Source organism: Arthrobacter sp. NamB2, assembly GCF_005281365.1.
GTDB lineage: Bacteria > Actinomycetota > Actinomycetes > Actinomycetales > Micrococcaceae > Arthrobacter_D.
Map to the genome: position 1 here is coordinate 505,602 of NZ_SZWI01000002.1, position 86,361 is coordinate 591,962.

Sequence of the window (86,361 nt, forward strand, 5' to 3'; positions counted from 1 at the left end):
GCTCATGGTCGTCGGTGCGCAAGTCGGCGGGCTGGTGGCCAGGCGAGCCTCCCCGGCACTCGCAGTTCGCGTCGGCGCCGTGGCACTGGTGGTTTCTGCCGTCGTCCTGCTGCTGAGCGTGGGTCTTGCCCCGCAACTCGGCGTGTGGGGACTGATGGTGCCCATCATGGGGTTCACGACGTCGTTCGGGCTCGTGAACCCGGCCCTGCAGGCCACGGCCCTGGAGCATCACGGTCTCCGCGCCGGCACCGCTGCCTCCCTGCTGGGGGCGTCCAACATGGCCGGTGCGGCTGTGCTGGCGCCGGTCACAGGCGCGTTCGGACTGTCCTCACCCGTCCCCACCGCCATCGTGATGCTGAGCTGCGCCATCGTTGCCGCTGCGCTCCTGATGGGCGTCCTGAAGCCCGCTACGGGGCCCCGGGGTGCTGCATGAGTCGAGACGGCGCGGCGCGTGCGCAGCACTGCTCGCCGCGTGCCGAAGATCGGGTGGCCGACGCCCGCAGCGGGACCGGGCGGGCCGACGCCCGTAACGGCGCGTGCGGCGGACCGGGTGGCCGACGCCCGCGGCGGTTCGTGAGGCGGGATCGGGCGGGCCGACGCCCGCAGCGCCGACCCGTCAGGAGAAGCGGCGCGTCGATTCGACGGCGTCGGGCAGTGCCGGAGTGGACTCCGGCTGCTGGTCGCGGCGGTCGAGTTCCTCCGTCAGTTCCTCGTGGCGGATCTCGGTCTCCATGGAGGGCTCGCCGTCATTCGCATACTCGTAGTCGAGCTCGCGGTGGATCCTGCTGTTGAGAACCTCGACCTCGGGCAGTGCGAGTGCGGTGAGATCTTCCGGAAAGTCTTCGGACGGCGTCAGTCTGGTGCTCATGGGGGCCTGTTCGGTGAGACGACGGGGACACATAACCGGGCCCGCTTCTAGACCGCGCTCTGCCGGGTGAGAGTCCGGCAGATAAATAGTATCGGCCCCCTACCGATAACGAAAGCAACCGCCTCCTCCGTGGACGCCCTGCTCGGCGCCGAGTCCGTCAGTTCGTCGAAGGGTATGCGACCGGGCGTCGACAGAAGCTGACACCTGGCCCACCCTGTCGGTGGCGGGCGCTAATCTGTCGCGGAGCAGCGGGAACGGGCAGGGAGGCAGCATGCCGGAGGGTGACAGCGTCTTCCGCCTTGCCATCAGGTTGCGGGGGGCGCTCGACGGCCGCAGGCTCGCCCGTGGGGATCTGCGCGTCCCCGCACATGCAACCGATGCCCTCGACGGGATGAGGGTGCTTGAGCACGCAACCCACGGCAAACACCTGCTCACCCGGCTCGATGCGGGTCTCACGCTGCACACGCACCTGCGGATGCAGGGTTCCTGGACGATCACGGCTCCGGGCAGAACGCTGCCGCGCGCAGTGCTGCCGGACGCGCGGGTGATCCTCGGGGTGGAGAACGGCCCCACCGCGTACGGGCTCGGCATCCCCGTCGTCGACCTGCTGCCCTCGCGCGCGGAGGGCGATGTCGTCGGGCACCTCGGGCCGGACCCGTTGCGGGACGACTGGTCCGCCGATGAGGCGGTGCGCCGCCTCCGCCGCGATCCCGGTGAGCGCATCATCGCGGCCCTGCTCGATCAACACAAGGTCGCCGGGTTCGGCAACCTCTGGGCAAACGAGCTGTGTTTCCTGCGCGGCGTGCATCCCGACACGGTGACGGCCGACGTCGACATTCCTGCCCTGGTGGCTCTCGGGGCGAAATGCCTTCGTTTCTCCGCCACGCAGCCCGGTGCCTATCAGGTCACCACAGGGAACACGCGCAAGGGGCAGCAGCATTGGGTCGCGGGCCGGGCCGGGAAGCCGTGCCTGCGATGCGGGACGACCGTACGCGTTCGAGCCGAAGTGCCGGGTGACGCGGGCCGTCGTCGGACATGGTGGTGTCCCCGCTGCCAGCCGCTGGTGGAGTCTCGCGGATGAATGGCCCGCCCGGACCTCACGTGTGCGATCCGGTCCCGTTTCCGGGCAGCATGCAGCACCGACGGCGATGAGCCGGTACGACGAATGGCTCGGTCAAGCACTGACCCGGTGCGTCAGCGGCGGCTCGCGAGGCCGGCCCTGAACGCATCAGCCGAGGCCGTGGTGCTGTTGATGCGCCAGTCGGCTTCCTTGTTGATGTGGAACCAGACGAGCCCCATGACATCCTGCTGCGCCGAGAGATAGCCGAACAAGTCGGTGATCCACTGGGCCTTCGATCCGCCGGTCTCGGCCGAGGCGGTCTCCGCGATCATGATCGGGACGCCGGGAGCGAGCGTGCGGAGCTGGGCCAGGCCTTCGCCGAACAGTGCCTCGGGTTCCTGCCAGCCGCTCCAGGACTGCGACGTGCCCCAGTTGTATCCATCCAGTGCCACGACGTCCGCATACCCTGGGCCCGGGTACAGCTCCTCCAAAGGGGTCGAACCCCAGTAGGGCACGTTCGGGCTCCAGACCCAGCTGATGTTGCTGGCACCGGTCGATGCGACGACGTCGTGTACATGGCGGTAGGCCGCGATGTAGTCGCCTGACCCGTTGCCGTTGACGCCTTCGGCCCACGGGTACCAGTCGCCGTTCATCTCGTGGGCGAACCGCAGGTACACGGGCTGACCCCACGTCGCGAGCGTGATGCCCCATTCGCGCAGGTAGGCGTCGTAGTCCCCGGCGGCTATCCGGTCCAGGGAGTAGGCGGGCTGGGAAGTGCCGCCTCCCCAGGTCCAGGGCTCCCAGGTCAGGAGGGTCTCCGCTCCGCGGGCGCGCGCTGCGTCGAGCTCCGCGATCGGCGCCGGCTGGTTGAAGTCCTTGTAGGAGAGCACGATCGAGGGCGCCTCTCCCGCGAGGGCGGCCACCTCGTCCAGCTCGCCGCCGGCCGAGGGCCCGCCGTTGGTGCCGATCCCGAATCGGAGGGACTTGGGGGAGTCGTTCACGGGCGCGGGTTCGACGACGGTGAAGGAAACTGTCGCGACGGCGGCACCGACCGTAGCCGTGACCGAGACCTGACCCGGCTGGGCAGGCATCACGATCGACGCTTGGAAGGAGCCTGTGGACGTCGTCGTGATGGCGACCCTGGCGCTGCCGGCGACCACTGTCCCCTTGCTCCGCTTGGGAAATCCTGCTCCCGTCACGGCCACCGGCGTACCCGGCTCCCCGGCAGTACTGCTGAGCGTGATCCTTGCCGGCTGGGCCGGGGCCGCCTGGGCGGGAGGAGGAGTCAGCCCGACCATCAAGGTGGCGATCGCCGTGGCGAGGAGGAGGAGCCGGAAGGCTGTTCCTCGGACGGGGCCAACGAATGATGGGGTAGCGGTGGCTGGAAGCATGATCGGCACCTACCTGGTCGGTAGCCCGGCTGACCGCGTGGGTCCCGTGGCTTTGCGTCCCCGGCTCGCGCCGGGTTTGCCCTCGACGCCGGGCGAGTGCCCGTGCGCCGTGTTCCACCCTGGCGGCGGAACGTCTCCCATTGTCCCCGCACGTCCTGTCCTGTGGGTCGCTGCGAGCCCAAGGATGGCGAAGGATTCCTGCAGTTCTCGCGCAGGACGGAGGGCTCGCCCGGTTCCCGGTTCCCGTCCTCCCCGGTAGGCGTCATCGTCCGGCCCGGATCGGATCAGGCGAAGGACACCGACCGCAGGGTGCGCGGGGACAACCGGTCCTGCAGGACCAGGGTTGCGGCTCCGAGGGCCGCCGCGTCGTTCCCGTTGACCGACAGGCGGACCTCCACGGGATGAATGGCTCGTGCCATGGCCCGGTGCGACAGGGCCTCCGCAATGATGTCCACATAGAAGCCGCCGGCGGTCGAGAAGGCGCTGCCGGCGAGCACGATGAGTTGCAGATCGAGGAGGTTCACCATTGAGATTACCGCGCTCGCCACGTACTCGGCAGACTCGTGCATCAGTCGCAGGGCGGTCCCGTCACCGTTCGTCGCGGCCGTCCCCACGGCAGCGAAGTCTTCGGAGATCACTCCCGTCAACGGGATGTCGAGGTCACCCCGGGCAGCAGCTTCGGCTGCCTGCGCGACGACGATCCTCGGGCTCGCGTACAGCTCGAGGCAGCCGATGTTGCCGCAGGGACACTGGAGTCCCCTCGCATCCACCGTGACGTGCCCGATCTCGCCGACATTCGAGCTCACACCCTGGTAGATGGTGCCGTCCATGACGATGCCCGAGCCGATGCCGGACCCCATGTAGACGGAGGCGTAGTTCGCGTAACCCTCGGTGGCGCCGAGCCAGTACTCGCCGATGGCAGCTGCCGTGGCGTCATTGTCGAACTCGCAGTGGAAGCCGGTGGTAGAGGACAGGGCGCGCCGGATGGGGAAGTCGCTCCAGGTCTCGAGGGACGGAGCGTTCCGGACCGTACCTGCAGCGCGGTCCAGCGGGCCCGGCGTCGCGATGCCCATTCCCACGATGCTGTTCCGGTCCACACCGGACTCGTGGATGAGTGCGTCGATGTCCCTGGTCATCCGGCTGACCACCGTCAGGGGCGAGGTGTCCCCGGGGCCGTCGACGCGTCGCCTGCCGATGACGTGACCACGCAGGTCCGCGATGATGTAGGTGATGTAGTCCTGGCCGATGTGGACTCCGACTCCGAGCCGGGATGCCGGGTTGAGCTCAAGGAACATGCGTGGTTTGCCGCCCGTGGATTCACCACGGCCCGATTCGACGATGATGTCCTCCGTCAGGAGGGTTCGGACCAGCGTGGAGATGGTGGCCTGTGTCAGTCCGGTCTTCTCGGCGAGTTCCACACGGCTGATTGGTCCGCTGGAACGGATCAGATCGATGACCTTGCCCCGGGAGGACTCGCGGCGGCGGGTCTTTTCAATCACGGTCAATGATAGCTCAGCGCTTTATAAAGTTGAAGGAGAAACTTTCGCGCCTACCGCACAATGGGCAGAAGCAGGTTGCGTACCGAGTTTCGGCGCCACGCAGGTGAGGCCCATTCCGTCTGCTACTCCCGCACCCTGGAATCACCGACTGGCGATCAGGAGGTGATGTCCCCGACGACGGCCTGGAGCGAGTCCAGGAGCGGGTCGGCATCGGTGAACAGGAGGAAGTCCGAGGATCCGGAACCCATGCCGATCCGACGCCCCCGAATCCGCTCGTCGGCGTACACCGGAAGGACGCTCGCGCTGCCCAGTGGGGTGATGGTTCCGGACGCATAGCCTGTTGCCTCCAGTGCCGCTTCCGGCGTCACGAGGGCCGCTTTGTTGACGGCCAGCAGGGACCGCAGCTTCACCCAGTCCAGCCGCCGGGTCCCAGGGATGAGCACGAAGACAGTCTCATTTCCGCTGACCTTGACCACCATCGTCTTCACGCCGTCGTCCGGCGTCAGGCCCTGCTCGGCCGCGGCAGAGTCGAATGCACCGTCGTCGCCCCTGGGTACAAGCGTGATGCCGAGGCCACGGGCCTCGGCATCACGTTCGGCGGGCAGGGGGCGGGTATCGGCGCTGCGCATCTGCCCATCGTAGGCCTCGCGCCATCGGGGCTGGGACGGGCTGGGACGGACGAGCAGGGTCGGGGCGTACTGACAACACCAACAGCAGCACTCCACCGACGACGACGCCTCGAAGCGTCATCGTCGGGCGGGCGGCGTCCGCCGGCAGGAATGTGCGGTACTACCTCGCGATGATGTCGTCGACGTAGACGGTGCCCCTGGTGATGCCGGCACCACCCTGGCCCAGGTAGAGGCTGAACTGCGTGACCTTCGCGAGTTTCGCAGCATCGAGGACGGCTCCGGCGTGTGCCGTGTCCCACGACGCCGGCGCAAACTCCGAGAACGGCGCTGATACCTGCAGCGGCGCGGTGCCGGACAGCGGCACGTTGTACTCGAAGTAGATCCCGTCGGCCACGACCTGCAAAGTCGCGCCGGTACCGGAATCGTCCGGAAGCATCCAGGCGTCGAGGATCGTGAAACCCGACCAGTCCTGATCCACCGTCCGGCCGATGCCCGTGTAGCTCTGCGACGTGAAGTCGTAGCTGTAGGACAGACCGTAGCTGCCGGATGCCTTGTTCTCGGTTGAATGGGCGATCGAATTGACTCCGGCGCTCGTGTACGTCTCATCGAGGGTCACATCGTCTCCCGAGTAACCCTCGAAGGTGTCGACCACGCCGGGCGCGGCAACGGGGGCGGGTCCGAGGAGGAGGAGCGCCGCGTCCGTGAAAGTGGCCTTCGAACCCCGCCCGTTGCCCTCTGTGACGGTGGCGCGCACGGTCGCCGTGCGCGCCTCCAGGTTGCCGTCCGGGATGGTGTAGGTGCCGGTGTAGTAGCCCTGCTCGTCGAGTGCAAGGGGCTGTGCAGGCCCGCCGTCGACCGTGTAGGTGGCGCTGGCTCTCCTGACACCGGTCGCGCTGACGCGGATGGTCGCCGTCGTGCCGGTGACGCGCTGGCGATCGGTCGGCGTGACGATGTGGACGCTCGGCTGCTGCTTGACCGGCGTGGTGCGCCGGTCGAAGACATTCGTCAGGTCGCCCGCGAAGAAACTCGCGGGGTCGGCGTGGAATGCACGGAAGTCCTGCATGAGTTCGTGCTCCGGCGTCGTCCCGAAGGCGGGGTACGGCACGTAGTGCTGTTCGAGGCCGAAGTTCGCCCATGTCTGCGCGTACGCGATCCGCGCCGAGTCGGGATTGCTACGCAGCGCGTCGAGGATGCTGGTGTACCACTCCAGGTCGGGGTTCTGGCCGTTGGGCTTCAGCGCCCCGCTCATGCCGAATTCCGTCAGAGCGGAGATCTTCCCCTTCTCGTCCGCCAGTCGGGAGATCATGGCGGTGTCCGCGACGAGAGAATCGAGCCACTGCTGGCTGCCGTTCGTCCCGTCGTACAGGTCGTAACCCAGGATGTCGACGAAGTCGTCGCCGGGGTAGGTCTTCAGATAGGTCTCATCGGTCCCACCGAACGTCCCGTTGGGTGAGTAGGCGTACAGGAAGTTGTGGACGCCCTTCGTGTCGCGAAGATACTCGACCGTATAGCGGAAGATCTCCTGGTATTCGGCACTCGTGGTGTGGCCTGCGCCCCACCAGAACCAGCCGCCATTGTTCTCGTGCCAGGGCCGGAAGATGATCGGGATCTGCCGGCCGGACTCGTCGACGGACTTCGAGGCAACGTCCGAGAAGGCATCCAGGTAGTCGAGGAACGCGGCGTTGTCCCGCCCGCCGGGCAGGATCTGGCGGACGGCGTTGCCACCGGTGTCGTTGTAGCGCCCGCCCGTCGCGAAGTTCGGGAAGTGGGCGCTGATGGTGTTGATTCCACCCAGCGCGTCGGCCTTCTGTATCCCGTCGACGAGCAGTTCTGCGTTCTCCTCCAGGGACGCACCCTGGATGCCCGGGCGCTCGTCGCCCGTGAGGATCAGGGAGTCCCAGCCGAAGATCGCCGGGAAGTCGCCGACTCCGTTCCTCACATCGGACGCCACCCCGGCCGGCGCGGGATCGGTGACGGCGTAGTCGGTGGTGTGCTGGTGCCCGAACAGGATGCCGGTGCCGCGCACCGACTGCAGGTATGCGAAGAGGGAGCGCGTCTCTGCAGTGGCGCTGCCGTCCACGAGGTCGACGGCGACCGGAGGACCTCCGCGCTGGGCGCCGGGTGCCGGTGGGGCTGCCGAAGCGGGGCCGGCCGATACGAGCGCAGCTGCGAGCGCGCCAACGGCCACGAGCGCCGTCATCGATCGTCTGCGGTACGAGGACAGGGATTCTTGACGGAGCAATGCAGTTCTCCTTCGAAGGGCATTCCGGCGGGTCTCAGGTAAGACGTAAGTCACGGACTTACTTGACTTAGATAATAAAGAGGCCTAAGAAAGTAGTCAACGGTTCGTCGACGGCTGGTCGAACCGGCCGGCGGCACCGTGGCCGCCCACAGATGAAAGGTACAAAGATGTCCTCAACACTCTCGGCCTCCAGGCGACTGGGCCTGGCTGCTGCCGCGATGCTCAGCGTCGCAACCCTCGCCCTCAGTGGCTGCGCAGGCGGCGGGGGAGCATCGACTCAGGGCGGCGGTTCCGGGGGCTCGTCCGTCACCGTCTTCAATGGCGCCACAGGAACCATCTCGGAGAACTTCAACCCGTTCTCATCGACCGCACTGCAGCCCACTCTGGGCGTGATCTTCGAGCCACTGTTCTGGTACAACGCGGCGTCCGACGAGCCACCCACGCCCCTGCTCGCCGAATCGTTCGAATGGAACGAGGACGGCACCCAGCTGACCATCAAGACGCGTGAGGGCGTTCAGTGGTCCGACGGCGAGCCCTTCACCGCGAATGACGTCGCCTTCACCTTCAACCTCGTCAACAAGACCCCGGAACTCAACACCACCGGGCTCTCGGCAACGGCGGAGGCCACGGACGACACCACCGCGGTCCTGACCTTCAAGGAGAACTCCTTCATGCAGGAGCCGAGCGTGCTCGGCAACCGCGGCATCGTGCCCGAACACATCTGGAAGGACGTTACCGACCCCATCACGGAGGTCAACTCCGACCCCGTCGGAACCGGCCCCTTCAAGGTCAAGGACTTCACGCCGCAGAGCTACCTCCTCGAGAAGAACGACCTCTACTGGGAGGAGGGCAAGCCCGCCATCAACGAGGTGCGCTACATCTCGCTCGAGAGCGCCGATGCCGCCACCGGCGCGCTGCTGGCCGGCGAGGTGGACTGGATGAGCTCCTTCCTGCCCGGCCTCGAACAGATCCTCGCGGACAACGAGAACCTCTCCTACGTGAACACCCCCGCTCTCACGGCGTCGATCTTCACCTGCTCCAACGAGGAGCTGGGATGCGAGGGACCGCAGACCGACCCGGCGGTGCGCCAGGCCATCTACCAGGGCATCGACCGCGAGCAGCTCAACGCCCTCGCGGGCGGCGGCTTCGCCGAGACGGCGTCACCCACGCTGGTCATTCCCGAGCGCGACGCCGACTGGATCGCGGACCCCGAGAACCTCGAGACTCCCGCCAACGCCAACGTCGAGGAAGCCAAGCAGATCCTCGAGGACGCCGGGTGGGTCGAGGGCAGCGACGGCATCCGCGAGAAGGACGGCGAGAGGCTTTCGCTCGGCATCCAGACCGTGACGGGCTACAGCGACTTCATCTCACTCAACGACGCCATGTCGCAGCAGTTGCGCGAGGTCGGCATCGAGCTCAACCCGACGTCGATCACCTACAACGAGTGGATCAACAACCTCAACATCGGTCAGTACCAGCTCACGCTCGAGTCGATCGGCCTGCAGCCCTCCAACAACCCGTACTACTCCTACGAGAAGTGGTACAACTCGGCGAACACGACGCCGGTGGGTGAGTCCGCGCTGAACAACAACACCTCGCGCTACAGCAACCCGAAGGTCGACGCGGCACTCGCGGCCGCACGGTCGACGAATGACGAGGCGGTCCAGAAGGAGCAGTACGGCATCATCCAGGAGGAGATCGTCCGGGACATGCCGTACATCCCGATCTATGTGAACTCACTCCTGAGTGAGTTCAGCACCGAGCGCGCCACCGGCTGGCCCACGAACGAGGATCCCTATGCCCTCGCGGCCACCTGGAAGGCCTGGGACAACGGCATCGTGCTGAAGAACATCACGCCTGCCGAGTAGCCAGCCCTCCACCCCGAGCCATGAGCGGGGCGAAGCGTCCTCGCGATGCTTCGCCCCGCCCGTGGCCGCGCCTCGACCAGCTGTGGAAAGTCGATATCCATGAAATACATCCTTCAGAAGCTCGGGTTCTACCTCGTGGCCTTCTGGGCCGCGCTGACGGTCAATTTCTTCCTTCCGCGGCTCCTCCCGGGGAACCCCGTGGACATCATGCTCGCGAAGCTCGCGCAGCGCGGGCCGGTGACACCCGAGGCGCGCGAGGCCGTCGAGCTCCTCCTCGGGACCAATACCCAGGCGCCGCTGGTGGTGCAGTACTGGCAGTACCTGGGCAAGCTGTTCACCCTCGACCTCGGGACATCCGTGGCCTTCTTCCCCGCCTCCGTCACCGACATCATCGGGCAGACCCTGCCGTGGACCGTCGGCCTCATCGGGATCGCCACCGTCATCTCCTTCGTCCTCGGCGTCGGGCTCGGCATGCTGGCCGGTTGGAAGCGCGGTTCGTGGCTGGACAACCTGATCCCGGTGACCACCATGCTGCAGTCGGTCCCCTACTTCTGGCTCGCGCTGATCCTGCTGTTCGTCCTCGGCGGGATGTGGGATCTGTTCCCGCTGAACGGTGGCTACAACGTCTACGAGGTGAGCCCTGGCTGGAACTGGGCCTTCATCGGCAGCGTGATCTACTACGGCACCCTCCCAGCCCTGACCATCGTGATCTCCTCCGTCGGCGGCTGGATGCTCGGTATGCGCAACATGATGGTCTCCACGCTCTCGGACGACTACATCCTGACGGCGGAGGCAAAGGGACTGCGGCCCATGAGGATCATGACCACGTACGCCGCCCGCAATGCGGTCCTTCCCTCGGTCGCCGGTTTCGCCATCTCGCTCGGCTTCGTGGTGGCGGGCTCGATCGTCACCGAAGCGGTGTTCTCCTACCCCGGCATCGGCTCGGCCCTGCTCAACGCGGTGGGCAGCAACGACTACTCACTCATGCAGGGACTCTTCCTGGTGATCACGCTCTCCGTCCTCGGCGCGAACCTGCTCGTCGACCTCCTCTACTCGATCATCGATCCCCGCACCCGGGCCCGAAACTAGGATCCGCCATGACCACCACCACCCAGGACCCGGGGATCGCCGCCGCGAGTGCGCGCTCCTCCCGGACCAAGCGTTCCCTGCCGCCCATGACCCCGAAGCTCGCCACGGGACTCCTGATCGCGGGCGGCATCACCCTCTTCGGGATCATCGCACCGTTCTTCGTCGGGAATCCGTCCCAGGTCAACAACGTCGGCCTCGCCGGCCCCGCTGACGGATTCATCCTCGGTACCACGCAGACCGGACAGGACGTCTTCGCGCAACTGGCCTACGCGACGAGGGGGTCGCTGACCGTCGGCCTGATCGTCGGAGTGCTGACCCTGTTCCTGTCCGCGTTCTTCGGCATCATCGGCGCCTACTTCGGCGGTTGGCTCGACGAGTCCTTCTCCCTGTTCACCAACGTGATGCTGGTGATACCGGGCCTTCCACTGGTCATCATCATTTCCAGCTACGTGCCCGAGAAGAGCATCCTCCTGGTGTCGGTGGTGCTGGCGATCACCGGCTGGGCGGGCTCGGCGCGCGTGCTGCGCGGCTTCACACTCAGCGTGCGCAACCGCGACTACGTCGCTGCGGCCCGGGTGTCGGGCGAGAAGCCCTGGCGCATCCTCGGCGTCGAGATCCTGCCGAACCTCATCCCGCTCCTGGCATCGCAGGTGGTGTTCGCCGTGATCTTCGCGATCCTCGGTGAGGCGGGCCTGTCCTTCCTCGGCCTCGGCGCCGCGGATTCCTTCACCTGGGGCACCATGCTCTACTTCGCCCAGAACGGGCTCGCCCTGCGGCTCGGCGCCTGGTGGTGGTTCGTCCCACCGGGACTGCTCATCGCACTGTTCGGCGCGGCGCTGGCACTCATCAACTTCTCCATCGACGAGATCATCAACCCGAAGCTGCGCTCGCAGACGCGCGCCACCCGCCGCTCCTGGAAGCTCTCGAAGGCCGAACTGCGTGCAGCCACCAAGGAGGACGTCCTGTGAGCAGCATCAACCAGGAATCAGGTGCCGTCGGCGTGAGTATCACCGACCTCGGCGATCGCGGGGCGCCGGCGGCCCGGCCGGGACGGGAGCACCGCAGCGAGCGCGCGGCCGAGGTCCGCGAGCACCCCGTCCTGACGATCGACGACTTCAGCATCGAGTACAAGGGCGACCGCGTCGTGAGGGCAGTGAAGAACGTGACACTGTCCCTCGGCCGGGGGGAGATCCTCGGACTGGCGGGGGAGAGCGGCTGCGGGAAGTCGACCCTCGCCTACGGCATCAACCGGCTCCTGAAGCCTCCGGCGGTCATCACGGGCGGCAGCGCCCACTTCCACTCCCGCGAGGGCTACGTGATCGACCTCAACGAGCTCAGCGGGGAAGAGCTCCGGGCGTTCCGCTGGGACAAGATCGCGATGGTCTTCCAGGGCGCGATGAACTCGCTGAACCCCGTGATCACCATTCAGCGGCAGATGGAGGACATCTTCTCCACGCACCGCCCGGACATGTCGAAGAAGGACCGACGCGCTGTGTGCGGGGACCTCCTCGAGCGCGTGGGCGTGGACCGGGACCGGCTGCGTTCCTACCCCCATGAGCTCTCCGGCGGCATGCGGCAGCGCGTCATGATCGCGATGGCGATGGCCCTCGACCCACAGGTCATGATCATGGACGAGCCCACCACGGCGCTCGACGTCGTCGTGCAGCGCGAGATCCTCCGCGAGATCACCCGCCTTCGTGCGGAACTGGGGTTCGCGGTCATCTTCATCACCCACGACCTCCCGCTGCTGCTGGAGATCAGCGACCGCATCGCCGTCATGCGCGAGGGCGAGATCGTGGAGCTGGGCGACGCGGTCGACCTGTACACCAACCCGCAGCATGATTACACGAAGAAGCTTCTCGCCTCCTTCCCCAGCCTCACCGGTGAGCGCGGCGACTTCATCCGCGGCGGGTCGCGGATCCAGAACGGAGACCACGCATGAGCGCCCTCGAGGTGAATGATCTCGTCAAGGAGTACAGGCTGCGCAACGGCCGGCACTCGAGCACCCTGAAAGCCGTCAACGGCGTCAGCTTCTCGATCGACAGCGGCCGGACCGTTGCGCTCGTCGGCCAGAGCGGCAGCGGCAAATCCACGCTCGCCAAGCTGCTCATGCAGCTCGAGCGCCCGACCTCGGGAAGCATCACGCTCGACGGCGAGCCCGTCAGCAGGCGCGGTGCCGGCCTCCGGCAATACCGCAGCGACGTGCAGATGGTGTTCCAGGACCCCTTCGCGTCGTTGAATCCGTACCATACGATCGCCCATCACATCGGGCGCCCGCTCGTCCTGCACGGCAAGGCGAAAGGCCGCGACGAGGTCATGGCCGGCGTCACCAAGTTGCTCGAACGCGTGCGGCTGGACCCGGACATGGCGGAACGCAAACCGCACGAGCTCTCGGGCGGCCAGCGCCAGCGCATCGCGATCGCCCGTGCGCTCGCGCCCGAGCCGAAGATCCTGGTCGCGGACGAGCCGGTGTCCATGCTGGATGTCTCGATCCGCCTGGGCGTCCTGAACCTGCTGGCCGACCTGCAGCGGGAGGAGAATCTCGGGGTGTTCTACATCACCCACGACCTCGCGACCGCCCGTCACTTCTCCGACGACATCCTGGTGATGTTCAAGGGCGAGATCGTGGAGCGCGGGCCGGCCGACGACGTGATCCTGAACCCGCAGCACGAGTACACGCAGCTCCTCGCGGAAGCGGCCCCCAACCCGGAAAAACGCATCAGCGCCTGACCACAGGCCCCCGAACCGCAGGCGCACGAGCCCCTGCACACCGACCACTGGAGTAAGTGCATGAACCTCACGACCACCGCCCCACAGATCCTGGACCTGGGCGGCGCCTGGAACCTGACCTGGACCGCAGGGCCGGACGACGCCCCGACCTACGCGACGGCCGGTGCGCCGATCCCGGCCACCGTGCCGGGGCAGGTCCACACCGACCTGCTGGCCGCCGGCCTGCTCGAGGACCCGGACGTCGGCTTGCGGGAAGCGGACCAGATGTGGATCGGGCACTCGCAGTGGACCTACTCGCGGCGCTTCGAGTGGAACGGCGATCTGTCGGGAGACCGCATCGAGCTCGTCGCCGACGGCCTCGACACCTTCGCCACCGTCCGCCTGAACGGGCACGAGATCGCGGTGACCGCGGACCAGCACATCGGGTACCGCTGGAACGTCGCCCACCTCCTCGTGTCCGGTGAGAACCTTCTCGACATCACGTTCGGGTCCGCCTGGGACGCGGCCCACGAGTGCGAGGCCAAGCTCGGCGAGCTGCCCCGCCCCTATGACGAGCCCTACCCCTACGTGCGCAAGAGCGCGTGCAACTTCGGCTGGGACTGGGGGCCACACTATGTCACCGCCGGTATCTGGCAGCCGATCCGGCTCGAGGCATGGTCACGCGCCCGGATCGATTCGATCCGACCCGACGTGGTGCTGGAGGCGGGCGCGGCACGCGTCAGCGTAAGTGTGGGTGTCGAACACCAGGGGCCGACGTCGGGCCTGTCGGTCGACGCTGTCCTCACCGCCCCGGACGGCACCGAGTCCGCGCGAGCGAGTGTCCCGGCGGACGGGAGCGACGTCGTCCTCGGGCTGGACGTCGCCGATCCGCAGCTGTGGTGGCCCGTCGGACTCGGTGGGCAACCGCTGTACGGCCTCTCCGTCGAGGTACGGGACGAGCACGGGACGGTGTCGTCCGCCGAGCGGCGCATCGGTCTGCGCACCGTGGTCGTCGAGGAGAAGCCCGACGCCGTCGGGACCACATGGGCGCTGGTCGTCAACGGCCGCCGTGTCCGGGTGCGTGGCTACAACTGGATCCCCGACGATCCCTTCATCGCGGAGGTCACGGAGGAACGGCTGGGACAGCGTCTGGACCAGGCGGTCGACGGCGGAGCCAACCTGCTGCGCGTGTGGGGCGGAGGCTACTTCTCCACCGAGGAGTTCATGGCAGGCTGCGACGAGCGCGGGCTCATGGTCTGGCACGACTTCCTCTTCGCCTGCGCTGCGTACGACGAGTCGGCCGCCATGATCGACGCAGTGACCACGGAAGCCGAGCAGGCCGTTGCGCGGCTGTCCTCCCACCCGAGCCTCGTGATCTGGTGCGGCGGCAACGAGTGCGTCTGGGGCATGTACGACTGGGGGTGGTCCGAGATTCTCGACGGGCGCCCCTACGGAGCCGCCTTCTACACCGAGGTGCTCCCGGGTGTCCTCGGCAGGCTCGATCCGTCCCGTCCCTACGTGCCCAACAGTCCCTGGTCAGGCTCACTCGACAAGCACCCGAACGACCGCGACTCCGGGCCAGTGCACATCTGGGAGGTGTGGAACAACGTCGACTTCGTGCACTACCGGGACGTCGATCCGCCCTTCGTCTCCGAGATGGGTTGGTGCGCGCCGCCGGCCTGGTCGACACTGCAGCGTGTCGTGACAGATGGCGAGCTCGTCCCGGGCAACCCTCAGGTGGCACACCACATGCGGGCCGCCGAGGGCATGGAGAAGCTGGCGAGGGGACTGGCGCCGTACTTCGGCGAGCCGGAGGCGGCTGAGGACTGGCATTACCTCACGCAGATGGTGCAGGCCCGCTCTCAGGTCGCGGGCGCCGAGTGGTTGCGTACCCGCGAACGGTGCGCGGGCGTGGTCATCTGGCAGCTGAACGACTGCTGGCCCGTGCTGAGCTGGTCCGCCGTCGACGGCGACGGGATCGAGAAGCCCGTCTGGTATGCGCTCCGGCGTTCCTTCGCCGAACGGCTGCTGGCAATCGTGCCGGTCACTGCCGGCGGAACCGATGACCCGACGGGCCCGGACGGGCTCGAGGTGGTCGTCGTCAACGACGGCCTGAGGGACTGGACGGCCGACGTCGTCGTGCGCCGGCTCGGGCTCGACGGTGCGGAGATCGCCCGGGAACAGGTCAGCCTGACAGCCGCGGCGGACGGCACGGCCCGTTCGCTCCTGCCCGCCGCGCTGGTCGCTCCGAGCGAGCGCGAGTTCCTCGTCGCCGACGCCGGCGGCTTCCGCTCCACCTGGTTCTTCAGGCCCGATGCGGCACTCGCGCCCGTGGAGACGCGGTTCTCGGCCCGTGCTGTCATCGAGGAGGGTGCACTCCGTGTCACCGTCGAGGCGCAGTCGCTGCTGCGCGACCTGTGCCTCTTCGCGGACCGTCTCGCGGATCGGCTCGGCGTATCGGCGCCGGACCTGACCGTCGACGACATGATGCTGACCCTCCTGCCGGGGGAATCCGCGGTCTTCACCGTCAGCAGGCGGGACGGCGCTCCCCTCGATGTGCAGGCGGACCTCTCGGCGGCCGAACTGTTCCCCGTCATCCGCTGCATCGGTGACGGCGCGGCCCTGGTGCCGGCCTACTCCGACGAGTCTGCAGGGGACATCGCACGATGATCGCCGGCATCGAGACCGGTGGCACCAAGGTGATCTGTGCGGTCGCCGATCCCCGGGATCCGGGGACACTGGTGGACCACGCCCGCATCGACACGACGACACCGGAGCGGACGCTGGGAGCCATCCGCGGCTTCCTCGCGCCGCACGCGGTGGAGGGACGGTTCGACGCCGTCGGGATCGCGTCGTTCGGACCGGTGGACGTCGACGCCGCGTCACCCCGCTTCGGCTGGATCACCTCCACTCCCAAGCCGGGATGGCGCGACACGGACCTCATCACGCACCTCGCGCTGGCTCCGGGAACGCCGGTGCGTCTCGTGACCGATGTGACCGGCGCAGCGCTCGGCGAGCATCGCTTCGGTGCCGGACGGGGTGTCGACGACGTCGCCTACGTGACGGTCGGTACCGGCATCGGCGTGGGTATCGTCGTGAACGGCGCGCCCTTCACGCTGCGCAGCCATCCCGAACTGGGGCACCTCGTCATCAGGAGGCACCCACGGGATTCCTTCGCCGGGGTCTGCCCCTTCCACGGCGACTGCCTGGAAGGGCTCGCATCCGGGCCTTCGATCGAGGCGCGCTGGGGCAGGCCGGGGATGGATCTCGGGTCGTTGCGGGAGGACGCCGTCGCGCTCTCCTCCTATTACATCGCCCAGTTGCTCGCCACGGTCACCTACGCGGCGGCACCGCAGCGGATCGTCGTGGGCGGGGGCGTGCTGAAGACGCCCGGCCTGCTCGACGCCGTCCGGGAGCAGCTCGCGAAGCTGGTGGGCGGCGCGCTGGCCGGTCACCCGCTCCTCGACCGGGGCAGCGGGTACGTGGTCCGGCCGGAGTTGGGGGACGAGTCCGGGGTGCGGGGCGCCCTTTCCCTCGCCGGCGACGCCCGGTCCCGCGGAGCCGCGCTGGCGCTGACGGGCTAGCGCGGACACGGAGGGCCGCAGAAGAAAGTGCTGTTGCTGCGGACGGTCTTCGGGTAATCATTGAGGTGCAGCCAGCGACGCAAGGACCCGTGGGGGCGGTTTCGACGACCAGTCTGCAGACACATGGTCGCACCAGAGGAAGAGGGTTCCGTAGCAATGTCAGAAGCAGATCTCCACAGGCTCGCCGTTGCCGCAGCAGACAAGGAAACTGCAGCATTCGAGCTCGATCACGCGGAGTTGAACCTGAAGGAAGCCGTCGTCGTGGCGCTCGAGCACGGAACCGATCCGAAAGTCATCGCCCAGGTCGTGGACCTCGAGCCGGAGGAAGTACTGGAGTTGACCGGCGCCCCGGACGAGCCGGCACTGCTGACCCTGGACCAAGCGATTCCGGGCGCTTCCGACCTCCCCTGAATCATCGACCGTAGCTGCCGGACCGCCCCGCGGGGCCGTCCGGCAGGTACGGTGGGGGTCGCGCGGCCCCGGGGAACCGCGGCTCCTCGATGTCGGTGAGTCCTGGCAGGAGCGTGGGCGACGGCCCTAGGTGGGCGAGGTGCTCGACCTCACGACGAGTTCACTGCCCGGCATGGAACGCGTCCGGACCTCACCGGTGTCGAGCAGTGACAGCAGCAGTTCGGCGGCAACCCGTCCCTGCATCCCCGGGTTGCGGGACAGGGCGGTGACGGACGGCGAGGCGAGCTGGCAGTGCAGGGAGTCGTCCCAGCTGATGATCGCCACGTCGTCGGGACAGCGCAGGCCGAGGTCCCGAAGGGCCAGCAGCCCGCCCATGGACATGAGGTCGTTGCCGAAGACCACCGCCGTCGGGGGGCCGGCCGAGCCGGCAGTGATCAGGTGCGTCATCGCCTTCCTCCCCGATTCCAGTGCGTAGTCGGCTTCGTAGTGCTCCACGCGGATTCCGTGACGCGCTGCGCACTCCCGCACGCCCCTGATCCGCTCCTCCTCGTGCAGGAACGTCTGTGGTCCAGAGACGTGCGCGATCCTCCGGTGCCCGCCGGCGTCGAGATGGTGGACGATCGTCGCGGAATCCGCGCCGTGGTCGGCGGTCGTACCCGAGAAAGTGGGCGGCGAGCCGGTATCCGGAGCGCCGTGCAGCACGAAGGGAAGGCCGAGCCGCTCCAGCAGGGCCGGGCGGGGATCGTCGTGCAGGTGGTCGAACACGAGGACGCCGTCCACCTTCCGCTCGCCGGCCCACCGCTCGTAGGTAGCCCGTTCCTGCGCCGGATCCTTGGCAACCATCCTCAGCAACAGGGCCATGTCCCCCTCTGCGAGGGCTGTCTCTATGCCGGCCAGGAGGCCCATGTAGTAGGGCTCCGTGCCGATCAGCAGCGGATCGGCGGACAGTACCATTCCCACGGCGCCGGCGCGCGAGCGCGAGAGGGCCCGCGCGGACGAGCTGGGGTACCACTCGAGCTCCTCTGCGAGGTCCAGTACCCGGCGCCGGGTCAGCTCGCTGACACCCGGCTGGCCATTGAGGGCGTAGGACACGGATGCCTTCGAAATGCCCAGCCGCTTCGCCAGACCGGCAATGGTTTCCTTGGCCATGGCTTACACAATAGCCCCACGATTCGCTTGACCGACCCCGGTATATCCCTTAGGTTCGTCGTACTACCTGAACCGGTTCAGTAGTACCACTTTCTCAGCGAGGAGAATCTTCCGTGACGTATTCACTCCAGCTCTACACACTACGGACAGCGATAGGGGAGGACCTGCCGGGCACCATCAAACGCGTCGCCGGGCTGGGTTACACCGCCGTGGAACCGTACAACTTCGTTGCGACGGCGGATGAGCTGGCAGAGGCCCTCAGCGCCAACGACCTCACCGCGCCGTCCGGGCACGCGCCGCTCCTCCGCGCCGATCAGGACGAGATCTTCGAGGCAGCCCGCAAGCTCGGCATCGGCACGGTCATCGACCCCCACGTGGAGCGCTCCCACTGGACCTCGGCCGAGGACATCAAGGCCACCGCGGACGCTCTCAATGCGGCAGCGAAGAAGGGCGCCGAGTACGGCATCAGGGTCGGCTACCACAACCACGAGTTCGAGCTGGAGGAGCGCATCGACGGCACCTCGGGGCTCGAGGTCCTGGCCCATTACCTCGACCCCGAGGTGGTGCTCGAGGTGGATACCTACTGGGCAGCCGTAGGCGGCGAGGACCCGGCCGAGCTGCTCCGCCGCCTCGGTGACCGGGTGCGCTTCGTCCACATCAAGGATGGTCCGCTGACGAAGAACGACAAGGAGCAGGTGGCGGTCGGATCGGGCAAGATGCGCGTGTGGGACGTGCTCGACGCCGTTCCCGGCCTTGAGGCCGCCGTCGTGGAACTCGACGATTTCGACGGCGACATCTTCACCGCCGTCGCCGACAGCCTGGCCTACCTGAACGAGGGGAAGAAATGAGCACCGGAGCAGTGCGCACGGGCCCCGTCGGAGTCGCCATCATCGGCGCAGGGGTCATCAGCAAGGAATACCTGACGAACCTCACGAGCTTCCCGGACGTGAAGGTGCATATCGTCGCGGACATGTTCGAGGAGGTCGCCGCAGCGCGGGCCGCGGAATTCGGCGTTGCGTCGTCCGGTGGCGTGCAGGATGCCCTGAACCACCCCGACGTCGAGATCGTCGTGAACCTGACGATCCCCGCCGCGCACGTCGAGGTGGCGACGGCCGCGGTCAATGCCGGCAAGCACGTCTGGAGCGAGAAGCCGTTCTCCCTGGACCGCGAGAGCGGCGAGGGCCTCCTGAAGGCGGCTGATGCCGCAGGGCTCCGCCTCGGCTGCGCCCCTGATACCTTCCTCGGCGCAGGCCTGCAGACAGCACTGCGCCTCGTGGCACGCGGCGACATCGGCGTACCCCTGACGGCCCTGACCCTGATGCAGTCACCGGGTCCGGAGTCCTGGCACCCGAACCCCGCTTTCCTCTTCCAGGAAGGCGCCGGACCGCTCTTCGACATCGGTCCCTACTATCTGACGACGCTCGTGCAGACGTTCGGCGCGATCACCAAGGTGGCGGGATTCGGCTCGAAGTCACGCGAGACCCGGACCATCGGGTCGGGCCCGAAGGCCGGCGAGGTCTTCGACGTGACCGTACCGTCCCACGTCAGCGCGATCGCGCAGTTCTCGAACGGGGAGTCCTCACAGAGCATCTTCAGCTTCGATTCGCCGCTCAAGCGCGCCGGCTTCGTCGAGGTCACCGGTTCAGAGGGAACGCTCGCGTTCCCCGACCCGAACAACTTCACGGGTGACCTGATGCTCACGCGCCGCGGAGCCGACGAGCCCGAGGTGATCCCGGCAGTCGGAGCCACCTCCACGCGCGGCAGTGGGGTGCTCGAGATGGCGCGCGCCCTGCGTGAGGGCCGCCCGCACCGCGCGCAGGGCGAGATGGCCTACCATGTGCTCGATGCCATGGTCTCCATCTCCGAGAGCATCGAGACGGGTCAGTTCGTCTCGCTCTCGAGTACCGCGACGGCCGCCGAGCCACTGCCCGAGGACTGGGACCCGTACGCCTCCACCCTCTCCTGATCCCGGAGGGTGCCGCGGGTAGTCCCCGCGGCACCCTCCGTCCACTTCGGCGGCACATGCCTCTGCCTCCGCCCGGACCACCGACCGGTCCGGTCACTGTGACACCACGAACGGAATCCACCATGACGTACCACCCCGCTGATGACCGCTATGAGACGATGCCGTACCGCCGGGTGGGGAGGAGCGGGTTGTTGCTTCCGGCCGTCTCGCTGGGCCTGTGGCACAACTTCGGCGACGACAAGCCGTTCGGGACGCAGCGTGACATTCTTCGCCGGGCGTTCGACCTCGGTGTCACCCATTTCGACCTCGCCAACAACTACGGGCCAGCGGCGGGTAGTGCCGAGACCAATTTCGGCCGGCACCTGAAGGATGATTTCAGGCCGTTCCGCGATGAGCTCGTGATCTCCACGAAGGCCGGGTACGGCATGTGGGCGGGTCCCTACGGCGAGTGGGGGTCGCGGAAGTATCTGTTGGCGAGCCTGGACCAGTCCCTGGAGCGGATGGGCCTGGATTATGTCGACATCTTCTACAGCCACCGCCCTGATCCTGACACTCCGTTGGAGGAGACGATGGGTGCGCTGGACACCGCGGTGCGGTCCGGGCGGGCCCTGTATGCGGGTATCTCGTCGTACTCGCCGGAGCGTACGCTCGAGGCGGCCGCGATCCTGGCGGATCTGGGGACGCCGTTGCTGATCCATCAGCCCTCCTACTCGATGCTGAATCGGTGGACCGAGAACGGGACACCGAACCTGTATGAGGCATTGGAGCAGTCGGGGGCCGGCTCGATCGCTTTCTCGCCGTTGGCGCAGGGCCTTCTGACGAGCCGTTACCTCGACGGTGTTCCGGAGGACTCGCGGGCGGCGTCCAACAAGTCCCTCGATGCGGGTCAGTTGAGCGAGGAGAACCTGCGCCGTATCCGTGGTCTGAACGGCATCGCGGAGGGTCGCGGTCAGACTCTCGCGCAGATGGCCATCGCCTGGGTGCTTCGGGACCAGGTCAAGGGCAGCCCGGTCACGTCGGCGCTGATCGGGGCCTCGAGCGTGCATCAGCTCGAGGACAGCCTGGCTGCGGTGCAGAACCTCGACTTCACCTCCGAGGAACTGCAGGCGATCGACGAGTTCGCGGTCGACTCCGACATCAACCTCTGGGCCAAAGCCCTCGAGGCGTAGCCGCAGCGATGACGGTACCGCTGAGGACCGTACCGCGGGCGGTGCGGTCCCGCGCGGCACAGACCAGGGCAACACGCGGAAGGACCATCGTGGACGGGCACACCAGCACGACGGACGACTATCCCGGTTACGCCGCGACGACGTCATGGCGCCAGCTCCTCCCCGGCCAGCGTTCCCGGCTCACGGTGTTCGACGTCGTCGCCCGCTCCGCGACGTGTGTCTTCGAGACCGAGGACTTCGTCATCGAGGCGCCGAACTGGACGCCGGACGGGGAGCGGCTCGTCTTCAACTGCGACGGGCTCCTGTACGGCACGGCCCCGGAGGAGGACAGCCAGCCAAGAGTCATCTACACGGGGGCGGTGACGGACTCGAACAATGACCACGTCATCTCCGCAGACGGCCGCTTCCTGTACCTCTCCTCGCAGGACGGGCACCTCTACGAGGTACCGATCGCCGGCGGAGAGGCGCGGCGCGTCACCAGGCCCGACGACGGCCTCGAAGCGCGCTACCTCCACGGCATCTCACCCGACGGCGGAACACTCGTACACATCGGCTGCCGTCGCCTCGGCGGCGTGACGACCTACAACATCTACGCGGTCGGCGTACGGGACGGCGCCACCCACAGGCTGACCGAATCCGAGCGCCCGCACGACGGCGTCGAGTACAGCCCGGACGGGCGCTGGCTCTACTTCAACTCCGAGCGCTGCTCGGAGCGCGCAGGGCATTCCCAGGTGTTCCGCATGCGCCCCGACGGCACCGGGGTGGAGCAGCTGACCTTCGACCACCGCGTCAACTGGTTCCCGCACCTCTCGCCCGACGGCGCCGTCCTCGTGTACCTCAGCTACTCGACGGGAGTGCAGGGCCACCCGGCCAACGAGCCCGTGCTGCTGCGCGTCGCGGACAGCGATGCACGGAACGCCTGGGACGCCGTCGAGGTGTTCGGCGGCCAGGGCACGATCAACGTCAACAGCTGGGCGCCGGACAGTCGCCGCTTCGCGTATGTCGACTACCCCCTGGAGGACGCATGAGGATCATCGCCGCGGACGTCATCGTGACGAGCCCGAGCCGGAATTTCGTGACGCTGAAGATCACGACCGACGAGGGACTGACAGGGTTGGGGGACGCGACACTGAACGGCAGGGAACTGGCTGTCGCGTCCTATCTGACGGACCATGTCACCCAGCTGCTGATCGACCGGGACCCACACCGTATCGAGGACACCTGGCAGTTCCTCTACCGCAGCGCCTACTGGCGCCGTGGTCCCGTGACGATGGCCGCGATAGCCGCAGTGGACATGGCGCTCTGGGACATCAAGGGCAAGGCGGCAGGCATGCCCGTCTACCAACTGCTGGGCGGGGCGTCGCGCACGGCCCTGCGCACCTATGGGCACGCCTCCGGCCGGGACATCCCGGAACTGTTCGACTCCATCCGGCACCACCTCGAGGAGGGTTACAAGTCGATCCGGGTGCAGAGCTCGGTGCCGGGCATCACGGCCCTCTACGGTGTCGCGGCGCAGGCGCAGGCCACGGGGGAGCGGTACGACTTCGAGCCGGCCGGCCGCGGTGCCCAGCCGACCGAGGAGGACTGGGACACCCGGGCCTACCTCAGGCACGTGCCCACCGTGTTCGAGGCCGTCCGCAACGAGTTCGGCCCCGAACTACCGCTGCTGCACGACGGCCACCACCGCATGACGCCCATTCAGGCGGCGAAACTCGGCAGGTCGCTGGAACCCTACGACCTCTTCTGGTTGGAGGACGTGACGCCGGCCGAGAACCAGGACGCGTTCCGGCTGATCCGCCAGCACACCACCACTCCGCTGGCCGTCGGCGAGATCTTCAACACCGTCTTCGACTTCCAGGCCCTCATCAAGGACCAACTCATCGACTACGTGCGGGCGGCATCGACGCACTTCGGAGGGATTTCACCGCTGAAGAAGGTCATGGACTATGCGGCGCAGTACCAGATCAAATCCGGGTTCCACGGCCCCACCGATGTATCGCCGGTCGGCCTGGCGGCGCAGAGCCATGTAGGGCTGGCAATCCACAATTTCGGGATCCAGGAGTACATGGAGCACAGCGCGAAGACCGATACCGTCTTCGAGCAGTCCATGACGTTCACGGACGGCTACCTGCACCCCGGAGATACTCCCGGGCTGGGTGTCGAACTCAACGAGGAGGCCGCCGCATCCTTCCCGTACCAGCAGGCATACCTGCCCTACAATCGCCTTTCGGACGGCACGGTCCACGACTGGTAGGCGCCCCCGCTCGGGGAATCCGCCGGGTACTGGCGTAGGCTGGAATCCTGCGGACACGTTCGCGCCACCTCTGGCGCCGTCCGCGAGGAGGCGGAATTGGTACAGCGTATGTCAGACCCCACGTATCGGGCCCAGCAGTGGGAACAACGTTACGATCCGCAGATCGAGGATGTGAACCGGTTGTGCGACACGCTGGCCGAGTCCAAGCCAGGGTCGGCGGTTCCCTACATCGACCCGATCCATGACGTCGACGGTTGCAAGATCGTCAGTCTCTTCTCCAACCCGGGATCATCATTGCCTTCGGGTTTCGTCTCGTTCGAGAACGATGACCCCGCATCCATCCGGATGGCAGGCATCTACGAGGCCGTCGGTCTGCGCCCGGATGCCTTCATGCCCTGGAACGCGCACCCCTGGTACCTTCCGGAGGGCAAGGAGCGCGCACTGACCATGGATCAGATCACGGACGGCGTCAAACCGCTCCTGACGTTCCTCCAGCAGGTTCCCCGAGCGTCGGCGCTCGTTGCGCACGGCGCTGACGCGCACAAGGCTGCGCGCCGCCTGATGAAGCTGGAGAATCGCGCCATCGCGAAGCGTGGGTTCAAGATCTACGAGGTGCGGTCCCCCGGGGAACGGGCCTTCAAGGGCACCCCGGCCAACCAGGAGTTGTGGCTCAAGGACATTCAGTCGGCCTACGCCGACGCGATGGGCAGGGCCGGCATCCGCGCGCGCCAGTCCATCTAGCACTGCAGACGGGCCGGGCGACGGCGTCCTCCCGGACGCAGGCGGACCGCCGTGGGCTACTCGTCCCGCTTCGTGGTGAGGTACGTGGAGCCGTCCGGGTTCCGAACGACCCGCCACTGCTGGAGTTCCTCCTGGCGGGCGCGCTGGGCGTCATCGTCGCGATACACCACGGGGCCCGAGGTCGTACCGCGCGCCGCAGGCCCGAAGAACATCCGCAGCTTGCCGGTCGCGCTCATGAAACGTGCAGACATCGGCTCCTTCTTGCTCATCTGCCAGTTCCTTCCTCGTGGCTGATCGTGCTGGTGTGATCGCGTGTCACGTGGTGTTGCCGGTGCTTCCAGCGCTTCCGGTTCGGGGGGAGGGGGGCAGGTCGGTCCCGGTCGCGCGGATGATCGCGTGCATGGCTTCGTTGAGCGTCTCCACTTCTGCCCGGGTCAGGCCGAGCCGCTCCATCATCGTCTGCGGGACCGAGAGGGCCTTCGTCCGGAGTCCGCGCCCCGCCGTCGTCAGTTCCACGGCGAGTGCCCTCTCGTTTCCGGGCGCCCTGGTCCGGGTGAGCAGGTCCAGCGCCTCGAGCCTCTTGAGCATGGGGGAGAGGGTGGCGGACTCCATCGCGAGTGCCTGTCCAAGGCTCCGCACCGTCCTGGGGCTCTCCTCCCACAGTGCGAGCATCACCAGGTACTGCGGATGCGTCAGTCGCAGCTCCTCGAGAACCGGACGGTACGCACCGACCACGCTCCGGGCCGCTACGGAGAGTGCGAAGCAGAGCTGGCGCTCGAGCAGCAGATCCTCATCCGTCGTGGTGGACATGCTGTCTCCTGCACTGTCGACGATTGTTCACGTACTGATAGTTAGTGTACTACTGGTCGAGTCCGACGAGGGACCGCGGCACTGCGGGATCGTGCGGGTGCGGATGCGCGCGGTCCTCGTACCGAACGATCGTGCCGTCCACCGCGCGCTCGCCGATCAGCGTCAGACCACCGGGGCGCATCTCGTACGCGTACGTCTCCCCCGTGCCGAGGACGGGCAGCTGGCGCTGTAGCGGTTTGGGACTACCTGTTCCGGGTTCGGGCACGGGCCGGCAGAGGGACACCGTGCCGTCCTGGTAGGCCAGCCCGCCGACGACCGTGCTGCGGCTCGCCGGTTCGATGAATGCGAAGTAGCCGCTGGCACGGGCGGGCAGCACGGTCGGTCTGGAGGGGAGCCCGCCGGTCTGGTTCGCGAAGGAGACGGCCTCGCAGACGCTGAGTGCCCTGTCCTGTGCCTGCACGCCCCTTTCGGGCCGAGGCGGCCCCTCCCCACGGGAAGCGATGTTCGCAGAGAGGACCAGCAGCGCAGCGGCCAACCCGACGAGGTAGACGGTACGACGACGGCGCGGCAGGGCGGGTGGGGACGTCTCGGGCGCGTCGGAGCGGGTCGCGTCATGGTCCCCGAGGTCGACGATGCCGACTCGGTCAGGGGTGTCGCCGCCCGTGGGACCGTGAGCCATGCAACCAGCGTAGGCCTCCCCGGAGGGACCGGGAAGTGTCGGTGGCGAGCGATACCGTGGAGGCAAAGCCGACACGTCGAAGGGTCCAATGCTCCAGGCCAACAAGCTGCTCCAGGTCAGTCGTATCTATGTCGAGCCCGCGGCGGCAGAACTGCCCCGGGGCAAGGAGATTCTCGCGCGATGGCCCGAGGCCGACGTCGTGGAGGTGGCGAGTCACTGGCGTATCCCCGAGCTCAGCGGCGATGAGGCGAACGTGCGGCGCTGGGTCCGGATCAAGACCGAAGCGCTCGTCATCGGCATCAAGAAGACCCTCACGGCCAAGCCCAACGGCAGGTCAGCCGATTTCATCGCGCCCTCGACCGCCAACGGCTGCGCCATGGCCTGTGCCTATTGCTACGTGCCCCGCCACAAGGGCTACAGCAACCCGATCACGGTGTTCGCCAATATCGAGCAGATCAGCGGGTACCTCGAGCGGCACGTGGCCCGCCAGGGCATGAAGCTCGAGCCGAATCAATGCGACGACCACGCCTGGGTGTACGACATCGGCGAGAACAGCGACTGCTCGGTGGACGCCCTCGTCAGCGACAACGTGCGCGATCTCGTGGAGCTCTACCGGGATCTGCCCACGGCGAAGCTGTCCTTCGCCACGAAGTACGTCAATCGGGACATGCTGACCTGGGACCCGCAGGAGCGCACGCGTATCCGCTTCTCGCTCATGCCGGAGAAGCTGGCCCGTGTGGTCGATGTACGCACGGCGCCCGTCGCCGAACGGATAGCGGCGATCAACGACTTCGTGGACGCAGGCTACGAGGTGCACGTGAATTTCTCCCCCGTGATCGTGACGCCGGGATGGCAGGAGGACTGGCGCGAGCTCTTCGGGCAGCTCGACGCCGCTCTCTCACCGGCAGCGAAGCAGCAGCTCGCCGCCGAGGTCATCTTCCTCACGCACAACCAGCAACTGCACGAGGTCAACCTGGGCTGGCATCCGCAGGCGGAGGAGATCCTGTGGCGACCGGACCTCCAGGAGACCAAGCGCTCCCAGAACGGTTTCACGAATGTGCGGTACATGGCCTATGACAAGCGCGGCTACCTCGACGAATTCCTCCGGCTCGCGAAGACCGGTCTGCCCTACTGCCGCATCCGCTATGCGTTCTGATCCGGGCCTGGGACGGCTCCTTCGTGGCCGGCCGTCGACCGGGCGCTCGAACCGGTAGGTTGGTCAGGTGGTCTCACATCTCGCACGCGTACTCACCGCGTTGCTCCTCCTCGTGCTGTGTGCGTGCAACATCAACCCGGCCGCCGTGGCGTGCGAGGACATCGATGGGCAGAACCTCGCCCCGGACGACGGAACCCTGATGGGCGTGAACCTTGAATGGGGCAGGGAGACGCTCGCGGAGTACTCGGAGAAGCTCGGCGAGCGGCCCGCGGTGGCGGTCACCTTCGCGGACTTCCCCTTCGAGGAGGGCGAACCCGACCTCATCGCGTCGGCAGCCGAGCAGGTGCGTCAGCAGGGCGGAATGCTCCTGCTGACACTCGAGCCCCAGCAGGGCCTCGCGGCCGTGACCGATGAACGGGCCGATGAGCTCGCAGCGATGCTCGCGCACTTCAATACCAACGGTGTCCCTGTCATCGTCCGCTTCGCGCACGAGATGAACGGTTCCTGGTACCCCTGGGGGCAGCGACCCGACGAGTACATCGCTGCATTCCGACGCGTCGCCGACGCCGTGCACCGGACCGCTCCGGGGTCGGCGATGATGTGGGCGCCGAACTATGCGGGCGGGTATCCCTTCTCGGGTGGATCCTACGAATCCCTGCCCGGAACCTCCGGGTTCCCGGAACTCGACACGGACGCCGACGGCACCCTGACCCCCTTCGACGATCCCTATGCCCCCTACTACCCCGGCGACGACGCCGTGGACTGGGTGGGCATGTCCCTCTACCACTGGGGCAGCACCTACCCCTGGGGGGAGAGCGAGATGCCGGAGGAAGGCAAGTTCATCGATCAGCTGACCGGGACGTACAACGGGAAGAACGGCGACGATTCGATGCTGCCGGACTTCTATGCGGAGTACGGCGTGGGCCACGACAAGCCCGTCGCCATCCCGGAGACCGCGGCGCTCGTCGTCGAGGGTATCGGTGACCTTCGGGATCTCAACATCAAGCGTGCCTGGTGGGGGCAGGTCTTCGACCCGGCGGTGCACGAGCGGTTGCCCCAGCTGCGGATGGTGAACTGGTTCGAGTGGAACAAGGTGGAGCCCGAGGTGGGTGCCGCCGTGGACTGGACGGTGCTGGAGAATCCCGAGACCCGGTCCGAGTTCACGGAGACCCTTCCGGAGTGGTACCGCTTCGCGGAGGAGCCCGACGACTGCGGGGAGCCGCTGGCGTGACCATGCATCGCGAGCAGGACCCGGACCGGCACCTCGCGCCGACTCTGCCGCGGCCCGTCATCATGGATCAGTTCTGGGCGGACGCCGTGTTCCTGCACTGGCGGATCGGTGCGGAAGCCGTCGCGCGCTACATGCCCGCCGGCGTCGTCCCCGACGTGGTGGACGGTTCCTCCTGGGTCGGGTTGATCGGGTTCCGTATGGTCGGCGCCGGTCTGGGCCGGGGGTTCCCCGTGCCGTACTTCGGGAGTTTCAGCGAGATCAACGTCCGGCTGTATTCACGTGGCCCCGACGGCACGCGAGGGGTGGTGTTCGTGACCCTCGATGCCTCGCGCCTGGCCGTGGTGCTCGCGGCACGTGCTGGTGGGATCCCCTACGTGTGGTCGAAGTGCTCGCCTCTGACGCGCGGCGCCGAAGCCGAGCGGGAGTACGGGTACGACGTCGTCCGGTACCGCAGGCAGGCCACGTCCCGCTTCCTGGTCCTGCCGGAGATGGACCGGACCGCCGACGACGCGCTGTCGCTCGAGCTCACCGCCCGCTTCGGCCTGCACAGCACCCTCGCCGGCCGAACGCTCTACATCCCGAACACCCACAGCTCCTGGCCGCTCCACCCTGCGGTCCTCACGGAGCTCGACGACGGGTTGCTGGGTGCCGCCGGGCTCCGCGTCGAGGGGCCACCGGAGTCGGTGCTGTTCTCACCGGGCGTGCAGACGCAGTTCGGGAAACCCAGCGTGGTGCGCCCCGGCTGACCGCCTCGCCGTGCTGACGCCACCCGCTCCTGCGTCCTACCGTGCCATCCTGATCACGCGAGGGTCATGCCCGAGGGCCGGATGCTGAGGGACTCCACGGTCGCATCCCTCGTCGCGTCGACGGCGAGGCGCACAGCCCTCGCCACCTGCTCCGGCTGGATCCACGCCTCGGGTCGGTAGTCCTTGCCCTCCCACGCATGCAGTTCCTCCTGCATGTCGGTTGCGACCCGGCCGGGGTGGATCGAGCTGACCCTGACTCCGTGCGGCCGTTCCTCCTCGCGCAACGCGTCGGTGAAGGCGCGCAGCGCGAACTTGGTGCCGCTGTACACGGCCGAGCCCGCACCGGAACTGTAGCCCGAGCCGCTGTTGATCGCGATGACCTGGCCGCCTGCCGAGCGGAGTGCGGGTAGGAGCGCCCGGGTCAGGGATGCGACGGCGAACACGTTGACCTCGAAGCTCTCGCGCCAGGCGTCGTCGGACAGTTCCGCGACCGAGCCCATCCGCAGGACACCCGCCGAATGAATCAGGACGTCGAGCCGGGGTATGCCGGCGACGGCAGCGGCGACCTGCGCGGCGTCGCGCAGTTCCGCGGCGAAGGGTTCCGCCGAACGGAACGACGACGACAGTTCCGCGAGCGCATGCAGATCGCGACCGCCGAGCAGCAGGTGGTGCGTCGGAGCAAGGTTCTCGGCGATGGCGCGGCCGATGCCGCGGGAAGCTCCGGTGACGAGGGCGACAGGTGTGGTGGACACCCTCTCACCCTAGCAACGCGGCATGCCGGAGCCACGTCGCACGGGCACCTGCGGACGCAAGGAGCTGCTGCCGCCCGTTGACATTGCGGTCCGCGTCACACAAGATCGCTAGACAACATTTGTTCACTGGGGGGCAACTCGATTGAGAGAGGGCACTGTGCCTGTAGACGACCCACCCGTTGCACACCTCACGGAGGCTGAGGTTCTCGCGGCTGCGAATTCGCTCGTCGCTGCCTTCCGCGCCACGGACACCCGCGCCTATTTCGACTCCTTCGCCGAGGACGCCACCTTCGTGTTCCACACCGAGCAACGCCGGCTCGCGAGCAGAGCGGAATACGAGGAGTTGTGGGGCGCATGGCTCGCCGACGGATGGCGCGTCGAGGAGTGCGTCAGCAGCAGCCCTCTGGTCCAGTTGCTGGGCGCGACGGCGGTGTTCACGCATGACGTCCGTACGACGACCACGATCGCGGGCACCACCGAGACCACCCGCGAGCGGGAGACGATCGTGTTCCACCGATCGGGTACCCCGAACAGATCCATCCTCGCCGTCCACGAGCACCTGAGCCCCATCCCCGCCAGCGCCACGGAAGAAAGCACGCCATGATGAACACCGGATCCACCTCCGCATTCCGGCGCCTGTCGGACCACCTCGACAAGAACTCCGACGGCTACGGACCGCTCCGGGGTACGCTCGGCACCGCCCGCATGGGCATGATCTGGCTGGCAGCAAACCTGGTGGTGACCACGCTGCTGACCGGCACGCTCTTCGTCCCCGGTCTGGACGTCGGCGTCGCGGTCGGCATGATCGTCCTCGGAACACTGATCGGCGGGTCCGTCCTGGTGCTCGTCGGAAACATGGGGGCGCGAACGGGCCTGCCCACGATGTCCCTGACCAAGGCGTCCTTCGGGCTCCGCGGCTCCTTCCTGCCGGTGGTCGCGAACGTGCTGATCCTGATGGGCTGGAGCTGGGTGCAGGCGATGCTCGCAGGAGTCACCGTGAATTTCCTGGTCGAGCAGGCTACCGGGTTCTCGAGCCCGGTCCTGTTCTCCGTGCTGTGCCAGCTGCTCGTGGTCTGCCTCGCGATCTTCGGCCACGCAGGTATCGCACGCGTGGAGCCCTGGCTCGCGCTCGTGATCCTCGCGTTCATGGCCTATATCTTCACTGCGGCCTTCCTCGCCTTCAGCCCTGCTGAGTTCGCGTCGATCCCACAGGATGTCGCAGCCGGCTGGACCCCCGTCGCGGCCCTCGACGTCGTGATCGCGACCGCTGTCTCGTGGACCGTCCTGTCCGCGGAGTTCAACCGGCTCGCGCGGACGCAGTCCGCCGGCATGATCGGCTCCGGCATCGGGTACACACTGTCGACCGTGCTCTCGATGACCCTCGGCGCCGTAGCCATCGGGTACGTGGTGCTCGACGGCGGTGAACCCGTGCCGTTCGATCCCACCGTGATCGTCGCCTCCTTCGGCGCGCCGCTCGCCGTCGTGATCTTCCTGTCCGTCATGGCCACCAACACCATGGTGGTGTACGGCATGGTCGCGTCCGTGGTGAACATGGCGCCGTCCCGCCGGGTCACGTTCCTGCCGACGGCGATCGTCCTCGGCGTCATCTCGATCCTCGGGTCCACGTGGCTGGCGCTCCTGAACCAGTTCACCGCCTTCCTCGTGGTGATCGGGGCGTTGTTCATCCCGGTCTTCGCCATCATGATCGTCGACTACTACGTGGTGCGGGCGCGCCACTACGGCCGGGACATCCTCCGGGCCGACGGAGGCGAGTACTGGTACAGCGGTGGGGTCAATATCGCTGCAGTACTTGTGTGGCTCATCGGGGCCGCCGCCTCCCTGCTCCTGACCTACGTGGTGCCGAGCAGGATCGGGGCGACCATCCCCACGTTCGTGCTCTCGGCCCTGCTGTATCTGGCCTGGGCGGTAGCTGCCGGACGCATCGACCGGACGAACCGCGCACACGCCCACCTCCTGGACCTTCCTGAGACCGACCGGGCGCATGCGGGTCGTTGACCTCTCCCAGCCGATCCACACCGGGATGCAGGTCTACCCGGGCGATCCCGACGTCACCCTGACAACCGTGGCGACGGTGACCGAGGACGGCTACCAGGTCGCGTCCCTCCATGCCGGATCCCACACGGGGACGCATCTCGACGCGCCGCTCCACTCGATTCCGGGCGGCGGGTCGGTGGACGACATCGATCTCGCCCGATTGGTCGGGCCGGCGCGGATCGTCCGGTGTACCGGTCTGGCGCCGAACGAGGTGGTGACGTGGCCCTCGGTCGCCGATCAGCTGGGGAATCTCGACGGACTCACCATGGTGATGTTCCGGACGGGGTGGTCCGAGTACTTCGGGGAGGACCGTTACCTCGAGCACCCCGTCCTGGCACCCGAGGTGGCACATCGACTCCTGGCGGCCGGAATCGATGTCGTCGGGGTCGACACCCTCAATCCGGATCCGACTCTCGACAACGAAGGGCGATTGCCCTTCCATGCCGCGTTCCTCGACGCGGGCGGAGTGATCATCGAGAATCTCACGAACCTGGTCGAGGTCACCTGGGACCGGCCGGTGGTGTCCGTGCTCCCTCTGGCACTCGCAGGCGCGGACGGTGCTCCTGTCCGCGCGGTCGCGCTCGATGCGGATGGTCGCCTCTAGGCGACCGTCCGGTCGCGGCGTCCGAGGGCCCGAGCACGGACGGACGTCCGCGCTCCGGGAAGGAGTGCGTACGTCCGTCGCAGGTGATGCGGCGCCGGCAGGGCGCTATTCGGTGCGCGAGAGCGTCTCGACCTCGTCCGCCGAGAGCACGAGCTCCGAGGCCCGGGCCGAGTCCTGGATGCTCTCCGGCCGTGATGCCCCGGGGATCGGGATGACCGTCGGCGCGAGGGCCAGTTCCCACGCCAGGCACACCTGCTGGGGGCTGACTCCGTGCTTGTCGGCGATCTCCTGGAACGGCGTGAACTGCTCGCCGAGGCCGCCTGCTTTCTTGATGCCGCCGAGCGGGCTCCATGGCAGGAAGGCGATGTTGTTCTCCCCGCAGTACCTGAGTTCGTCCTCGCTGGAACGGAAGGCGGGGGAGAACTGGTTCTGCACGGACACCAGCTTGCCGCCGAGGATCTCGTTGGCCTTCATGATCTGGTGCACGGTGGCATTGGAGATGCCCGCCATACGGATGACGCCCTCGTCGAGCAGCTCCTTCAGCGCACCGATCGAGTCCTCGTACGGAACCTCGGGGTCCGGCCGGTGGTACTGGTACAGGTCGATAACGTCGCCGCCGAGTCGCTTGAGGGACGCCTTCGCCGCTTCCTTCAGGTATTCCGGACGGCCGTTCTGCGTCCACGAGCCGTCACCGGGGCGCAGGTGCCCGCCCTTGGTCGCCACGAGGACGCCGGAGCTGTCGGAGCCGTAGCTCGCGAGGGCCTTCGCGATGAGGGATTCGTTGTGGCCTACCTCGTCCGCGTCGCGGTGGTACGCGTCCGCAGTGTCTATCAGGGTGACGCCGGCATCGAGCGCGGCGTGGATCGTGCGAACGGAACGGTCCTCGTCGGGACGTCCCTCGATGGACATGGGCATTCCGCCCAGGCCGAGGGCGCTGACCGGGGTACCGCCGAGCGAGCGTTGCTGCATTGTCGTTCTCCTTTGGATAGACGTGCCGCTGACATAGTAAGCATGCTGTGGACCTGCACGCGAGCGGACCGCGACGCGATCTGGAGCGAAAAACCTCGCCGTTGCGCGACACCCGGGCGGCCTGGGCACCGTAGGGTCGGTCCATGAGGTTGCTGCTGATCCGCCATGGCCAGACGCCGAACAATGCCACGCGTTCGCTGGATACGGCGTTCCCTGGTGCCGGTCTGAGCCGCCTCGGAGAACAGCAGGCCGAAGCAGTGCCGGTGGCACTGAAGGACCAGCACATCATCGCCGTCTACGCCTCGCCCCTCATCCGTACGCAGCTGACCGCACGTCCGCTGGCATCGTCGCTCGGCCTGGACATCAGTATCGTCCCGGGCCTGGAAGAGGTGGGCGCAGGCGCGCTGGAGATGCTCAACGACGCCGAGTCGGTCGCAGCGTACGCGGAGTGCGTGATCGGGTGGATGGAGGGCGACCTCGACAGGCGCATGCCCGGAGGTGCGACCGGGCGGGAGTTCCTCGATCGCTACGACCGCGCTGTCGAGCAGATTGCGGGCAACCACGGCCCGGGCGATCGTGTGGCCGTGTTCTCACACGGTGCGGCCATCAGGACGTACACGGCCGTCTCGACGGGGATGAATCCGACCGCCGTGCGGAAGGTAACCATCCAGAACACCGGGATGAGCGTCCTGGCGAGGGATGAGCGGTCCCGGTGGACGCTGGAAGGGTGGCATTCCGAGCCGCTGGGTGGACCGGGACTCTCGTCCGTCCTGCAGAATGACGGCACGGGAGTGGCGCCGTGAGCGCGCGACCGGGGCTGCGGATGTAGCCTGTGGGGAATTCTTGTGAAACGATTCAAGCTGTGCAGTGCCGCACCCATCGTGAGATTGAAAGGACGTTTCAGTGACCAAGCGCCAACTTCCCGTTCCGGCGGAGATGCTCGAGCTGATGCAGTTCAAGAAGTTCGAGTTCAATGGCAAGAAACGTCGGCTGGACTCGGCGCTCACGATCGCGGACCTGCGGACGATCGCCAAGCGCCGGACCCCCAAGGCTGCCTTCGACTACACGGACGGCGCAGCGGAAGGAGAACTGTCCCTGACGCGCGCCCGCCAGGCGTTCGAGGACATCGAGTTCCATCCGTCGATCCTCCGGCCGGCCGAGCACGTCGACACATCGGTCGAGATCCTGGGTGGGCCCAGTGCCCTTCCCTTCGGCATCGCTCCGACCGGGTTCACCCGGCTCATGCAGACCGAGGGTGAGACGGCCGGCGCATCCGCGGCCGCTGCCGCGGGCATCCCGTTCACTCTGTCCACCCTCGGCACGACCTCGATCGAGGGCGTGAAAGCTGCGAATCCGACCGGGAGGAACTGGTTCCAGCTCTACGTGATGCGGCAGCGGGAGATCTCCTACGAACTCGTCAAGCGTGCCGGCGAGGCCCGGTTCGACACCCTCATGTTCACCGTCGACACCCCCGTAGCCGGCGCCCGGCTCCGGGACAAGCGCAACGGTTTCTCCATCCCGCCGCAGCTGTCGGTCGGCACGATCCTCAATGCCGTCCCGCGGCCCTGGTGGTGGGTCGACTTCCTCACCACACCGAAGCTGGAGTTCGCGTCCCTGACCGACACCGGCGGAACCGTCGGTGACCTGCTGAACGCGGCGATGGACCCGACGATCAGCTATGACGATCTCGCCGTCATCCGCGACCTGTGGCCCGGCAAGATCGTGATCAAGGGGGTTCAGAACGTCGAGGACTCCGTTCGTCTCGTCGACATGGGCGTCGACGGCATCATCCTGTCCAACCATGGCGGCCGTCAGCTCGACCGCGCGCCCATTCCTTTCCACCTCCTGCCGCAGGTCGTCCGCGAGGTCGGCTCGGACGCGACGATCATGGTCGATACGGGGATCATGAACGGCGCGGACATCGTCGCCTGCATGGCCCTCGGCGCGAAGTTCACCCTCATCGGCCGCGCCTACCTCTACGGGCTCATGGCCGGCGGACGCGAAGGCGTCGACAAGACCATCGCCATCCTGCGCGACGAGATCGAGCGCACCATGCGCCTGCTTGGTGTCTCCCACCTCGGTGAGCTCGAGCCCAGGCACGTCACGCAACTCACCCGCCTCGTGCCGGTGGCCCATGCACAGGACGGAGTCGCCGCCCACGCAGGATGATGGGAACGAGCCCCGAACCACCGGGTGAATCTGCCGGGATGCAGCACGGGAACCATTGCGGTGGAGAGCGGGTTGCCCGAGTGTAGAAGGGGCAGACAACCGAATACCTGAGGACAACGGCACTGCGTCAGCGAGACCCTTGAGGAGACCTGCAGCATGGAAGTACCGCTTTTCGTCTGGATCGCCACCGTGGTCGGCATCGTCGGACTGCTGGTGTTCGACTTCTTCTTCCATGTCCGCAAGGCGCACACGCCCAGCCTCCGCGAGTCCGCCGTCTGGTCCTCGATCTACGTCGGCATCGCGCTGCTGTTCGGCGTCGGAGTGCTGGTCGCCGGAGGGCCCACCATGGGCACCGAGTACTTCGCCGGCTACATCACCGAGAAGGCGCTCTCGGTCGACAACCTCTTCGTGTTCCTCATCATCATGTCCAGTTTCAGGGTGCCGCGTGCGGACCAGCAGAAAGTGCTCCTGTTCGGCATCGTCTTCTCGCTCATCGCGCGCACGGGGTTCATCTTCCTCGGCGCCGCGCTGATCAACAGCTTCGCCTGGGTGTTCTACATCTTCGGCCTGATCCTCCTCATCACCGCCGGGAACCTGCTCAAGCCCGGTGGTCATGACGATGACAGCGAGAGCCTTGTCATCCGCCTGGCGAAGCGTTTCCTTCCGGCATCGGAGCACTACGACGGCGACAAGCTCTTCACCGTCGAGAACGGCAAGCGGGTCCTCACCCCCATGCTGCTCGTCATGGTGGCCATCGGCGCCACGGACATCCTGTTCGCCCTCGACTCGATCCCGGCCATCTTCGGCCTGACCCAGAACACGTTCATCGTGTTCACCGCGACGGCGTTCTCGCTCATGGGCCTGCGTCAGCTGTTCTTCCTGATCGACGGGCTGCTGGACCGTCTGATCTACCTCTCCTACGGCCTGGCGGTGATCCTCGGCTTCATCGGCGTGAAGCTGATCCTGCACGCCCTGCACGAGAACAACCTGCCCTTCATCAACGACGGCGAACACGTGAAAGTGGTCGAGATCAGCACCGGGCTTTCGCTGACCGTCATCCTCGGTGTGCTCATCGTGACCGTCCTGGCCTCGGTCCTGAGTCCGAAGGGCAAGGCGAAGAATGCCATCTCCGGGGCCAAGCGCCACGCCGCGGAATACCTGGACCTGAACTACGAGACCGACATCACGGAGCGCGAGAAGATCTTCGCGAAGCTGTGCGCCGAGGAGGCGGACCTCAGGACGCTCCCCGAGAAGTACAAGCGGCTGATCCGCAACGAGACGGAGTTCATGGAGATGATCCGGAAAGCGCACGCCGAGCACGACCAGGCACTCGAGCGGGAGCCCGGGCGCTAGCGCTGGTGACGCTCGCCCGAGACGATGCGCCCGATGATCCCGCTGTCGAGAATTTCACCCAGGAGCTCCGCGTGAGCTCCCGGAGGGAGCGGTACGCCGGGTCGGCCTGCCAGGGCGCGGACGTCCACTCCGGAGAGGAAGCGTGAGCCGAACGTCCCCGCCCCGTGGGGTTCGAGGAGGTCTTCGGTCGGGATCCGGACCGGCCGGGCCCTGTCGAAACCCTCCTGGCCGTTGCCGGCTTCGTGGTCCGTGCCGAACGATCCGGCCAGTTCCTCTGTCCAGGAGTAGGGCGCACGGCAGAACAGCGCGTCCTCGGAGGTGCACAGGTCATCGATGAGTTCGTTGACTGCCTGTGAGACGAGGTCGGCGTCCTCGGGGTCGAGCCTGTAGAGGCCGCACAGGTAGGCATCGAGTTCGAAATAGTCGGTGAGGCCGCCCATGTTGCAGTAGTGCATCCATGTCTCGTAGGCCGTAAGTCCGGCGAATTCCATCGCCGTCCGGGTCTCGTCGTACTGCATTGCGCCCAACTCCTCGTCGCGGCCCCCAACTGGGCCTCCCTCGATACTCGCGAACGCACCTCAACTGAACGGCTCGTGCACGCTCAGTTTTGGCGCAAGGTCGGCGCGCATCCTCAAGGAGGAGCGAGGGGCGAGGGGCGAGGGGCGGTCGGAGCGGGGATCACTCCGGCCCGAGGCCACGGGAGTGAGGCCCGCGGGAGCAGGAAGCTGCGGTCAGTGAACGACCTTGAGCCCTATGACGCCGCCCACGATCATGAGCAGGAACAGTATCTTGAGCAGGGACGCAGGCTCGGTGCCGGTCGCCATCGCGTAGATCACCGTCAGCGACGCGCCGATCCCCACCCAGACGGCGTAGGCCGTTCCGGTGGGCAATGTTCGCATGGCGTACGCGAGGCCTGCCATGCTGGCGATGATCGCAACGGCGAACACCAGGGTCGGCGCCACCTTGCTGAAACCCTCGGACTTGCCGAGCGCTGTCGCCCAGACAGCTTCCAGGACTCCCGAGACAACGAGGACTATCCAGGCCATGACTCACTCCCGTGGGCCGTCTTGTCGCACACCGGGTACGGCACCCCTCGTCCGGGAGACGGATGAATCCGCCTCGCATCCATGGTTGCACAGGCGGCGGACCGCCCTGCCCGGTACACCCTTCTCCTAGTCGACGACTACCGTTCCGCCGTCCACCTGCCAGCGCGCGTCGAGGCGGACGTTCTGGAGCAGCCTGCGATCATGCGTGACGAGCAGCAGCGCGCCTGAGTAGGACTCGAGGGCATCCTCGAGTTGCTCGATCGCGGGAAGGTCCAGGTGGTTGGTCGGCTCGTCGAGCACGAGGAGGTTCACGCCACGCGCCTGGAGGAGCGCGAGCCCCGCCCTGGTCCGCTCGCCGGGGGACAGTGCACCGACTGCGGCACGCACCTGGTCGGCCTTCAACCCGAACTTGGCGAGCAGCGTACGCACCTCCCCCTGCGTCATCTCCGGCACGAGGGCCTCGAAGGCGGCACCGAGCGGACTGGCGTCGTCCAGTTGACCACGCGCCTGGTCGATCTCGCCGACCGCTACGCTCGATCCGATGGCTGCGGCGCCGTCGTCCGGTTGCTGGTGACCCAGCAGGAGGCGCAGGAGCGTCGACTTGCCGGCCCCGTTGGGGCCGGTGATCCCGATGCGCTCGCCCGCGTTGACCTGCAGCGAGACCGGCCCGAGGGTGAAGCTGCCCTGGGTGACCGATGCGTTGTTCAGGGTAGCGACGACGGAACTGGATCGCGGTGCCGACCCGATGGTGAACTGGAGCTGCCATTCCTTGCGCGGTTCCTCCACCTCGTCCAGCCGCGCGATGCGGGACTCCATCTGGCGCACCTTCTGGGCCTGTTTCTCCGATGACTCCATGCTCGCCCTGCGCCGGATCTTGTCGTTGTCCGGGCTCTTCTTCATCGCGTTGCGCACGCCCTGGGAGCTCCACTCGCGTTGGGTCCGGGCCCGCCCCACGAGATCCTGCTTCTTCTCCGCGTACTCCTCGTAAGCCTCGCGCGCATGCCGGCGCGCGACGGCGCGTTCTTCCAGGTACGCGTCGTAGCCGCCGTCGTACACGGCCACCTTGTTCTGGGCGAGGTCCAGTTCGACGACGGTGGTCACGCACCGCGCGAGGAACTCCCGATCATGGGATACGAGGACGACGCCGCCGCGCAGGTTCTGTATGAACGATTCGAGGCGCTCGAGCCCGGCGAGGTCGAGGTCGTTGGTCGGTTCGTCCAGGAGCACGACGTCGAACCGGCTCAACAGCAGTGCGGCGAGCGCGACCCGCGCGAGTTGTCCGCCCGAGAGGGCAGTCGTCGGGGTCGCCGGATCGATCGCGCCCGCGACGTCGGCCAGTACTGCCGGCATGCGGTCCTCGAGGTCGACCGCGCCGGACGCCATCCAGTGGTCGAGGGCCGCAGCGTAGGCGTCATCGGCCCCCTTGGTTCCGCTGCCGAGTGCGGCGGCAGCGGCCTCCATCGCTTCCGTCGCCGCCGCCGTGCCCGTGCGCCGCCCGATGTAGGTCGAAACCGTCTCACCGTCGACGCGCTCGTGCTCCTGCGGCAACCAGCCCACGAAGGCGTCGGCGGGTGTCGTGCGCACGGTGCCGGACAGCGGGGTGTCTGCTCCTGCGAGCAGGCGCAGGAGGGTGGTCTTCCCCGCGCCGTTGGCTCCTACCACCCCGACGACGTCGCCGGGCGCGACGGTGAGATCGACCTTCGAGAAGAGGGTGCGGTGGGCGTGGCCCCCGGACAGGTCCTTCGCCACGAGGGTTGCAGTCATTCCACCAGTCTAGAAGGGGCCCGGCTCCGCCGGTCCGGCTCAGGCGCTGATCTGCCAGATGCTGTATTCGTCGAGGTGCAGGATGGCCCGGTGCCCGGCCATATCGTCACGGATCCAGACGACGCCGAGCCCGGGAGCGGTGTCCTCGACGCAGCCGCGGTAGTGCACCTCGTTCTTGCGCCGTGCTTCCACGACTGTTCCGGCGCTGAGGGTGCCGAGATCGAGCACACGGGCGGTGCTGGGGACTGCGATGGTGGTCATGGGGTGCTCCTGAATCTTCACGGTCCGTCCCGGTGCGGGTGAGGGGCGGCTGTCTCCATGATTCAGAAGCGGTATTGCCGGGGTATTTCCGGCAGGTTATCTTTCCGGGACCCGAGGCGCAGTGTTACCCAGCATGTACGTGGGGGACTGCCCAGCCTGCTGATCGTTGCCTAAGCTACTCGAATGAGCCAACCCACCGAGCCGGACCGGGCGTATCTCCAGTCGATCGATGCGCGGACGAGAAGGCTCCTGGCCGAGTCCGTTCCGGATCCTTCGCCGTTCGACGGCGCGCCGACCTCCGTGTCGGAGGAGGTGGAACTGGGCATCGAGGCCGTCGCGGAGCAACTGCGGCACGTGGTTCGGCAGTTGCACGCCCACCCGGAGACGGCATTCCAGGAGCACCGCAGCGCAATGCTCCTGCGCCAGGAGATCGCGCGCCACGGCATCGACGCGCGGCTCGGTGGGTACGGCGTCGAGACGTCAGTCCGCGCGGAGGTGGGCAGTGGGGACCGGGGTCCGACCATCGCGATCCTCGCAGAGTACGACGCCCTGCCCGGGATCGGCCACGCCTGCGGCCACAACGTCATCGCCGCAGCAGCCCTCGGCGCGTTCCTGGCCCTCGCCGGGGTGGCTGACCGTCTGCCCGGTCGTGTCGTCCTTCTCGGTACGCCCGCCGAAGAAGGACACTCCGGCAAGGAGGTCATGGCCCGCCACGGGGCTTTCGACGACGTCGACTCCGCCATCATGGTGCACCCCTACGGCTACGACCTCGCCGATCAGGTCTGGCTCGGTCGGCGGTTGCTGACCATCACGTTCACCGGCGTGGAGGCACACGCCTCGGCGCAACCCTTCATGGGCCGTAACGCGCTCGATGCCGCAAATCTCGCCTACCAGGGCATCGGCCTGCTGCGCCAGCAGTTACCGCCGTCGGACCGGGTGCACACGAACATCACGGAGGGTGGGCAGAGCCCGAATATCATCCCGGGCCGCGCGGTCCTGAAGCTCTACGCGCGCTCGCAGCAGCCCGCCACCCTCAAGGACCTCAGCAGGCGCCTCGAGGACGTGGCCCGGGGGGCGGCCCTGATGACGGGAACGGGCGTGGAGCTGCAGTGGGACGAGCATCCGCCGTCGCTCCCTATCCGCACGAACAATGCGTTGACCGGTCGCTGGGTAGCCGCCCAGCAACGGCGCGGACGCTCCCCGCTTCCGCTCGGCGTCGTCTCCGAGACCCTCGCCGCGTCCACAGACTTCGGGAACGTCAGTTACCGCGTTCCGGGGATCCACCCGCTCATCCGCATCGCCGAACCCTCGACGGCGCTGCACACGCGCGGTTTCGCGGAGGCAGCAGCCAGCGTGGCAGCGGAGCAGGGCGCGCTGGACGGCGCCGTCGGGCTGGCCCTGACTGCGCTCGATTACCTGTTCGACGCGTCCCTGCGCGCCGCGGTGCACGCGGAGTTCGAGGAGCAGGGCGGCGCCATCGACGTGCCGTCCTACTTCGACTGATCCGGCGGTCGCCACCGGTTGTTCCGACCGGGCGCAGCGCCCGCACCACTGACAGCACCGACAGCCAAGGAGAAAGCATGTCATCCACCGCAGCGACCCGACCGGGACTGACCGACCGGTTCCTGACGGGCGTGGAAAGGGTCGGCAACAAGCTGCCCGATCCGTTCATGCTCTTCCTGATCCTCTTCGGCATCACGGCCGTGGTCACCACGGGGATGGCGCTCGCCGGGGTGACGGTGCAGGTGCCGGGAGCGGAGGAGGTGACGGTCATCAAGGGCCTGTTCACCGGGGAGGGCATGACCTGGCTGACCGCCAACATCGGCGCGAACTATCTCGGGTTCCCGCCCCTTGCCACAGTGCTGCCGATCCTGCTCGCGGTCGGAGTGGCGGAGAAGTCGGGTCTGCTCGGTGCCCTCATCCGGCGCGTGTTCGGATCCGCCCCGCGCTGGGCACTGCCGTACGCCGTCGGTTTCGTGGGTGTCGTCGGATCGGTGATGTCCGACTCCGCCTTCGTCATCATCCCGCCGCTCGCGGCCCTGGTATTCAAGGCTGCCGGACGCCACCCGGTCGCCGGACTGCTCGGCGGCTTCGCGGCAGCCGGAGCCGGCTATTCGACGAATCTCCTCGTCACGAGTCTCGATGCCCTGTTCGCCGGGATCACGACGGCGGTCACGGAGAACCTGCCCAACGCCGGCGCCCCTGTCACTCCGCTGTCCAACTACTACTTCAACATCGCGTCCTCGGTGGTGCTGATCCTGATCGCCGGATTCATCATCGATCGGGTGCTCGAACCCCGCCTCGCCCGGCAGAACGTCCCGGTCGACGAGATCGTTGAGGACGGCGAGCACGCGGCCGCGCCCGTGGTGCTGAAGGCCGAGCTCGAGCCCCAGGAGGCGAGAGGGCTGAAGTGGTCGATGATCGTCGGCGCGGTCGTCGCGTTGGTGATCCTCGTCGCGGTGATCGTGCCGGATTCGCCGTGGCGGAACGAGACCGGTGGCTTCCTGCCGCGCTCGCCGCTGCTGAGCTCGATCGTGTTCATCGTGTTCCTGCTCTTCACCATTCCCGGGCTGGTGTACGGGCGGATCGTCGGGACCATCACCACCGGCCGCGATGTCCCCCGTGTCATGGGTGAGGCGATCAAGGACATGGCGGGATTCCTCGTGCTCGCATTCATCCTCGGACAGTTCATCGCCCTCTTCAACTGGTCCGGGATCGGGTCGTGGATCGCCGTGGCAGGGGCGTCGGGGCTCAGCGCCATCGGGCTGACGGGATATCCGGCCGTCATCGCCTTCATCCTCCTGGCATCGGTGCTGAACCTGTTCATCATCTCAGGCTCTTCGATGTGGACCCTCATGGCGTCGGTCTTCGTGCCGTTGTTCGCGCTCCTCGGCTACGAGCCGGCCTTCATCCAGGGCGCCTTCCGGGTGGGGGACTCCGCCACGCAGGTCATCACGCCGCTGAACCCGTACATGATCGTGTTGCTGACGATGCTGCGGAAGTACGAGCCGGAGGCGGGCCTCGGCACGCTGATGGCCCGCATGCTGCCGTTCGTGGTGCCCTTCTGGCTGGCCTGGGTCGCGATCCTGACGGTGTTCTTCTACCTCGACCTGCCGATGGGCCCGGGCAACGACATCTTCATTAAGGACTGACCGGCACGGGGGAGGGGCCGGCAGAGCGTCGGATGTCCCGGACGCAGGGGCGCAGGGCCATGAGAAGTGGGATCCTGTAGGTCGAAGGCCAGGTCCGACAGGAGGAGGGGCAGTGGAGGACGACGCGCACGACGATCAGGGCATCCCGCGGCACCTTCCGGCGGAAGCTGCAGGGCGCCGATGGTTGCTGAAGCTTGTCCTTGTGGTCGCGATCGCCGTTTTCGCCCTGTCGATGGCCTTCGTCCTCGTGTACGGCACGAGCCTGCCCTGGCTGCCGGCCCTGCTCATCAGCGGAGCGCTCGCGGCCGCTCAGGTCTACGCGCTGCGGCGCACTCTGTTCCGGGGTGACGGGAGAACCTGACGGATGGACAGCTGATCGCGGAGATGCGGACGGAATAGGTGCCCGGGTACACGGGTTATCCCAGAAGCCCCTGCACCCTGACGGAAGGATCCATCCGTGACGACGGTCTACGCCCTGCACGAGAACCCCGAGTGGTTCCCTCCGTTCGCCCGTGCCTTCGAGGCGGAAGGCGTGGAGGTGGTCGAGTGGCTGCTCACGGACGGCGTACTGGACCTCGATTCGGTCCCGCCGGAAGGCGTCTTCTGGTCACGCATCAGCGCCTCGGCCCACACGCGGGACCACGGACTCTCCAAGGACTACGCACGATCGGTGCTGTCCTGGCTCGAGGCCCATGGACGCCGTACCGTCAACGGACGCCGCGTCCTCGAGCTCGAGATGAGCAAGGTGGACCAGCTCACCGCCCTGCGTGCGGCGGGTATCGAGACCCCGCGCACCGTTGCCGCCGTCGGGCGGAACCGCATCCTCGAAGCGGCCCAGGGCTTCGACGTGCCGCTCATCCTGAAGCACAACCAGGGCGGGAAAGGTCTCGGCGTGCGCAAGTTCGACTCGCACCAGGAGCTCGCGGAGTACGTGGCGTCGAGTGAGTTCGAGGAGCCGGCGGACGGCATCACGCTCGTGCAGGAATTCATCCAGGCCGCGGAGCCCTTCATCACCCGGGCGGAGATCGTGGGCGGGCGCTTCGTCTATGCCATCAAGGCCGACACCGCGCGTGGGGGCTTCCAGCTGTGCCCCGCGGACGCCTGCGCGATCGACCCGGAGACGGGGAGGCCGATCATGCCGCCGGGCGCCACCATCGCGCCGGAGCCCGACCAGCAGCTCTTCAGCCTCCGCGAGGGATTCGACCACCCCGTCATCGCCCGGTTCGAGGAGTTCGCCCGGCGCAACGACCTGGAGGTCTGCGGCATCGAGTTCATCGAGACGGCGGACGGCAGGGTGCTGACCTACGACGTCAATACCAACACCAACTACAACGCCGCCGTCGAGGCCGTGGCCCCGACGTCCGCCCCCCGGGAGCTGGTCCGGTACCTGAAGACCCTCGGCTGACACGGCGGGACCGGCGGTGCTGTTCATCGGAGGGTCAACCGCCGTCGGTCTGCTGATCACCTCCGCTTCCTAGCGTGGGTGCGTCCACGCACCCGAAGGAAGGTGAGCCATGACCCTCGCACGTCCCCTCGCCGTCCTGCTCGCGGGCTCGGCACTCGCGCTCTCAGCGGCGCTGCCGGCAGCCGCCGCTCCCGCACGGGACGACGTCGTCCTCGGCGAGCCGCACGCGGCGGCCCACGCGCACAACGACTACGAGCACGACCGCTCGCTGTACGACGCCCTCGAGCACGGCTTCACGAGTGTCGAGGCCGACGTGTGGCTCGTGGACGGCGAGCTCCTGGTGGCCCACGACCTCGAGGACGTGGTGCCGGGGGTGACGCTCGAGAGTCTCTACCTCGATCCGCTCGACGATCTTGTCCGTGGCCGGGGAGGCAGCGTCTACCCGGGGTGGAACGGCGAGTTCCAGCTCCTCGTGGATATCAAGGGTGACGCCGAGCAGACCTGGTCCGCCATCGAGAGCGAGCTGGGCGAGCACCGCCCCATGCTCAGCCGCTTCAGCAATGGCAAGGTCAAGCAGGGCGCCGTGAGCGTGGTCATCAGTGGAAACCGCCCCCTCGCCACCATGGCGGCCGACCAGCAGCGGCTCAGCTTCTACGACGGCCGTGCCACCGATCTCGGTTCCCCGCTCCCGTCGAGCCTCATGCCCCTGATCAGCAACAACTGGACCCAGCTCTTCTCCTGGCAGGGCGTCGGGGAGATGCCGGCGGGGGAGCGTGCGAAGCTGCGGGCCTATGTCGGCGCGGCGCATGAGCAGGGCGCCCGCGTCCGTTTCTGGGCTACGCCGGACCTTCCTGGGGCGGCCCGCGACGCCGTCTGGGCCGAACTGGCCGACGCCGGGGTGGACCACATCAACACGGACGACCTGCCGGCGCTCGAGGCATTTCTCTCCGCGCGCGGCTGACAGCTACGCGGTAGCGTGCTGGTACAGGCCGGCCCGTGTGGCGGGCTCGAGTTCTCCGAGAGGATGCAGGGATGTCCCGTTTCACGAAGGACGGCAAGGTCAAGCCGGACGCGCTACCGAGCACGCTGCAGCGCTCCGACGAGAAGGCTCAGGAGACTTTCGCCGCGACGCTCGACGCCGCCGAGGAGCAGTACGGCGACGGCGAGCGGGCGCGGCGCACTGCCTTCGCGTCGCTCAAGCACGGTTTCGAGAAGGTGGGCGACCACTGGGAGCCGAAGGAGAAGAAGGGGCCCCCGGACGAGCAGGCCGCACGAGGCAGCGCGGAAGCACGGCCGACAGCGGGTGGGGTGGATGCCAATGCCTCGAAGCAGCACCTCTACGACCTTGCGAAAAAACTCGACATCAAGGGCCGCTCCGGCATGTCCAAGGACGAGCTGGTCGACGCACTGCAGAAGGCGAACGAGCGGGAGACGCGCAGGGCACGCGAGCAGTAGCTATTACGCTACGAAAGTATTTCGTAATAGCCGGCGGCTTAGGTTACCCTTACTTCTACCCCGTCCACGGCCTCCTGGGAGGCCACAGAAGCCAAGGAGCCTCATGGCCCCCTCACGCCTGCGCAGCTTGATCGCCGCTGCCGCCGTCGCCGTTCTCTCCCTCTCCGCGTGCTCCACCGGCCCTGTCGACAGCGGAGCCGCGTCCACGAGCGGTAGCAGCGCCTCCGCCGATGCCGGGGCTTTCCCCGTGACGATCGAGCACGCCTTCGGTGAGACCACCCTCACCGAGAAGCCGGACCGAGTGGCAACGGTCTCGTGGGTCAATGCGGATGTGTCCCTCGCCCTCGGCGTCGTGCCCGTCGGCATGCCGGCCGACAGCTATGGCGGCAACGAGAACCAGTCGACTCCGTGGAAGGACGCGAAGCTCGAGGAGCTGGGTGCCGCCATCGGGACCGAGAATGCACCCGTGCAGTACTCCGAGACCGACGGCATCGCGTTCGACGACATCGCCGCCACGGATCCCGATGTCATCCTCGCCGCGTACTCGGGGCTGTCGCAGGAGGACTACGACACACTGAGCAAGATCGCCCCGGTCGTCGCCTACCCGGAGGTCGCTTACGGCACCGCCTGGCAGGACTCCACCCGCATCATCGGCGAGGCCCTGGGTCTGTCAGGCGACGCCGAACAGCTCGTCACCGAGACCGAGCAGGCGATCGCCGACGCAGCCGCCGAGTACCCGCAACTCGAAGGCAAGACCTTCATCTACGGCAACCTCGAACCGGCGAGCGCCGAAGGCGTGAGCGTCTACACGGCCAATGACAACCGTCCCCGGTTCCTGACCGAGCTCGGCATGGTGCAGGCCGACGTCGTCACCGAGAACACGAAGGGCTCGGAAGAGTTCTTCATCCCGTGGTCGGCCGAGCGCGCCAACGAGCTCGACTCCGACATCTTCGTCACCTGGGTGCCGGATGCGGGCACCAAGGAGGCCATCGCCGGTGATCCGCTGCTGAGCCAGATTCCGGCCGTCAGGAGCGGCGCACTCGTCGCGGACAGCGACAACACCCTGACGCTCTCCATCTCCGCGGCCAACCCGTTGAGCCTGGTCTGGGCGCTGGACCGCTTCCTGCCGATGCTCGGCGAGGCCGCGGACAAGGCCTGACGAACAGCCGCCGATTGCCCTTCGGCCGTATCTCGGTTGGAATGGTGGAAGAACCGACTCGTGAAGGGAACCTCGATGGTCCAGGCGGAAATCAACAAGCTCCAGGATGCAACGGCCTGGGACAGCAAGGGCAAGAAGCTCGGCGACGTCAATGACGTACATCTCGAGAAGGAGTCCGGCGTCCCTGCGTGGGTGACGGTGTCACTCGGGCTGCTGAACTCCCGCAAGCACTACGTGCCGCTGGCGAATTCGCGCTTCGAGGGTGACGCTCTCTACCTCGCATGGACGAAGGACCAGATCTCCGGTGCGCCGAGCGCCGCCAGCAGCGTGGAACTTTCTCCGGAGGAGGAGTCCGCGCTGGTCGACTACTACAGCCTGCGGGATGACGCAGTGTCGTCCTAGCCGGCACGCAGGTACAGGAAGAGCCGCCACCCGCCGACGGCGGATGGGGGCTCTTCCTGTCGGCCCGCGCCTAGAACAGGTCGATGATGCCGACGATGTAGCCGACGATGTAGAGCAGTACCAGCAGGACGACGATGCCGATGATCGTGATCCACAGGGCCTGACGCCCCTTCGACGGGGTTTCCTCGTCCGCATGGCCCTGCTGCTGCCAGGCGGTGCTGGACTCGGCAGGCGGAGTCTCGCCCGGGGGCACTCCGCCGCCGGGTTCGAGGCCGGTGATGTGGCTCTCGACAGGATCAGGATTCCCTGCGTTCGAGGGATCCGGGCGTTCACTCATGCTGTCCTCCACGGGTTGACCGACGGTTCGGTCTCACCCTACCCCGCACAAGGTAAGCGTGCTTACTTATCCTTCCTCCGGGTGGGGGTTGCGCCTCGGGTCTACTGGCCCACGCCCGCAGTGCTTCCGCCTGTCGGGTCGAACCGCTGACCTGCCGCGCTGTGCGACAGCCCGCCCTTGTCCGGTTCGGAGCCTTCCTGATCGGAGCCGTCCGTCAATGCGCCCTGTTCTCGCGGCGTCCAGGACATCGTGATGTTGACGCCGTGTTCCGTGTCCTCCACGAAGAGGTGGAGGTCCTCGCCGATGAGCGCCTCATGGTGGACGGTGTCGCCCGCCTCCCTCGCCATGTCCGTGAGCCGGCAGATGGCAACCGCCATCGCCCGGCCCCAATCGTGCGGATGCTTGCTCGTCGACTCCTCGGTAGCGGTGAACTTCTTGTCGGTCGTCGCCATCGTCATACCTGCCCTTGAAGAGGAACTAAGTACCCTTGCCTTTCGGGTGACTGCAATGGTAGCAGTGGGTCATATCCGGGAGCAGGTGGTATTGGGTTAACGATGAGCACACAGAATCGCCACCCCCAGACCGCAGAAGAGCGCAGTGCGAGGATCGCGGTGACCCTGTTCCCGCTCCTGATCCTCGCAGGGGGAGTCGCGGCGGTCCTCACACCCGGCACCTTCACGGGACTCGGAGCGCTGGTCAACCCCCTGCTGGGCGTCATCATGTTCGGGATGGGACTGACGCTCACGCCAGTGGACTTCGCCTTGATCGGGAAGCGGCCGATTCCGGTGGTCATCGGGGTCGTGGCCCAGTACATGATCATGCCGCTACTGGGGTGGGGTGTCTCGATGGCCCTCGGACTTCCGCCGGCGCTCGCGGCGGGGGTGATCCTCGTCGGGTGCTGTCCGGGTGGAACCGCCTCCAACGTGGTCTCCTACCTCGCCCGGGGAGATGTGGCACTTTCCGTGGCCATGACGTCGGTGTCCACGATCCTCGCGCCCTTCCTGACGCCACTGCTCACCCTGTGGCTCGCGGGCCGGTACATGCCCGTCGATGCCGCTGCCATCGGCCTGTCGATCCTCCAGATCGTCCTGATCCCTGTCCTCGTCGGCCTTGCCGTCCGGTACTTCCTGCCTCGCCTCGTGGAGCGGCTGCTGCCCGCGCTGCCGTGGATCTCGGTGGCCGCGATCACGGTGGTGGTGATTGCCGTGGTCTCCGGCAGTGCCGGCATCATCTTCTCGGCCGGGCTGCTGGTGTTCGCGGCCGTGGTCCTGCACAACGGACTGGGTTATGCGCTCGGCTATGGGGCCGCGCGCCTGTTCGGTCTGCCTACTGCGGCCAGGAGGACGACGGCGATCGAGGTGGGTATGCAGAACTCCGGTCTCGCGGCCGGGCTCGCCCGTACGTACCTGACTCCCGAGGCGGCGCTGCCGGGCGCGATCTTCTCTGTCTGGCACAACCTGTCCGGCGCCGCGATCGCCGCCTATTGGCGCCGTCGCGACGATCGTGCGGTTGTTCCCGAGGAGCTGGGCCGGCGCTGACGAGGATCGCTGTTCCTGCAGTGGACGGACGGTCGGACTACGACCGTCAACCCTCCACGGGGCGGACGCTGAGCAGGCGCCATTCCTCACGCCGGGTGTCGAAGGCGATCCTGAACTCCAGGACGGGCGAGACGGGCCCGGTCTGTGCCGTGAACAGCCAGGCGGACGCCGTCGTGCCCGGCCCGCGGCCGGCATCTGTCCAGGCCCCGGAACCCGCACCCGGTGACGGAACGGATTCTCCGAAGGCCTGCCAGATGCTGCCGTGCCAGCGGAGGGCGATGGGCCTCCCAGACGGCGTGAAGCGGATCGTGGCGGGTTCGTCGAGGCGCCGGCGTCCTGCATGATTCGCATCGATGGTCTGTACTGTCATGCCCGCTGCCCTTCCCTCCGATTGCTGCTCACCACCAACAATAGAACATATTTCCTATTAACTGGGTGCGCGGACGGATTCGATGGACCGGGCCCGGGCGCCGAGCATTCCTCGGGAATGGCCCTGCGGATTCTGTTGTTGCAGGCACCGAGGCTCAACGGTGCGCCGAGAATCCGCATCGAGCACAGGAGTATTCCCATGTCACTCATTCCTTCCATGACGACCACCCGCAGTGCGGAGACCCGCGTGCCGATCATGCCCGAGCTGGCCGATCGCTGGAGCCCGCGGTCCTTCGATCCCGAGGCGACGATCACCGACGACCAGCTCGATGCACTGCTGGAAGCTGCGCGCTGGGCGCCGTCCGCCATCAACCTCCAGCCCCGCCGGTTCATCGTCGCCCGTCGCGGTACCCGCGAGTTCGACACGATCGTCGCGGCCCTCGTGGGGTTCAACGCAGCCTGGGCCCACAACGCCTCGGCCCTGATCGTCGGGATCGCCGAGACGTCCTCCGTCGAGGGTGACGTGCGCCCCTACGCGGAGTACGACCTCGGCCAGGCCGTGGCCCACCTGACCATCCAGGCGGAGGCGGAGGGCCTGGCGACGCACCAGATGGCAGGTGTCGAATGGGGCGAGATCGTCGCCGCGTTCGACCTCGCCGAGAACCTCAAGCCCCTGACGGTCACCGCGGTGGGCACAGCCGATGAGGCCGACAAGCTTCCCGAGGCCCTGGCCGAACGGGAGACCGCGCCGCGCACGCGCCTTCCGCTGGAAGAACTGGTGCTGGTCCGCACCTGAGCGCTAGCTGCGGAGGGCGGCGCGGGCAGCGTGTCCAATGACGGCGCTGTACGTTGGATAGGCGAACTTCACGCGCGCGAGCGTCGCGAGGTCCGTCCCGGCCGCCATGGCAGACGCGACGGCCGTGATCACCTCGACGGCGTTCTCGCCGACAGCGTGGGCTCCGAGGATCAGTTCGCGACGCCGGTCGATCACGAGTTTCAGGAAGCCCTGCTCGCGGTCGTCGATGATCGGACGCTCGACGGCCGCGTAGGGCACCGTGACCGCGTGGCACTCGGCGTCGCGCTCCCGGGCTTTCGCCTCGGTCAGTCCGACGCCGGCATAGTCCGGATCCGTGAAGCCGCCCTCGGGCAGGAGATGGTGCGGGGTGGTGCGTGTGGCTCCCAGCACCGCGTTCTCGGCGGCGGTCTCGCCCTCGAAGACGGCTGCCTGTACCAGCATGCTGCTGCCGTTCGCGTCACCTGCCACGAAGATGTGCGGCACGTTCGACCTCAGGTACTCGTCCACCGGGATGAAGGACCTCGCCGCCTGGACGCCCGCCGCATCCAGCCCCAGGCCGGCGAGGTTGGCGGGCCACCCCGCGGCCATGATCACGGCGTCCACCCGCCGCGACCGGGGTTCGCCGTCACGCGTCCACGCCAGCGTGAGCCCTTCGCCGTCCCTGCGGATGCTCTCGATGCCGCCGATGGCGGTCTCCACCTGGACGCCCTTGCCGGTGAAGCCGGCCGTGACGGCGGCAGCGACGTCGTCGTCCTCGGTCATCAGGATGCGCGGGGCGAGGTCGAGCAGCAGGACCTCGGACCCCAGCGCGTCGAAGATCGTGGTCATCTGGGCGCCTGTGTGCCCGCCGCCGATGATCGCCACCGTGCCCGGCAGACTCTCGAGGCCCAGGACCTCGTGGGGTAGCACGGCGTGCTCGGCGCCCTCGATGGGGAGGCGCCGCCCGCTGCCACCGATGCAGAGGATGATGGCCGCTGCCGTGACCTCGCGCCCGTCCACGACGACTGTATGCTCGCCCGTGAGCTCGGCGTCGCCCTCGATCAGTTCGATGTCGAGGCGCTCCATGATGGGTCCGTACCCCTTCGCGTCGAGGACGCGCGCCACCGTCGCCCGGACTCGCTGCACCGTCTTGTTCCAGTCCACTGAGGGCTCGTCCACCACGATGCCGTAGTCATAGGCGGTGCGGACCTCGCGGAAGAGGCGTGCGGTCTTCGCCAGCACGCGGGTGGGAACACACCCCGAGTTCACGCAGGTCCCGCCGAGTGCTGAGCGTTCGACGACAGCCGTGCGTGCGCCGAGCTCGGCCGCGCGTGTGGCAGCGGCCATGCCGGCGGGTCCGCCACCGATGACGAGGACGTCGAACGTGTAGTCCATGGGGAAGCTCCTTCTATCTGTCCGGGGTGGCGTTTCCCATCCTGCACCCCGTACGGGTGGGCCACAATGCGCTCGTGTACAGGGAGGGCCGGCGCTGTCGCGCGGGAGCTCCTGCGCCTAGGATCGGATCCAGGCTCACGAGGAACGGGATCGACATGGCCGGGGAACTGGGGGAACAGCCTCGTTACACGCTCACGGACGACGGCGCTTTCCTCCGCCTCGAGTGGGCGGCGCGGGTCACCATCGGGGCCGAGGACGTCCTCTCCACGATGGCAGCGGTGACGGCGGCGTCGCACGGGTGCAGACGACCGCTCCTGGTGGACATCGGATTGGTCGAAGCGATCACGCTGGAAGCGCGGCGCCTCCTCATCGAGGACACCTGTTCGTCCCGGACCGGCGTCGTGGGAGCTGATGAGGTGAGCAAGGTGCTGACGGCCTTCAACTACCGGTCGGTGACGCCCAGCCGGTACTTCTCCAGCGAGGCCGAGGCTGTCGAATGGCTGACCGGGCGGGCCGACGGCGGCGAGTCGACGAGCCGGGAGGCGGTCCGGGAACCTTTCAGGGCGTGGCTGGAGGATGGGATGGTGATGGTCGAGTGGGACGCCGGTATGAGTGTGAACGCTGCCGTCGCCGAAGCGCTGGTTGCGGCCGTGGGTGCCCTGACTCCTGCGGACCGCCGGCCCATGCTCGCACTGAACAACGACATGGTCTCGCTCACGCAGGAAGCGCTCGAGGTCTTCGCCACCCGGCTGGATGTCTCCGCACTGGCGATCGTCGGTGCGGAGGGCGACCGCGTCATCGCCTCCTACTACAAGCAGCTCCACAGCCCGCCCTACCCGACGAGATACTTCGAGACCGCTCGCCGGGCACGGCAGTGGCTCGATCTCGCGCGGCCGGCGGGGGTACCAGCAGAACCTCCCACGCCTGCCCGATCCGACCTACCGTTGGACCAGTGAACCCGTAGGCCCAGTTCGCGTCCCCGATGTTCCGAGGAGGAACCGCATGAAGACAGTGAAGGCGTACGCCGCCACGTCACCCACCGATCCGCTCATTCCCACGACCATCGAACGCCGCGATGTCGGGCCGAAGGACGTGCTGATCAAGATCGCCTTCGCCGGAATATGCCATTCCGACATCCACACCGTGCGGGGCGAGTGGGGGCCGCAGCACTATCCGCTCACCGTGGGCCACGAGATCGTCGGAGTCGTCGAGGAGGCGGGCGCGGAGGTCACCCGGCACAAGGTCGGCGACCGGGTCGGTGTCGGCTGCATGGTGAACTCGTGCAGGGAGTGCGCGAACTGCAAGCAGGGAGAGGAGCAGTACTGCCTGAACGGGAACACCGGCACCTACGCCGGCGTCGACCGGGACGGGTCCATCACGCAGGGTGGCTACTCGACGCACATCGTGGTCGTCGAGGATTTCGTGCTGTCGGTACCCGAGAGCATCCCCTACGAGGCCGCGACGCCCCTGCTGTGCGCGGGCATCACCACCTACTCGCCCCTCGCCCACTGGAAAGCCGGACCGGGCAAGAAGGTAGCCGTCGTCGGGCTCGGTGGACTCGGCCACATGGCGGTGAAGATCGCGCACGCGATGGGTGCCGAGGTCACCGTGCTGTCGCAGACCCTGGGCAAGCAGGAGGACGGCAGGCGTTTCGGGGCCGAGCACTACTACGCCACCAGCGACCCCGACACGTTCAAGCAGCTCGCCAACGCCTTCGACCTGATCATCAATACGGTGAGCGCGAAGATCGACCTGGATGCGTACCTCTCGCTCCTCGGACTCAACGGGACCATGGTCAACGTCGGTGCCCCGGCGGATGCCCTTCCCCTGCACGTGTTCACGCTGTTCAACCAGCGGCGTTCCTTCGCGGGGTCGGGGATCGGCAGCATCCGGGAGACACAGGAGATGCTCGACTTCTGTGCCGAGCACGGCATCGCGCCGGAGATCGAGCTCATCTCGGCGGACGGCATCAACGATGCCTACGAGCGAGTGCTCTCCTCCGACGTGCGCTATCGCTTCGTGATCGATACCGCCACGCTCGGCTAGGCGCGGACGGGGTCGCACCGGGAGCGCCCGGCCGACTCCACTCCCCGTCCAGCGGCGGTGTCCGCAGCGTTTCTGGTGGGATGCGACACACGGGCCCTGTGCAGGCCCTGTGAATCCACCGTGGCAGAGCCCCTCGGCTGGAAGCCCGCCGACGGGCTCTGACATGGTGGAGGGATGACTTCCCTGCTCGATGCCCTCCAGCCACTCGCCGCTGTCGTCGGCGCCGTCGTCGTCGCCCTCGTCGTCGTCTGGTGTGCCCGTCGCCTGGTCCACCGGCTCCTGCGGGCCGCTCCGGACGTGCAGGCCGTGACCAGGAGGGCCAACAATCCGGCGCGGCTGGTCCTGTCCGTGCTCGGCGCGAGGATCGCGCTGGGGCAGACGGCATCGGACCAACCGTGGTCGGGGGCCGTCGACTACGCGCTCGTCCTGCTCCTGATCGCCGCGCTCGCATGGTTCCTCGTCGTCGTGCTCCTGATCGTCGAGACCGTCGTGCTTGCTCGTTACACGGCGGTCGCGAAGGACATGCGCCGCCTGAAGCGGCTCGAGACGCAGGTGGTGCTCGCGCGGCGCATCAGCGTGGCGCTCATCAGCACGCTCGCCGTCGCGAGCGTGCTCCTGACCATCGAGGAGGTGCGGGCGCTCGGTGCCGGGATCCTCGCGTCCGCCGGGCTCATCTCGATCGTGGCAGGGCTGGCGGTGCAGAACTCCCTGAGCAACGTCTTCGCAGGGGTCCAGCTCGCCTTCACGGGGGCGATCCGCGTGGACGACGTCGTGGTGGTCGAGGAGGAGATGGGGACGATCGAGGAGATCACCCTGACCTACGTCGTGGTGCGCGTCTGGGACGAGCGCCGCATCATCCTGCCGTCCACGTACTTCACCAGCACGCCCTTCGAGAACTGGACCCGCCGCCGGTCCGAGCTCCTCGGGACGGTGGAACTCGATCTGGACTGGCATGCCCCTGTGTCGGCCCTCCGGAAGCACCTCGACGACGTCCTGCGTACCTCGGACCTGTGGGACGGGCGCACGGGCGCGCTGCAGGTGACGGATGCCGTGGACGGCGTAGTGCGTGCCAGGATCCTCGTCAGCGCGGAGGACAGCAGCTCTCTCTGGGACCTGCGGTGCGAGATCCGCGAGTCGATGGTGGGCTTCCTGCAGGAGCGATACCCCGGCGCCCTCCCGCGGCAGCGCTGGGAGTCCGTGGGCCCGGCCCTGCCGCTCGGCGCGTGGGACGGGCCGCTGGACCACGACCGGACGACGATCGGACGCACCGGAAGCCGGGGAGCCAGTAAGCTGTGAGCCACGGTGGCCTCTCCAGGCTGCGCTCCGCCGGTCCTGGTCCGACCGCGGCAGGACATTGATACTTTCGAACAGGTAGTGGCATGGGCAAGGGGCGGATGCAGGCGGTCACGGGCAGGCTGGCAACCCTGTCGCCGGTGACCCTGCACCTCCTGTTCGCCCTCCTCCTGGCACTTGCCGCGGTCTTCGGTCGGAACACCAACCTCGAATCGAGCGGCCTCGCACTCGTCTGGCCCGCCGCCGGCGTCAACTTCCTCTGGGGGCTGTGGGCGTCGCGGACGAGGAGGGACTTCGCGATCGCGCTGGGGTGCACGATTCCCATCCTGGCGGTGGTCAACCTCGCAACCGGCCTCAGTGCCGTCCTCGCGCTGTCGGTGGCGTTCGGGAGCCTCGCCCAGACCGCCCTGTCCGTCTACTTCTTCCGGCGAATCGTCCCGACGCTCAGCATACGGACCGTGGGGGAGTACCTGCGCCTCGGCGGCGTCGCGATCGGTGCCTGCTCGGTCGGCGCGCTGTTCATCGTGGCCGGCAGCGCCCTCGACGGGGCGGCCGAGCCCTTCACGGCGTTCATCCCCTGGCTCGTGCGCCACGCCGTTTCCCTGACGGCGCTCGGCTCACTGGGCATCGTCATCGCGGCCAGCATCGCGGCACGCGCGAGGGGTGAGGTGTCCCCGCCCCTGCCGTCGGCACGCCGGGCGGAGTACGCCCTCCTCGTCGTGCTGTCTGTGGTGCTGTATGTCGCGACCTTCGGCACGAGTATGGCCCTGCCGGTCGCCTACACGACCATCCCAGCCCACATGTGGGCCGGCCTCAGGCTCCGCTCCGCCTGGGCGATGGTGCACGGTGTCATCAGCGGTGCCTTCCTGGTCTTCTTCACCCTGGCCGGGTTGGGCCCGTTCCAGGACCTCAGGCCCGACATCGCCGCCTATGTGGCGCAGTCGTTCATGTTCATCGCCTTCTCCCTCTCGGCCGTCCTGGCGCTCAGCATGGACGAGCGGCGCCGACTCATCGCCCGGCTGTACCGGGCGACCGACGAGGCGAAGGCCGCTGCGGATCTCCGCGACCTCGTCATCGGTCGGATGAACGACGGCGTCCTCGTGACCGGGCCCGACCGCCGACTGATCTTCCAGAACGCGACGAGCGCGCGATGGCTCGGTCCCGGCACCGCGCAGCCCGGTGAGGTATGGACCCGCGACTACCAGGTCACGGCGTCGAACGGTGAACCGCTGACGGACGCCGACAATCCGCTGACGCTGGCGCTGCAGGGCGTCGTCACGGAACGCCTGGACCTCGACCTGATCCACCGCACGGGGGAGGTCAAGTACCTGTCCGTCGACGCTATGCCGCTCCCGAATGGTCAGGGCGCCCTGGTGGTGATGCGCAACGTCACCGACGAGCGGGTCCATCAGCGCGATCTCGGTCGCTTCGCCTCCGTCGTGGCGCACGACCTGCTGACGCCGTTGACGGTCTTCGATGGCTGGCTCGAGATGCTCGAGGACCCGCACCTGCCACCCGCCGAGCGGCAGGCCAGCATCGAGCGTCTCCAGCAGGCCAGCCTGCGGATGAGGAACCTCATCCGGAACCTGCTCGCCTACAGTCTCGCCAAGGAGGAGAAGCTCAGCGCTTCGAGGATAGATGTAGCTGAGGTGGCCGAGGGGATCATCGACCTGCGCACCGCCCTGCCCGGAACGCAACTGCCCGCGGTGACGTTCGACGTGTCCGCGCCCCACCCCGTCTACGCCGACGAGCGGCTCTTCCTGCAGCTCATGGAGAACCTGATCGGCAATGCGATGAAGTACGGGCGCACGGACGGCACGGGCGAGGTGCGGGTGTCGACCTCCACGGACGCCTCGTCGGGCAGGACCCTCGTGCACGTGCAGGACAACGGTATCGGTGTCCCGGAGGCCGACCTCGAGAGGGTCTTCGAGGAGTTCCACCGGTCCGAGAACGGCCTTGGACAGGCGACAGGCACGGGCCTCGGGCTGGCGATCTGCCGTCGGATCGCCGAAAGCCATGGAGGAACCATCACGGTGCGCAACGTGGAGCAGGGCGGCGCCGAGTTCACCGTCAGCCTTCCGGGTGCGCCCGGGCAACTGCCCGAAGGAATTCCCCTGGTCGACGCCGAGGACAGTCCCCAGGTTCCGGCGCCCTGAGCTCGCGACCCTGGCTAGCCCTCCGATCGGGGGTACATCTTCGGGGAGCCGCTGAGCCCTGCGCCGCGGCGCATCCCTGCCAGCACCTCCGCCACCGCCTCGCGCGACGAGTGGCGCGGTTCCCACCCGAGGTCCCTGCTGGCCCGGGAGGTGTCCATGACAGGGCTCTGCGCTGCCAGGTCGATCCAGCCAGGATCGGTGCGCTGGATACCGAGCCCCCAGCTGGCCGCCACGATCCACCGCAGCACGCGCACCGGGAATCCGATCACGCGGCGGGCCCCCAGGAGGTCGGCGAGGCGTGCAGGAGTCAGTTCGGGTTCGGCGGCGATGTTGAAAGCTCCGGACGCGCGCCTCGCCACGACGCGCCAGTAGGCTTCCGCGACGTCTTCGGCGTGGACTGCCTGGAAGATGAAGTCCGAGGGAATGGGTAGCAGCGGCAGCGGCAGGCGGCCCAGCAGAACCTTCGGGATCAGTGGGCCCAGGAAATAGCGCCCCACCTCGCTGCCCGCCGCGTCCTGGAAGATCAGTCCGGGCCGGAGGCGTGCCACCGCGATCTCCGGGTAGTCCTGCTCGAACGCATCCAGCAGCCGCTCCTGGTCGGCCTTCTGGCGGCTGTACTGGGAGGTCCCGACGCCGTCGGTCGGCCAGGTCTCGTCCCTGCGGCCGTCCTTGTCCGCGGGCGAGTAGGCGGCGACGGAGGAAGCACAGACGACCTGGCGCACGCCGACGGTCCCTGCCGCATGGAGCACGTTGGCCGTCCCTGTGACATTCGTACGGCGCATGGCCGGCTCGTCGTGGTTGGGCTGGATGGCCCAGGCGAGGTGCACGACGGCGTCGGCCCCCTCGAGGGCGCGTGTCAGGGCGTCCCTGCCCTCGTCGGTGCCGATGTCGATGGCGTGCCAGTCGATGCCGTTGTACGGCTCCTGCGTGGCGTCGGGGATGGTGCGGGCGATCGCGGTGATCGAGATACCATCTGCATCCTCCGAGGTGTCGTAGCCGGTGCGCTGAATCGCCTCCCGGTCGCGGGCTGCTCGCTGGAGGCGGGTGAGGAGCGCCGTGCCGACGTTCCCGGTGGCTCCGATGACTGCGATGCGCATGACTGACTCCTGGTCTCGGGATTCGTTGGCACACGGCGTGTGCTGATCGGAACTGGACTACTAAGTAAGCTTATGGTGCAGTTGAAGGAGGCGTACAGCCGTCAGCACGCCCCACCGATTCCGGGGCCAGACCGGGAGGTATCCGTGAGCAGCAACAGCAGGGTGGGCAGTGGCCCCAGGAGTGAGGCGGCGAAGAGGGCCGACACGGCGCCGGATCCGGATGATCCCCGCAAGCCGGACGATCCGAGTGATGTCAAGAAGCCGGCCTGGAAGTACGTGTTCAAGCGTTCGGTCAGCGAGTTCGGCAAGGACCAGTGCACCGACCTGGCCGCGGCGCTGACCTACTACGCGGTCCTCGCGATCTTCCCCGGCATCCTCGCATTGCTGTCCCTCCTGGGCCTGTTCGGCCAGGCGCAGAACACGACGAACCAGGTGATGGAGATCATCGGTCAGTTCGCCCCGCCGGACGCAGTCGAGACGATCAAGCCCACCATCGAGAACCTCGCCTCGAACCAGGCAGCCGGACTCACCTTCGTCATCGGCCTCCTCGGCGCCATCTGGTCGGCGTCGGGCTACGTCAACGCCTTCTCTCGGGCGATGAACCGCGTCTACGAGGTGGAAGAGGGCCGTTCGTTCTTCAAGCTGCGCCCCCAGATGCTCCTCATCACCGTCATCGTGCTCGTGCTGATCGTGATCATGGGCCTCATGCTCGTCCTGTCCGGTCCTGTTGCCGAGGCGGTCGGTAACACGATCGGCCTGGGCGGAACGGCCCTGGTCATCTGGAACATCGCGAAATGGCCCGTCGTCGTGTTCTTCGCCGTGCTCATGATCGCGGTGCTGTACTACGGTTCCCCCAACGTCAAGCAGCCGAAGTTCCGCTGGATGAGCCTGGGCGGATTCATCGCACTGATCGTCCTCGCCGTCACCACCGCCGGGTTCTCGCTCTATGTCGCCAACTTCGGCAACTACAACAAGACCTACGGTGCCATCGCAGGCGTGATCGTCCTGCTCCTGTGGATCTGGCTCGCGAACCTGTCACTCCTCTTCGGCGTCGAGTTCGACGCCGAGATGGAACGTGGTCGGCAGCTGCAGGGCGGCATCGAGGCGGAGGAGACGATCCAGCTGCCGCCGCGGGATACCAAGGCCGCCGAGAAGAAGCACGACAAGCAGCTCAAGCTCGTGAACGAGGGCCGCGAACTGCGAGAGAAATACGGGCGGGAGTCCGCGCGGCGGTAGCACCACCGCGCCTGCACCGGGAGGCCCGGCCATGTCAATGGCCGGGCCTCCCGCATTTCGGCGGTCCTAGACTTGCACCATGACCGACACGCAGCAGTCCGACGCCCAGCAGTCCGACACGGCAGGGCACAGCACCAAGGGGGCCTACGTGACCTCGGGGAAGGAATTCACCCGGGACACCCAGTACATCGAGACGCGCATCACGCGTGACGGTTCCGATGGCTATCCCGTCGAAGCCGGGCGATACCGCCTCATCGCCGCGAAGGCATGCCCCTGGGCCAACCGGACCATCATCGTGCGGCGGCTCCTCGGGCTGGAGGATGCCATCTCGCTGGGAACTCCGGGACCGACGCACGACAGCCGGTCCTGGACGTTCGACCTCGATCCTGACGGACGCGACCCGGTGCTGGGGATCGAGCGCCTGCAGGAGGCCTTCTTCAAGCGCGATCCCCACTACTCGCGCGGGATCACGGTGCCGGCCATCGTGGACACGACGACCGGCGCGGTCGTGACGAACAATTTCCCGCAGATCACCCTCGACTTCTCCGGCGAATGGCAGGAGTTCCACCGCGACGGCGCCCCGGACCTCTACCCGGAGGACCTGCGCGAGGAGATCGACGCCGTGAACAAGCGTGTCTTCACCGAGGTGAACAACGGCGTCTACCGCTGTGGTTTCGCCGGTTCCCAGGAGGCGTACGACGCCGCGTACGACCGGCTGTTCACGGCCCTGGACTGGCTCGAGGAGCGACTGGCCTCGCAGCGGTTCCTGGTGGGGGACACGATCACGGAGGCGGATGTCCGCCTGTTCACGACGCTGGTCCGGTTCGACCCCGTGTACCACGGACACTTCAAGTGCAACAGGAACAAGCTGACGGAGATGCCGGCGCTGTGGGCCTACGCGCGCGACCTGTTCCAGACGCCCGGTTTCGGGGACACCATCGACTTCGAGCAGATCAAGCAGCACTACTACATCGTGCACGAGGACATCAATCCGACCCGGATCGTCCCGAAGGGCCCTGACCTCGCAGGATGGACCACCGAGCACGGGCGCGAATCCCTCGGGGGCAGGCCTTTCGGCAACGGCACGCCGCCCGCGGCCGCCTAGGTACTTCGCCGGTCCGGCTGCCCCGGACGACGCGGCGGATCCGGACATTAGGAAACAAATCCGTTTCTTAATGGGCGATAGCACAGGCTACCCTTACTTCAGACCGATCGTCCGGCTGAGGGAGGCACCATGGCAGTCCAGGCCTCCGTGCTGCGTCCGGCTTCCGTGGCCGATCCCGGTGCCACCGTCCGCCGCCGGTCCACGCCGCGCACCCTGGCGGGGCTCCTCATCACAGCCGTGATCCTCGCCGTTTTCTGCCTCGCCTCGCTCACCATCGGCGCACGGTCCGTCGGCGTGGGCACCATGGTCGACGCCGTGGTGGCCTTCGATCCTGCCAACGGCGACCACGCCGTCGTCCTCTCCCGCGTCCCGCGCACCGTCGTCGGGCTGCTCGTCGGGTCGGCACTCGCGGCGGCCGGCGCAGCACTGCAGGGAATCGCCCGGAACCCGCTGGCCGACCCGGGCATCCTCGGGATCAATGCAGGTGCTTCCCTCGCGATCGTCGTCGGGATCTACCTCTTCGGGCTCGGCAGCGCCTCCGGGTACATCTGGTTCGCCTTCGCGGGCGCAGGCGCCGCGGCCCTCACGGTCTACGCGGTGGCGAGCCTCGGGCGGGAGGGCGCGACGCCGGTCAAGCTCGCGCTCGCGGGCGCGGCCCTCGCCGCAGGGCTCGCGAGCCTCACCAACGCCATCCTCGTCTCGAGCCAGGAGACGCTGGACGCCTTCCGGTTCTGGCAGGTCGGCACGCTCTCCGGCCGCGGTTGGGACGTCATCGGGATCGTGACGCCGTTCCTCCTGGTGGGCCTCGCGCTGACCCTCGCGACCGGCAAGGTCCTCAACAGCCTCGCACTCGGTGACGACGTCGCCCGGGGGCTCGGCCAGAATGTCGCCCTGGCGCGTGGTATCGCCGGCCTCGGCGCGGTGGTCCTGTGTGGTGCCGCGACGGCTGCCGTCGGTCCCATCGCCTTCGTCGGACTCGTCATTCCGCACGTGGTGCGTCTGGCAGTCGGAGCCGATTACCGCTGGATCCTGCCGTTCTCCGCGCTCCTCGGGCCCGTGCTGTTGCTCGGCGCCGACATCCTGGGGCGAGTCGTCCTGCCTCCGAGCGAAGTGCAGGTTGGCATCATGACCGCAGTCGTGGGCGCTCCCGCCTTCATCTGGCTGGTGCGTCGACGGAGGATGGCGCAGCTGTGAGCACCCTCCTCGCCGTCGGGCATCCCCGGACACGGACGCATCCCGCTGAAGGCCTCGCCGCCGTCCGCGCCCGCCGGCGCAGGAGCTCGGGAACGCGGATGGCCGCCGTGGCCGGCATCGTCCTCGTGCTGTTCGCGGTGAACATTCTCCTCGGCTCCTACACCGTCACGATCCCCGACTTCTTCCGGATCCTGGGCGGGGCCGATATACCGGGCGCAAGCTTCATCGTGCTGGAGAGCAAACTGCCCAGAGCCGTGATCGGTCTCATGATCGGGGTGGCCTTCGGGATCGCCGGCGCCGTCTTCCAGACGATGCTGCGCAACCCCCTGGCGAGCCCTGACATCATCGGCATCAGCTACGGCGCGAGCGCCTCGGCGGTGGCGGCCATCGTGCTCTTCGGGGCTGCCGGTGCGGCCGTCTCGTTCTCGGCGCTCATCGGGGCACTGGTGGTGGCCGCGGCGATCTACCTGATCTCCCGCCGCGGAGGTGTGGCGGGCTACCGGCTCATCCTCGTGGGCATCGGTTTCGCCGCCGTCATGCACGCCGTGGTCAACTTCCTCATCACCCGTGCGGATCTCCGGACGGCGGCGGAGGCGGTCCTGTGGCTCAGCGGGTCGCTCAACTCGAGCAACTGGGACCGTGTTGCCGTGCTGCTCGCCTGTCTCGTGGTCCTGGTGCCGGTAGCGGCCGTCCTCTCCCGCAGCCTGCGAGGCCTCGAACTGGGGGACGACGCCGCCGCAGGCCTCGGCGTCCGGGTCGAGGCCTCGCGGTTGTGGCTCATGTTCACGGCGGTGGCCCTCGCTGCGGTGGCCACCGCCGCAGCCGGGCCCGTCGCCTCCGTCGCTTTCCTTGCCGGGCCGATCGCCAGCCGGTTGCTCGCGAACCGGTCCTCGCTCGCGATGGCGGCACTGGTGGGTGCGGTGATCGTGCTCGCGGCCGACTTCGTCGCCGCGAACCTCATCCCCGGGGCGTCGCTGCCCGTCGGTGTCGTCACCGGCGCCCTCGGCGCGCCGTTCCTGCTGTGGCTGCTCGCCACGGCCAACCGCTCCGGCCAGGGAGGCTGATGATGGCTGCACGCCAGGATCCTACGACGACCGACACCCTGTCGGCACAGGACCTCACGCTCGCGTACGACCAACGCGTCGTCGTCAAAGGGCTTTCCGTCGAGGTTCCGGCGGGGAGGGTGACGGTGATCGTCGGGGCGAACGCATGCGGCAAGTCGACGCTGCTGCGCGGACTGGCGCGCCTCCTGAAGCCCGCGAGGGGCACTGTCGTGCTGAACGGATCGGACATCCACACCCAGTCGACGAAGGCTGTCGCGCGCGTACTCGGGCTCCTCCCACAGACGCCGGTCGCTCCCGACGGCATCAGCGTCGCCGATCTCGTGGGACGCGGCCGGTACCCGCACCAGGGCTGGTTCCGCCAGTGGACGGCGGAGGACGACGCCGCAGTGGCGGGCGCGCTCCAGGCCACCGACACCCTGGGCCTCGCCGACCGCAGCGTGGACGAGCTGAGCGGCGGTCAGCGCCAGCGGGTGTGGATCGCCATGGCACTTGCCCAGCAGACCGGGATCCTGCTGCTGGACGAGCCCACGACCTTCCTGGACGTCACGCATCAGATCGAGGTCCTCGACCTGATCACCGACCTCAACCGGCGCGCCGGGACCACGGTGGTCATGGTGCTTCACGACCTCAACCTCGCTGCGCGCTACGCCGACCACCTCATCGCGATGCGGGACGGCCGGATCGTCGCAGAGGGCCCCCCGTCCGCCGTCGTCACCCGGGAAACCGTTTCCGGCGTCTTCAACCTCGACTGCCGCGTCATCGAGGATCCCGTCTCCGGCACACCGATGGTCGTGCCCGTCGGCAGGCACCACGGCGCGCCGGCGGCGATGAGCACACCGACCTCCCGTGCCGGTCAGGTGCCGGCACGAGGCTACCGACCCAACCCGCAGGACACCGTCCCGGCCCATCTGGAGGCAACATCATGACCGAAGTGAGCCAGCGGAGTACCCTGCGGACCGCCGCGGACACCGAGCCCATGGTGCTGGCGTTCGATGTCGTCGTCACCCGGGTGCAGGAGCTCGGCGCGAATTTCCGCCGGATCACCTTCGGCGGTTCGTGCCTCGCGGCGTTCGGCGTGGCGGGCGACACGCTGGACCTCAGGATCAAGATCATCATCCCGTCGAGGGGCCGCGAGTGCCCGGACATCGCGGGGCTGATGCAGCGCGGCGGTGCCGCGAGCTGGTACCAGTCGTGGCTCGGCATGGACGCGGAGGAGCGCGGCTCGATGCGGACGTACACGGTGCGCGATGCGCGTTGTGAAGGGCCACGGCCCGAGATCGACGTCGACTTCGTGATGCACCTCGACGACGAAGGGCGGGGAGGGCCCGCAGCCGAGTGGGCTTCGACGGCGCGGCCGGGGGACCGCGTGTGCATCATCGGACCCAACTCCTCGGCGGCGCAGTGCCTGACGGCGGGAGCCTACGGCGGCATCGAGTGGAGCCCGGGCCTTGCCCAGCACGTCCTGCTGGCCGGTGACGAGACCGCAGTGCCGGCCATCAGCGCGATCCTCGAGGCGCTCCCCGAGGACATGAGCGGGCAGGCGTTCCTCGAGGTCCCGGACGAGCGGGACATCCAGAGCATCGAGACCCGGTCCTCGGTCGCCATCACCTGGCTTCCGCGCAGGGGTCTCCCGCACGGTGAGCTGCTGGAGACAGCGGTTCGCGACGCCGTGCGCGTACCCGGCTGGGTGTCCCTCGCCGGCTCCGCCGACGCCGTCAGTGGCGGTACCGAACCCGAGTACGTCGATGTCGACAGAACCATCCTCTGGGAGACCCCGCAACTGCTCGAGACTGCGATCGTGAGGTCGACGGTCAATCCCGAGCGCCCGTCGGGCACCCAACCGTTCTACGCCTGGATCGCGGGGGAGGCAGCGGTGGTGCGGGGACTGCGCCGCTATCTGGTGCGCGATGTGGGCGTCGACCGGAAACAGGTTGCGTTCATGGGGTACTGGCGCAAAGGGCGCGCCGAGTTGTCCTGATGCCGCCGATCGGTTCCCGAGGCGCAGGTTCTCCGGGGGAATTGCGCAGGTTCCCGTGAGCGGAAAGCAGTATTGCACGAAAGATCCACAGGATGGATAACGGAATTGTAACTGCGCGTTCCGTGCCCTAAGGTTTGAGCAGTCGAAGCACGTTCTATTGTGATCCAGGTCCGCACGCCTAACCCTGTCAGCGGACCGCATGAACAACCTGTGACAGGGGTGGAGGATCCACATTCCGGCGGTGCGAGCCGCCTTGGGGTGAAGCCCTCTACGCATTGCTAATCAGCACGGCCCCACCTGCGGTTCCACCGCGTCCGGGGCTGCGCCGAGGGGGCCGAGTCAACTCTTGCTCGAATCCGACAGCTAACTTCGCCGGCGTCCTGAGAGAGGTATGCAGTTGACCCAGACGGTTACGTCCGGGCGCCGTCGCGCGTCCGACGATCGGGCGCACCACCAGTCGGTTCCGCACAGCTTTGCCCCCGCCCTCCCGAGCCGCCGGTCGCTCCGCGTCGGGACGTACGAGGCCCGACCTGCCGTCAGGACCCCCGCGGCCCGCGTGGCCCCCGCCGACACGCGCGCCACGATCGTGACCCATGCTGCGCCCGGCATCGAAGCCGCGCCCGCTTCCGTTGCTGCCCACGTTGCCGTTGCTGAGCCCGTTGCCGTTGCTGCGCCTGCTCCCGTCGCGGCCGTTACCGCCCGCGTGGCCGTTCCAGGCCTCCCGACGGCTCCTGCTCGCGCGCCCATGGCTGCCTCCTCCGCCGGTGGCGCGGCCCCCACCCGCGCCGGTCGACGGGCCGCGACTCCGGCTGGTCCTCCTGCGGCATCCGCCGTCGAAGCCTCGAGCCGGGTTGCAGCACCACGACCGCCCGTGTCGGTTCCGCCCGTCACCGTGCGTGCCCTTCCGGTGCCCGCCCCCTCCGAGCGCCTGCTCAGCCGCCGGGAGATCCGTGAACAGGAGAGGGCCGCGCGCGAGGCAGCCGAAGCCGTGCTCCTGCACTCCGAGAGCCTGGCGTCCGAACGGGTCGAGGTCGCCGTCGTAGAGCCGAGGCGCCCACCGGTCGAGGTTTCAGCCACCGAACCCACACCGGCACCACGGGCGGACGACGTCGACGGCGCTGTCCCGGCGACGCGCCGGAGCGCCCGCCAGCCCTCTGCCGCCGTGCGCCCGCACCAGGGCACACGGCGACGCGCGGCAGTCCGCCCGACGGCAGTCCGCCGCGCCGCAGCCCGCACCACGCCGCTCACACGACTGCGGGACAACGCCGCGACCGCCGGCATCGTCCTCGCTTCCGCCGGTCTGGTCATGGGTGCCGTGGCTCCCTCGACGACGGCCGCGGCCACGGGCAGCAGTGCCACGGCCGCGGAAGCGCCCAGCGTTGCACTGGCCCCGGGTGTCGCTCCTGCTGTCACTGCGCCTGCCGAGGCGTCGGTGACGTTCGGCCTGGAGAGTGCAGGCCCGGCGACCGAGGGCATCGCTCCGAGCATCGCCAGCGCGAGGGCCCTCTCGAGCTCGCTGACCCCGGCAGCGAAGGAACGCAAGGCGTTCGACGTTCCCGTGGCCAATCCCGTCGTGGCTTCGACCTTCGGATACCGGGTCAACCCCATGGGTGGCTACGGCTCGGAACTCCATACCGGCCTGGACTACGCCAGCGCGTGCGGTACGCCCGTCATGGCAGCCGATGCGGGAACCGTCATCGACTCCGGCTGGCATGCCTACGGAGGAGGCCAGCGCATCGTCGTCGATCACGGCGACGGCATGAAGACCACCTACAACCACATGAGCGTGCTCGAGGTACCGGCCGGTACCCAGGTGCACCGTGGCGAGGTCCTCGGCGCGGTCGGCAGCACCGGGAACTCCACCGGTTGCCACCTGCACTTCGAGGTCATGGTGAACGACGAAAAGGTCGATCCGCAGCCCTGGCTCTAGCCCGGGCGAACCCGGCATCGCGCTGCACCCGACGGTGAGCACGCGGCCATGGCGGACGCCGGTACCGCGCAGGAGCGATCCGAGAAGGCGCCCCGGCGCCTGTCAGGGCAACGGTTCGCTGACGACGGCGGGATCCTTGTACCCGAGGGGCATCCTCAACCGGAGTGACTCGGGCTTCATCTCGAACGCCATGTGGGTCGCCTTGCCCAGCGGGTCGCCGTCGAGTTGAACCTCCAGCGGTTCGTGCAGGGTGACCTCGGCGGTACGGCACTGGAAGTACTCGAGCGACGGGTCCTTGCCCTTGCCCTTCCCCCGCGCGACGAGCTTGCCGGCGACGGCCAGCCAGCCCAGCCTGCCCTTCGGGGCGACCGTCATGAGGTCCATCAGGCCGTCGTCGATCTTCGCACCGGGGAAGATCTCCAGACCGCCCATGATCTTTCCGCAGTTGCCACCCATGACGCTGCGCAGGCGGCGGACGAAGGGCTTTCCGCCGTCGACCGAGATGGTGGTCCGCGCAGGCCTGCCCGGCAGGTTCCGGATGCCCGCGTCCACGTAGGCGAGCCAGCCCACCTTGTCCTTCAGGTCGTCGCGCGTATCGGACATGATGGCGGCGTCGTAGCCGATGCCCGCCATGACGAGGAAGACGTGGGCGTCCTGTGCCCGGTCCACCGTCACGTGCACGACGTCGATGGTGCGTTCCGTCCCCCTGAACGCAGCCTCGACGGCGGCGTCCGGATCATCGACGGCGATGTCGAGGTTGCGGGCGAGCAGGTTTCCTGTCCCGAGCGGCACGATGGCCATCATGGTGCCGGTCTCCGCGAGCTCCTCGGCAACACACCTCACCGTACCGTCTCCGCCGGCCGCGATCACGAGATCGACGCCGGCGTCCAACGCCTGGCGTGCCTGGCCGTGCCCGGGGTCGTCCTCCGTGGTCTCGATGACCAGGGGTTCCTCCCAGCCGTCCTCCGCCGAGACGCGCCTGACAGCACCCTCGACATCGCCGGTGGTGGCCTTGATGGGGTTGATGATGAGCGCGGCGCGGCGACTGCCCGATCCGGCGTCGGCGGCCGTGGCGGGCGTTGCTTCGGGTGGTGCGTCGGTAGGCATGATGTCCTTCGTCCGGGTGTCAACGGGGGCCTCTGCCGAGCTTATCGCTGCGGGTGGCCGCCCTAGGGGTAATCTTTCGGACGTGACATTCACCCAGCGATACGTGGCACTCGGCGACTCCTTCACCGAAGGGGTGGGCGACTGGGACCCGGCATCGCCCAACGGTGTCCGCGGTTGGGCCGACCGCGTGGCCGAGCAGCTCATCCTCGCCGATCCGTCCTGGGGCTACGCCAACCTGGCGATCCGCGGCCGGAAGATGCGCCAGATCCTCGACGAGCAGGTCGACGCCGCCCTGCTGCTGGAGCCGACGCTCGTCACGATCTATGCCGGCGCCAACGACATCCTCCGCCCGCGCATCGACATCGACCGCCTGATGGGGCACTACGACGAAGGCGTCGGCAGGCTCCGCGAGGCGGGCGTCGACGTCGTGCTGTTCACGGGGTTCGACGCGTCGGGGTCGGCCGTGTTCGGCAAGACCCGGGGCCGCACGGCGGTCTACAACGAGTGGGTGCGCGAGATCGCCGACACGAGGGCCGCCACCGTCGTCGACTACTGGCGCCTGCGCGAGTTCCAGGACTGGGGCTACTGGGATGTGGACCGGATGCACATGTCGGCGGCCGGTCACACGCTCATGGCCGCGCGGGTCCTCGAGGCCATGCAGGCATCGCACCGCATCGACCTGCCGGAACTCGGGGAGCGACCTGCCCTGAGACGCATGGAGCAACTGCGGGCCGACGCGCAGTGGGCGCGGGAGTACCTGACGCCGTGGGTCGGCAGGCGGCTGCGCGGTGTCTCGTCGGGCGATACCCTGACGCCGAAGTATCCGACGCCGACCCATCCGCGCCGGGTCACGACCAGCGCCTGAGGCTCCGGGCGAACGGGTAGCAGCCCGCCCTCACCACGATCTTCGGGACGTGCGCAAGCACGGGGCGCACAGCCTGGACCCCCGTCGGCGCAGGGAACCGATGTGCCAGAATGAGCGGATGGCGGCGCACTGGCTCACACCCGAGGAGCGGCGCGCGTGGCTGGCCCTCTATGCGCTGTCGTCACTCCTCCCGGCGAGCCTCGACGCCCATCTCTTCCGCGAGGCGCGCATCACCCTGTTCGACTACCACGTGCTGGCCATGCTCTCCGAGGCCGAGGATGCCCGCCTGCCCATGAGCGAACTGGCCGCGCGTTCGGCGGCATCCCTCTCACGCCTGAGTCACGTGGTCAAGAAGCTCGAGGTCCGCGGGTGGGTGGCCCGCGTACCCTCGTCGTCCGACGGGCGCGTGACCACCGCATCGCTCACGCCGGCCGGGCTCGAGATGCTGACGGAGCTGGCGGTGTCCCATGTCGCCCAGGTCCGCTCCACCGTCTTCGACGCGCTCGACGAACAGGACGTGACAGACCTCGATCGGGTCGGCCGGAAGATCCTGCGCGGCATGGACAGCGCCCACTGGATCCTCGCCGACGGCGAGGCGGCGGTGGAGGCCGACATCACGGGCGGGGCGCCGGCGCGGGGATCCGGTGCCGCCCTCGACGCCCCTGGTGCCGACCAGGCACCCGAGACCGGCGCATAGGCCCGGCAGGACAGGAGGGCGCATGACCCAGACACACTCCCGGCCACACTCGCGGCACGAGCCCCGGATCCTCGCCATCGTCCTGGCGGGAGGGTCGGGCGGACGCCTCGGGGCGCTGACCAATCACCGGGCCAAGCCGGCCATGCCGCTGGGCGGCAGCTTCCGGCTGATCGACGTCCCCCTGTCCAACCTGCACCACAGCGGGATCTCCGACGTCTGGATCATGGAGCAGTACCAGCCCAAGACCATCAACGACCACCTCCGCAACGGCCGGCCCTGGGACCTCGACCGCACGCGCGGCGGACTGCTGGTGCTGCCCCCCTTCAGCGGCCACGAGGGCGAGGGCTTCGCCGAGGGCAACGCGGACGGGCTCCTCCGCCAGGCATCCTTCATCCGGGACTTCGCGCCGGACCTCGTGCTGGTGCTGAGTTCGGACCACCTGTACCGGCTCGACTATCGCGACGTCGTCGACACGCACGTCAGGACCGGCGCCGCCCTCACGATGGTCACGGTCGACTTCGACGGCGACGCGTCCAACCACGGCGTGGCGGACGTCGACGACGACGGGCGCGTCACCGGGTTCGCCTACAAGCCGGAGAACCCGCGAACCACCATCGTCGCCGCCGAGGTCTTCCTCTATACCGCCGCAAGCCTGCTCGACGCCCTCGAACGGTTGCAGGACGACCACGGCGGCCTCGGTGACTACGGCCACCACCTGGTTCCCCACCTCGTGGAGCAGGGCTCCGTGGTCGAGCACCGGCTCGAAGGGTACTGGCGTGATCTCGGCACCCCGGCCAACTACCTCCGCGCCCACCTCGACCTGCTCGACGGCAAGGGCCTGGAGCTCGCGGACCCGGCGTGGCCGATCCTCACCGAGCCTCCGCAGCTGGCCCCTGCGTTCATCGGCGATGGGTCCGTCATCGGCAATGCGCTGATCGCACCCGGCGCCGTGGTGCACGGCACGGTCCGCAGGAGCGTCATCGGATCCGGCGCAACGGTCGAGGCGGGGGCCGTCGTCGAGGACTCCGTCCTGCTGGACCGCGTGCGGGTCGCGGACGGCGGCTCCGTCAGGTACGCCGTCGTCGATTCGGGCGCCGTCGTGTCCGGAGCCCGCGAGGGTACGGGACCCGACGATCCCCTGATCGTCCCCAGGGACTGACGGACGCGCGACCGGCCGGTTTTGGTCAAGCAAGATACAGCCGGTAGTATGGTAAGGCGTTTGGCTGCGGCTGATGCTGCCCCGTCGTCAGGACGGGACGGAATTTGCCCAGCTACCCGTGACTACCTAGAATTTAAGGCTGTGTCGACCGCAAGGCCGTACCCAGCCTAATCTTCACCGTCTTCCCCGCGGCGAGGCGCTTCGGCAGGTTCTCACCCTGCCAGGTCAACCTCCGGAAAGCTGCAGTAATAACGGTGTCATTACTGGTGGCGGGACGCTCAACAAGTGATTCCGTCACGTTCATCTAATCTGGAGGAGAGTTATGGCAGCCCACTGCCAAGTGACCGGAGCCGAGCCCGGCTTTGGACACAGCATTTCGCACTCGCACCGCCGCAACAAGCGCCGGTTCGACCCCAACATTCAGAAGAAGCGCTACTACGTGCCTTCCCTGCGCCGCAACGTGACACTGCAGGTCTCCGCCCGTGGCATCAAGACGATTGATGTCCGTGGCATCGACGCTGTCGTGGCGTCCATCCTCGCGAGAGGAGTGAAGCTCTAATGGCAAAGGACAAAGACGTACGTCCGATCATCAAGCTGAAGTCCACCGCTGGTACGGGCTACACCTACGTGACACGCAAGAACCGTCGTAACGATCCGGACCGCATGGTCCTGATGAAGTACGACCCCAAGATCCGCAAGCACGTCGAATTCCGAGAGGAGCGCTAACCATGGCCAAGAAGTCAAAGATTGCTCGCAACGAGCAGCGCAAGGTCATCGTCGAGCGCTACGCAGCCAAGCGCCTCGAGCTGAAGAAGACTCTCGTCGACGAGAACGCCACCGATGAAGCACGCGAAGCAGCACGCCTCGGCCTGCAGAAGCTTCCCCGCAACGCTTCGCCGGTGCGCCTGCGCAACCGCGACCAGATCGACGGACGCCCGCGCGGAACGATCCAGAAGTTCGGGATCTCACGCATCCGGTTCCGTGACATGGCCCACCGCGGCGAACTGCCCGGCGTAACCAAGTCGAGCTGGTAACACCCTTCGGAGCGTCACGCTCCAGCAGCATCGTCCACCGCCCCTGGCGGTGACCGGAGAAGCCGGCAGCCCTCGGGCTGCCGGCTTCTCCGTCGTTCCGGCCCAGGCCGGCTCCGAGGGGATCCGCTCGGAGCCGATCCGGGCGGCGAACCGCCCCGAAAAGGCCGCGATTCTGCCGGAAAGCCGCGTAAACACGCGGAACAGGGCGCACTAGCTGATAGGTTTTCGGACAGAGGCTTTTCGTATACCGTGAAAAGCTCGTTCCGAAGAGTGACGTCCAGGAGGACCTAAAGTGGCTAAAAACCGTAGTGAACTTGTCGCCGAGGTAGCAGCGAAGGCTGACACCAGCCAGGCATCGGTCAACAGCGTCCTTGACGCTCTGTTCGACGTCTTTGCCGAGTCCATCGCCAAGGACGAGAAGATCACCATCCCCGGATGGCTCGCCGTCGAGCGCACCAGCCGCGCAGCGCGCACCGGCCGTAACCCCCAGACGGGTGAGACGATCCAGATCGCCGCCGGGCACAGCGTCAAGCTGACCGCAGGCTCCAAGCTGAAGGCTTCCGCCAAGTAGCTTCCAGATCCCCGGAGGGCCGCTGCCGTGACGGCAGCGGCCCTCCGTCTCGGATCGATGTCTCGCCCGAAGCAGGGACCTGTCCATGATTGGCCCTATTTCTACTCCGGGTAGAGAATGGTGTACGTGTCGACTACAGCGAAGCAACCCCGCAGCGCGCTTGCCGGCGCCGACCGGACCGGCGTCGGAAACGTCTGGCTGATCCTCGCGGGTGTCGTCGTCTTCGCGGCACTCGTCGTCGCGCTGTTCTACTCGGGCGCCGCCGCAGCTCGGCAACTCGGTGATCCGGGTGCCGTCACCCGGTGGGGGCTGCCCGTCGCGAAGGTCCTGAACAACACGGCCGCCGCCGCCACCATCGGCGCCCTCGTCTTCGCCGTGGTCATGCTGCCGCGGCATGTAGCGGGCAAGGGCCGCACCCCCAAGCCGGATGCGGCCGAGCACCCCGCCTTCTCCCGAGTATTGCTGCTCGCCGCCGTCTCCGCCGTCGCCTGGACGCTGGGCGCGCTCGGCGTCATGGTCTTCACCTACTCGGACGCGGCGGGCCTGCCGCTGAGCACCGACCCCGCCTACACCCAGGGGCTGGCGGCGTTCCTCACCGACTTCTCGACGGGACGTGCCTGGCTGGTGACGTCCATCGTCTCGGCCGTGCTCGCCACGATCCTCTTCGGTGTCCGGTCGCAGACGGGCCTCGCTCTCACGATGGTGCTCGCGCTCCTGAATCTCCTACCGATGGCGCTGATCGGGCATTCCGCCAGCGGTGACGACCACAACGCAGCGGTCAACTCCATCGCACTGCACCTCGTCGGCGTGTGTCTCTGGGTGGGCGGCATCATCTCCCTCGCCGTCGTCGGCGGCACTCTCGGCAATCAGACGCTGCCGGTACTCAAGCGCTTCTCGGCCCTGGCGGGGTTCGCCTTTTTCCTCGTCGTGGCCTCCGGCGTGGTGAACGCGAGCCTCCGCATCACCGACCTGGCTCAGCTGAGCTCGCAGTGGGGGCTGCTCGTCACCTTCAAGACCATCGCCACGCTCCTGCTCGGCGGCGTCGGCTGGATGCACCGGCAGTGGATCATCCCGCAATTGGAGGCAACCAACGGCACGGCGGCCTCCAAGCACTCCGCACGTCGCGTGCTCTGGCAGCTCATCGCCGTAGAACTGGTCATCATGGCTGCCGTCTCCGGCGTGGCCGGCGCCCTCGGTCGCACTGCGCCGCCCCGGGCCGAGGAGTTGCCCACCGAGGCCGATCCCGCCCGCATCCTCACCGGATACGACCTCCCGCCCGAACCCACCGCCGCCCGGTGGCTCACGGAATGGCGCCCCGACTGGCTGTGGATCACCGTCGCCGTGACTCTCGGCGTCGCGTACGTCCTCGGGGTGATGAAGCTCCGCCGCCGTGGCGATGCGTGGTCGCTCCTGCGGCTCGCCAGCTGGGTCGTCGGCCTGGTGCTGCTGACCTACTTCACGTCCGGAGCGCCGGCGATCTACGGGATGGTGCTCTTCAGCGCGCACATGATCGACCACATGGCGCTGACCATGGTGGTGCCGCTGTTCCTCATCCTCGGCGCACCCGTCACGCTGGCCCTCAAGGCCCTTGCCGCGCGACGTGACGGCAGCCGCGGCCTGCGCGAGTGGATCCTCGTCATCGTGCACTCGTGGCCCTCACGCATCATCACGCATCCGCTGTTCGCGGCGGGCAACTTCGTGGCGTCGATCATCGTGTTCTACTACTCGCCGCTGTTCGGATTCGCCCTGCGCGAGCACGTCGGCCACGAGCTGATGATCACGCACTTCCTCATCACGGGCTACATCTTCGTGCTCTCGATGATCGGTTCCGACCCCGTGCCGCTGCGCGCTCCGTACCCCCTGCGCATCCTGCTGCTCTTCGCGACCATGGCCTTCCACGCCTTCTTCGGCGTCACCCTCATGGGGTCGACGTCGTTGCTGGAAGCGTCCTGGTTCGGGAACATGGGCCGCGAGTGGGGCGTTTCGGCCCTGGCCGACCAGCAGGTGGGCGGCGCCGTCACATGGGGAGTCGGTGAGCTGCCGACGTTGCTGCTGGCCATCGGAGTCGCAATCATGTGGTCCCGATCGGACGCCCGCGAGACCAAGCGCAAGGACCGGGCAGCCGACAGGAATAATGACGCCGACCTCACGGCTTACAACAGCATGTTCGCCGACCTCGCCGCGCGCGACGCCGGACCCCGCCGTTCCGGGCAGCAGCCCACGGCGCGGGTGACCACCACCGCAGGAGACGATGAATGACCGAGACCACCACGCGCACCGGATACCGCGTGCGCGGCTCAGCGCTGACCGGCCGTAACTGGCTCAACACCGGCGGGAGGCAGCTGCAGCTCGAGGACCTCCGCGGGAAGATCGTGATCCTCGACTTCTGGACGTTCTGCTGCATCAACTGCCTCCACGTCCTCGACGAGCTGCGCCCCCTCGAGGAGCAGTACTCGGACGTCCTCGTCACGGTCGGCGTGCACTCGCCCAAGTTCGAGCACGAGGCCGATCCCGTGGCACTGGCCGCCGCCGTCGAACGCTACGACATCCACCATCCCGTCCTCGACGACCCCGAGCTGACCACGTGGCAGGCCTACACGGCCCGCGCATGGCCGACGCTCGTCGTCATCGACCCCGAGGGCTACATCGTGGCGCACCTCTCCGGCGAGGGGCATGCCGCAGGGCTGACCTCGCTCGTGGAGGAACTGGTGGCCGAGCACGAAGCCAAGGGCACGCTGCACCGCGGGGACGGCCCCTACGTCCCCGCGGAGAGCACGGCCGGCGACCTCAAGTTCCCCGGCAAGCTCCTCGCGCTGCCCGCAACCGGCACCTTCCTCGCAGGTGATACGGGGCACCACCGGCTGGTAGAGCTCGAGGCCGACCTCGTCACGGTGCGCCGCACCATCGGGTCCGGCACGAAGGGGCACCGCGACGGAAGCCCCGACGAGGCGCAGTTCAACGAGCCTCAGGGCGTCGCACTGCTGCCTGCCGAGCTGGCTTCGGAGGTCGGATACGACGTCGTCGTCGCCGACTCGGTGAACCACCGACTGCGCGGCGTCTCCCTTGCGACCGGCGAGGTGCGCACGCTCGCAGGCAACGGCACACAGCGCTTGCTCGACGCCGGGAACCACACGAAGATCGGGCGGCAGGAGAACTCCTACGACATCGGAACGGAGAGCGGGACACCGCGCCTCACCGAGACTCAACTCGGTACGGATGCGCTCAACGTGTCGCTGTCCTCCCCCTGGGACGTGCTGTACTCGTCCGTGCTGGAGAGTGTGGTGATCGCCATGGCGGGGACGCACCAGATCTTCAGCTACGACCCCCGCACCCACGCCGTGGAGGTGATCGCCGGCACCGGCCTCGAGGGGCTGCTCGACGGCGATGCATCCGCCGCCTGGTTCGCCCAGTCCTCCGGGCTGGCGGAGGACGCGAACGGCACCCTCTGGGTCGCGGACTCCGAGACGTCCTCGGTGCGGCTCCTGTCCTTCATCGAGGTGAACGGGAGCAGGAAGGTGCAGGTGCAGACCGCCATCGGCACCGGGCTGTTCGACTTCGGCTTCCGGGACGGCGATGCCGACCAGGCGCGCCTGCAGCACCCTCTCGGCGTGGCAGCACTTCCGGACGGCTCCATCGCGATCGCCGACACCTACAACGGTGCCGTCCGCCGGTACGACCCCGCGACGCGCCAGGTATCCACATTGCTCCGTGGCCTCTCCGAGCCGTCGGACGTGCTCGTCGACATGACGCCCGTGGCCGATGGCGGCGATCCGCTGCTCATCGTCGTCGAGACCAACCGGCACCAGCTCGTCAGGGTGCCGCTGCCCAAGGAAGCACTCGCGGTCGACGAGGGAGCGTCCCAGACGCAGCGGCCGAAGACGCCGATGTCCGCCGGGCCGGTAGCCCTGACGGTCCGGTTCACTGCGCCGAAGGGCCAGAAGCTCGATGACCGCTGGGGGGATCCGACCCAGCTGAAGATCAGCGCTTCACCTCAATCCCTCCTGGTCTCGGGCGGCGGTACGTCCACGGGCCTGACGCGGGAGCTGGTCCTCTCGCCGGAGGCGGGCGACGGCGTCCTGCACATCACCGCACGGGCGGCGTCCTGCGACGGCGAGCCGGGCGGGGAGATTCCGGACCATGCCGCCTGCCACCTGTACCAGCAGGATTGGGGCATCCCCGTGTCCGTCACCGGCGACGGCGACACCGCCCTGACGCTGGACCTGCGCGGACTCGACTGACGGGTACTGACGGGTACTGACGGGTACAGAACGGTACCGCCGGTCCTGCACTCCGGCTCCGAAGGGCACCGGTCTCCGCCGGTGCCCTTGGTGCGTCCGGCCTCCACTGCCGGGCTGCTCGCAGGAATAGACCCTCCGCAGGCGGGCTTGTGCCGAGTATGGCGATCGATGACACGACAGCAGTGGACGGACAGAAGACGGCGCTCGTAGCGGGGGCCACGGGTATCGCAGGATCGGCACTCGTCGAGAGGCTGGCCCTCGAGGGCTGGACGGTCCTGGCACTCTCCCGTCGACCGGGAGCGGAGCGCGACGGCGTTCGGTGGTTGTCCGCGGACCTGACGTCGGTCGAATCGCTGGCCGCCGCACTGCACCAGGAGAACCCCTCGCACGTCTTCTTCACGGCGTGGTCGCGCCGAGAGTCCGAAGAGGAGAACATCGCGGTCAACGCGGGCATGCTCCGTGACCTGCTCGTTGCGCTGCGCGGCAAGGACGTGGCCCACGTGGCACTCATGACGGGGCTCAAGCACTACCTCGGACCGTTCGAAGCGTACGCAGCCGGGCGAATGGCCGACACACCGTTCCACGAGGAGGAACCGCGGCTGCCGATCCGCAACTTCTACTATGCGCAGGAGGACGAGCTCTGGGCTGCCGCAGCCGGGCAGGGCTTCTCGTGGTCGGTGCACCGGGCGCACACGGTCATCGGTCATGCCGTCGGCAATGCGATGAACATGGGCCTCACGCTGGCCACCCAGGCAACGCTGTGCAGGGAAGCGGGCGAGCCCTTCGTGTTCCCCGGCTCGGAGACCCAGTGGAACGGCCTGACCGACATGACGGACGCCGGGCTCCTGGCCGAACACATGCTGTGGGCATCGACCGCGCCCGCCGCAGCTGATGAGGCGTTCAACATCGTGAACGGGGATGTCTTCCGGTGGCGCTGGATGTGGCCCAGGCTGGCGGCGTACTTCGGCGTCGAATGGGAAGGCTTCGCGACGGCACCCCGTCCGCTCGAGCAGGCTATGGCGGGCACCGAGGACCGGTGGAGGGAACTCGCGCAGCGCCACGGGCTCGCTGAGCCGAACCTCGACCGGATGGCGTCCTGGTGGCACACCGACAGCGATCTCGGGCGCGACATCGAAGTGGTGACCGATATGGGCAAGAGCCGCGACGCCGGGTTCACCGGATACCGACGGACCTACGATGCGATCGTCACGCTGTTCGACCGCTACCGCGCGGAGAACCTCATTCCCTGACGGTATCCGGCACCCGAAGCACGACGCCCGGCGTCGACCGCTACCGGTACCGCACCACCGGGGTCACCGTGATCGCGTCCTCGGTGACCACGAGGTCGGCCTCGAACTCGAATGGGACGGCCTCCGAGACGTCCCGGACGGCACCCGAGAAGAAGTCCCGGAGCCGGGTCTCTATGCGGGCGGATCCGCGGAGAGTCGCGAGATACCACCCGCCGTTGCCGGGAGAGATGGTGGCGGTCGGGTACTCCGCGATCGACCACGAGATGTCGCCGGCCAGACGCTCGTTCGTCGGGTAGTTGAACGGGCAGTTGGTCGGTTGGAAGACGGTCTGCTCCGCGCAGCCGTCCAGGAACGCGTGCAGCTGATCGTCGACGGCCCGGGTGAGTTCCGGCGTCGCCTCCGTCGCCAGTGCCAGGGGAGGCGGAGGATTCTCGCGGCTGGTGATCGTCGCGTGCCTCGCGGGCGCCGAGAAGTACCTGCCCTCGTACTCGGCGGTGAGTGCGGTCGGGTAGAGGGCCGCGAGGGCGGCTCTGCCGTCGGGAAGCCCTACGTCGACGCCGTTCACGGCGGCCACGACGCTGTTCAGCGCGGATACCTCGACGGTCGGGAGGACGGTCGGCTCGAACTGCCAGACGTTGAAGAAGCCCCACTCGGTCCCGGTCCGCTGCAGGGGGAAGACGGTGCTCGTCGCGACGCCGTCGACCGTGTAGGTCACGGGCACCTCGACCCGGTCCCCGCCGGTGCCCCGTGCTTCGCCCACCTCGAGGTCCTCGAGCGGATTACTGCCCCGGCTCAGGGCCTCACCGTCCAGCAGGGTCGGGTTGGCACCGTCCGGGACGGAGGCGTTGAGGAGGCCGAGGGCCTTCTCCCCGTCGCCGTCACGCATTGCGTCGAGGTACAGGCGCACCTGGTGTTCCGGGCTGTAGAGCTGCCCGTTGAGGACGGACACGGTCGCGATGAAGCCGGCGACGACCAGCATGAGGCCGAGCAGCCACGCCGCCAGGACCTTCACTACGGAGGTGGTTTGCACATCTCAACCGTACCGGCTGTGCCTTCCTCAGCCGGGCAGGAAGCCGAGGAGGACCCCGACGACGGTGCAGGCGAGGCCGACGGCGGCGACCGCCCGCGTCCCCCGGTAGGGCGGCTGGAGGGACCAGTGGGCGGGGCTGCGCGCGTGGTAGTAGATCGAGACCTCCTCCCCGGGCAGGGGCGGAGGGGTAGCGGGATGGTTCTTCCGACGTCGGACCTCGCTGGACCACAGCGCCTCGACGATGCGGTACCGGTGGTCGTGCCAACGGAGGTAGGGATGGCCCTCGTGCTCGAAGGTGATCGCCTGGGTCCTGGTCCAGGAGCCGTAGACCAGCCGGATCACCAGGGCGGCGATGAGCAGCCCCAGGCCAAGCGCCGTGAGGGTGGAGCTCACGATCTCGATCACGATCATCGGGTGACCTCATCCGCCGGCTGCAGTCCCGGCCCTCCCGCTACCACCGGCGCTTGCGGCGGCCCGTCCCGAAGAGCCCGCGCGCCAGTTCCTTCCCGATGACGCCGGCGGCCTTGAGTGCGAGGTCGGCCATCTCATTGTTGTCCGGGCCGCGTCGCCTGTCCTTCGTGCTGGGGCGGTCGCTCCGGTCGCTCCGGTCGCTCCGCGAGGGCGGGGAGGGCACGCCGAGGATGTCCTCCTCGATACGGCGCGCTTCGGCGTCGCGCTCCTCGGGAACCGGGGCGGGGGCGGGCGCCGTCGTGCCGGCGGAGACCGGGCCTCGCGCTTCCGGGGATGGACGGCGCCCGGTGAGCTCCTCGTAGGCGGAGTGGCTGTCGATCGGCGTGCTGTACCGATCGAGGAGGGGCGACGAGGCGACGACTGCGGGGATTGTTCCTTCCGGCGCCCGCCCCATGGTGGACTCGGGGGAGCGAAGGCGCGTCCAGGCGACCGGACTCGGGGCGCCACGCTCGTTCATGACGGTCACGACCGCTTCGCCGATGCCTGCGGAGGTCAGGACCTCCTCGAGGTCGTAGGGGCTCATGGGGAAGGTGGAGACGGTCGCGCGGAGGGCCTTGGCGTCGTCGGGCGTGAAGGCGCGCAGTGCGTGCTGCACCCTGTTGGCGAGCTGCCCCAGAACCTCGCCCGGAATGTCCTTCGGTGTCTGCGTGACGAAGAAGATACCGACGCCCTTGGACCTGATGAGCCGCACGGTCGCCTGGATGGACTCCCGGAAGGCCTTCGAGGATCCCGTGAACAGCAGGTGTGCTTCATCGAGGAAGAAGACGAGACGCGGTTTGTCGAGATCGCCGACCTCCGGCAATTCGGCGAACAGGTCGGCTAGGAGCCACATCAGGAACGTGGAGAACAGCCGGGGCTTCTGCTGCACCGTGACGAGCTCGAGCGAGGTGATGATGCCCCGGCCGTCGGAGGCCGTCCTGAGCAGGTCCGCCGTATCGAACTCCGGCTCGCCGAAGAAGGCGTCCATACCCTGTGCCTCGAGGGTGACCAATTCGCGCAGGATGACGCCAGCCGTCGCCTTGGACAGGCCGCCGAGCTCCGCGAGCGCGTCCTTGCCCTCGTCGGAGGTGAGGAATCCGATCGCTGCCCGCAGATCGGCGAGGTTGTAGAGCTCCAATCCGTTCTTGTCCGCATAGTGGAAGACGAGGTGGAGGCTCGATTCCTGCGTCTCGTTCAGGTCCATGACGCGGCTGAGCAGCAGGGGTCCGAACGAGGTGATGGTGGCACGCACCGGAATGCCGTCGCCGTCGCCGCCGAGAGTAAGGAACTCCACCGGGAAACCGGTCGGCGTCCAGTCCTGGCCGACGCCCGCGGTGCGCTTGGCCAGCCGCTCCGACGCCGTCCCCGGCGAGGTGAGCCCCGTGAGGTCACCCTTGATGTCGGACAGGAAGACCGGCACTCCCTGCGCGGAGAGCTGCTCCGCCAGGACCTGCAGCGTCACGGTCTTGCCGGTACCGGTCGCACCCGCGATCAGCCCGTGGCGGTTCATCATCGCGAGGGGCAGGCGCACCTGCGCGTCGGTGTGCAGTGTTCCGTCCACGAGGGCCGCCCCGAGGTGGAGGGTGGGTCCGTCGAAGACGTATCCGGAAGTGATGTCGGCGACCTGGGCGGCGCCGTCGTGATCGACCATAGGGCCACACTACACAGCAGGACCGGCACCCTCCTGGGTGCCGGTCCCGTGCTGGATGTCCCGCCCGGAGGAGCGGGCGCTGCGATACCGTCAGCCGGCGGCGTGCTTCCCGCCGGCAGCAGTGGCTCCACCGGACGCGCCCGCTCCGGCGTCGACCGTGCCGGTTGTGGCGCGGTTCGGGGTGCCGCTGCTGAAGCCGCTGCCGTTGCCGTTGCCGTCCAGGTCCGCCTGCTGGGCAGTCGCGATCTCCTCGGCGCGCTCCTCGTTGGCCTCCCGGGTGAGTTCGGCGCCCGCCTCGGCGTCGCGCGTGAGGTTCTCGCCCGACTCCGCGTCGAACAGGTGGAGCTTGCGCGTGTCGAGCCAGAGCTCCGCCTCGCGGCCACCGCGGATCCGGCTCGCTGCATCGAGGGTGACGACGACCTGCGGGCGGAGTTCGTCCGCGTCCATCTCCCGCGCCAGGTTGTCGAGGAGCTCGCGCATCTCCGGTGCAGGATCGAAGTTGATGTAGCCGTACTGCTCGTTGCCGAGCCATTCGGTGTGCGTCAGGGTCGCCGTGAAGGTTGATCCGTTCGAGCGCTTGTGGTCCTCCACCAGCTTCGCGTCCTCGAAGAACTCCGGGCGGACGCCGACCAGGACCACCTTCTTCCCCGAGGCCTTCCGCGCCTTGTCGGCCGGGATCTCGATGGCGCCGAGGGCCGTCTGCAGGACGTTGCCCTCCAGCGTCGCGGGCAGGAAGTTCATCGACGGCGAACCGATGAAGCCGGCGACGAAGAGGTTCACGGGCTGCTCGTAGAGCTCGCGGGGCGAGGCGATCTGCTGGAGCTCGCCCTTCTTCAGTACGGCCACGCGGTCACCGAGGGTCATGGCTTCCGTCTGGTCGTGCGTGACGTAGATCGAGGTGACGCCGAGGCGGCGCTGCATCTGCGAGATCTCCGAGCGCATCTGGCCACGGAGCTTGGCGTCCAGGTTCGAGAGCGGCTCGTCGAAGAGGAACGCGTCGGCCTGGCGCACGATCGCGCGACCCATGGCAACGCGCTGCCGCTGACCACCGGAGAGGTTGGCGGGCTTGCGCTGCAGGTGGTCCGTGAGCTCGAGCGTCGCGGCCGCCTCGGTGACCAGCTTGTTCACCTGGTCCTCCGAGTGCTTGCCCTTGGCCAGGCGCAGCGGGAACGCGATGTTCTCGTACACGGTCAGGTGCGGGTACAGCGCGTAGTTCTGGAACACCATCGCCAGGTTGCGGTCGCGGGGTGCCTTGTCGTTCACGCGCTGGCCGTTGATCAGGAGGTCGCCGTCCGTGATGTCCTCCAAGCCCACGATCATGCGCAGGAGCGTGGACTTCCCACAGCCCGACGGGCCGACGAGGATGATGAACTCGCCGTCCGCGATGTCGATGCTGACGTCGTTCACGGCGGGGAAACCGTCGCCGTACTTTTTGACCAGGTGGTTGAGGGTGATTGAAGCCATGGTGCGGATCCTTTACTTGAACCGGGGGCGTTAGCCCTTGACGGCGCCCGAGGTCAGGCCTGAGACGATCTGGCGTTGGAAGAGCAGGACGAGGAGGACGATCGGGATGGTGACGATGATCGCGGCCGCCGAGATCGCACCGGTGGGCGCTTCGAACTGTGACGCACCCGTGAAGAACGCGAGCGCCGCGGGAACCGGCCGCGCCGCCTCGGTCGACGTGAGGGAGATGCCGTACACGAAGTCGTTCCATGCGATGAAGAAGGCGATGATCGCGGTCGTGAAGACCCCGGGAGCGGCCAGCGGCACGATCGCCTTCCGGAACGCCTGCCACGTCGTCGCCCCGTCAACCTGGGCGGCCTGCTCGAGCTCCCACGGGATCTGGCGGAAGAACGCCGCGAGGGTCCAGATGGAGATCGGGAGGGTGAGGGAGAGGTAGGGGATGATGAGCCCGAGCCAGGTGTCGTAGAGGCCGATCGTGCGCCAGAGGTTGAACAGCGGCGTCACGATCGAGATGACCGGGAAGATCGAGACCGCCAGCGCGGTGGTCAGGACCAGCTTCTTGCCGGGGAAGTCGAGCCGCGCGATCGCATAGGCGCACAGCGTGGCCAGCACGACGGCGATGAACGTGGCGATCAGCGAGATGCCGATCGAGTTGCGCAGGGCCGAGAGGAACAGGCCCTGGGCGTCGCCGACCAGGATCTGCTCGTAGTTGCTCGTCGTGGCCGTGCCCGACGACGGCAGGAACTTGCCGCTCGTCAGGTCGCTCGGTGTCTTGAAGGAGGTGGCGAGGATCGAGACGACGGGGAACAGTGCGTAGATGAGGACGAGGATCGTGGCGATGGCCCACAGGACCTTGTTCCTGGTGCTGGTGTTCGTCATTACTTTCCTCCCTGCGATCCGGCAAGATCGACTTTGAACAGCTTGATCGCCACGAAGCAGATCAGCAGGACGCACAGGAACAGGAGCACGGAGACGGCCGAGCCGAGGCCGATCTCGAGCCTGCTGATCGACTGGCGGTAGGCGAGGAGTGACAGCACTTCAGTGCCGTAGGCGCCGTTGGTCATGATGAAGACGTTGTCGAAGATGCGGAAGGCGTCCAGTGCCCTGAAGAGGACGGCGACCATGATCGCGGCCTTCATGTTGGGGATGATGACCTTGCGCATCTGCTCCCACCAGGTGGCGCCGTCGACCTTCGCCGCTTCGCTGAGTTCATCGGGCACCTGCGCGAGGCCCGCGAGCAGGAGCAGCGAGATGAACGGGGTGGTCTTCCAGATCTCGGAGGCCATGATGACGAAGAGGGCCGTGGGGCCCTGCGCGAACCAGTTCAGGTCCTCGTCGATCCCCGGGAGCCAGCTGAACCAGCTGTTGACGTACCCCGAGCTGATGTCGAACGCGTAGAACCACGCGAACGCCGACACCACGGTGATGATGCCGTACGGGACGAGGATCGCGGTGCGCAGCAGTCCGCGGACGGACTTCAGGGCCTTGTGCATCACGAGGGCGAGGGCGAAACCGAGGACGAGTTCCACGGCCACGGTGACGATCGTGATGAGGACCGTCGTCCAGAGGTCCGACCACCACACGGGATCGGAGAGGATCACGGCGTAGTTCCCGAGGCCGATGAACTCACGCTCACTGGGAGCGGTGAGGCGGAAGCGGAACAGCGATTCGTAAATGGCCTGCAGGATCGGGTAAAGGGTCACCAGCAGCATGATGATGAAGGCCGGACCGGCGAGTATCCAGCCGAGGCGACGCTCTGCCCGCGCCCGGTCGCTGTACTGCTTCGGTGCTTTCCTGGTCTTGCCGTTGGTTTTCTGGTTGGCTGCGTCGAGGCGCGGACCGGGTTCGCCGGACGACGCCGTCGTCGTCTTGGCCGGAATGGCGGAGGTCACAGGAGTTGCTCCCCTCTGAGGACCGAAGTGATGAAGGTGCTCGAGGACCCCGGGGTGCTTTCGGGGTCGACGGCGGCAGGTGGCGCCCAGGTCTGCTGGATGCCGGTGGAGACCTCGTTGTAGAACGGGGTCTGCGGACGGGGTGCTGCGAGCTGGAGCGAGTCCCTGATGGTCTCGGCCATCGGGAAGGACTCCTCGATGCGGGGGTCCTCGTAGGCCTCCGTGTTGGACGGCGGGTTGCCGTTGGTCACGAAGTACTCCGACTGGTTCTCCACCGCGACGATGCACTCGATCGCCTCGTAGGCGAGTTCGGGGTTGTCGCTTTCCGCGCCGACACCGAGGTTGATGCCACCGAGCGGGGGAGCGGACTCCTGGTCCTCGGTCATCCGGGGGAAGATGCCCCACCCGAGGTCGTCGAGGACCTCCTGGTCGAGTGTGCCGGCTTCGACGGCGGCCGTCGTGGCCGGCCAGACGAACGGGTAGTTCACCATGAAGGAGCCCGAATCACCCTGGAAGGCGATGAGGGAGGCGTTCTCGTCCTGGGTGGGCAGCCCCGGGCCGCCCAGCCCGTCCTTCCCGATTGTCGAGATGACCCGGGCGGCCTCGGCGCCGGCCTCGGAATCGAGGCCCAGCTCGATGGTGTCGGCCGTGGCCTCGGGGTCGACGATGATGGATCCGCCCGCCGATTCGACGAGTGCGTTCACCCAGACGGTCATCGACTCGGCCTGCGCGCCCTGGACGCCCAGCGCCTTCTCCTGGCTCTTGGCGGCTTCCATGATCTGGTCCCAGGTGACGGGCTTGGTCATGTCCAGACCGGCTGCCTCGGCCACCGACTTCCGGTACCAGAGGATCTGCGTGTTGGCCCAGAAGGGAACCGTCACCAGTTCGTCCTTCCAGGTCGCGCCCGCGAGCGCGCCTTCGACGACGTTCTCCGAGGCACTCTCTGCGAGCTCCTCGGGAACCGGTGCCAGGAAGCCGGGCTCGGCCAGTTCGGGGATGAAGGGAGGATCGAGGCTCATGATGTCGAGCGATGTGTCCCCTGCTGCGAGGCGGCGCGCGAGCTGCTCCCGCTGCGAAGCGGCATCACTGGGAAGGAGCGACGTCTCGATGCTGTAGCGCCCACCGGACTCCTCGCTGCATTTCTGCGCGATCGCCGCCTGGCCGCCGGCATCCGGGTTGATGTACCAGGTCAGGCTGTTGTCCGCCTGCGCCGGTCCGCAACCACTCATGGCCAGCGTGCTCATCACGACGCCGGCCAGCACGGCGGCTTTCGGACGGCTCTTCGCACTGCGTGTTCTTCGACTAGTCGGCATTCGTACCGAGCCTCCACATCCTCGTAGACAACCCGGCTGACGGTTCGATCGAATCGACAGCCTAAGCAAGCTTGCTTTTTGACCCTAAGCCCTGCCGACCCAAACCGCTAGGCAGGGTGCTTACGATCCAGCAACAAGGAGGCAGCACGCCAGCAGTGCTAGGTGCACCGGGGCGGGCGGGGGGGGGGGGGGGGGGGGAGGGGGGGGGGGGGGGGGGGGGGGGGGGGGGGCGGGGGGGGGGGGGGGGGGGGGGGGGGGGGGGGGGAGGGGGGGGGGGGGGGGGGGGGGGGGGGGGGGGAGGGGGGGGGGGGGGGGGGGGGGGGGGGGGGG

Annotated in this window: 84 protein-coding genes and 3 riboswitches (1 of these 87 cut by a window edge); of the genes, 56 read left to right on the top strand and 28 right to left on the bottom strand. The window is 67.8% G+C overall.

Features of this window, described 5'->3' with window-relative positions; translation table 11 throughout:
* Nucleotides 1–433: the end of a multidrug effflux MFS transporter gene (locus FDK12_RS06100; protein ID WP_137368707.1), read on the top strand. It extends 827 nt beyond the left edge of the window; only the last 433 of its 1,260 coding nucleotides appear in the window; its start codon lies off the left edge, out of view; it ends in the stop codon at nt 431–433.
* A gap of 183 nt (nt 434–616) precedes the next feature.
* Here the strand turns inward: FDK12_RS06100 and FDK12_RS06105 are convergent, their stop codons facing one another.
* Entirely contained in the window at nt 617–868 is a 252-nt protein-coding gene (locus FDK12_RS06105; RefSeq protein WP_137368708.1) for a hypothetical protein, read from the bottom strand.
* Between the two features lie 271 nt (nt 869–1,139).
* Here FDK12_RS06105 and FDK12_RS06110 point away from each other — a divergent pair, with 271 nt between their 5' ends.
* A complete protein-coding gene (locus FDK12_RS06110) occupies nt 1,140–1,949 on the top strand; it encodes a DNA-formamidopyrimidine glycosylase family protein (RefSeq protein WP_137368709.1) in 810 nt (269 codons plus the stop codon).
* Between the two features lie 113 nt (nt 1,950–2,062).
* On the opposite strand, the gene FDK12_RS06115 is transcribed toward FDK12_RS06110, so the two are convergent.
* The 4 genes from FDK12_RS06115 to FDK12_RS06130 all read right to left on the bottom strand — a co-directional run bounded on the left by FDK12_RS06115 (nt 2,063) and on the right by FDK12_RS06130 (nt 7,689).
* Complete coding sequence (locus FDK12_RS06115) at nt 2,063–3,319, bottom strand: glycoside hydrolase family 26 protein (protein WP_223263120.1); 1,257 nt, start codon at nt 3,317–3,319, stop codon at nt 2,063–2,065.
* A 16-nt stretch (nt 3,320–3,335) separates the two neighbouring features.
* A riboswitch (cyclic di-GMP riboswitch) is annotated at nt 3,336–3,410 on the bottom strand.
* A gap of 193 nt (nt 3,411–3,603) precedes the next feature.
* Complete coding sequence (locus FDK12_RS06120) at nt 3,604–4,818, bottom strand: ROK family transcriptional regulator (protein WP_223263140.1); 1,215 nt, start codon at nt 4,816–4,818, stop codon at nt 3,604–3,606.
* A gap of 155 nt (nt 4,819–4,973) precedes the next feature.
* Complete coding sequence (locus FDK12_RS06125) at nt 4,974–5,447, bottom strand: aminoacyl-tRNA deacylase (RefSeq protein ID WP_137368711.1); 474 nt, start codon at nt 5,445–5,447, stop codon at nt 4,974–4,976.
* 160 nt (nt 5,448–5,607) lie between these two features.
* Nucleotides 5,608–7,689 (bottom strand): glycosyl hydrolase, encoded by a 2,082-nt coding sequence (locus FDK12_RS06130; protein WP_137368712.1) that lies wholly within the window; start codon nt 7,687–7,689, stop codon nt 5,608–5,610.
* A 167-nt stretch (nt 7,690–7,856) separates the two neighbouring features.
* Between FDK12_RS06130 and FDK12_RS06135 the strand changes: the two genes are divergently transcribed.
* The 8 genes from FDK12_RS06135 (at nt 7,857) to FDK12_RS06170 (ending at nt 17,350) form a co-directional block, all read left to right on the top strand.
* Nucleotides 7,857–9,557 carry an ABC transporter substrate-binding protein gene (locus tag FDK12_RS06135; RefSeq protein WP_137368713.1) on the top strand — a complete coding sequence of 567 codons (1,701 nt, stop codon included), beginning with the start codon at nt 7,857–7,859 and terminating at the stop codon, nt 9,555–9,557.
* 99 nt (nt 9,558–9,656) lie between these two features.
* Nucleotides 9,657–10,646: an ABC transporter permease gene (locus FDK12_RS06140; protein WP_104116168.1), complete on the top strand. Its 990-nt coding sequence runs from the start codon at nt 9,657–9,659 to the stop codon at nt 10,644–10,646.
* Nucleotides 10,647–10,654: 8 nt separating this feature from the next.
* A complete protein-coding gene (locus tag FDK12_RS06145; RefSeq protein WP_137368714.1) occupies nt 10,655–11,614 on the top strand; it encodes an ABC transporter permease in 960 nt (319 codons plus the stop codon).
* 131 nt (nt 11,615–11,745) lie between these two features.
* On the top strand, nt 11,746–12,588 hold the full coding sequence (locus FDK12_RS06150) for an ABC transporter ATP-binding protein (RefSeq protein WP_223263141.1): 843 nt from the start codon (nt 11,746–11,748) through the stop codon (nt 12,586–12,588).
* Nucleotides 12,585–13,376 carry an ABC transporter ATP-binding protein gene (locus tag FDK12_RS06155; protein ID WP_137368715.1) on the top strand — a complete coding sequence of 264 codons (792 nt, stop codon included), beginning with the start codon at nt 12,585–12,587 and terminating at the stop codon, nt 13,374–13,376. Before FDK12_RS06150 ends, FDK12_RS06155 begins: the two co-directional genes overlap by 4 nt.
* A 60-nt stretch (nt 13,377–13,436) precedes the next feature.
* The gene (locus FDK12_RS06160) at nt 13,437–16,025 is read left to right on the top strand and encodes a glycoside hydrolase family 2 protein (RefSeq protein ID WP_137368716.1); all 2,589 of its coding nucleotides are present in this window, start codon (nt 13,437–13,439) and stop codon (nt 16,023–16,025) included.
* Nucleotides 16,022–16,939, top strand: coding sequence for an ROK family protein (locus tag FDK12_RS06165; protein ID WP_137368717.1), 918 nt, complete (start codon nt 16,022–16,024; stop codon nt 16,937–16,939). Before FDK12_RS06160 ends, FDK12_RS06165 begins: the two co-directional genes overlap by 4 nt.
* Before the next feature lie 156 nt (nt 16,940–17,095).
* A complete protein-coding gene (locus FDK12_RS06170; protein WP_137368718.1) occupies nt 17,096–17,350 on the top strand; it encodes a hypothetical protein in 255 nt (84 codons plus the stop codon).
* 126 nt (nt 17,351–17,476) lie between these two features.
* On the opposite strand, the gene FDK12_RS06175 is transcribed toward FDK12_RS06170, so the two are convergent.
* Nucleotides 17,477–18,499, bottom strand: coding sequence for a LacI family DNA-binding transcriptional regulator (locus FDK12_RS06175; RefSeq protein WP_137368719.1), 1,023 nt, complete (start codon nt 18,497–18,499; stop codon nt 17,477–17,479).
* Between the two features lie 113 nt (nt 18,500–18,612).
* Here FDK12_RS06175 and FDK12_RS06180 point away from each other — a divergent pair, with 113 nt between their 5' ends.
* The 6 genes from FDK12_RS06180 to FDK12_RS06205 all read left to right on the top strand — a co-directional run bounded on the left by FDK12_RS06180 (nt 18,613) and on the right by FDK12_RS06205 (nt 24,629).
* Nucleotides 18,613–19,347, top strand: coding sequence for a sugar phosphate isomerase/epimerase family protein (locus FDK12_RS06180; RefSeq protein ID WP_137368720.1), 735 nt, complete (start codon nt 18,613–18,615; stop codon nt 19,345–19,347).
* Entirely contained in the window at nt 19,344–20,465 is a 1,122-nt protein-coding gene (locus FDK12_RS06185; RefSeq protein ID WP_137368721.1) for a Gfo/Idh/MocA family protein, read from the top strand. The genes FDK12_RS06180 and FDK12_RS06185 overlap by 4 nt, the downstream gene beginning before the upstream one ends.
* 122 nt (nt 20,466–20,587) lie before the next feature.
* Nucleotides 20,588–21,634: an L-glyceraldehyde 3-phosphate reductase gene (mgrA, locus tag FDK12_RS06190; RefSeq protein WP_137368722.1), complete on the top strand. Its 1,047-nt coding sequence runs from the start codon at nt 20,588–20,590 to the stop codon at nt 21,632–21,634.
* A gap of 89 nt (nt 21,635–21,723) precedes the next feature.
* Nucleotides 21,724–22,662 carry a biopolymer transporter Tol gene (locus FDK12_RS06195; protein ID WP_223263121.1) on the top strand — a complete coding sequence of 313 codons (939 nt, stop codon included), beginning with the start codon at nt 21,724–21,726 and terminating at the stop codon, nt 22,660–22,662.
* The gene (gene manD / locus FDK12_RS06200; protein ID WP_137368724.1) at nt 22,659–23,888 is read left to right on the top strand and encodes a D-mannonate dehydratase ManD; all 1,230 of its coding nucleotides are present in this window, start codon (nt 22,659–22,661) and stop codon (nt 23,886–23,888) included. Before FDK12_RS06195 ends, manD begins: the two co-directional genes overlap by 4 nt.
* 108 nt (nt 23,889–23,996) lie before the next feature.
* Nucleotides 23,997–24,629: a uracil-DNA glycosylase gene (locus FDK12_RS06205; RefSeq protein ID WP_104116179.1), complete on the top strand. Its 633-nt coding sequence runs from the start codon at nt 23,997–23,999 to the stop codon at nt 24,627–24,629.
* Between the two features lie 56 nt (nt 24,630–24,685).
* On the opposite strand, the gene FDK12_RS06210 is transcribed toward FDK12_RS06205, so the two are convergent.
* The 3 genes from FDK12_RS06210 to FDK12_RS06220 are packed head-to-tail and all read right to left on the bottom strand — an operon-like array spanning nt 24,686 to nt 26,118.
* Nucleotides 24,686–24,898 (bottom strand): hypothetical protein, encoded by a 213-nt coding sequence (locus FDK12_RS06210; protein WP_104116180.1) that lies wholly within the window; start codon nt 24,896–24,898, stop codon nt 24,686–24,688.
* 46 nt (nt 24,899–24,944) lie between these two features.
* Nucleotides 24,945–25,439, bottom strand: coding sequence for a MarR family winged helix-turn-helix transcriptional regulator (locus tag FDK12_RS06215; protein WP_137368725.1), 495 nt, complete (start codon nt 25,437–25,439; stop codon nt 24,945–24,947).
* A gap of 49 nt (nt 25,440–25,488) precedes the next feature.
* Nucleotides 25,489–26,118, bottom strand: coding sequence for a hypothetical protein (locus FDK12_RS06220; protein ID WP_137368726.1), 630 nt, complete (start codon nt 26,116–26,118; stop codon nt 25,489–25,491).
* An 88-nt stretch (nt 26,119–26,206) separates the two neighbouring features.
* Between FDK12_RS06220 and FDK12_RS06225 the strand changes: the two genes are divergently transcribed.
* The 3 genes from FDK12_RS06225 (at nt 26,207) to FDK12_RS06235 (ending at nt 29,251) form a co-directional block, all read left to right on the top strand.
* Entirely contained in the window at nt 26,207–27,274 is a 1,068-nt protein-coding gene (locus FDK12_RS06225) for a spore photoproduct lyase family protein (RefSeq protein WP_104116183.1), read from the top strand.
* Between the two features lie 67 nt (nt 27,275–27,341).
* A complete protein-coding gene (locus FDK12_RS06230; RefSeq protein ID WP_223263122.1) occupies nt 27,342–28,505 on the top strand; it encodes a glycoside hydrolase family 26 protein in 1,164 nt (387 codons plus the stop codon).
* 2 nt (nt 28,506–28,507) lie between these two features.
* Nucleotides 28,508–29,251, top strand: coding sequence for a YqjF family protein (locus FDK12_RS06235; RefSeq protein WP_223263142.1), 744 nt, complete (start codon nt 28,508–28,510; stop codon nt 29,249–29,251).
* Between the two features lie 53 nt (nt 29,252–29,304).
* On the opposite strand, the gene FDK12_RS06240 is transcribed toward FDK12_RS06235, so the two are convergent.
* Nucleotides 29,305–30,003 (bottom strand): SDR family oxidoreductase, encoded by a 699-nt coding sequence (locus FDK12_RS06240; protein WP_137368727.1) that lies wholly within the window; start codon nt 30,001–30,003, stop codon nt 29,305–29,307.
* Between the two features lie 157 nt (nt 30,004–30,160).
* Between FDK12_RS06240 and FDK12_RS06245 the strand changes: the two genes are divergently transcribed.
* From FDK12_RS06245 to FDK12_RS06255, 3 genes are read left to right on the top strand one after another with little or no spacing between them, the layout of a single operon-like run.
* On the top strand, nt 30,161–30,607 hold the full coding sequence (locus FDK12_RS06245) for a YybH family protein (protein ID WP_137368728.1): 447 nt from the start codon (nt 30,161–30,163) through the stop codon (nt 30,605–30,607).
* On the top strand, nt 30,604–32,019 hold the full coding sequence (locus FDK12_RS06250) for a purine-cytosine permease family protein (RefSeq protein ID WP_411266150.1): 1,416 nt from the start codon (nt 30,604–30,606) through the stop codon (nt 32,017–32,019). Before FDK12_RS06245 ends, FDK12_RS06250 begins: the two co-directional genes overlap by 4 nt.
* Complete coding sequence (locus FDK12_RS06255) at nt 32,006–32,662, top strand: cyclase family protein (RefSeq protein WP_137368729.1); 657 nt, start codon at nt 32,006–32,008, stop codon at nt 32,660–32,662. Before FDK12_RS06250 ends, FDK12_RS06255 begins: the two co-directional genes overlap by 14 nt.
* A 105-nt stretch (nt 32,663–32,767) precedes the next feature.
* On the opposite strand, the gene FDK12_RS06260 is transcribed toward FDK12_RS06255, so the two are convergent.
* Nucleotides 32,768–33,631, bottom strand: coding sequence for an aldo/keto reductase (locus tag FDK12_RS06260; protein ID WP_137368730.1), 864 nt, complete (start codon nt 33,629–33,631; stop codon nt 32,768–32,770).
* A gap of 143 nt (nt 33,632–33,774) precedes the next feature.
* Here FDK12_RS06260 and FDK12_RS06265 point away from each other — a divergent pair, with 143 nt between their 5' ends.
* The 3 genes from FDK12_RS06265 (at nt 33,775) to FDK12_RS06275 (ending at nt 37,153) form a co-directional block, all read left to right on the top strand.
* The gene (locus FDK12_RS06265; protein WP_137368731.1) at nt 33,775–34,434 is read left to right on the top strand and encodes a histidine phosphatase family protein; all 660 of its coding nucleotides are present in this window, start codon (nt 33,775–33,777) and stop codon (nt 34,432–34,434) included.
* A gap of 100 nt (nt 34,435–34,534) precedes the next feature.
* Nucleotides 34,535–35,800 (top strand): alpha-hydroxy acid oxidase, encoded by a 1,266-nt coding sequence (locus tag FDK12_RS06270; protein ID WP_137368732.1) that lies wholly within the window; start codon nt 34,535–34,537, stop codon nt 35,798–35,800.
* 156 nt (nt 35,801–35,956) lie between these two features.
* Complete coding sequence (locus tag FDK12_RS06275; RefSeq protein ID WP_137368733.1) at nt 35,957–37,153, top strand: TerC family protein; 1,197 nt, start codon at nt 35,957–35,959, stop codon at nt 37,151–37,153.
* On the opposite strand, the gene FDK12_RS06280 is transcribed toward FDK12_RS06275, so the two are convergent.
* From FDK12_RS06280 to FDK12_RS06295, 4 genes are all read right to left on the bottom strand, one after another.
* Entirely contained in the window at nt 37,150–37,671 is a 522-nt protein-coding gene (locus FDK12_RS06280; RefSeq protein ID WP_137368734.1) for a hypothetical protein, read from the bottom strand. The genes FDK12_RS06275 and FDK12_RS06280 overlap by 4 nt on opposite strands.
* A 213-nt stretch (nt 37,672–37,884) precedes the next feature.
* Nucleotides 37,885–38,199 (bottom strand): DMT family transporter, encoded by a 315-nt coding sequence (locus tag FDK12_RS06285; protein WP_137368735.1) that lies wholly within the window; start codon nt 38,197–38,199, stop codon nt 37,885–37,887.
* A gap of 10 nt (nt 38,200–38,209) precedes the next feature.
* Nucleotides 38,210–38,277, bottom strand: a riboswitch (guanidine-III (ykkC-III) riboswitch).
* 48 nt (nt 38,278–38,325) lie between these two features.
* Entirely contained in the window at nt 38,326–39,963 is a 1,638-nt protein-coding gene (locus FDK12_RS06290) for an ABC-F family ATP-binding cassette domain-containing protein (RefSeq protein ID WP_137368736.1), read from the bottom strand.
* A 39-nt stretch (nt 39,964–40,002) separates the two neighbouring features.
* A complete protein-coding gene (locus FDK12_RS06295; RefSeq protein ID WP_137368737.1) occupies nt 40,003–40,224 on the bottom strand; it encodes a hypothetical protein in 222 nt (73 codons plus the stop codon).
* Between the two features lie 183 nt (nt 40,225–40,407).
* Here FDK12_RS06295 and FDK12_RS06300 point away from each other — a divergent pair, with 183 nt between their 5' ends.
* From FDK12_RS06300 to FDK12_RS06335, 8 genes are all read left to right on the top strand, one after another.
* On the top strand, nt 40,408–41,727 hold the full coding sequence (locus FDK12_RS06300; protein ID WP_137368738.1) for a M20 family metallopeptidase: 1,320 nt from the start codon (nt 40,408–40,410) through the stop codon (nt 41,725–41,727).
* A gap of 77 nt (nt 41,728–41,804) precedes the next feature.
* Nucleotides 41,805–43,376, top strand: coding sequence for an AbgT family transporter (locus tag FDK12_RS06305; RefSeq protein WP_137368739.1), 1,572 nt, complete (start codon nt 41,805–41,807; stop codon nt 43,374–43,376).
* Nucleotides 43,377–43,488: 112 nt separating this feature from the next.
* On the top strand, nt 43,489–43,737 hold the full coding sequence (locus FDK12_RS06310) for a hypothetical protein (RefSeq protein WP_137368740.1): 249 nt from the start codon (nt 43,489–43,491) through the stop codon (nt 43,735–43,737).
* Nucleotides 43,738–43,833: 96 nt separating this feature from the next.
* Nucleotides 43,834–44,781, top strand: a complete 948-nt coding sequence (locus FDK12_RS06315) for a RimK family alpha-L-glutamate ligase (RefSeq protein ID WP_137368741.1) — start codon at nt 43,834–43,836, stop codon at nt 44,779–44,781.
* Nucleotides 44,782–44,890: 109 nt separating this feature from the next.
* Nucleotides 44,891–45,742: a phosphatidylinositol-specific phospholipase C/glycerophosphodiester phosphodiesterase family protein gene (locus tag FDK12_RS06320; protein ID WP_137368742.1), complete on the top strand. Its 852-nt coding sequence runs from the start codon at nt 44,891–44,893 to the stop codon at nt 45,740–45,742.
* 71 nt (nt 45,743–45,813) lie between these two features.
* Nucleotides 45,814–46,236 (top strand): ChaB family protein, encoded by a 423-nt coding sequence (locus FDK12_RS06325; RefSeq protein ID WP_137368743.1) that lies wholly within the window; start codon nt 45,814–45,816, stop codon nt 46,234–46,236.
* 103 nt (nt 46,237–46,339) lie between these two features.
* The gene (locus FDK12_RS06330; protein WP_137368744.1) at nt 46,340–47,395 is read left to right on the top strand and encodes an iron-siderophore ABC transporter substrate-binding protein; all 1,056 of its coding nucleotides are present in this window, start codon (nt 46,340–46,342) and stop codon (nt 47,393–47,395) included.
* Between the two features lie 75 nt (nt 47,396–47,470).
* Nucleotides 47,471–47,797, top strand: coding sequence for a PRC-barrel domain-containing protein (locus tag FDK12_RS06335; protein ID WP_137368745.1), 327 nt, complete (start codon nt 47,471–47,473; stop codon nt 47,795–47,797).
* Nucleotides 47,798–47,867: 70 nt separating this feature from the next.
* On the opposite strand, the gene FDK12_RS06340 is transcribed toward FDK12_RS06335, so the two are convergent.
* A complete protein-coding gene (locus FDK12_RS06340; protein WP_137368746.1) occupies nt 47,868–48,134 on the bottom strand; it encodes a DUF6480 family protein in 267 nt (88 codons plus the stop codon).
* Between the two features lie 101 nt (nt 48,135–48,235).
* Nucleotides 48,236–48,586, bottom strand: coding sequence for a hypothetical protein (locus tag FDK12_RS06345; RefSeq protein WP_137368747.1), 351 nt, complete (start codon nt 48,584–48,586; stop codon nt 48,236–48,238).
* A gap of 102 nt (nt 48,587–48,688) precedes the next feature.
* Here FDK12_RS06345 and FDK12_RS06350 point away from each other — a divergent pair, with 102 nt between their 5' ends.
* Nucleotides 48,689–49,672 carry a bile acid:sodium symporter family protein gene (locus tag FDK12_RS06350; protein WP_137368748.1) on the top strand — a complete coding sequence of 328 codons (984 nt, stop codon included), beginning with the start codon at nt 48,689–48,691 and terminating at the stop codon, nt 49,670–49,672.
* 46 nt (nt 49,673–49,718) lie between these two features.
* Here the strand turns inward: FDK12_RS06350 and FDK12_RS06355 are convergent, their stop codons facing one another.
* A complete protein-coding gene (locus FDK12_RS06355) occupies nt 49,719–50,042 on the bottom strand; it encodes a hypothetical protein (protein ID WP_137368749.1) in 324 nt (107 codons plus the stop codon).
* Nucleotides 50,043–50,240: 198 nt separating this feature from the next.
* Between FDK12_RS06355 and FDK12_RS06360 the strand changes: the two genes are divergently transcribed.
* On the top strand, nt 50,241–50,837 hold the full coding sequence (locus FDK12_RS06360; RefSeq protein ID WP_137368750.1) for a nitroreductase family protein: 597 nt from the start codon (nt 50,241–50,243) through the stop codon (nt 50,835–50,837).
* A 3-nt stretch (nt 50,838–50,840) separates the two neighbouring features.
* Here the strand turns inward: FDK12_RS06360 and FDK12_RS06365 are convergent, their stop codons facing one another.
* The gene (locus FDK12_RS06365; RefSeq protein ID WP_137368751.1) at nt 50,841–52,211 is read right to left on the bottom strand and encodes a dihydrolipoyl dehydrogenase family protein; all 1,371 of its coding nucleotides are present in this window, start codon (nt 52,209–52,211) and stop codon (nt 50,841–50,843) included.
* Between the two features lie 155 nt (nt 52,212–52,366).
* On the opposite strand from FDK12_RS06365, the gene FDK12_RS06370 reads away from it, so the two are divergent.
* The 4 genes from FDK12_RS06370 (at nt 52,367) to FDK12_RS06385 (ending at nt 57,706) form a co-directional block, all read left to right on the top strand.
* Nucleotides 52,367–53,167 (top strand): hypothetical protein, encoded by an 801-nt coding sequence (locus FDK12_RS06370; protein WP_137368752.1) that lies wholly within the window; start codon nt 52,367–52,369, stop codon nt 53,165–53,167.
* A 46-nt stretch (nt 53,168–53,213) separates the two neighbouring features.
* On the top strand, nt 53,214–54,257 hold the full coding sequence (locus FDK12_RS06375; protein ID WP_137368753.1) for an NAD(P)-dependent alcohol dehydrogenase: 1,044 nt from the start codon (nt 53,214–53,216) through the stop codon (nt 54,255–54,257).
* A 174-nt stretch (nt 54,258–54,431) separates the two neighbouring features.
* A complete protein-coding gene (locus tag FDK12_RS06380) occupies nt 54,432–55,553 on the top strand; it encodes a mechanosensitive ion channel family protein (RefSeq protein WP_137368754.1) in 1,122 nt (373 codons plus the stop codon).
* A gap of 83 nt (nt 55,554–55,636) precedes the next feature.
* Nucleotides 55,637–57,706, top strand: coding sequence for an ATP-binding protein (locus FDK12_RS06385; protein ID WP_137368755.1), 2,070 nt, complete (start codon nt 55,637–55,639; stop codon nt 57,704–57,706).
* Nucleotides 57,707–57,720: 14 nt separating this feature from the next.
* Here the strand turns inward: FDK12_RS06385 and FDK12_RS06390 are convergent, their stop codons facing one another.
* Entirely contained in the window at nt 57,721–58,803 is a 1,083-nt protein-coding gene (locus FDK12_RS06390; RefSeq protein ID WP_137368756.1) for an NAD-dependent epimerase/dehydratase family protein, read from the bottom strand.
* A 144-nt stretch (nt 58,804–58,947) separates the two neighbouring features.
* Here FDK12_RS06390 and FDK12_RS06395 point away from each other — a divergent pair, with 144 nt between their 5' ends.
* From FDK12_RS06395 to FDK12_RS06425, 7 genes are all read left to right on the top strand, one after another.
* The gene (locus tag FDK12_RS06395; RefSeq protein WP_223263123.1) at nt 58,948–60,039 is read left to right on the top strand and encodes a YihY/virulence factor BrkB family protein; all 1,092 of its coding nucleotides are present in this window, start codon (nt 58,948–58,950) and stop codon (nt 60,037–60,039) included.
* Between the two features lie 79 nt (nt 60,040–60,118).
* Entirely contained in the window at nt 60,119–61,144 is a 1,026-nt protein-coding gene (locus FDK12_RS06400) for a glutathione S-transferase family protein (protein WP_137368758.1), read from the top strand.
* A gap of 129 nt (nt 61,145–61,273) precedes the next feature.
* Entirely contained in the window at nt 61,274–62,338 is a 1,065-nt protein-coding gene (locus FDK12_RS06405; RefSeq protein WP_137368759.1) for a FecCD family ABC transporter permease, read from the top strand.
* Between the two features lie 98 nt (nt 62,339–62,436).
* Nucleotides 62,437–63,402, top strand: a complete 966-nt coding sequence (locus FDK12_RS06410; protein WP_137368829.1) for a FecCD family ABC transporter permease — start codon at nt 62,437–62,439, stop codon at nt 63,400–63,402.
* A 2-nt stretch (nt 63,403–63,404) separates the two neighbouring features.
* A complete protein-coding gene (locus FDK12_RS06415) occupies nt 63,405–64,328 on the top strand; it encodes an ABC transporter ATP-binding protein (RefSeq protein WP_137368830.1) in 924 nt (307 codons plus the stop codon).
* The gene (locus FDK12_RS06420; RefSeq protein WP_223263124.1) at nt 64,325–65,380 is read left to right on the top strand and encodes a siderophore-interacting protein; all 1,056 of its coding nucleotides are present in this window, start codon (nt 64,325–64,327) and stop codon (nt 65,378–65,380) included. Before FDK12_RS06415 ends, FDK12_RS06420 begins: the two co-directional genes overlap by 4 nt.
* 165 nt (nt 65,381–65,545) lie before the next feature.
* Nucleotides 65,546–65,774, top strand: a riboswitch (cyclic di-AMP (ydaO/yuaA leader).
* A 3-nt stretch (nt 65,775–65,777) separates the two neighbouring features.
* Complete coding sequence (locus FDK12_RS06425) at nt 65,778–67,310, top strand: M23 family metallopeptidase (protein ID WP_137368760.1); 1,533 nt, start codon at nt 65,778–65,780, stop codon at nt 67,308–67,310.
* Between the two features lie 102 nt (nt 67,311–67,412).
* Here the strand turns inward: FDK12_RS06425 and FDK12_RS06430 are convergent, their stop codons facing one another.
* Entirely contained in the window at nt 67,413–68,417 is a 1,005-nt protein-coding gene (locus FDK12_RS06430; RefSeq protein ID WP_137368761.1) for a diacylglycerol/lipid kinase family protein, read from the bottom strand.
* A gap of 82 nt (nt 68,418–68,499) precedes the next feature.
* Here FDK12_RS06430 and FDK12_RS06435 point away from each other — a divergent pair, with 82 nt between their 5' ends.
* The 10 genes from FDK12_RS06435 (at nt 68,500) to FDK12_RS06480 (ending at nt 78,231) form a co-directional block, all read left to right on the top strand.
* Nucleotides 68,500–69,282: an SGNH/GDSL hydrolase family protein gene (locus FDK12_RS06435; RefSeq protein WP_137368762.1), complete on the top strand. Its 783-nt coding sequence runs from the start codon at nt 68,500–68,502 to the stop codon at nt 69,280–69,282.
* 118 nt (nt 69,283–69,400) lie between these two features.
* On the top strand, nt 69,401–69,979 hold the full coding sequence (locus tag FDK12_RS06440) for a MarR family winged helix-turn-helix transcriptional regulator (RefSeq protein WP_137368763.1): 579 nt from the start codon (nt 69,401–69,403) through the stop codon (nt 69,977–69,979).
* Between the two features lie 22 nt (nt 69,980–70,001).
* Nucleotides 70,002–71,138 (top strand): glucose-1-phosphate adenylyltransferase family protein, encoded by a 1,137-nt coding sequence (locus tag FDK12_RS06445; RefSeq protein ID WP_137368764.1) that lies wholly within the window; start codon nt 70,002–70,004, stop codon nt 71,136–71,138.
* Nucleotides 71,139–71,460: 322 nt separating this feature from the next.
* Nucleotides 71,461–71,697 (top strand): 50S ribosomal protein L28, encoded by a 237-nt coding sequence (gene rpmB / locus FDK12_RS06450; RefSeq protein WP_043441573.1) that lies wholly within the window; start codon nt 71,461–71,463, stop codon nt 71,695–71,697.
* Complete coding sequence (gene rpmG, locus FDK12_RS06455) at nt 71,697–71,864, top strand: 50S ribosomal protein L33 (protein WP_019481734.1); 168 nt, start codon at nt 71,697–71,699, stop codon at nt 71,862–71,864. The genes rpmB and rpmG overlap by 1 nt, the downstream gene beginning before the upstream one ends.
* A gap of 2 nt (nt 71,865–71,866) precedes the next feature.
* On the top strand, nt 71,867–72,172 hold the full coding sequence (gene rpsN / locus FDK12_RS06460; protein ID WP_104116235.1) for a 30S ribosomal protein S14: 306 nt from the start codon (nt 71,867–71,869) through the stop codon (nt 72,170–72,172).
* Between the two features lie 292 nt (nt 72,173–72,464).
* Nucleotides 72,465–72,743 carry an HU family DNA-binding protein gene (locus FDK12_RS06465; RefSeq protein ID WP_087074140.1) on the top strand — a complete coding sequence of 93 codons (279 nt, stop codon included), beginning with the start codon at nt 72,465–72,467 and terminating at the stop codon, nt 72,741–72,743.
* Nucleotides 72,744–72,869: 126 nt separating this feature from the next.
* A complete protein-coding gene (locus FDK12_RS06470) occupies nt 72,870–75,002 on the top strand; it encodes a cytochrome c oxidase assembly protein (RefSeq protein ID WP_411266151.1) in 2,133 nt (710 codons plus the stop codon).
* The gene (locus FDK12_RS06475) at nt 74,999–76,981 is read left to right on the top strand and encodes an NHL domain-containing thioredoxin family protein (protein WP_137368766.1); all 1,983 of its coding nucleotides are present in this window, start codon (nt 74,999–75,001) and stop codon (nt 76,979–76,981) included. The genes FDK12_RS06470 and FDK12_RS06475 overlap by 4 nt, the downstream gene beginning before the upstream one ends.
* A 158-nt stretch (nt 76,982–77,139) precedes the next feature.
* Nucleotides 77,140–78,231 (top strand): SDR family oxidoreductase, encoded by a 1,092-nt coding sequence (locus tag FDK12_RS06480; RefSeq protein WP_137368767.1) that lies wholly within the window; start codon nt 77,140–77,142, stop codon nt 78,229–78,231.
* Nucleotides 78,232–78,271: 40 nt separating this feature from the next.
* On the opposite strand, the gene FDK12_RS06485 is transcribed toward FDK12_RS06480, so the two are convergent.
* The 7 genes from FDK12_RS06485 to FDK12_RS06515 all read right to left on the bottom strand — a co-directional run bounded on the left by FDK12_RS06485 (nt 78,272) and on the right by FDK12_RS06515 (nt 86,031).
* Nucleotides 78,272–79,261 (bottom strand): hypothetical protein, encoded by a 990-nt coding sequence (locus tag FDK12_RS06485; protein ID WP_223263125.1) that lies wholly within the window; start codon nt 79,259–79,261, stop codon nt 78,272–78,274.
* A gap of 27 nt (nt 79,262–79,288) precedes the next feature.
* Nucleotides 79,289–79,672: a hypothetical protein gene (locus FDK12_RS06490; RefSeq protein ID WP_137368768.1), complete on the bottom strand. Its 384-nt coding sequence runs from the start codon at nt 79,670–79,672 to the stop codon at nt 79,289–79,291.
* A 40-nt stretch (nt 79,673–79,712) separates the two neighbouring features.
* Nucleotides 79,713–81,362, bottom strand: coding sequence for a helicase HerA-like domain-containing protein (locus FDK12_RS06495; protein ID WP_137368769.1), 1,650 nt, complete (start codon nt 81,360–81,362; stop codon nt 79,713–79,715).
* A gap of 90 nt (nt 81,363–81,452) precedes the next feature.
* Nucleotides 81,453–82,826, bottom strand: a complete 1,374-nt coding sequence (locus FDK12_RS06500) for an ABC transporter ATP-binding protein (protein ID WP_137368770.1) — start codon at nt 82,824–82,826, stop codon at nt 81,453–81,455.
* Between the two features lie 30 nt (nt 82,827–82,856).
* Complete coding sequence (locus tag FDK12_RS06505; protein ID WP_137368771.1) at nt 82,857–83,705, bottom strand: carbohydrate ABC transporter permease; 849 nt, start codon at nt 83,703–83,705, stop codon at nt 82,857–82,859.
* Nucleotides 83,705–84,718 (bottom strand): carbohydrate ABC transporter permease, encoded by a 1,014-nt coding sequence (locus FDK12_RS06510; protein ID WP_223263126.1) that lies wholly within the window; start codon nt 84,716–84,718, stop codon nt 83,705–83,707. Before FDK12_RS06510 ends, FDK12_RS06505 begins: the two co-directional genes overlap by 1 nt.
* The gene (locus FDK12_RS06515; protein WP_137368772.1) at nt 84,715–86,031 is read right to left on the bottom strand and encodes an extracellular solute-binding protein; all 1,317 of its coding nucleotides are present in this window, start codon (nt 86,029–86,031) and stop codon (nt 84,715–84,717) included. The genes FDK12_RS06510 and FDK12_RS06515 overlap by 4 nt, the downstream gene beginning before the upstream one ends.
* Nucleotides 86,032–86,361: the final 330 nt, after the last annotated feature.

Excerpts from the sequence above, each read along its gene's own strand:
- FDK12_RS06105 (WP_137368708.1), bottom strand. The coding sequence starts at position 868 with ATGAGCACCAGACTGACGCCGTCCGAAGACTTTCCGGAAGATCTCACC.
- FDK12_RS06110 (WP_137368709.1), top strand. The coding sequence starts at position 1,140 with ATGCCGGAGGGTGACAGCGTCTTCCGCCTTGCCATCAGGTTGCGGGGG.
- FDK12_RS06115 (WP_223263120.1), bottom strand. The coding sequence starts at position 3,319 with ATGCTTCCAGCCACCGCTACCCCATCATTCGTTGGCCCCGTCCGAGGA.
- FDK12_RS06125 (WP_137368711.1), bottom strand. The coding sequence starts at position 5,447 with ATGCGCAGCGCCGATACCCGCCCCCTGCCCGCCGAACGTGATGCCGAG.
- FDK12_RS06135 (WP_137368713.1), top strand. The coding sequence starts at position 7,857 with ATGTCCTCAACACTCTCGGCCTCCAGGCGACTGGGCCTGGCTGCTGCC.
- FDK12_RS06140 (WP_104116168.1), top strand. The coding sequence starts at position 9,657 with ATGAAATACATCCTTCAGAAGCTCGGGTTCTACCTCGTGGCCTTCTGG.
- FDK12_RS06145 (WP_137368714.1), top strand. The coding sequence starts at position 10,655 with ATGACCACCACCACCCAGGACCCGGGGATCGCCGCCGCGAGTGCGCGC.
- FDK12_RS06155 (WP_137368715.1), top strand. The coding sequence starts at position 12,585 with ATGAGCGCCCTCGAGGTGAATGATCTCGTCAAGGAGTACAGGCTGCGC.
- FDK12_RS06160 (WP_137368716.1), top strand. The coding sequence starts at position 13,437 with ATGAACCTCACGACCACCGCCCCACAGATCCTGGACCTGGGCGGCGCC.
- FDK12_RS06165 (WP_137368717.1), top strand. The coding sequence starts at position 16,022 with ATGATCGCCGGCATCGAGACCGGTGGCACCAAGGTGATCTGTGCGGTC.
- FDK12_RS06170 (WP_137368718.1), top strand. The coding sequence starts at position 17,096 with ATGTCAGAAGCAGATCTCCACAGGCTCGCCGTTGCCGCAGCAGACAAG.
- FDK12_RS06175 (WP_137368719.1), bottom strand. The coding sequence starts at position 18,499 with ATGGCCAAGGAAACCATTGCCGGTCTGGCGAAGCGGCTGGGCATTTCG.
- FDK12_RS06185 (WP_137368721.1), top strand. The coding sequence starts at position 19,344 with ATGAGCACCGGAGCAGTGCGCACGGGCCCCGTCGGAGTCGCCATCATC.
- mgrA (WP_137368722.1), top strand. The coding sequence starts at position 20,588 with ATGACGTACCACCCCGCTGATGACCGCTATGAGACGATGCCGTACCGC.
- manD (WP_137368724.1), top strand. The coding sequence starts at position 22,659 with ATGAGGATCATCGCCGCGGACGTCATCGTGACGAGCCCGAGCCGGAAT.
- FDK12_RS06205 (WP_104116179.1), top strand. The coding sequence starts at position 23,997 with ATGTCAGACCCCACGTATCGGGCCCAGCAGTGGGAACAACGTTACGAT.
- FDK12_RS06210 (WP_104116180.1), bottom strand. The coding sequence starts at position 24,898 with ATGAGCAAGAAGGAGCCGATGTCTGCACGTTTCATGAGCGCGACCGGC.
- FDK12_RS06215 (WP_137368725.1), bottom strand. The coding sequence starts at position 25,439 with ATGTCCACCACGACGGATGAGGATCTGCTGCTCGAGCGCCAGCTCTGC.
- FDK12_RS06220 (WP_137368726.1), bottom strand. The coding sequence starts at position 26,118 with ATGGCTCACGGTCCCACGGGCGGCGACACCCCTGACCGAGTCGGCATC.
- FDK12_RS06225 (WP_104116183.1), top strand. The coding sequence starts at position 26,207 with ATGCTCCAGGCCAACAAGCTGCTCCAGGTCAGTCGTATCTATGTCGAG.
- FDK12_RS06235 (WP_223263142.1), top strand. The coding sequence starts at position 28,508 with ATGCATCGCGAGCAGGACCCGGACCGGCACCTCGCGCCGACTCTGCCG.
- FDK12_RS06250 (WP_411266150.1), top strand. The coding sequence starts at position 30,604 with ATGATGAACACCGGATCCACCTCCGCATTCCGGCGCCTGTCGGACCAC.
- FDK12_RS06255 (WP_137368729.1), top strand. The coding sequence starts at position 32,006 with ATGCGGGTCGTTGACCTCTCCCAGCCGATCCACACCGGGATGCAGGTC.
- FDK12_RS06260 (WP_137368730.1), bottom strand. The coding sequence starts at position 33,631 with ATGCAGCAACGCTCGCTCGGCGGTACCCCGGTCAGCGCCCTCGGCCTG.
- FDK12_RS06265 (WP_137368731.1), top strand. The coding sequence starts at position 33,775 with ATGAGGTTGCTGCTGATCCGCCATGGCCAGACGCCGAACAATGCCACG.
- FDK12_RS06275 (WP_137368733.1), top strand. The coding sequence starts at position 35,957 with ATGGAAGTACCGCTTTTCGTCTGGATCGCCACCGTGGTCGGCATCGTC.
- FDK12_RS06280 (WP_137368734.1), bottom strand. The coding sequence starts at position 37,671 with ATGCAGTACGACGAGACCCGGACGGCGATGGAATTCGCCGGACTTACG.
- FDK12_RS06285 (WP_137368735.1), bottom strand. The coding sequence starts at position 38,199 with ATGGCCTGGATAGTCCTCGTTGTCTCGGGAGTCCTGGAAGCTGTCTGG.
- FDK12_RS06290 (WP_137368736.1), bottom strand. The coding sequence starts at position 39,963 with ATGACTGCAACCCTCGTGGCGAAGGACCTGTCCGGGGGCCACGCCCAC.
- FDK12_RS06295 (WP_137368737.1), bottom strand. The coding sequence starts at position 40,224 with ATGACCACCATCGCAGTCCCCAGCACCGCCCGTGTGCTCGATCTCGGC.
- FDK12_RS06300 (WP_137368738.1), top strand. The coding sequence starts at position 40,408 with ATGAGCCAACCCACCGAGCCGGACCGGGCGTATCTCCAGTCGATCGAT.
- FDK12_RS06305 (WP_137368739.1), top strand. The coding sequence starts at position 41,805 with ATGTCATCCACCGCAGCGACCCGACCGGGACTGACCGACCGGTTCCTG.
- FDK12_RS06320 (WP_137368742.1), top strand. The coding sequence starts at position 44,891 with ATGACCCTCGCACGTCCCCTCGCCGTCCTGCTCGCGGGCTCGGCACTC.
- FDK12_RS06325 (WP_137368743.1), top strand. The coding sequence starts at position 45,814 with ATGTCCCGTTTCACGAAGGACGGCAAGGTCAAGCCGGACGCGCTACCG.
- FDK12_RS06330 (WP_137368744.1), top strand. The coding sequence starts at position 46,340 with ATGGCCCCCTCACGCCTGCGCAGCTTGATCGCCGCTGCCGCCGTCGCC.
- FDK12_RS06335 (WP_137368745.1), top strand. The coding sequence starts at position 47,471 with ATGGTCCAGGCGGAAATCAACAAGCTCCAGGATGCAACGGCCTGGGAC.
- FDK12_RS06340 (WP_137368746.1), bottom strand. The coding sequence starts at position 48,134 with ATGAGTGAACGCCCGGATCCCTCGAACGCAGGGAATCCTGATCCTGTC.
- FDK12_RS06345 (WP_137368747.1), bottom strand. The coding sequence starts at position 48,586 with ATGGCGACGACCGACAAGAAGTTCACCGCTACCGAGGAGTCGACGAGC.
- FDK12_RS06350 (WP_137368748.1), top strand. The coding sequence starts at position 48,689 with ATGAGCACACAGAATCGCCACCCCCAGACCGCAGAAGAGCGCAGTGCG.
- FDK12_RS06355 (WP_137368749.1), bottom strand. The coding sequence starts at position 50,042 with ATGACAGTACAGACCATCGATGCGAATCATGCAGGACGCCGGCGCCTC.
- FDK12_RS06360 (WP_137368750.1), top strand. The coding sequence starts at position 50,241 with ATGTCACTCATTCCTTCCATGACGACCACCCGCAGTGCGGAGACCCGC.
- FDK12_RS06365 (WP_137368751.1), bottom strand. The coding sequence starts at position 52,211 with ATGGACTACACGTTCGACGTCCTCGTCATCGGTGGCGGACCCGCCGGC.
- FDK12_RS06370 (WP_137368752.1), top strand. The coding sequence starts at position 52,367 with ATGGCCGGGGAACTGGGGGAACAGCCTCGTTACACGCTCACGGACGAC.
- FDK12_RS06375 (WP_137368753.1), top strand. The coding sequence starts at position 53,214 with ATGAAGACAGTGAAGGCGTACGCCGCCACGTCACCCACCGATCCGCTC.
- FDK12_RS06380 (WP_137368754.1), top strand. The coding sequence starts at position 54,432 with ATGACTTCCCTGCTCGATGCCCTCCAGCCACTCGCCGCTGTCGTCGGC.
- FDK12_RS06385 (WP_137368755.1), top strand. The coding sequence starts at position 55,637 with ATGGGCAAGGGGCGGATGCAGGCGGTCACGGGCAGGCTGGCAACCCTG.
- FDK12_RS06390 (WP_137368756.1), bottom strand. The coding sequence starts at position 58,803 with ATGCGCATCGCAGTCATCGGAGCCACCGGGAACGTCGGCACGGCGCTC.
- FDK12_RS06400 (WP_137368758.1), top strand. The coding sequence starts at position 60,119 with ATGACCGACACGCAGCAGTCCGACGCCCAGCAGTCCGACACGGCAGGG.
- FDK12_RS06405 (WP_137368759.1), top strand. The coding sequence starts at position 61,274 with ATGGCAGTCCAGGCCTCCGTGCTGCGTCCGGCTTCCGTGGCCGATCCC.
- FDK12_RS06410 (WP_137368829.1), top strand. The coding sequence starts at position 62,437 with ATGGCCGCCGTGGCCGGCATCGTCCTCGTGCTGTTCGCGGTGAACATT.
- FDK12_RS06415 (WP_137368830.1), top strand. The coding sequence starts at position 63,405 with ATGGCTGCACGCCAGGATCCTACGACGACCGACACCCTGTCGGCACAG.
- FDK12_RS06420 (WP_223263124.1), top strand. The coding sequence starts at position 64,325 with ATGACCGAAGTGAGCCAGCGGAGTACCCTGCGGACCGCCGCGGACACC.
- FDK12_RS06430 (WP_137368761.1), bottom strand. The coding sequence starts at position 68,417 with ATGCCTACCGACGCACCACCCGAAGCAACGCCCGCCACGGCCGCCGAC.
- FDK12_RS06440 (WP_137368763.1), top strand. The coding sequence starts at position 69,401 with ATGGCGGCGCACTGGCTCACACCCGAGGAGCGGCGCGCGTGGCTGGCC.
- FDK12_RS06445 (WP_137368764.1), top strand. The coding sequence starts at position 70,002 with ATGACCCAGACACACTCCCGGCCACACTCGCGGCACGAGCCCCGGATC.
- rpmB (WP_043441573.1), top strand. The coding sequence starts at position 71,461 with ATGGCAGCCCACTGCCAAGTGACCGGAGCCGAGCCCGGCTTTGGACAC.
- rpmG (WP_019481734.1), top strand. The coding sequence starts at position 71,697 with ATGGCAAAGGACAAAGACGTACGTCCGATCATCAAGCTGAAGTCCACC.
- rpsN (WP_104116235.1), top strand. The coding sequence starts at position 71,867 with ATGGCCAAGAAGTCAAAGATTGCTCGCAACGAGCAGCGCAAGGTCATC.
- FDK12_RS06475 (WP_137368766.1), top strand. The coding sequence starts at position 74,999 with ATGACCGAGACCACCACGCGCACCGGATACCGCGTGCGCGGCTCAGCG.
- FDK12_RS06480 (WP_137368767.1), top strand. The coding sequence starts at position 77,140 with ATGGCGATCGATGACACGACAGCAGTGGACGGACAGAAGACGGCGCTC.
- FDK12_RS06490 (WP_137368768.1), bottom strand. The coding sequence starts at position 79,672 with ATGATCGTGATCGAGATCGTGAGCTCCACCCTCACGGCGCTTGGCCTG.
- FDK12_RS06495 (WP_137368769.1), bottom strand. The coding sequence starts at position 81,362 with ATGGTCGATCACGACGGCGCCGCCCAGGTCGCCGACATCACTTCCGGA.
- FDK12_RS06500 (WP_137368770.1), bottom strand. The coding sequence starts at position 82,826 with ATGGCTTCAATCACCCTCAACCACCTGGTCAAAAAGTACGGCGACGGT.
- FDK12_RS06505 (WP_137368771.1), bottom strand. The coding sequence starts at position 83,705 with ATGACGAACACCAGCACCAGGAACAAGGTCCTGTGGGCCATCGCCACG.
- FDK12_RS06515 (WP_137368772.1), bottom strand. The coding sequence starts at position 86,031 with ATGCCGACTAGTCGAAGAACACGCAGTGCGAAGAGCCGTCCGAAAGCC.